This window comes from Streptomyces sp. NPDC088387, from assembly GCF_044753385.1.
In the GTDB taxonomy this organism is placed as follows: domain Bacteria; phylum Actinomycetota; class Actinomycetes; order Streptomycetales; family Streptomycetaceae; genus Streptomyces.
This window is the reverse complement of sequence record NZ_JBIVNC010000004.1, coordinates 1-115,343: the sequence shown is the minus strand read 5'-3', so window position 1 is coordinate 115,343 and position 115,343 is coordinate 1. Positions and strand designations below refer to the sequence as shown.

Sequence of the window (115,343 nt, the reverse complement as noted above, 5' to 3'; positions counted from 1 at the left end):
TGCCGTCCGCCTCGGCCACCGGGATCAGCTGCCACTTGTCGAACGACGTGCACGGGTGGGACAGGCCCATACCGAGCCAGTCCCCGACCTCCAGGTCCGCCCCCTCGGCCGTCCGCAGCCAGGCGTGCTGGTCGGACAGGCCCGTCACCTCGATCCCGGTCGCCGCCCGCTCAGGACCGTCCCGCCGCACCACCTGGGCGAACGGCAGATGGAGGTCGTACGCCGCGTCCCGCTTGCCCGCGTTGGCGAACGCCTGCTCCGCCGAGGGCCGCGAGACCACCTGCGCCCACAGCCGGAACGCCGGCTCCAGCGCGCCCTCCTCCGGCACCCGGTTGAACGGCGTCAGCTCGCGGTAGTGCCCGTCGTCGTGCGAGACGTACGCGCCCGAGCGCAGCAACTTCAGTACGGGCTCGGAGAGTTCCGGGATCTCCGCGAACACGTCCGCCACCGCGTCGAACCACGCGCTGCCGCCGGCGCTGACCACGATCTCGTCCAGACCGGCGAACCGCCCCGCCTTGTCGAAGTCCACCGCCAGCGCCACCAGCCGCCGCAGCCACGCGTGCACCCGCTCCGGGTCCGCCCGCGGCACCTCGCCCTCGTAGCCCGCGACCCCGACCAGCCGCAGGGTGTCCACCGCGGCCACGGCGTCGGCCACCGCCGCGCACTCCGCTTCCGTACGCACCCCCGTGCGCGCGCCCTCGCCGGCCGCCAGTTCCACCACCACGTCCACCGGGCGGGCCGACCCGCGCAGCGCCTCGTCCATCAGCGCGACGCCGCGCACGGAGTCGACGTAACAGAGGAAACGGAAGGAGGGGTCCTGGGCGAGTTCGGCGGCGATCCAGCGCAGGGCCGCCGGGTCCACCAGCTCGTTCGCGAGGAAGATCCGCTCGGTGCCGAACGCCCGTGCCACACGGACCTGGTGCGGGACGGCGAGCGTGATGCCCCAGGCGCCGTGCTCGATCTGGCGCCGGAAGAGCTGCGGGGCCATGGACGTCTTGCCGTGCGGGGCGAAGGCGAGGCCGTGGCGGGCGGAGTACGTCTCCATCAGCGCGAGGTTGTGCTCCAGGCGCTCGGCGGACAGGGCCAGCACCGGGGTGGTGAAGCCGCCGGTGAAGAGGTTGCGGCGCTGGGCCGCCAGCTCGCCGACCGTCAGTCCGGCGGCGTCCGGGGGAAGGCCCTTGAAGCGGTGGTCGACGCGCTCCTCGGAGAGCCGGGCGAGCGCCGCGGAGCCGGTGCCGTCGCTGTCGAGGGCCATGGAGCCTCCCTGATCCGGGGTGTTGCATTATGTGCAACGTCCATTGCGTATGTCGCTTACTGCTGTCTAACATCTCGGCCAACGCGGGGTCAACGGAGTCGCCGCCCGCATCAGCGCCGAGGAGCCACCACCATCGTGACCGCCAACGGAGCCACCAACGCCCCCGACGTCGTGGACGTCGTCGCGCTCGGCGAGTCCATGGTCACGTTCCTGCCCACCACACCGGGCCGCCTCGCCGACGTGACGTCCTTCGACCGCGGCATCGGCGGCGCCGAGTCCAACGTCGTCTGCACCCTCGCCGCCGCCGGACACGCCGTGCGCTGGGTCGGCCGGGTCGGCGCGGACGCCTTCGGCGACCATCTGGTGGCCGCGATCGGCGCGTACGGCGTGGACGTCTCCGCCGTCCGCCGCGACCCCGGCCGGCACACCGGCATCTACTTCCGCACCGCCGGCGACCGCTCCACCGACGCCCATGAGGTGGCGTACTACCGCGCGGGCTCCGCGGCGTCCGCGATGTCCGTGGCCAACGTGGACGCGGCCGCGGTGGGCGCCGGGCGGATCCTGCACCTCTCCGGGATCACGGCGGCGCTCTCCCCGGACTGCCTGCACCTGCTGCGCACGCTGACGGCTCCGCGCCCCGGGCGCCCGCTGATCTCCTTCGACGTCAACCACCGGGCCCGCCTGTGGCACTCCGCCACCGACGCCCCCGCCGTCCTCCTGGACCTGGCCCGCACGGCCGACATCGTCTTCGTCGGCCTGGACGAGGCCGAGGAGACGTGGGGGGTGACGGGCGGCGCGGACCAGATCCGCGAACTCCTGCCCGAGCCGGGGGTGCTGGTGGTCAAGGACGGCGGGAGGGGCGCGACGGCCCACGTCCACGCCGAACCCCGGACCACCTTCGCCCCGGCCCCCAGGGTCACCGTCACCGCCGCGACCGGCGCCGGCGACGCCTTCGCCGCGGGCTTCCTCTCCGGCACCCTCCGCAACCTCCCCGTCGGGGAACGGCTCAGACACGGCCACCTCATGGCCGCAGCCGCCCTCACCGTCCCCGGCGACCTGGCCACACCCCCCTCCCGCGCCCTCGCCGACCGCCTCGCCGCTCTCGACGACCAAGCCTGGGAGACACTTCGACTCGGCCCCGGCTGGACAGCCGCCGACGACCGGGCCGACGAGGAGGTACGCACACCATGAGCCAGACCGTCGACCGCGCGCTGAGCATCCTGCCGCTGCTCGCCGAGGGCCCCGCCGACCTCGGCAAGGTCGCCGAGCGGCTCGGCGTCCACAAGTCCACCGCGCTCCGCCTCCTGCGCACCCTGCACGAGCACGGCTTCGTCTACCGCCAGTCCGACCAGCGCTACCGCCTCGGCGCCCGCCTGTTCGCGCTCGCCCAGGAGGCGATGGAGAACCTGGACATCCGCGAGATCGCGCACAGCCACCTCGTACGCCTCAACGAGGCCTGTGGTCACACCGTCCACCTCGCCGTCTACGAGGAGAACGAGGTGCTCTACATCGACAAGGTGGAGAGCCGCTACCCGGTGCGTATGTACTCGCGGATCGGCAAGCCCGTCGCCATCACGGTCGCCGCCGTCGCCAAGCTGCTGCTCGCCGACCTCCCCGAGCCCGACCGCCGCGCCCTCGCGGAGAAGCTCGACTACCCCATGTACACGGCCCGTTCGACACCCAACGCGCCCGCGTTCCTGCGCGAGCTGGAGAAGGTGCGCGAACAGGGCTGGGCCACCGACCTCGGTGGCCACGAGGAGTCCATCAACTGCGTCGGCGCCCCGATCCGCGGCGCGGACGGCCGGGTCGTCGCCGCCATGTCGGTGTCCGCGCCCAACGTCGTCGTGACCGCCGACGAACTCCTCACCCTGCTCCCGCTCGTGCGCCGCACCGCGGACGCCGTCAGCGGCGAGTACTCAGGCAGAACACCGATCAAGGAAGCCGGAAACGGATGACCGAGAAGACCGCCCTCACCCCCAAGACCCACACCACCCCGCCCGCGAAGTTCTCGCACGGTGTCCGCAAGGGGAACATCCTCCAGGTCGCCGGCCAGGTCGGCTTCCTTCCCGCCGTCGAGGGGCAGCCCCCGACACCGGCCGGCCCCACCCTGCGCGAGCAGACCCTCCAGACCCTCGCCAACGTCAAGGCGATCCTGGAGGAGGGCGGCGCGAGCTGGGACGACGTGCTGATGATCCGCGTCTACCTCACCGACGTCGACCACTTCGCCGAGATGAACGGCATCTACAACACCTACTTCGAGGAGCAGGGCCTCACCGCCCCGCCCGCCGCGCGCACGACCGTCTACGTCGGTCTGCCGGCCGGACTGCTCATCGAGATCGACGCGCTCGCCGTACTCGGCTGACGCACCCGGCACGACTCCCGTACGGCCCCCGTACGGCCCCCGTACGACTCCCCACCCGGCACGGCATCCGCGACCGCCTCACAGCGCACCGGACGCCGTGCCGCGATCCCCCCTGCCCGAAAGCCCCATGCATTTAGCCAGAGGACCACCGCATGTCCCCCATATCCGCTCAACTCGCCGCCGACGCGCCCGCGACCCCACCCCACACCGGCGGCCTGCTCCTGCTCGTCGACGGCACCGCGGGCCTGCTCACGGTCGCCGCGCTCGGTATCGCCCTGCTGCTCTTCCTGATCATCAAGGTCCGCCTCCAGCCGTTCGTCGCGCTGCTCGCGGTCTCCATCGCCGTCGGCCTGGCGGCCGGCCTCTCGGTCACCGAGCTCTTCGGCACCGTCCAGCGCTCCGACGCCGTCTCCACCATCGAGTCCGGCATGGGCGGCATCCTCGGCCATGTCGCGATCATCATCGGCCTGGGCACCATGCTCGGCGCGATCCTCGAAGTCAGCGGCGGCGCCCAGGTGCTGGCGTCCAGACTGCTCGGTCTGTTCGGCGAGAAGCGCGCCCCGCTCGCCATGGGCCTCACCGGCCTGATCTTCGGTATCCCGGTCTTCTTCGACGTCGGCATCTTCGTCCTCGCGCCGATCGTCTACGCCGCCGCCAAGCGCTCCGGCAAGTCGATCCTGCTCTACTGCCTGCCCCTGCTGGCCGGCCTCTCCATGACCCACGCCTTCCTGCCCCCGCACCCGGGCCCGGTCGCCGCCGCCGGTCTGCTCCACGTGGACCTCGGCTGGGTCATCCTCATGGGCATCGTCTGCGGTATCCCGGCCGTCCTGGCCGCCTGGGTGTTCTCCGCCTGGATCGGCCGCCGGATCTTCGTGCCGGTCCCGCAGGACATGCTGGAGGCGGCCGAGGAGGCCAAGGAGTCGGTCCTCGCCGAACAGCGTGCCGGCGGCGTCGAGCCCCGCGAGGCACCGGTCGCCCTGGGTACGGTTCTGGCCATCATCGGTACGCCGCTGATCCTGATCCTCGCGGCCACCTTCTCCTCGATCGCCCTCGACCCGTCCACACTCCGCTCGGTGATCGAGTTCTTCGGCCACCCGTTCGTGGCCCTGACCATCGCCCTGCTGCTCGCCTACTACGTCCTCGGCATCCGGCGCGGCTGGTCCCGCCGCTCCCTGGAGACGGTCTCCACGTCCTCCCTGAAGCCGGTCGGCAACATCCTGCTGGTCGTCGGCGCGGGCGGCGTCTTCGGCGCCGTACTGAAGGCGAGCGGGGTGGCCCAGGCGCTGTCCGACACCTTCAACGACGTCGGCCTCCCGGTCCTGGTCCTGGCCTATCTGATCTCCCTGGTCCTGCGGGTCGCGCAGGGCTCGGCGACGGTCGCCATCGTCACCACGGCCGGCATCGTGGCCCCGCTGCTCGCCGAGGGCGACCACTCGCAGCCCTTCGTCGCGCTGGTCATCATGGCGATCTCGGCCGGCTCGATCTTCGCCTCGCACGTCAACGACGGCGGCTTCTGGATCGTCGCCAAGTACTTCGGCATCACCGAACGGGACACCCTCAAGACCTGGACCGTCCTGGAATCGGTGCTCTCGGTGGCCGGATTCGCGGTGGCCGCGGTCCTGAGCGTCTTCGTCTAGCCGGTCCGCAAGGCGAGATTCGTATAACGAAGTAGGGGCTGGCTGTCTCTGACACAGGTTCGTCGACCATACTGCGGGGCTGTGGAGCAGCAACGCATAGGTACGAGCAGTCAGCCCCTGGACGCCGGTGTGAACCCGGCGCACATCCCCGGGCTCACGTCGCCCGCGCCGGCGGAGCCGGAGGACGCGGTCGAGGAGGCGGCGGAGACGGCCGCCGCCGAGTCCGCCGACGACGGTGCCTCCGAGGAGGCGGCCCCCGAAGCGGTGGACGAGTCCGAGGCGGAACCGGACAAGGACGAGGACGAGGAGGCGGACACGGACGAGGCCGACGGCCCCGTGTTCGAGGCCGCCGACCGTCGCGCCCGGATCGTCGCCGACGCGGCGGGCGTACGCCTCAGCCTCGACGAGGAGCGGTGTGAGTTCCGCTGGGACGAGATCGGCGCGATCGAGACCGAGTCACCACGCTTCGGCAAGCGGTTCACCGTGACGGTGCACACGCCCGACCGGCGCTGGTACCCGATCGAGATCGAGGCCGGGTCCAAGTCGGACCACAAGGAGTGGGACGAACAACTGGACGCGGTCCTGGACGCCTACTTCGAGGAAGACGAGCAGAACGAGCAGAACGAGAAGAACGAGAAGGTCGAGGAAGACGCGGTGTAGGGGCGCGGGGAACTGCGCGACCGGCCACGACGGACCCACAGTTCCCCACGCACCGGATGCCGCCTAGGCGCAGTACTGGGCCTGCTTCCCGATGGACCGGTACATGCAGTCCGCGTTCTCCAGCAGTTGCAGCACCGCGTCCCGGTTCCGCGAGGTCTCCCGCTCGATCACCTCGTCGGGCGGGTAGAACCCGCCCCCGCCGGCCGACCCCGGATACATCTCGAAGGTGTACCCGAAGATCTTCTGGTTGCCCCACAGCCAGTCGTCTATGGACCCGTCGGTGATGTACAGGTCACTGGACTGCTCCGGCGTGTAGCCGTTGCTGGCGGCCATCTTCTGCCCGACCGCGGCGAAGGCGTTGCGGTCGTCGGCGGTCATGCCGGCCGCCGTGTCCGAGTACGTGTACCCGTACGGCCACAGCACCAGCTCGCTGTACGTGTGGAAGTCCACGCCCGCCGTGATCTGCTGCCTCCCGCCGACCACCCGGCTGCGCACGAAGTCGGCGACGACCTTCACCTCGGGCGCCGACTCGGCGGACGGCCCGCGGTAGGTCTCGGAGGATGTCGAGCCGGACGAGCCGCCGCAGCAGCCGAAGCGGTAGTTCCAGTTGCGGTTGAGGTCCGTACCGACGTACGAGGAACCGGAGTTGGGCTGCCGGTTCTTGCGCCACGAACGGTAGGAGCCGCTCGCGATGTCGTACTCGCCGCCGTCCGGGTTGACGTCCGGCACGATCCAGATCTCGCGGCCGTTGACCATGTTGGTCACCCGGGAGTCGGTGCCGTAGTCGGACGTCAGCTCGCGCAGCAGGTACAGCGCCATCTCGACGGTGAGGTGCTCACGGGCGTGCTGGTGGTGGGTGAACAGCACCTCCGGCTCGGCCTCGTCGCTCGCCACGTTGTCGCTGATCTTGACGGCGACGATGTTCCGGCCCTGGTAGGAGCGGCCGATGACCCGCTGGCTCGCGATCGACGGGTTGGCCGAGACGAGCGAGTTGATCTCGTTCGTCATCTCCGTGTAGTTGTGATAGCGCGAGTCCGCGGACGGGAAGTCGAGCAGCCGTACGTCGTCCTCGCCGGCCGAGCGGTCGGGGGCGGCGCCGAGCAGGGTGACCTCGTAGCCGAGCGAGCGCAGCTTCTTGATCTGGTCGGCGCGGCCGGAGACCACAACGCCGTGCTGGTCGGCCTCGTCGACGGTGACGCCGGCCTGCTGGATCGCCGTACGGTCCGCGGCCGTCGAGTGGATGTGGACCTCGTACTGGCGGATGTCGTCCGCGGAGGCCTTCGGCCTGCTCGCGCCGTCGGCGGTGGCGCTGGTCGCGGTCGCCGAGACGGGGGCGGCGAGGGCGAGGGCCAGCAGTACGGCGAGTCCGGCCTTGCGTCTGCCGTTGCCGGCGCCTGAGCCTCGTATGCGAAGTCGCATGAAATCTCCTTGGTTCTCCAGGAATTCCGGGATCTCCGGAAGTGGGGAGTGGAGCGGGGGGTGGTTCTTTCTGTGCGTCTTCTGTGCGGCGTGCGGGTGGTGGCGCTCATCGTGGAGTGATGGCATGACCAGGTCAAGAGTGGGGGGTGGGGCGCGTGGCCGGAACCGCGCTCTCCCCGACGCTCCCCGCGCGCTCGGACGGCCGCGAAGTGTACGTGGCGCGGGCCCTCTCACATGCGCTGACAGGCGAAGTACACCCAGGGGTGTGACCCCGACGTGCATATATGTGAGGCCCGGGAGAGGGTGGACACTCCGCGCAAGGGGAGCCCCGTTCTCCACTCCGGCTTCCCGCACCCCCATCCCAGAGGACAGGCTGATCATGGGCGGATCAGCACCACGGCGGGACGGCCGGATCCCGGTCGAGACGACCAGCTTCGTCGACCGCCGCACCGAACAGACCGAAGGCCGCGAGCTGTTGGCCAGGGCGCGGCTGGTCACCCTGACCGGTCCGGGCGGCGTCGGCAAGACCCGGCTGGCCGCCCGGATCGCGGCCCGCGTCGAACGGGCCTTCCCCGACGGCGTGCGCTTCGTGCACCTCTCCGGACTGCACGACCCGGCGCTCGTGCCGCTCGCAGCCGCCGACGCGCTCGGTCTGCACGACCACTCCGAACAGCCGGTCCTCGACGCGCTCGTGGAGCAGGTCCGCGACCGCCGGCTGCTGCTCGTCGTCGACAACTGCGAGCATCTGCCGGACGCCTGCGCCGAACTCGCCGCCGCCCTGCTGCACGGCACCACCGGCGTCCGGATCCTCGCCACCAGCCGCCGGCGCCTCGGCCTCACGGAGGAACACCTCCTGGAGGTACGGCCGTTGCCCGTCCCCGACCCGGACGGCGACCTCGCCGCCCGCCCCGGACCCGCGCTCACCCTCTTCGCCGACCGGGCCGCCGCCGTCGTCCCCGGATTCCGGCTCACCGCCGCCAACCGCCCCGCCGTGGCCCGCCTCTGCCGCCGCCTCGACGGACTGCCCCTCGCCATCGAACTCGCCGCCGTGCGGATGCGTGTCCTCGGCGTCGAGCAGCTCATCGAGCGCCTCGACGACCGCTACCGGCTGCTCACCACCGGCAGCCCCGCCGTGCTGCCCCGCCACCAGACCCTGCGGGCCGCGGTCGACTGGAGCCACGAACTGTGCACCCCGCAGGAGCAGTTGGTGTGGGCGCGGGCGAGTGTGCTGGCGGGCGGCTTCGACCTCGCGGCGGCGGAGGCGGTCTGCGCCGACACCGGTGACGCAGGCTTGTCCGGTGACGGCGGTGACGAGTGCTTGTCCGGTGACGGCGGTGACGCGGGCTCGTCCGGCGACATCGGTGACGCGGGCTTGTCCGGTGACGGCGGGTGGCTCCGGCCTTACGACGTCCTCGAAGCCGTCGCCGGGCTCGTCGACAAGTCCGTGCTGTGCCGTGAACCCGGGCCCGGCGGGGTCCGCTACCGGCTCCTCGACACCCTGCGCCACTACGGCCTGGAGAAGCTGCGCGCCCGGCCCGGCGAGGAGAGCGCCGCCCGCCGCCGCCAACTGGACTGGGTCCAGCGGCTGGCCGCCGACTGCGAACGCGGGTGGTTCGGCCCCGGCCAGCCGGAGACCGTCGCGCGGCTCAGGGCGGACCAGGACAACCTCCGAGCAGCGCTGGCCTTCGCCCTCGCGGGCCCGGGGGATTCCTGCGGTGGCCGCGATGCCCCGGTCCCGGTCCCGGTCCCGGCCCCGGGTGACGCGAGTACGACGCCGCCCGGTGCCCCCCGCGACCCCCTCGCCGCTCTCCGGCTGGCCGGCACCCTGTGGTTCTACTGGCATGCCTGCGGTGCCCCGCGCGAGGGCCGTTACTGGCTCGACCGTGCTCTCGAAGCCAGCCCCGGGCCGACCCGCGAACGTGCCCGCGCGCTCTGGACGTCCGCCCTGCTCGCCGTCTGCCCCGAGGACCTCACCCGGGGCCGCCGGCGGGCCGAGGAGGCCCGGGAACTCGCCCTGAGTCTCGGCGACCTGGCGGAGGCCGCGCACGCCGAGTACGCCATCGGTGTCGTGGGTCTGTTCAGCGACGACCTCACGGCCGCCCTGGAACACTTCCGGGCCACCGTCGCCCGGGGCCGCGTACCCGGCCAGCACCTCAGCCTCGTAGGACTCGACCGCGTCGAACTCGCCTGCGCGCTCGCCTTCCTGGGCCATCCCGACCAGGCCATCGCCGTCTGCGAGGAGACCCGGCGGCTGTGCGAACGGCACGGCGACGAATGGGTGCTGTCCTACGTCCTGCGGATCCTCGCCCTCGCCTACGCCGGCAAGGACGACCTCCCCCGGGCCGAACGGCACGCGCGCGAGGCGCTGCGCCTCAAGCGGGCCGTCCACGACGTGCTGGGCAGCGGCCTCACCCTCGACCTGCTCGCCCGGATCGCCTGCCAGAGCGGGGCGTACGAGCGCGCGGCGGTCCTGCTCGGCGGCGCCGACCGCGTCTGGGCCGACGTGGACCGCAACCGCTGGGGCTCCGACGCCCTCAACTCCGCCCGCCGCGAGGTCGAGAGCCGCACCCGCGAGGCCGTCGGCGTGGACGCCTTCCGGCGGGCGTACGACCACGGCGGCTCGCTCGGCCTGGAGGAGATCGTCGCCCATGCCCTGGACGAACGCAGACCCGAGCCGACCGCCGCGCCCCCGGCGTACGTCACCCCGCTCACCCGGCGTGAGAACGAGGTCGCGCGGCTCGTCGCCGAGGGGCTCGCCAACCAGCAGATCGCCGACCGTCTGGTCATCGCCCGCCGCACCGCCGAGGGACATGTCGAACGCATCCTCAGCAAACTCGGCTTCTCCAGCCGGAGCCAGATCGCGGCCTGGGTGACGGCACAGCGCTGACGTACAGCCCCGTTCGCCCGAGTTCACCGAACCGAACCGAACCGAACTGAACCGAACCGAACCGCACCGCACCACAACGCCAGCTGGGGGAACCATGAGCACGCGCACCCGACCCGACGCCGGCCACGGCCCGTTCGACCACCGCATGGCGGTCTTCGACACGGACGAGGAGTTCCTGAAGGCGGCGCTGCCCTTCCTGACCGAGGCCCTCGCGGCCCCCGACGAGCCCTCGCCGGTGGCGATCGTCGCCCCGGCCCGCCTCGCCCTCCTGCGGGACGCCCTCGACCAGGACCCGCCCGTCACCCTGATCCCGCACACCGACTGGTACACCGGCACGGCCGCCAACGCGATATCCCGCGCCGCCGGTTACCTCGCCGAGCACGCCGGCCCCGGCGGTCGCCTGCACCTCCTCATGGAGCCCGACTGGGGCGGACGCGCGGGCAGTTCGGCCCGCGAGAGCACCGAGTGGATCCGCTACGAGTCCCTCGCCAACCTCCTCTTCGCGCCGCTCGCGACCACCGCCCTGTGCGTCTACGACACCCGCACCGCGGGCCGGGCCGTGATCGCCGAGGCCCGCCGCGCGCACCCGGACACCGGCGTCTACGAGGACCCGTACCGCCTCACCGCCGAACTGGACGCGGCCGTACCACTGCCCCCGCCGCCGGGGGACGCGCAGGCCGTACCGGTGCCCGAGGTGGCCGCCTGGGCCGGCGCCCGCGGACTCGGCCCGGCCGACGCCGCACTCCTCGGGGCGGCCGTCGCCGAGGCGGCCGCAGAGCTGGCCACCCCGTCCCCGGCCGTGCTCGCCTGGGGCACGGCACCGGCGTGTGTGTGCGAGCTGCGGGTGCCGCGCCGCGTCGGCGACCCGCTGGTGGGCTTCGTACCCCCGCGGGGCGCTCTGGGGCCGGAGCGGGGGCAGGGGCTGTGGTTCGCCCGGCAGGTGTGCGCGTACGTGGATGTGCGGGACGGGGCGGGGGAGGGACAGGGGGCGGGGGCCACGGTCCGGTTGCAGTACGGGTAGGACGGGACCGGTAGTGGGTGCGGGTACGGGTGGCGGGGCGCAGGTAGTGATTGGGGTAGTCCTCCCCGTGCCGCGCGTGAGCCGGGCGGCCACCCTGGAGCCGTGCTTCAGCTCTCCGGTCGGAGAGCGGTCGCGGGATGTTCCTCGTGGCCGCGTTCGCCCGGCGCTGGGGCTGTCAGCAGGACGGGCCGGGCAAGACCGTCCGGTTCGAGCTCGGCACGTGCGCGTGCGACGGCTGCGGTCGGCGACAGCCGTAGGACACGCGACCCCAGCGGGGCCCCGGTGGCATGCCCGGCCGCCGGGGCCCGTGCGCGTGCTCACCCCGTACGCCTCGGCCGGAGCGACCCGACCCCCGGCGTCTCATTCGTGCCGGTTTGGCTGAGCACATCGAGTGAAGATCGCCGCAGGCCCTCTTGTCGGCCCGTGACCTTTGCGCTTACTTGACGTTCATGGCCGACACCACGGGAAACACCTCGGAGACAGTGACCCCCGACGATCCGAAGAGCGGCCCGCGCAAATCCAGTTGGCGCTACATCGGACCCGGCATCGTGGTCGCCGCCACCGGCGTCGGCGCCGGTGACCTGGTGGCCACCCTCATCGCGGGCAGCAACTTCGGCTACACCCTCCTGTGGGCGGCCGTGATCGGCTGCCTGGTGAAGATCTCCCTCGCGGAGGCGGCCGGCCGCTGGCATCTCTCCACGGGCCGCACCCTGTTCGACGGCTGGGCGAGCCTCGGCCGCTGGACGACCTGGTTCTTCGCGGTCTACGTGGTGATCTGGGGCTTCGTCTACGGCGCCGCGGCGATGTCGTCGAGCGCGCTGCCGCTCCAGGCGCTGTTCCCGGACGTGATGGACCTGGAGTGGTGGGGCATCGCTTGCGGTCTGGTGGGCCTGGTCTTCGTCTGGTTCAACAAGTACTCGGTGTTCGAGAAGGTCATGACGGTCCTGGTGGGCGTCATGTTCGTGGTGACGGTGTACCTGGCGATCAGGGTGACCCCGAACCTGGGCGAGGCCTTCGCCGGACTGCTGCCCGTACTGCCCGACGAGAAGGACTCGATCCTCAACACGCTGGGCCTGATCGGCGGCGTCGGCGGCACCATCACGCTTGCCGCGTACGGCTACTGGGTCAACGCGAAGGGCTGGACGAACACCGGCTGGATGAAGGTCATGCGCCTCGACAACCGGGTCGCGTACATCACCACCGGCATCTTCGTCGTCTCGATGCTCTTCGTCGGCGCGGAACTCCTGCACTCCGCGAACGTGGCCATCGCCAGCGGCGACAAGGGCCTGATCCAGCTGGGCGACATCCTGGAGGACGAGTACGGCACGGCGACCGCGAAGTTCTTCCTCATCGGCTTCTTCGCGACGTCCTTCACGTCCCTGATCGGCGTGTGGCACGGCGTGAGCCTGATGTTCGCGGACTTCGTGGCCCGGTACGCGAACAAGGGCGACGGCGACGCGACCGAACTGCGCGGCGACGCGGTCGCGTCCGGCGCCCGCGAGCGCTCCTGGTCCTTCCGCGTCTACCTCCTGTGGCTGACCTTCCCCCCGATGGTCCTGCTCTTCCAGGGCGAGCCCTTCCGCCTGGTCATCATCTACGGCGTACTGGGCGCCGCGTTCCTGCCGTTCCTGGCGGGAACGCTGCTCTGGCTCCTCAACTCGCCCCGCACCCCACGGGAATGGCGCAGCGGCGCCGTCAGCAACACGATGCTCGTGATCGCGGGCCTGCTGTTCCTGGCCCTGTGCGTCAAGCAGATCTGGGACCAGCCGTGGTCGGAGTTCTTCTGATCCGAGAGCCCTCTGACGTCCGCTAGGGCAACGCCCTGCACGCGGTGACCTCGATCTCGATCATGAGTCCGGGCTGGAGCAGTTGCTGGACCTGGAGCGTGGTCGAGGTCGGGAAAGGCCCGCTGCCGTAGATGTTCTTGCGATAGGGCAGGGCCTCGACGAGGGCGGCCATGTCGGTGACGTACATGTTCTCGCGGACGACATGACGGAAATCGAGCGAGTATTTGGCGAGGCTTTCCTTGACGCGGGCGTAGACGAATTTCATCTGGGCGCCGAGATCGCCGGAGGAAACCGGGTTGAAGTCCTTGTCGAGGGCGGCTGTTCCGGAGAGCCATATGGTGTTGTCCACGCGGACGCCCTGGGAGAATCCGAGGGATTTCTGCTGGGCTTCCCAGTAGTAGAAGAGATCGGTACGGCTCGGAGCCGCCGAGGCCTCGGACGCCCCGAGCTGACCGGCGATCGCGGCCGCTCCGGCGACTCCGGCGCCGGTCAGAAGGCGACGACGGAGAACCCGTCTGTCGTCGGAATCGTCCGAGGTGAACTCGTTCTGAGCGTTCATCTGAATGCCTCTCCGTGCAGAGGAATAGAACCAGGATCACGCTGACGCTGCGGAGCGTAGGACACGTCAGAAACCCCCGTCAAGAAGGAAGTTGCCTCGGGAAATCTACGGTGGATATCGTGCCGGGATTCGCGATTTCCAGCACGAATTGGTGCCCCTGTTGCGGCGCGGATTCACTGGAGCGCGGGGAGCGCGCTCGGCCGGATGTCGGCGTTGCGTTACGCAATGTGCTGATGTGATGATTCGGGGGTGGTCGAACAGGGGGGCGAGACGGGCGGAACGGGCGAGAAGGGCGCGGACTTCGCGGGCGGCGTACGCCGGTCGCGGCTGTCGGAGTACGCCGAGATGGCCGAGCCGCCGGATGCGGCGGAGGTGTCACAGTCGGGCGACGAGCCCGCCGGACCCACGACAAGGCGCCGCGAATTCGCCGCACTGCTGGGCGAGTTCAGACGGACCCCGGTCCTCGTACCCCTCGCCGGCCCGGACCCGGAAGCCGCCGCGCCCCTCACCGGCGACCACGGCGGCGTCCGCTGGATCTACGCCTTCTCGGACGAGGAGGCCCTGGCCCGATTCGCACTCGCAAGGGGCGAAGGGGGCCGCGGGTGGACGTATCGCAGGGTGCTGGGAGCGCGGCTGCTCGACGTGGCCGTGCCCTCGGCCGGCGTTCCGTGCGGGGTGGCCCTCGATGTCGGGAGTGACGACGACGGGACGCTGTTCCCGCCGGTCGCCGGGATCGTGCCGGACGCGGCGGCCGTGGACCTGTGGGGCGGCGACGACAACGTGGACGTGGAGTAGGCAGCCGATGCAGGGCGGGGAGACATCCAGGTGACCGGAACCGACGGCACGGACCTGCGGTCCATCGGGCTGAACGAGATAGCCGAGGGCATCACCCTCACCCTGGACGAGCTGAAGGAGCTCGGCATGCAGGGTGACGCGGGTGTGGGCCGCGGCTTCTCCGACATCGCCCTGTCCGGGCTTGAGTTGGGGCACGGCGGACTGACGTCGGCCTTCGGGGACTTCTGCGAGCGCTGGGAGTGGGGGGTGCGCTCGCTGGTGAACGAGGGCAACAGGTTCGCGTCCGGTGTGGGACTCGCCGCCGGCACGCTCCACGAGACGGACCAGTACGTCGACGGCATGCTCAAGGTCGGCGCCAACTCGCTCATGGGCAACCCGCAGGCCACCGAGGACGAGGTCACCGCCATGAGCTGGGGCGAGCTGGCGCAGAACCATGCCTACGCCGACGCGGACTACAGCAAGGAGTCCGTCGAGGATGCCTACGCCAACAGCAGGCAGGGCTGGATGGACGCCTCGCGCGACATGATGACGTCCCCCATGGCGACGTCCGGTATCAGCCCACTGAACCCGCAGCGGGCGGCGGGTATGAGCGACGAGGAGTACGAGGCGTTCCTGGACGAGGCCTTCGGTCCCTCCGCCGAGGAACGCGCCCAGTCGCAGCCGCCGCCAGAGCCCACGTATCTGCGCGGGGACATCGACTGATGGGCATAGGCGACGCGATCAACTCCGGGCTCGGAAAGCTGGAGGACGGCTGGGACGCGGGCAAGAGGTTCGTTGGTGAGGCCGTCGACAAGAACACCGACCTTCTCGGCGACGGCCTTGACTACGTCGGCGCCGAGGGTCTGGCCGACAAGGTCGAGGACTTCGGCGACGGACTCGCCTCCGACCTGGGCGCCACGCCGGGCGAGCAGCAGCTGGGCCGGACCGACCAGGCCAACGAACTGATCCACGGCAACCCGGGCACCATCCGTGAAAGCGCCAAGCACCTCAAGGACTTCCACACGGCCTTCGACAAGGTCGGCCAGGGTATGCGGAAGCTCGACTCCGGCCAGTGGAAGGGCAAGGCGGCCGACGCCTTCCGCGAGAAGTTCGCCGTGCACCCCACCAAGTGGCTGCACGCGGCGGACGCCTGCGACAAAGCGGCCAAGGCGCTCGACACGTACGCCGACACCGTGAAGTGGGCGCAGGACCAGGCACAGGACGCGATCGACCTGTACAAGAAGGGCAAGAAAGCGTCCGACGACGCGGTGACGGCGTACAACAAGCGCGTCGACGCGTACAACGCCGCGATCAAGGGGGACGGCGACCCGGGCCCGCGCCCGGAGCCCTTCAAGGACCCGGGCACGGCCGACGTGAGACGTGCCCACGAGATCCTGAACGAGGCCCGCCGGCAACGCAACGAGGCCGGCGGTACCGCCGAGAAGTCCGTACGGGCCGCCCTCGCGCACGCCCCGGCCGAGCCGTCCGCCCTGGACCGCCTCCAGTCCGACGTCACCGACCGCATGACGGCCAACGGCCTGGAACTGACCCACTTCGTGGGCGGCGTGGTCAAGGGCACGGCCGGCATCGTCACGTTCGTCCGCGGCCTGAACCCGGTGGACCCGTACAACCTCACCCACCCGGCCGCGTACCTGCAGAACGTGAGCATGACGTTGTCGGGTCTGGCGTCGGCGGGCATGCAGCCCGAGCGGACGCTGAGGACGGCGTGGGACGGGTTCAAGCAGGACCCCTCGGAGGGGCTGGGGCGGCTCGTACCCGACCTCGTCGGGACCAAGGGGCTGGGCGCGGTCCGCGCCGGACTGCGGCTCGCGGCGAAGGACGGGCTGGAGTCGGCGGCGCAGAAGGGCGCCAGGGAGAGCCTCGACGGCGGCCCGGACCAACTGGCCCGCAGAGAGGGCGAACGGGTCAAGGACGGTACCGACCCCATCGACCTGGCCACCGGCAGGATGTACCTGCCGCAGACGGACGTCGCCCTCCCCGGCGCGCTGCCCCTGCTGATCGAGCGGCGCGTGGAGTCGGGCTATCACCTGGGCCGCTGGTTCGGCCCGTCCTGGTCCTCGACCCTCGACGAGCGTCTGGAGATCGACGCGGAGGGAGTCGTCCTCGTCACGGCGGACGGCCTGGTCCTGGCCTACCCTCACCCGGCACCGGACCTCCCCACCCTCCCGAGCCACGGCCCGCGTTGGCCGCTGCGCCGCGAGGACGACGGCTATACGATCACCGATCCGGCGACCGGCCACGTCCGGCACTTCGCCGACCGCGGCGACGACCTCGCCGTGCTGGAACAGATCGACGACCGCAACGGCAACTGGATCATCTTCGAACACGACTCCGAGGGCATACCGCTGTCCGTCGCGTCGAGCGGCGGCCACCGCGTCCGGGTCGAGACGGCGGAGGACCGTGTCACGGCCCTCCACCTGGCGGCAGGGTCCGAGGAGTTCGAACTAAGGCGCTACGGCTACACGGACGGCAACCTGACGGAGGTCTACAACTCCTCCGGCTTGCCCCTCCGCTTCACGTACGACGAGTCGGCCCGCGTGACGTCCTGGACGGACACCAACGACCGCGGCTACACGTACGAGTACGACGACCAGGACCGCTGTGTCGCCGAGGGCGGCACGGCGGGCCACATGACGCTCCGCCTGTCGTACGACGGGACCGACCCGGAATCCGGCCTGCGGGTCACGACCACCACGACCGCCGAGGGCCACACCCGCCGCTTCCTGGTCAACGAGGCCTGGCAGGTGGTCGTGGAGGTGGACGCGCTCGGCGCGGTGACCCGTATGCGGCGGGACCGCCACCACCGCCTTCTGTCCCGTACGGACGCCCTGGGCCGCACTACGTCCTTCCGCTACGACGAGACGGGCAACCTGCTGTCGGTGACCCGCCCCGACGGCCGCGAGGCGCGGGCGGAGTACAACGACCTCGGCCGCCCGGTGACGGTGACCAACCCGGACGGCACGATCTGGCGGCAGACGTACGACGAACGTGGCAACCGCACGTCGGTGACGTCCCCGACGGGCGGGACGACCCACTTCGCCCACAACGAAGCGGGCCACCTGACGTCGGTCACGGACGCGCTGGGCGCGACGACGACGGTGACGTGCGACCGATCGGGCCTCCCGCTGACGATCACGGACCCACTCGGCGCGACGACGGTCTACGCCCGCGATGCGTTCGGCCGCCCGGTCACGATCACCGACCCGACGGGTGCGGTGACCCGCCTGAGGTGGACGACGGAGGGCCAACTGTCCCACCGCACGTCGGCGGACGGCACCACCGAGTCGTGGACGTACGACGGCGAGGGCAACTGCACCGGCCACACGGACGCGACGGGCGGCGTCTCCCGCTTCGAGTACACCGACTTCGACCTGCTCACGGCCCGCACGGGCCCGGACGGAGTCCGGTACGCATTCGAGCACGACAGTGAGCTGCGCCTGACGAAGGTCGTCAACCCGCAGGGCCTGGAATGGAGTTACACGTACGATCCGGCGGGCCGCCTGGTGGCGGAGTCGGACTTCGACGACCGCACGCTGACGTACGCCCACGACGCGGCGGGCGCGCTGACCTCCCGCACGAACGCCCTCGGCGAGATGATCACCTTCGAGCGCAACGCACTCGATCAGGTGCTCCGCAAGGACACGGCGGGCCTGGTCACGAGCTACGCGTACGACCTGACGGACCAGTTGGCGCAGGCGACCGGCCCGGACGGTACGACGCTGACGATCCTGCGGGACCGGGACGGCCGGGTACGTTCGGAGGCGGTAAACGGCCGGGAAGTCACGTACACCTACGACGTGTTGGGCCGCAGGACGGGCCGTACGACCCCGACAGGGGCGACGACGACGTGGTCGTACGACGCGGCGGGCCGCCGGACCGGCATGGTGGCGTCGGGCCGCGCGGTCGACTTCACGTACGACGACGCGGGCCGCGAACTGACCCGGCGGGTCGGCGAGGCGGTGACGCTGGAGCACACCTTCGACGAACTGGGCAGGCTCTCGACCCAGTCGGTGACGGGAGTGGCGGGCGCGAGGCTCCAGCACCGCACGTACACGTACCGGGCCGACGGCAACCTGATCGGCGTCGACGACGAACTCTCCGGCGCGCGCCGCTTCGACGTGGACACGGCGGGCCGGGTGACGGCGGTGCACGCCGCGGACTGGACCGAACGCTATGCCTACGACGAGGCCGGCAACCAGACATCGGCGTCGTGGCCGGGGGACCACCCGGGCGGCGAGGCGCGCGGCGAGCGAACATACGAGGGCACGCGTATCACCCGTGCGGGCGGCGTCCGTTACGAGCACGACGCCCTGGGCCGCATCACCCTCCGCCAGAAACCCCGCCTGTCCCGCAAGCCGGACACATGGCGCTACGACTGGGACGCCGAGGACCGCCTACGGTCGGTCCTCACCCCGGACGGCACACGCTGGCGCTACACGTACGACCCGCTGGGCCGACGCACCTCGAAACTCCGCATGTCGCAAGACGGCGAAACGGTCACGGAACGCGTGGACTTCACGTGGGACGGCACAACACTCTGCGAACAGACGACCGTCTCTCCCGACCTCCCCCACCCGGTGGCCGTCACCTGGGACCACCAGGGCCTACGCCCCCTGTCCCAAACGGAACGCATCCTCACACCGGACGCCCGTCAGCCGGAAGTGGACTCCCGCTTCTTCGCCATAGTCACCGACCTGATCGGCACCCCGACCGAACTCGTCGACGAACAGGGCCACCTGTCCTGGCACACCCGCAGCACCCTGTGGGGCACGACAACCTGGTCGACATCCAGCACGACGTACACCCCCCTCCGCTTCCCGGGCCAGTACTACGACCCGGAAACGGGCCTGCACTACAACTACTTCAGACACTACGACCCGGAAACAGCCCGCTATCTTTCTCCGGATCCCATTGGCCTGGCACCGGCCCCGAATCCCTCGACATACGTTCCCAACCCCCAAAGGTTCTCCGATGCCCTGGGACTCGCTCCCGACTACCCCAGAGGGGAGAAAGGGAACCCGTTCGATCGTCGCGAAGAAGCAGAGCGCGCAGCCTTCGAAGCGGCGGGAGTGCCGTACGGGTCGACACCGGATGCGGAATGGATCGTCACGGACGTAAAGCATCTTGCCCACATGCCGGGATATTTCTACTCCGACAATGCCCAGCATTTGGGCAGGTTCCGGCAGTTCGAGACTGCGGATGGATCGCGAGTCGTAGTGGAGCACACCTTCGACAAGGCCGGACCCCATTTCCACGCGGGCCAACCAAAGGTGGACGCCAGCAGGAGCGGGGTCAATTTCGGCTGGGACAATTCACCCGGAGATTTCTTCCGGTACAGGGACACGTGGGAGCGTTACGATGCGATCAACAAGCCGGGCGGCGACCATCACTTCTTCTACCAAGACGGCTGGGGATCATGACAGGCGCGCATCTGCTCGACGAGGATGGCGGGATCGACTGGGAAGCGACCATCCGGAACTGCGGGCTCGAGGTGACGGGACTTCCGCCCATTTCCGAAGCCATGGACCCCACCGCCGCGTTGCTCGTAGCCACCAGCGGGAACGCGCGGCCGGCCGTGACGGTGCCAGGTCGGGGTGCGGATGCTCTCCACGTGCTGGACGCGCACTGGAAGGAGCAGGCTGCGCCGCTCTTCGCGGGAGGCGGAGGCGAGTTCCTGGTCATGTTGTGGGGGCCGGGATCGTCCCGGGTGGGCTGGTTCCGAGTTCGTGAGCACACGGCACGGGCGGGGCTGCCATCACGTGTGCACCAGGCCGTCGGCAAGGCTGAATTCGTCTGCCTGTCCGTGGACGGCTCGTTTCTCTGTGCCGTGACCGACGAGGCCGACGAGTACTGGATCGTCACCCGCCGATTCGAATGAGCACGAGTGACGCCCGGGACTCCTTGAAGGGTCCCGGGCGTCGGCCCCGTTCACGAGCGTCGTGCTACGGCAGTGCGTCCACGTGGGGTCCCACCGCGTTCGACCAGGCGTTGCCCGAGGTCGCGTCCCAGTTGGTGGACCAGGTCATCGCGCCCCGGAGGTCGGGGTAGGTGCGGGACGGCCTGAAGGTGCCGCAGGACGTGCCTCGGGTGAGGCAGTCGAGGGCGGCGTTGACGACCGACGGGGCCACGTAGCCGCTGCCCGCCGCCCGGCTGGAGGCCGGGACGCCGATGCCGACCTGGGACGGGGCGAGGCCGTTCTCCAGCTGGATGCAGGCCAGGGCCGTGAGGAAGTCCACGGAGCCCTGCGAGTACACCCTGCCGTCGCAGCCCAGCATGGAACCGCTGTTGTAGTACTGCATGTTGACGACCGTGAGGATGTCCCGCACGTTCAGCGCCGTCTGGAAGTACGCGTTCGACGTCGACTGCATGTCGATCGTCTGCGGCGCCATCGTCAGGATCAGCGACGACCCCGCCTGCTGCGACAGCGACCGCAGCGCCTGCGTCATGTACGTCGCGTTGAGGCCGTTCTCCAGGTCGATGTCGACACCGTCGAAGCCGTACTCCTGCATCAGCGCGTACGCCGAGTTCGCGAACGCCGTCGCGGACGCGGCGCTGTTGACGGAGATGGTGCCGGTCTCGCCGCCCACCGAGAGGACGACCTTCTTGCCGGCCGCCCTCTTCGCGGCGACGTCCGCCTTGAACTGCGCGACCGTGTAGCCGCCGAGCCCCGCCGAGTCCAGGTTGAAGGTGATCGCGCCCGGCGTCGCCGTCGCGTCGGCGAAGGACACCGCGATGATGTCGTAGGCCGCCGGGACGTCCGAGATCCGCTGGACCGTCGCCCCGTTGTTGAAGTTCTGCCAGTACCCCGTCACCGCGTGCTTGGGCAGGTTGCCGCCCCCGCCGCCGCCCGCCGTGGTCCTGCCGGTCACCGCCGCCGAACGCGGGGACTCACCGGCCGAGTTCGTCGCCGTGACCTGGAAGGAGTACGAGGTGGACGCGGCCAGGCCCGTCACCGTCGCCGAGGTGCCGGTCACCGCCGTGACCCTCGTGCCGTCGCGGTAGATGTTGTAGCCCGTGGCGCCCGAGACCGTGTTCCAGGCCAGGGAGACCGAGGACGACGTGGTGCTCGGGACCGAGAGGCCGGTCGGCGCGGACGGGACCGTCGGACCCGGGTCCGTACCGCCGCCGCCGTCCGGGCCGAAGACCGACACGTCGTCGGCGAGATAGGCGGCCTGTCCGTACCAGCCGTGCGTGTACACCGTCACCGAGCGCGTCGACGCACCCGTGGTGAACGTCGTCGACAGCTGCTTCCACGACGAGCTGTCCGGCGTCCACGTCGACACGTCCGTCGTGCCCGTGCCCGTCGCGCCCAGGTAGGCGTAACCGCCCTGCACCCACGCGGAGAGCGTGTACGTCGAGTTCGGCTGTACCGCCACCGACTGCGAACAGCGGGCGTTGTCCTGGCCCGCCGGGGTCGCCCGCAGGGCCGCCGTACCGCCGTGCACCGGGGAGGACACGGTCGCGCCGCTCGACGCCGAGCACGTCCAGTTGGCGAGGCCGGACTCGAAGCCGGCGTTCCGCGCGTTGTTGATGTCGGCCGCCGAGGCCTCGACGGCCGTCGACAGGGAGAGGGCGAGGGCACCGACGGCGGCCCCCGCCCAGATACGCGTCCGTATGTTCCGTGGGGTCCGGCCGGTCCGTCTGTTGCGTCTGCGTGCGAAGTCCACCTGGGCCTCCGAGAGGGGAGTCGTGACGGGGGATCGGTGAGCGGGGACGGTGGCCACCGCGTGGCACCCAAGTTGGTCCAGACCAATTCCGTTGTCAAGAGGTCCAGACCAACTCACCGTTCACCCTCAGCGCCGCCCACCCTCCGCACCTGGATGCCTAACCTGACCTGATTTGACGTGACTTGTGCGATGCCAGTTGCCGCAGAGCCACAGAAACGCTGTTCTCCGGTCATGGAGGCGCGGATACAGTGCTGAGGTAGTCACGCAATGAAGTCACCTCGGTGCACCGGAGTAACACCGGCACACCGAACGGCGGGAAACGGGAGCTGCGCGTGCCAACTGCCATTGCCGTGACCGGCGTTGACCTCGCGCTGCCGCCGCAGGACGAGCGGACGCTGCCGGGCGCCGTGCTGCCCGACCTCGACCGGCGTCCGCTGGAGCAGACGCTCGTCGAGATGCAGCTGCTGCTCGACCAGCACGGGCAGGTCGTCGTCGTGTGCTCGCGGGCCGCGCCGCCCGCCGTACAGCGCCGTCTGCACACCATCCGCTCCCTCCTGGAGAGCGACCGGATCGCCCTCTTCACCCCCGACCTGCCCCCGCTCGGTGTCGCCGTCCTCGCCCGCCAGCTGCGCCAGCTCGCCTCCTGCGACCTCAGCCCCGGTGTCCTCGCGTCCGCGGGCCGGCTGCTCACCCACTACATCCACGCCGGCGCGCTCCTCGGCTCCGTCGCCAAACTCGACCGCGTCCCCGTCACCCTCAAGGCGCACGCCAAGTCATGGGTGCCGGGCAGCCAGTTCGCCGTACTCGCCCACCCGGAGCCGCAGCTGGTGCGGATCGGGCCCGGCGCCACGCTCACGGGACCCGAGTTCGCCACACGGATGGTCGTCGCCAAGGGCCAGCTCCAGTCCGACTGGGTCACCGCCACCCTCGCCCCGTCCTGGCAGGTGCAGGGGCTGCGCGAGACCCCGCTGCCCGCCGACTCGGCGCGCTGGTGGGGAACCGGCCGGATCATCGAGTTCTGCGCCTATCTGCCCGACCTGTCGGTGCTGTACCAACTCGTCACCTCCGTACGGCAGACCAGCTGTCACTGGTGCGGTCTCGACGTCATCGGTGACCTGTGCGTCTTCTGTTCCGCCTCGCCACCGTCCGTCCAGGAGCCACCCGCGGCCGGCCGCAGGGCGATCACCGTGTGACGCCGCCCGCGGAGAGCCCCGGCCCCCGACTCCCGCAGACCGCCAGAGCCCAGGCCCCCGACTCCCGCAGACCGCCAGAGCCCAGGCCCCCGACTCCCGCAGACCGCCAGAGCCCCGGCCCCCGACTCCCGTAGAGAGCCAAGACCCCCAGCGCAACCGCCCCGCAGTCCCCGCCATCCCCCAACGAGGTCGCTCGGTCCATGAACTCCCGTCAGCGCCGCGGCGTGATACTCCTCCTCCTGTCGGTCCTCTGCGCCCTCGGCGCCTTCGCCGGAGTGCTCTCCGTCATCAACGACGTGGAGTCCAAGGTCGGCCCCGAGGTCACCGCGTACGAGCTCAAGTCGAACGTGGCGCCCTACACCCCGCTCAACGCGGGCCAGTTCGAGAAGATCGAGATGCCCGAGCGCTGGCTGTCGGAGAACGCCGTCACCGATCTCGCCGACATCCGGGGCAAGATCGCCGTCACCACCCTCAAGAAGGGCTCGCTGCTCCAGAGCGACATGATCGTCGACCAGCCCGCCCTGAAGGCGGGCGAGCAGGAGGTCGCCATCATGATCGACGCGGCGACCGGCGTGGCCGGCAAGATCACGGCGGGCGCCCGGGTCAACGTCTACGCCACCTTCGAGGGCGAACGCGAGGGCGACCCCGACCAGTCCCGGGTCATCGTCACCAACGCCCGCGTCCTCGACGTCGGCGAACTCACCCCGCTCGACCTCGACGAGAACGACCGCACGAGCCGGGCCACCGAGGCCGTGCCCATCACCTTCGCGCTGTCCGCCATCGACGCCCAGCGCATCACCTACGCGGAGTCGTTCGCCCAGCGGGTCCGGCTCGCCCTCGTTGCGCCCGGCAGCGACACCACGGTCCCCGAGACGGACCGGACGTACGAACTCGGCAAGGACAAGTGAGAGGCGGCCATGCCCACCAGGATTCTTCCGGCGGTGGCCGACGCGGACGCGATCCGGTCCATCACCACCCTCCTCAGCCAGCTCCCGGACGCCGAACCGGTCAACCCGGTCACCGACTCCACCCAGCTGATCGACACCCTCTCCCGGCTCGCCGCCGAGTCCGTCGACGAGCTGCCCGAGGTCGTCATCGTCCATGAGCGCATCGGCCCCGTCCCCGCCCTGGAACTCGTCCGCGAGGTCGCCCTGCGCTTCCCCGCCGTCGGTGTCATCCTCGTCACCTCCGACGCCGGCCCCGGCCTCTTCGCCGCCGCCATGGACTCCGGCGCCCGCGGCCTGGTCGCCCTGCCCCTCAGCTACGAGGAGCTCGCCAACCGGGTCCAGGCAGTCGCCCAGTGGTCGGTGGGCGTACGCCGCCATCTCGGCCACGGCGCCGACGTGTTCACCGGAGTCGGCGGCACCGTCGTCACCGTCAGCGGCGCCAAGGGCGGTGTCGGCACCACCCTCACCGCCGTCCAGCTCGCCCTCGCCTCCCAGGCATCCGGCCGCCCCACCGCCCTGGTCGACATGGACCTCCAGGCCGGCGACATCGCCTCCTTCCTGGACGTCCAGTTCCGCCGCTCGGTCGCCGACCTCGCCGCCATCACCGACATATCGCCCCGCGTCCTCGCCGACGCCGTCTTCCGCCACGACACCGGTACGGCCCTGCTGCTCGCCCCCGGCGAGGGCGAACGCGGCGAGGAGGTCACCGACCGCTCCGCCCGCCAGATCGTCAGCGCCCTGCGCTCCCGCTACGAGACCGTCGTCATCGACTGCGGCTCCCAGCTGAGCGGCGCCGGCGCCGCCGCCGTCGAGATGGCCGACATGGCCCTCCTCGTCACCACCCCGGACGTCGTCTCCGTACGCGGCGCCAAACGGATGGTCCGCCTCTGGGACCGGCTCCAGATCCGCAAGGCCGAGGAGACCACGGTCGTCGTCAACCGCCACACGCGCGGTACGGAGATCCAGCCGGCCCTCATCCAGCGGATCACCGGCACCGCCGTCGCCCGCACCGCCGTACCCGCCCACTTCAAGGAACTCCAGAGCGCCGTCGACGCCGGCCGGATCCACGAACTCGACGACAAGAGCACCGTCAAGCAGGCCCTGTGGGCCCTCGCCGGCGAACTCGGCCTGGTCAAGGGCGGCGAACCGGGCTCCCGCCGACGCCGCGACCGGTCCGCCCGGGGCGACCGGGCCGGACGAGGAGACCGGGCCGCGCGCGCTGAAAGCGCCCAGGGCGGCGGCGACCGCGTGGCGCCGACCTTCCGCCGGCGCAAGGAGCTGGAGCGGTGACCGCGCGCCGCCGGGGCGACCGCGGCCAGGTGACCGTCGAGTTCCTCGGCATGACCCCGCTGATCCTGATCACGCTGGTGGTGCTGTGGCAGTGCGTGCTCGTGGGGTACACCTTCACGCTCGCGGGGAACGCTGCGGACGAGGCCGTACGGGCCGGGACGGCGGCGGCACCGGGGGAGCGGCAGGGCGCCTGCGAACAGGCGGGGCTCGACAAGCTGCCGGGCGCGTGGGAGGGGGGCGCGAACGTGACCTGCGGCGGTTCGGGCATCGTCACCGCGGTCGTCACGCTGGAAGTCCCCGTGCTCTTCCCGGGCTCCGTGGGCTCGTTCGAGGTGACCGGCAGGGCGGGCGCGGTGGAGGAGGAGACGGACTGACATGTCGTACGCACTCCACCCCAGGCGCCCGCGGCGTCCCCGACACCACCGGCGTCCCCTACGCCCTCTACGTCCCCTACGCGCCCGAGGCGACCGTGGTCAGGTCGCCATCGAGTACCTCGGGTTCATCCCGATCCTGATCCTGGTCGGCCTCGCGGTCGTCCAGATCGGGATCATCGCCTACGCCTCCCAGCAGGCCGGCACGGCGGCGCGGGCCGGGGCGCGCAGCGCCTCCCTCGACCTCGGGGCGCAGGCCGGCTGCACGGCGGCGGTGAGCAGCTGGCTCGCCGACGGCACCAACTGCTCACCCGCGGAACTCGGCGACGAGGTCGAGGTCACCGCCACCGTCGACATCCCGTCCATCGTCCCCGGCTGGGACTTCGACCCGGCGACCAAGACGGCCACCATGCCGATCGACCACTGACATGAGGGGACCACGGCGATGAGCCTGAGGGCACGCATCAACTCCCCGGAGGAGCACGGCAGCCGGGGCGAGGACGGCCACCTGGTGGCCTCGTACCGCTCGAAGCTGCTGGAGGAGATCGACCTCGCGGAGATGAGTTCGCTCGCCACGGCCGAGCGGCGGGCCCGCCTGGAGCGGGTGCTGGGGCACATCATCAGCCGCGAGGGCCCGGTCCTGTCGACCGTCGAACGCTCGCAGCTCATCCGGCGGGTCGTGGACGAGGCCCTCGGCCTCGGCATCCTCGAACCGCTCCTGGAAGACGCCTCGATCACCGAGATCATGGTCAACGGCCCCGACGCGATCTTCGTCGAACGCGGCGGCAGGGTCGAGCAACTGCCCCTGCGCTTCGCCTCCGCGGACCAGCTGATGCAGACCATCGAGCGGATCGTGTCGACGGTCAACCGGCGGGTGGACGAGTCGAACCCTATGGTCGACGCACGTCTGCCGTCCGGCGAGCGCGTCAACGTCATCATCCCGCCGCTCTCCCTGACCGGCCCGACGCTCACCATCCGCCGCTTCCCGCGCTCCTTCACCCTCCAGGAACTGATCGGCTTCGGCTCGCTCGACGAGCACATGCTGTATCTGCTGGCGGGCCTGGTGCAGGCGAAGTTCAACATCATCGTCTCGGGCGCCACCGGCACCGGGAAGACGACCCTCCTCAACGCCCTGTCCGGACTGATCCCCGGCTTCGAGCGGATCATCACCATCGAGGACTCGGCCGAACTCCAGCTCCAGCAGGCACACGTCATCCGCCTCGAATCGCGCCCGCCCAACGTCGAGGGCAAGGGCCACGTCACCATCCGCGACCTGGTCCGCAACTCCCTGCGGATGCGCCCCGACCGGATCGTCGTCGGAGAGGTCCGCGGCGGCGAGTCCCTCGACATGCTCCAGGCGATGTCCACCGGCCACGACGGCTCACTGGCCACCGTGCACGCCAACAGCGGCGAGGACGCGCTGATGCGGCTCCAGACCCTCGCCTCCATGTCGGACGTCGAGATCCCCTTCATCGCCCTGCACGACCAGATCAACAGCGCCGTCGACGTGATCGTGCAGCTCACCCGGTTCGCCGACGGCACCCGGCGGATCACCGAGATCGCCCTGCTCGACAGCCACGGCGGCGAACCGTACCGGCTGGTCACGGTCGCCCGGTTCGACGCCCGGCCGATGGCCGCCGACGGCCGTATCCACGGCGAGTTCCGCTACTTCCCGCTCCCGCGCCGCACCGCGGACCGCCTGTACATGGCGAGCCAGCCCATCCCGCAGGCCTTCGGCATCGCCCTCACCGAGGACATGCTCGCCACCCGAGAAGCCAGGTAGGCCACCCCCATGGACCTTCAGCAGCTCATCGACCTCACCACCGGCGTCGCCCTGCTCACCTGCGTGCTGGCGGTCCTGGGCATCCGCGCCTACGCCGCCGGCCGCGCCCAGCGCCAGGCCCTGGTCGACCGGCTCTCGTCGGCCGGCCAGATCACGGCCGGCGGGCGGCAGCGCCACTTCCGCAACCTGGACCGCAGGCTGCGCCGCACCCGGCTCGGCCACCGTCTCGAACTGCGGCTCGCCGCCACCGGACTCGACATCACACCGGGCGAGTTCTTCGCGGCCATGCTCACCGCGGTCGCCGGCCTCTGGCTGATCGGCCAGGCCACCCTCGCCCCCTTCTTCGGCCCGATAGCCGGCCTGCTCGGTGTGTGGGCGGCGCTCCAGTTCCTCAACTGGCAGCGGCAGAAACGCATCGAGAAGTTCATCAACCAACTCCCCGAACTGGCCCGCATCCTGGCCAACGCCACCAACGCGGGCCTCGCCCTGCGCACCGCGATCGGCATGGCGGCGGAGGAGCTGGAGGCCCCCGCGGGCGAGGAACTCGCCAAGGTCGCCGACCAGTTGGCCCTCGGCGTGGCCCTGGACGACGCCCTGGACGAGATGGCCCAGCGCCTCCCGTCCCGCGAACTCGTTGTCCTCGTCACCACCCTGGTCCTCTCCAACCGGGCCGGCGGCCAGGTCGTCGCCGCCCTGCGCAACATCACCGAGACGCTGGAGGAGCGCAAGGAGACCCGGCGCGAGATCCGCACCCAGCTCTCGCAGGTCAGCATGACCTCGTACGCCGTGCCGGTGATGGGCGTCGGGGCGCTCTTCCTCATGAACGGCGTCAGGGACGGCGCCCTGGACCGAATGACGGGCTCCCCGTACGGCCAGGCCGCGGTCATCATCGCCTTCGGCCTGTATGCCATCGGCTTCGTCCTCATCCGCCGCCTGTCCCGCGTCGACGTCTAGGAGAGGACGACCATGGCACTCCTACTAGGCCTGTTGATGGGCCTGAGCGTGTGGGGAGCCTTCGCCGGCATCCGCATGTACCGCGCCGACGCGAAGCTTCCCAGCGACCTGATGCTCGCCCTGGAGGTCGGCGCCAGCCGCGCGGGCCACGCCCACTCCCTCATCGACCGCATGGGCATGCGGTACGCACCCGCCGTGCTGCGCATGATGGGCCCCAAGCAGGTCGCCAAGTACCGCAGGAAGATCGACCTCGCGGGCAACCCCGGCGGCCTGACCATAGACCGCTACGCGGCCCGCCGGGCGGTCTACGGCTTCCTGGGCGCCCTGGGCTGTCTGGTCTTCCTCCTCCGCGGCGACTACCTGGTGGCCCTCCTCCTGCTGGCCTTCGGCGCGTTCTGGACGGAGGTCGGCATCTGGTCGGCCATCCGCGTCCGCAAGGACGAGATCGAACGCACCCTGCCGGACTTCCTCGACGTCCTCGCGGTCGTGGTCAGCGCGGGCCTCGGCTTCCGCCAGGCCCTCGACCGGGTGGCGTCGAAGTACGAGGGCCCGTGGGCCGACGAGATCCGGATCACCCTGCGCCAGATGGACCTCGGCATGAGCCGCCGCCAGGCCTTCGCGGAACTGCGCCGGCGCAACGACTCCGAACAGGTCGCCATGTTCGTCTCCGCCCTCCAGCAGGGCGAGGAACTCGGCGCCCCGATCGTCGACACACTGGTCGCCCTGGCCAAGGACATGCGGCGCACGGACGCGCAGAACGCCCGCCGCAAGGCCGCGCGGGCGGTCCCCAAGGCGACCATGATGATCACGACGTTCATGGTCCCGGCCACGATGCTGCTCCTCGCGGCGGGCCTGCTGCTCGGCTCCGGCACGGACTTCGGCTCCATCACGGGCGAGTGAAGGGGCGGGTGACGACGATGACGACCATTCCGACGGTGCGGCCGGCGGGCCTCTCCGGTGGGCGTTCGCTGCGTGAACGGCTGCCCCGGCGCCCCCGGTTGCGCACGCCGAGCCCGGTGTTGGGAGGCTCGACGGAGCCGACGATCTCCCTCCAGGTGAACGCGTTGCAGGCGCTCTGCCGCCAGGTGTTCGGCTTCCGCCTGGCCATGATCGCGGTGGCGGCCCCGGCGGCACTGCTCAACGCGGGCCCGGGCCTCGGCGTACAACTGGTCGGCGCGGCCGTGGTCGTGACGTTCATGGTCTCGTACGTCCTGTTCCGCGACTGGGAACGGTTCGGCCCCCTCCTGCTCCGCCACCCCACCCTCCTCGCGGCGGACACCCTCTTCGGCGCCTTCCTGCTGATCTCGGCGGGCCCGGACAGCACCCTGGCCTACGTCAGCGTCTGCACCCCGCTGCTGGCCGGCCTGGTCTACGGCTGGCGGGGCGCCGCGTTCTTCGCCTCGCTCCAGGGCCTGATCCTGTGGGTGGTCCAGGCGACGCTGAACCGGGACACCCCCGTCCCGGTGGCGGAGACGCTCCTCCTCCCCGGCCTGTGTGTGATCGTCGGCGCGGTCGGTTCGACCCTGCGCAACCTGCTGCTCCGCTTCGGTACGGCGACCCAGGCCCTGACGGAGGTCCGGGCCCGCCTCGCGGCGACGGAGGCGGTGGCGGCGGAACGGGCCCGGCTGGCACGCGAGTTGCACGACTCGGTGGCGAAGACCCTGCACGGCGTGGCACTCGCCGCGGAGGGCCTCGCAGAGACGTCCCGCAAGGGCGACGCCCGCCTGATGCGGGAACAGGCGGAACTCGTGGCCCGCTCGGCCCGCCAGGCCGCCGCGGAGTCCCGGGACCTGCTGACGGACCTGCGGACGGAACCGGAGGAGCAGGGGGCGGACGTGGGCGCGGCGTTGGCGGAGGGGGTCCGGGAGTTCGCGGCGAGAACGGGTGTGCCGGCGACCTTCGGGGGCGCGGACACACTCCCGGTCGTCTCGCCCTGGGTGGCCCGCCAACTGCGCACGATCGCGGCGGAGGCGATGGAGAACGCCCACCGCCACGCGGCCCCGAACCGGGTCGAGGTCAGGGCGGCCGTGGAGGACACCCGGCTGAGACTGACCGTCCACGACGACGGCCGCGGCTTCCCGGCGAACCTGACCCTCGAACAGCTCCGCCGCTCCGGCCACTTCGGAGTGGTCGGGATGGTGGAACGGGCGGCCTCGCTGGGCGCACGCATCCGCATCGGCCGGGGCGACCACGCACACGGCACGGAGGTCCGGCTGGACGTCCCGATGCCGGCCCTGACGACACCGACCCGCACGAGACTGGACGTCCCGATGCCGGCCCGGACGACACCGACCCGCACGAGAGAGGAGGCCTCATGAACCTGGACGGACCCGACGACCTGCCGACGCCCCCGCCCCCCACGCCCCTGCGGGTGGTGGTGGCCGACGACAACCCCGTCGTCCGCGCCGGTCTCACCGCGCTGCTCTCCGGCCGCGCGGACATCACGGTGGTCGCGGAGGCGGCGGACGGCCGCGAGGCGTGCGAGGCGGCACGGGCGCACCGCCCGGACGTGGTCCTGCTGGACGTCCGTATGCCGGGCGTCGACGGGGTGACGGCGCTGCCGTACCTGGTACCGCTGGCACCGGTCATGATGCTCACGTACAGCGGTGAGCCGGAGACGGTCCGGGAGGCGCTGCGGCTCGGTGCGCGGGGGTATCTGGTGCACGGCGAGTTCACGGTGGAGCAACTGGTGACGGCGGTGCGGGACATGACGGCCGGGCGTCCGCACTTCACCCCGACGGCGGCGGAGGCTTTGCTCTCAGGGGTAGGTGCAAATGCACACGGCAGTGACTTCAACCCCCGTAATGTTGCACGAACTTCATCGCAAAACCTTTCGCAACTGCAATCTGTTGTGGCACAGTCTTCGTTGGGGCCGGCAGCGGGTTCGGCACGGGCGAGGTTCCGACTCAGCGCGAGGGAGGCGGAGATCATGGACCTCATCGCATCCGGGATGACCAACCAGCAGATCGCCGCCGCGTGCTTCATCAGCGAGAAGACGGTCAAGAACCACATCAACCGCATCTTCGCGAAGCTCCACAGCGGCAGCCGGGCGCAGGCCATGGCGGTCTGGGGTGCGCGGTGAGGGGGCGGCGGGTGTGTGGGGGGCGCGGGGCGCGCTGGGCGCGCGGGTCGCGGATTTGGGCCCGGGATTGGGCCCGGGGGCCCTATGAAAGGACGGGTGCCCGCCTCTACCGTGGCCGCGTCGGGACCGACAGCGGTGACCCTGGAGGGGAACGTCATGGGCAACTGGATCAACAGCGCGATGTCGTATGTGCGCGGCCGGGTGGCCCGGGGGGACGCGGGGCAGACGGCGGTCGAGTATCTGGGGATCATCGCGGTGGTGGTGGCGATTGTGCTGGCGATCACCGGTACGAGCATCGGGCAGACGATCTACGACGCGATCACGTCCAAGATCGCCGAAGTAACTGGCTGAGGCGTCAGGGCGGGCACGACGACGCAGGGCAGGCCTTCCCCATCTACATCACGGTGGTGGCGGGTCTGCTCTTTCTTGCGTTCGCGTACCTGGCGGTCGGTCAGGCGGCGGCGAATCGCAACGAGGCCCAGACGGCGGCCGACGCGGCCGCTCTGGCGGCGGCCCAGCAGACGCGGGACGACCTGACGGCCGCCTGGGTGGTCGAGCTCCTCGACCCGACCCAATGGCAGCGCATCCTCGACGGCGACGTCCCGGGGCTCGAGTCGGGCTGCGGGCGGGCGTACGAGCTTGCCGGGATGAACGACGCCACGGCTGAGTGCGACCGCGTCGGGCCCCTCCGCTACGAGGTCACGGCGACCATGACCAAGTCCGTCGGTGACTCCATCGTTCCGGGCACGGAGAACCAGTACTCGACGGAGTCCTCGGCCGCCGTGATCGAACCACGGGACTGTACGTTCGAGCTCCCCGGCGAGGACGCCGGTGATGATGAGCTGCCCAGCCTCACGTGCGGCGGCGACACCTGGGAGGTGGACCCGGAGGATCCCATTGATCTGCCGGAACCCCAGGACCTCTTCGACGTCCACCTGGCCGACTGACTAGCGAACGACAAGCGACAAAGGAAGCGGAGTCATGAGTATTCGGGTCACGACGAAGGCTCGCAGGGGGATGGCTGCGTTGACCGTTGCGGCCGGTCTGGTCCTCGGGGTGGCGAGTTGCAGCAGCGGTGACGGCGGCGGCGACGAGAAGCCGAAGACGACGGCTTCCTCCTCGGCGGACGGATCTCGGCCGAGCGCTCAGGAGGGGCAGGCCGACGAACCCCTGGCGGAGCTGAAGGGCGGAGACGGACTGCTCCTTCAGATCACCTCCGCGCAGCGGGACGCCGGTGGATTCGTCACCGTGAACGGCACGTTGAAGAACGACGGGTCCGAAGCCACGGTGGTCCCCGCGGGGCTCAGCGGAAACGAGACGGAGATCGTCCGAAACGGCAGGTCTCTCGGCGGGGCCACGCTTGTCGACTCCAAGAGCAAAAAGCGGTACTACGTGCTGCGGGACACGGACGGGCGCCCCCTGACGACCACGGGATTCTCGACCATCAAGGCCGGTGAAGCGCTCGCCGTCTTTATGCAGTTCCCCGCCCCACCCACCGACACCACCGAAGTCACCTTCCAGCTCCCCACCTTCGCCGCCGCCCCCATCCAGATCTCCGGATGAGGACCCCGACCATGACGCACATGCGCACCCGCACCCGCACCCGTCTCCCACTCATCCTCGCGACCACCACCGTCCTCCTGGCCACGGGCACGGTCGCGCAGGCGGACGACGGCCCGAGTGAGCCACCCGGCACCGAGCCGTCGGCGTCCGCGCCGGTCGAGGTGGACGCCAACGACCCGGATCTGAAACTCCCCGAGGGCGCCACCCTGGCGGAGCCCAAGGTGCTGGACATCAAGCAGGTCGTCGAGGAGCAGAGCGGCGACGAGCGCCGCGAGGACACCAACGCGGACGTGACGTTCGCGTTGCAGGCGGAGGTGCTGTTCCCGAAGGACAGCGCACGGCTGTCGGGCGAGGCGAAGTCCCGTATCGCGACGATCGCCGACGAGATCAGGACACAGAACGCCGGCCTGGTCCGCGTCTTCGGCTTCACGGACAACCTCGGTTCGTCGGCACACGGCGACGTGCTGTCGAAACAGCGCGCCAACGCCGTACACGACATCCTGGACTCGGAACTCAACGACGCCGGCATCACGTTCGAGGTGCGGGGCTACGGCGAGGACTACCCGATCTCGTCGAACGCGACGGAGTCCGGCCGAAAGAAGAACCGCCGCGTCGAGGTGTCGTTCCCGCGAACCGACAACTGAAAAACAGCCATTGGCGGGCGAAATCACCCACCACCCGTTGTGCGAAAAAGTATTTCGTGGCTTCTGCAACCGGCCGATACCGTCATTTTCATGGAGTGGACTTTTCAGACGGCGGAAGACCTCGCCGCTGCCCTGCGCGCAGGTGAAGTGACGTCGGTGGAGCTGACCGACGAGGCGATCGCCCGTATCGAGCGCGACGACAAGGCGGTCAACGCGATCTGCGTGCCGGACTTCGACCGCGCGCGGGCCGCCGCACACGAGGCCGACGAGGCCCGTGCACGCGGCGAGGACCGGCCGCTGCTCGGCATCCCGGTGACGGTCAAGGAGTCGTACAACATCGCCGGGCTGCCCACGACCTGGGGAATGCCACCGCACCGGGACTTCGTGCCGGCCGAGGACGCGGTGCAGGTGTCCCGGCTGAGGAGCGCGGGCGCGGTTGTGCTCGGCAAGACCAACGTGCCCCTGGGACTCCAGGACATACAGAGCTTCAACGAGATCTACGGCACCACCAACAACCCGTGGGACCACACACGTACGGCGGGTGGATCGTCCGGCGGATCGGCGGCGGCGCTGGCGGCGGGATTCGGCCCGCTGTCCATCGGCTCCGACATCGCGGGTTCGCTGCGCACGCCCGCACACTTCTGCGGTGTGTACGCGCACAAGCCGACACTCGGACTGCTGGCGTCACGCGGTTCGGTCCCGCCCGCCGTGCCGGTACTGCCGGTCGAGTCGGACCTGGCCGTCGTCGGCCCGATGGCGAGATCCGCCCGCGACCTGACCCTGCTCCTCGACGTGATGGCCGGCCCGGACCCGCTGACGCAGGGTCTGGCCTACGAGTTGAGGCTGCCGCCCGCACGCCACGAGCGACTCGGCGACTACCGGGTCCTGGTCCTCGACGACCATCCGTTCATCCCGACCGGCTCGGCCGTCCGGGCGGGCGTGCGGCGCGTGGCGGACGCACTGTCCGACGCGGGCGCCCGCGTGGAGCAGCACAGCGATCTGCTCCCCGACCTCGCCGAATCGGCCCTGCTCTACACGCAGTTGCTGTTCGCGGGCTTCGGCGCCCGCTTCCCCGTCGAGACCTACGAGCCACTGCGCGACCTCGCCGCCGGACTGGACGCGGAGGACCGGAGCCTCGACGCGGCGCGGCTGCGCGGCATTGTGTCGAGTCACCGTGACTGGGTCGGGGCGGACGCCCGCCGTGAGTTCCACCGCCAGGGCTGGCGTCGGTTCTTCGCCGAGTTCGACGCCGTGGTGTGTCCGATCACGCCCACTCCCGCGTTCCCGCACGACCACAACCCCGACGGGAGCGCACGCCGGATCGACATCGACGGCGTGGAGTACCCGTACTGGGACCAGCTCGGCTGGGCCGGAGTGGCCACGATGCCCGGCCTGCCGGCCACCGCCGTCCCCACGGGCCTCTCCGCCGAGGGCCTGCCGGTCGGGGTACAGCTTGTGGGCCCGATGTACGAGGACCGCACCCCACTGAGGCTGGCGGAGCTGCTCGAAGAGAAGATCGGCGGGTTCCGGTCACCGAAGTAGTCCGGGACTGGAACGGAGCCTCAGCCACCGATCCAGTCCCGGCCCGCTAGCTCGCTAGCCCGCCCGCTCAGCAGCTGAGGTTCGCGCCCGGCGGGGTGTGCAGGATGCGGGTGAACGAGCGGTAGAGGTCGACTCGGTGCTGGACCTGGTCGGGCCGGCCGCCGTTGCACTCGGTGGAGCCGTTGAGGCTCCAGATCGTCTGTCCGAACCCGTGCCCGCCGGTGATCGCGTCGTGCCCGGTCATGGTCCCGGGGCCGGTCTGGGTGTTCCAGTACCAGAGCGCGGTCATCCAGGCCACGGCCGGATCGGTCTCCACCAGCCAGGGGTTGTTGAGCAGGTCGAGGCCCAACGCGTCGCCCGCGGCCTTGTAGTTGAAGTTCCAGCTCAGCATGATCGCCCCGCGCCCGAAGTAGGCGGAGGTCCCGGCCGGACAGCCGTAGGGCTGGGTGGTGTCGCAGAAGATCGGGTACGTCGCCTCGTTCTGCGCGCGGACGTAGAACAGGCCGCCGGTCTCGTGGCTCACGTTGGCGAGGAAGGCCGCGGCTTCCTGGTTACGGACGGTCCGGTTGCCGGTGTGGGCGAACGCGGGGTACGCCTTGGTGGCTTCGAGCAGCCCGTCGTAGGTGTAGAAGGCGTTCCGGTCCGGGAACATGCGGTTGAACTCCGCCTCGCTCACCACGAACCGGGAACCGTGCTGGGCCAGGGCGGCGGCCTGGGCGGGAGCGATGGCCTGGGCGGGGGCGGCGGACGCCAGAAACAGCCCGCACAGTGCGGCCAGGGCGGCCAGCACGGACCTGGTGCTTGATCGGAGCACGAGTCATCTCTCCTTGGGGCCACAGGAGTTCATGGCAGTGGGGGGACCGATGGGACAGGGGACAGGACTACCCCTTCCCAGCGCCGGCCCGTCCTAGCCGTGATGCGGCAAGCGGTGCCCGATGGGGAAGTGCCGTACAACCCTCGGGCGTGGTGGGTGGTCACACAGAACGTACGACGCACAATGACCATTCAGTGCACAGTGACCATTCAGTACAAACCGGTTCCACGGGGGAACATCATGAGCCTGTTCAGCAACCGCGCCCGCAGCCGTCGCTCCGCGATCGCCGCCGTCACCCTTCTGACCGCGGGGGTCCTCGGGGCCGTCGGCGCCGGGTCGGCCGGCGCCGACACCGCGGCGGCGCAGCAGAAGAAGGTGATCGCTTCCTCGGTCCTCGGGAGCGACTACAAGTACACGCTGACCGCACTGCGGTCCACGGAGGACCAGTACGCCGCCACGGTGGAGCTTCAGGTCTACAAGCAGAAGAACGGCGCCTGGAAGGAGACCGACCTGGTCACCGTGGGCGACGTCGACGGCTGGTTCTGGTTCCCGCTGACCGGCAGCGGCGCCGTCTGCGAGTTCTCGACCGCCAGCACCGAGCCCGCGCCGCTGGCCGTGAGCCTGCTCGTCACGCCGTCCATCGGCTGCTCCGAGGTGACGAACTACCTCGTGAAGGAAGGCAGGGTGTTCGCCGCCTGACCCTGACCGGGCGCGCCGCGAGGACTCCGGTGGGTCGACCCCTCTGGCCCACCGGTCTTCCTCACAAGAGGTGATCCGCCTTGCCGGCCTTGATCTCCCTGATCAGGGACCGCAGCGCGTCGCGACTGTCGGTGACGTAGTGAGCCTCGGCTCCGGCGACGGCGATGTAGGTGTTGCCGGAGTCGTCGACACCTATGCGAAAGCAGTTGGCGCCTTCGGCGCAGAAGGAGTCTTCCCAGGTGATGTCATTCATCAGGGCTCCTCAGAACTCGATGGCGATACGCCGCACGAAGTCGCGTGAGTCGGCGGCGGACAGTGATGCCGACTCCATCCACTCCAAGTGGGAACGGTACTTGCCGAGCTGAGACTGGCCGTGCAGGAATTCGGGGCCGTGGGCCGAGTCGAGTTCTACGGTGTCGAGTTGGGGCACCCCGTTCTCGACGTAGATCACTGCCTGTCCTGCTCCTGGGAAAGCTCCGGCCTTGAACGGGATGACGCGGACGTCGATGTTCTCTCGCTCGGACAGTTCGCAAAGGTGCTCGAACTGACCGCGCATCACCTTGGCACCGCCGAACTCCACACGCAACGCGGCCTCGTGTACGTAGCCGATGTAGGCGATGGGACTGGCTCGGTGCAGCACCTGTTGGCGCTGCATACGCAAGGCCACTCGCAACTCGACCTCGGAGGACGACAACGGGGGCAGGGCGGCGGCGAACAGCGTGCGGGCGTACGGATCGGTCTGAAGCAGGCCAGGCACGTGCATGGCTACGCCGACCCGCACCGTGTCGGCGTGCCATTCCAGCTCGGCGATGTCCAACAACCCTGCGGGCAGTTGCCCTCGGTAGGTGTCCCACCAGCCGCGACCGCGGTCGCTGGCCATCTCGGCCAACGCGTCGACATAAGCCACGTCGCGACAGTCGTAGTTGCAGGCGAGGGTTCTCAATCGCTCCGGCGTGATGGACCGAACGCCCGCCCGATGTTGGCAATCTTGGCCCGGTCGAGTCCGAGGAGGCCTGCGGCGTAGTCCGTCGAGACCTCGGCTGCGAGCCTCATCTTTCGCAGCTCCGCACCCAGTCGCCAGAACGTCGAGGATCTCGTTGACACGGAGAAGGACGCGATCTACTCCGCGGGTGAAAACCGGGCCGAAGCCCCAACGGAGGACTTCATGGATCGCCACGGTGTGCAGCACGACAGTGTGTTCGCGCAAGAACTCAAGGAATCCATGAGGGTCGGCTACTCCACCGGAAACGCTCGCGAGAACCAGCAGGGCCACGACCCAGAAACGGGCTGATGTTGGCCACGGCCAACTGGTACCGACAACAACGAAGGACACCGATGTTGATCCCCCGTACGAGGACACGCGGGCTGTTGTGCGCCGCCGTGGCCGGTTCCCTGGTGCTCGCGGTCGCGGGTTGCAGCGGGGGAGACGACGAAAGCGCGGAGCAGCAGGAGCCCACCGTGGCGGCCGAACGGCTCTGCGGCGGTGAGGCCGTGTCTCCGGAAGCCGCCAAAGCCCTCAAGGTAATCATGGGCGTCGACAAGTTCGAAGCGTCGGCCGACGAGTACACCATTCCCGCTGCCGTCAAGGAGTTGAGGGACAAGGGCGCGACCGACGGCACCGGAAACGAAGACATCTGCCGGATCTATACACCCCTCGATGCCCTCACAGAGCCGTTGCGTGTGAGGTGGTACCTGGCGGACAGCAAAGCTGTCAGGGGTGATGACATGGCCTCGAAGTTCACCGAGCTCCCGATGGGCGACAAAGCCGGCGCCGCAACGGACACCGCGTTTGTCGCCTTCGACTGTCACGACAACAACAGCCCGCTCACCTCGGTCCCGTACCACATCGAGGTCTTCGTCGAGACCACCGGCATGCCCCAAGAACCCGAAGGCAACCCCCAAGCCCTCAAAGACGCCTACGGGACCCTCGCCCACTCCTTCTCGCTCGCCATGGCGAAAGAACTCCGCTGTACCGACAACGCCGGCCTGAAGCCCCAGCCCTCCCTCACCCCCGCACAGTGACCCGCACCCCGGCCCTGACCCCCCACCCCTCCATGGCCCCCGCCTGCGCCTCCAGCACATGCCGGGACGTGAGGCGGGGGAGGCCCAGGCGCCCGGGGCGCATGGTGCGTACGGCGATCACCCGCAGCCCGCGGTCGAGATAGGCCACGTCGATCGCGAACCGCATCCCGAACGTGTGCACACTCCCCGCGGGCGTCAGTAGCACGGCCCCCTCGATCCCGTCCCGCCCCAACAGCCCTTTGGTACGGGCCCGGTAGGACCGCGCGATCTCCAGCGCCACAACGACCGGCGCCGCCCCGTCCCCGGCCGGCACGACCAGCTCCGCCGCCCCGTCGCGCCACCGCTGCCGAGACCCCACGTCGGACCACCCTCTCCTCGGCTCCCGACCCGGAATCACCGCAACCGAGTGACCCCGTCCCGTTGCGTATACGTTTTAAGTCACGCCACATGACAACTTTAACGGTGGTGTACAAAAACTGACATGCAGGTATCTCCCAACTGACCAGGAAGGCCTCATGACCTCGCTCGGTGCCGTATTCCGTCCGCAACTGCCGCCCGAACGACTCCGCCCCCTCGCCCGGCTCGCCGACGACTCCGGGCTCGACGAACTGTGGCTGTGGGAGGACTGCTTCCTGGAGGGCGGGATCTCCGCCGGGGCCGCCGCCCTCGCCTGGACCGACCGGATCAAGGTCGGGATCGGCCTGCTGCCGGTGCCGTTGCGGAACGTCGCCGTGACCGCGATGGAGGCCGCCACCCTGCACCGGATGTTCCCGGGACGCCCGGTCATCGGGGTCGGACACGGCGTGCAGGACTGGATGGGCCAGGTCGGGGCCCGGGTCGAGTCACCGGTGACCCTGCTGCACGAGCATCTCGACGCCCTGCGCGGGCTGTTGCGCGGCAAGCGGCTCACCGTAGAGGGGCGGTACGTGCGTCTGGACGACGTTGCTCTCGACTGGCCGCCGGCCCAGGCCGTCCCCGTGTTCGCCGGGGCCACCGGACCCCGCACGATGCGGCTCACCGGCGAGGCCGCCGACGGGACCATCCTCACCTCCGGCACGTCCCCGGAGGGTGTGCGCCGGGCGCGGCTGCTGATCGAGGAGGGGCGCCGGAGTGTCGGACGTACCGAACCGCACTCCGTCGTCGTCTATCTGCTCACCGCCACCGGGGCCGGAGCGGAGGACCGGCTCCGCGCCGAGCTGGAGTCCGAGGGGCACACCGACCTCACGGACCTCGGGGTGGCCGGGGACGCCGACGCCGTCGCCGAGGCCGTGGCGCGGCTCACCGACGCGGGCGCCGACTCGGTGATCCTCCAGCCGACCGCCGACGAACCCGACCCCGAGGGCTTCCTCCGCTTCGCGGCCGAGGGCGTCCGCCCCCGGGTCAAGTAGCCCCACAAGCAGCCCCAAAGACAGGCAGGCCCAAGGCCAAGCAGCCCCAGGCCAAGCAGCCCCAAAGACAGGCAGCCCCCGGGGGACGTACTCCCCGGGGGCAAGTGGCGCCGCCTCAAGCGATCCCCGCATCAAGCACCCTCCGCCTCTCAGAGGCTGCGGGCCGTGATGTCGCCGTGCGCCGTCGTGGCCTTGACGGTGAGGGTGATGGCCTCGGCGGGGTTGGTCAGGGCGTTGTCGATCCGTCCGTAAGCGGTACCGGCGTCGAGGCGCGCGGAGGTCCCGCGGGCCGCGCCGACGCTGATGTCACCCTGCTCGGTGCGAAGGGTGAGCGCACCGCGGACGGCTTCGGCGACCTGGAGGTCGCCCTTCTGCGTGCTGATCTCGCCGTCCGCGCCGAGCCGGCCGACCTGGATGTCGCCCGCCTGGAGGGTGAGACGGGCGGCGGCGGTCTCGTCGAGCTTCACCGTGCCCTGGGCGCCCTGGAAGGTGACGTTGCCGAGGCGTCCGACGCCGCGGAGTTCGCCGTCGGCGGCCTTGGCGTCGACGTGCGAGCCGGCGGGCAGCTGGACGGTGACCTCAAGGGCTCCGGAGGGGCCGAGGACGCGGTGACCGGTGTCCGGGGTCTCGATGCGCAGTACCCCGTCCTCGTAGGCGACCGTGGTCTGTTCGGCGGCCTTGGTGTCGCGGCTCTTGCCGGCGTCGGCGGGACGGATCTCGACGGTGGTGTCACCACGGTCGGCGGCGATGAACCGGATGCGTCCGGCCGGGATGTCGAGGACGGCGGAGATGGCGGCGGGGGTGTCGAACTTCTGCATGGTGTGTTCCTTCATCTGTCGGGCGGACCTTTGCGGCCCGCGCTTTCCGATGACAGAAACGCTACGTTGCGTTCAAGGATCGAGCAACGAGTTCGTTGCGCAAAATCAACATAACACAAGCTCAGAGCCCTCAAAGTGTTGCAATCATCGTGACGCCTAACGCAACAAAGGGTATCCATCCGTTGCAATGAACTGAACGCAAACGCTATGCCGCGACCCGGCAGACGCCCGAGTGGCCGCCCGCACCCCCGCCGAACCACCCGTCACGCATGCGGCCCCGTAGTCACCTCGCCGATCACCAGCTCCGCCCTGGCCTCCAGTACCTCTCCCACGCGCTCGGCCTCCTCGCCCAGCGCCCGCTCCTGTCGGGCCGTCAGTTTCCGTAGTGGCTCGACCGTCAGCGTCGTACGGCGGCCCTGGCGGCGTTGGTGCCAGACGCCCGCCACGACGCCGTCCAGCAGGAGCACCGGGAAGTTGCCGGCCTGGCCGCCCGCGAGGGCCCGCTGGTACGCCCTGCCGGGGAAGAGCACCTCGCGCGGCTGGGCGGCGATGGCGTACGCGTCGAAGTACGGGAGGAGGCGGACTCCGTGGGCGGGGGAGTCCGGGAAGTCCGTGTCGCCGGTCACCAGCCAGGCCGGGGCACCCTCGAAGGTGACCTCCTCGATCTCGCCCGCGCCGGCCAGTGCCGCGAACCGTTCGCCGGCCCAGGCCGACGGCGCCGCCAGCCACTTCGCGAACTGCTGGGGCGTCGCCGGTCCGTAGGCCGCGAGGTAGCGGCGGATCAGGGTGGCCGTCGCGGTGTCCGGGGCGAGCGGGGTGAAGTGCGGCGGGCGGGTGTAGGTGACCTTGCGGCCGCGGTTGGGGCCGAAGCCGAGCACGCCGGACTGGCCGGCCCGGTGCATGACCATCCGCCAGCGCGGCCACATGCCCTGGAACGCGGGCATCACCAGGTCCCCGGCCCAGGGGCCGGTCCGCCCGATCACCTCGTCGCCGAGCTCGTCGGCGGTCAGGAACCTGCCGTCGAGGGCCTCGCCGATCGCGGCGACCACCTGGTCGGCCTGCTCCTCGGTGAGCCGGGTCGCGGGCGGGAACGGGTTCGGTCCGTCCGGTACGGCGCTCAGCGCGGCGCAGAACAGGGGGAGTTCGTCGGCGGGCAGGAGATGGACCGTGCCGCGCGGGCCGTGTGTCTTGATCAGTGAGCGCTCCTCCCAGAGCGCGGAACGCACCGCCGCGCGGGTGTGGTCCGCCGTCCGGACGCCGATCGAGACCTCGGCCGCGGACAGCACCTGGGCATGCGCGCCGAGCATCGCCGACACGACCCGGGGCACGCCGGTGCCCTCCGGTGCGGGATTGGCCAGGAACTGCCGCTCAAGCCGTCGGGCGCTCGCCTCTTGCCATGTGATCGCAACGGTCATGAGGAAGACGGTAGAGGTGAATGAGGTCAGATCCTGTCCTATTGGAGAGGGGAAGTGGTGGGGTGCGAATGGGGTGAATGTGGTGAACGGCGATCTTTTGGTCCGTCAGTTCACAGGTTTTCCACATCGTTATCGCGGGCGGCTCGCAGCCGGTGTTGACCTCACGTAAGTTCGGACCAAGGGAATTCGCGTGAGCAAAGCTGCGCGGGAGGTACCGCGCAGTGGAGGGGGCTGCGCGGTGCCGTGCCCCCACCCGGGCCGTCAAGCGCGCGTTCACCGCCGCGTTAGCCCGTCGGAGGGACCCTGTCGAGCCGGGCCGATCCGCCGAAGATTCCCCCGAGCCGCTGATAACCGGCCATGAACCCGCTGTGAAGCGTGCATTTTGCGGCCATCGAGGCGTTGCCGGGCGACTCCGGAGAGTAGTTGTGGCACGCCGATGCACGCAGCATCACTTACGAAGGGTTATGGTGGAAGCCCCCCCCTCGGGCCGGTCCGTCTCCCCCCCACGGACCGGCCCGTTTTTTTGTGCTCCGGGCCGGCCGGCCCTCCCTTTCCCCCGCCTTTCCCCCGCCTTTCCTCCGCGCCCCCCGTGCGCCGGGCGGACTCCGTGAGGACCCCGGGGCCCCAACACCCCTTGGGGGAACCGTCGTCCAACGGGGGTAGGCTCAGGCCCCTCGGGGGACCGCCACTCGGACCAGAACCCGCACTCGGCCGGGCCGTCCGATCCGTACCGGAGGGGCTGACAAACACGTGAACCTGCGCGACAAGCTGCGCGGCCTGCTCGTCAGGCTGTACGCACGCCGGGTGGAGGGCCACCTGGACCACGCTCAGGTGCCCAAGCACATCGGCGTCATCATGGACGGCAACCGACGCTGGGCCAAGGCCTCCGGCTCCACCACGATGCACGGCCACCGGGCGGGCGCGGAGAAGATCGAGGAGTTCCTCGGCTGGTGCACCGAGACGGACGTCGAGGTGGTCACCCTCTGGCTGCTCTCGACGGACAACTTCGACCGCCCCAAGGAGGAGCTCGTCCCGCTCCTCGGCATCATCGAGAACGTGGTGCGCACCCTCGGCGTCGACGGCCGCTGGCGCGTGCACCACGTGGGCAACCTCGATCTGCTGCCCACCGGTATGCAGCACACCCTCAAGGAGGCGGAGGAAGCCACCGCCGACATCGACGGAATAGTGGTCAACGTCGCCATCGGCTACGGCGGCCGCCAGGAGATCGCCGACGCGGTCCGCTCGATGCTGCTGGACGCGCACGAGAAGGGCTCCTCGATCGACGAGGTCGCCGAGGCCGTCGACGTCGACATGATCGGCCGGCACCTCTACACGCGGGCCCAGCCCGACCCCGACCTGGTCATCCGCACCAGCGGTGAGCAGCGGCTCTCGGGTTTTATGCTGTGGCAGACGGCCCACTCGGAGTACTACTTCTGCGAGGTCTTCTGGCCCGCGTTCCGCAAGGTGGACTTCCTGCGCGCACTGCGCGACTACGCCGCGCGGCACCGTCGCTTCGGCGGCTGAGAACGGGGCCGGGCAGCGGCGGACGTATCGCGCTTAACACGGAGTTCACCGGCGCGCCGTCATATGCCCTGGCATGGCTGCGCTTGTTCGAGGGCATAAGGCAATCAGGTCGACACCCGAACCACGGGTGTCTCGATCTCAGCGGACGGCACGGGGCCGTCCGCCCGGGAGGCCCTCTTTGCACCAGCCCGACCGTGCGGTCTCGGCACGGATGAAGCCGCGGAGGGCCGGTTTTCGGCCCGTGGTGCCACGGGGCCGTCGACCGGTCCAGAACATCTCCGTCGCTCCCCGACCTCATCCGAGGGGGTACGTCCTTCCGTGGTGACCAGCACAAAGCGCCACAAGCCAGACCGGCGCACCTATGTTCTCGACACCAGCGTCCTGCTGGCCGATCCAGGCGCCCTGAACCGCTTCGACGAGCACGAGGTAGTGCTGCCGATCGTCGTGGTCACGGAACTGGAGGCCAAACGGCACCATCCCGAACTCGGCTACTTCGCCCGGCAGGCCCTGCGTCTGCTCGACGACTACCGGGTGAGGTACGGCCGTCTCGACGCCCCCATCCCGACCGGGGAGCTGGGCGGCACCATCCGTGTCGAGCTCAACCACTCGGACCCCAGCGTGCTGCCGACCGGCTACCGCCTCGGGGACAATGACTCCCGCATCCTCGCGGTCGCCCGGAACCTCCAGGCCGAGGGGTTCGACGTCACCGTCGTCTCCAAGGACCTGCCACTGAGGATCAAGGCGTCCTCGGTCGGGCTCCTCGCCGAGGAGTACCGCGCGGAGCTCGCCATCACGGACTCCAGCGGCTGGACCGGGATGGCGGAACTCACCCTGCCCGGCGAGCAGGTGGACATCCTCTTCGAGGAAGGCCGGGTCTATGTGCCCGAGGCGGCCCAGCTGCCCGTGCACACCGGCCTGACCATCCAGTCCGAGCGCGGCAAGGCGCTCGGCCGGGTGACCCCGGATGGCAATGTCCGGGTGGTGCGCGGCGACCGTGAGGCGTTCGGCATCAAGGGCCGCAGCGCCGAACAGCGGATCGCGCTCGACCTGCTGCTCGACCCGGACATCGGGATCGTGTCCATGGGCGGCCGGGCCGGCACCGGAAAGTCGGCGCTGGCGCTGTGCGCGGGCCTGGAGGCCGTCCTGGAGCGGCGCCAGCACGAGAAGATCATGGTCTTCCGTCCGCTGTACGCGGTGGGCGGGCAGGAGCTGGGCTATCTGCCGGGCTCCGAGGCCGAGAAGATGAGCCCCTGGGCACAGGCGGTCTTCGACACGCTCTCCGCGGTCACCAGCCGCGAGGTCATCGAGGAGGTCACCGCGCGCGGGATGCTGGAGGTGCTCCCGCTCACCCACATCCGCGGCCGCTCGCTGCACGACGCTTTTGTGATCGTGGACGAGGCGCAGTCGCTGGAGCGGAATGTCCTGCTTACCGTTCTGTCCCGAATCGGCGCGAATTCAAGGGTCGTTCTGACCCATGACGTGGCGCAGCGGGACAATCTCCGCGTAGGCCGCTATGACGGTGTGGTCGCCGTCGTGGAGAAACTGAAGGGGCATCCGCTCTTCGCGCATGTCACGCTGACGCGGTCCGAGAGGTCCCAGATCGCCGCGCTTGTGACCGAAATGCTGGAGGACGGGCAGATCTGACCGACGCGCCCCATCCCGGGGCGAATGTGCGTGAGTTGGCGCCGTCCGGCAAAGGCCAAGAGCCTAGCCGGGCGGCGCCTTCGCGCGTTGGCCTTTCTCGAAATTCCGGGGCGCAAACGGCGTGTGAGCTTTCACACGCAACCCGGAATTGCCACCCGCAGTCCGGTTACGGCAGAGTCTCACTCCTGTCAGGCCCCGCATGCGACACCTCTGTACCCCCAGCGGTACAGCACAACTTGAGCATCACCGCCAACTCCAAAGCGCAGTCGTATGCCGCCCGAGCACCATGGAGCGCTCCCCTCGCGGGAGTTGCCCCGACGGGCCCGTGCCTCCCGTGACCGTGCAGTGGGGAGGCCAGCGTCAGGGGCACGATTGCGTCCGCCAGGGTCACCGAAGCGGACGATGCTGGAAGGAAACCGTGTGAGCCGGATCTCGGTCCGGGGATTCGCAGTGGCCTCGGCCACCGCGGTCACCGCCGTCGGAAGCGTGGTCGGTGTTGCCTCGGGCAGCACTGCCGAGACCAACAACGCCGAAACGACGGCCACCGACCTGACGCTCCTCGCGGACATACCCACCGGCCAGCAGGCCCGGGTACAGACCGCGTCCCTGACGCAGCAGGCCAATGTGCAGGCCCTCGCCGCGGACGCGACCGCCAAGAAGGACGCCGAGGCCGACGCGCGCAAGAAGGCCGCACGGCTCGCGGTCGAGAAGAAGGAAGCCGCCGAGAAGGCGGCGAAGGAAGCCAAGGAGCGCGAGGAGGCCGAGAAGGAGGCCGCCAGCCGCGACGCCTCCCGGGACGCCTCCGACTTCACGGTCCAGAGCTCGTACTCCATCTCGCAGATCCAGTCGATGGCCGCGCAGATGGTGCCCTCGGGCCAGTTCCAGTGCTTCAGCAACATCGTGGACCACGAGTCCGACTGGAACTACACGGCGGTCAACCCCTCCTCCGGCGCCTACGGCCTCTTCCAGGCCCTGCCCGGCTCCAAGATGTCGTCCGTCGGCTCCGACTGGCAGACGAACCCCGCCACGCAGATCCAGTGGGGCCTGAACTACATGAACGAGCGCTACGGCAGCCCCTGCGAGGCGTGGTCGTTCTGGCAGGCCAACAACTGGTACTGAGCCGCCGCGCGGGCCGCCCCCGGCCGGCCGCGCCCGCTCAACCTTCGAAGGCCCCTCCCCGTCACTGGGGGAGGGGCCTTCGCCCTGTACGGTCTGAGACGAGACTCCGGGGGAGTGGTGAGGCGGGACGGGGGAAGAGGACGGATCATGTCGAGAGTGCCAGGGTGGCTCGGCCGGCTCGGCGCCGGACTGACCAGAATGGGTGAGCGGCTGGACGAGCGCCGCGCCGAGGCCGACGCCGACGACGCCTCCGAGCCCGAACCCGTGGACAAGGCCGCACAGGCTCCCGGGCCCGTCGAGCCCCCGCCCGTCTACCCGGCCCGCCCCGACCCGGCCCTCGCCGTGCCGTGGGGCCTCAGGGTCGCCGCGGAGGCGGGCTGGCGGCTCCTGGTACTCGGCGGCACCCTGTGGGTGCTGATGCGCGTCATCAGCGCCGTACAGCTGGTCGTGTTCGCCTTCGTCGCCGCGCTGTTGATGACGGCGCTCCTCCAGCCGACCGTGGCCCGGCTGCGCCGCCTCGGTGTGCCGCGCGGACCGGCGACGGCCCTCACCGCGTTCCTCGGCTTCGTCGTCATGGGCCTCATCGGCTGGTTCGTGACCTGGCAGGTCATGGAGAACATCGACACCCTCTCCGACCAGGTCCAGGACGGTATCGACGAACTGCGCAACTGGCTGCTCAACAGCCCCTTCCACGTCACCGACAAGCAGATCACCGAGATCGCCGAGAACCTGCGCGAGGCGGTCGGCGCCAACACCGACGAGATCACCTCGGCCGGTCTGGAGGGCGTCACGGTGATCGTGGAGGCGCTGACGGGCATTCTGCTCGCCGCGTTCTCCACCCTGTTCCTGCTCTACGACGGCCGGCGCATCTGGGAGTGGTCGCTGAAGCTGGTCCCCGCCGCGGCGCGGGCCGGCGTCGCGGGCGCCGGCCCGCGCGCCTGGCGCACCCTCACCGCCTATGTGCGCGGCACCGTCCTGGTGGCCCTGATCGACGCCATCTTCATCGGCCTCGGCATCTACTTCCTCGACGTCCCGATGGCGGTCCCGCTGGCCGTCTTCATCTTCCTCGGCGCCTTCATCCCGCTGGTCGGCGCGGTCATCTCCGGCGCCCTCGCGGTGGTCGTCGCCCTGGTCACGCAGGGTGTGTTCACCGGCGTGATGACCCTGGTCGTGGTGCTCGCGGTGCAGCAGATCGAGGGCCACATCCTCCAGCCGTTCATCCTGGGCCGGGCGGTGCGGGTCCATCCGCTCGCGGTGGTCCTGTCCGTCGCGGCCGGCGGCCTGGTCGCGGGGATCGGCGGCGCGGTGGTGGCCGTACCGCTGGTGGCGGTGACGAACACGGTGGTCGGGTATCTGAAGTCGTACTCGGAGGACCGCCTGAGGGAGTCCGCCGGGGTGACGACAGCCCGTCCGGCGCTTGAGGACGAGGCCGTTCAGGCCGAAGGGGGGTCGGGGGGCACCGCCCCCGGGAACGGCGACGCGGAGGGCCCCGCCCACCAGGGGTGAGCGGGGCCGACGCGGGGACCACGGGTGACCCGGGGTCACCTCACTCCGTGCGCAGGCCGTCCGGCCGCATCAGCCGCAGCAGCGGCGGCAGACTGAGCAGGGTCACCGCGAAGACCACCCCGGCGCCGATGCCCGTCATCGTCAGCACACTCGTCCAGTCGATGCCGATGGACGTGGACGTCATCCGCAGCAGCACGGTGCCCAGGGTCAGCCCCACCACGTTCGCGAGGAGCAGACCGAGGGCGATCGGGATCGCCGTCTGCCAGAACACCGACAGGCTCAGCGTGGACCGCCGGGTGCCGAAGGCCACCAGGGACGACAGCAGCTTCTTGCGCTCGCGCAACTGCTCCAGCTGGGAGACCAGCAGACTCGCCCCGATGAGCAGCAGCACACAGGCGGCGCCGACATACAGGCCGGTGCGGACGGAGTCGTAGCGCTGCGAGGTCCTGGAGGCGGCCCACATCATGGGCTCGGAGAGCGGGGCGACCTCGGCCGCGGTGTTGCGGACCAGCTCCTCGGCGTCCGGCACCGAGTAGTCGACGGCGAGATAGATCTGGCCCGACACGTCCGTCTTCGCCGCCGCCGGCATGGCCTTCGGCGTCACGAGGAGCCCGCCGGAGTCGCCGGTCAGGGAGTTCCCCGCCTGGGCCGCCTTCAGCTTCGGCAGCACCCACGGCGACTCGGTGCCCTGGTGGCCGTCGTAGGACGCGTCGAAGTACACCGTGCGGCCAGGCTTCGCGAGATCGGCCGTGTACGAGTCGTACTCGGCGCCGTGCACGGCGAAGACGTCCCCGTCGCGGCACGACGTCAGCTTCGCCACCGCCCGCAGCAGCTCGCAGTCGGCCACCTTGACCGACATGCTGCGCTCGGAGTCGCTCGGCTTCTCGTCGACGTACCCCTCCAGGTACGGGTACACCTTCCGCACGCCCTTGTTCTTCTCGAACGCCTGCGCCGCCGGGGCCAGCGGTGTGTCCTCCGGGAGGCTCACCTGCATCTGGATCCGCTCGGTGTCCTTGCCGGTGGCCGAGGTGTAGTCCGGGGCCACGCCCGCGAACAGCATCTGAAGGGCGATCGCGCCGGCCACCGCCACCGCGATGCCGTTGACCGTGCGGGCCGCCGTACCGCTGCTCAACTGGAGTCTGCGCACCGCGAGCTGCCAGGAGACCGAGCCGGAGCCGAGGCGGCCGACGACCCGCTCGACGATCCACGGGAGCAGTGCGGTGATACCGATGAGCAGCAGCATCACACCGCCGACGACCATGTACTGGTTGAAGCCGCCGTCGTCGTTGCCCTGTCCGATCATCGGGTACAGCAGCCCCAGACCGGCCAGCGGCAGCAGCAGCCGCCACCAGAGCCGGCGCCGGCTGGGCTTCGCCGTACGGACCACGCCGAGCGGTTCGATGACCACTCCGCGCAGCGCGAGCAGGGTCACCAGGACCGCGGCGGCCGGCACCACGACCGCGACCAGCACGGCCAGCAGCGGCGACGGGTTGAGATAGCTGGGGAAGACACTGACGTCGAACACCTCGGCGTAGCCGGCGAGTTCGCGTCCGAGGAGGAAGAAGCCGGTGCCGAAGACCAGCCCGAGGGCCGATCCGGCGAGCGCCTCGCCCGCCGCCACCCGGCGGGTCATCCCGCTGTCCGAACCCACCAGCCGCAGCGCCGCGAGCCGCCGGTCGCGCCCCTCGCCGCCGAACCGCACGGCCGCGGCGACGAACACACCGACCGGCATCAGCAGCACCACGAACACGACCAGGATCAGCAGCAGCAGTACCGGATCCCAGGCCTCGGAGCTGCCGGGAATCTCCTTGCCGAACCGGTCGATCCGCTCGGCCCGGCCGTCGAGGTGGCGTTCCAGTCCCTCGCCGCCCCGGTAGAAGGAGAGTTCGGCCGGGCCGACGAGGCCCTTCTCGCCGATGGTGCCGATGATCCGCTCGGGCAGCCGCTCGCGCAGCAGTCTGCCGCCCGGCGACTCCAGCAGTTCCTTCAGCGCCGGCGACACGATCATCTCGCCGACGCCCGGGAACGTACCGACCCCCGGCGGCAGCGGTGCCTTCGGCCCCTCCGGCTCCAGCGCCCGCCCGCGTACGTCCTCGTCGCGGAAGGTCGTGTTGACCGGCGCGACGAGCAGGGTGGCGTCCGTCTTGGGGAGGGTCTGCGAGGCGTACGTGAAGTCCGTGCGCGTCTGCTCCCGCTTGTCCCGCGCGTCCAGTGCGCTGGGTATGGCGGTCGTGAGCAGCAGGAGTGCCACGCCGAGCCCCACCCCGACCGCGGTGAGCACGGTCCGCGCCCAGCCGCCGCGTCCGGTGAAGGCGAACTGCACGCCGAGCCGCAGATCGCGCGCCCACTGACGTGCGTTCATACGGCGCGCTCCATGTCCCGCGACTTGCCGTCCCGGACGACGAGTTCACGGTCGGAGTAGGCGGCGACCCGTGCCTCGTGGGTGACCAGGACGACGGCCGCGTTGGTGGACCGGGCCGCGTCGGTCAGCAGGTCCATCACGCGCTCGCCGTTGAACGAGTCGAGCGCGCCGGTCGGTTCGTCGGCGAACAGCACCCGCGGACTGGTCACCAGCGCACGCGCCACCGCGACCCGCTGGCCCTGACCGCCGGAGACCTCGCCCGGCCGCTTCTTGCGCAGGTCGTCGACCTCAAGACGTTCCATCCAGCCCAGCGCGGTGCGCTCGGCCTCCTTGCGGGACGTGCCGTTCAGCCGCAGCGGCAGTGCCACGTTCTCCACACAGGTCAGCTCGGGCACCAACTGGCCGAACTGGAACACGAACCCGAACTCCGAGCGCCGCAGCGCACTGCGCTGGGCGTCGTTCATGGTGGCCATCTCGCGGCCGTTGTAGGTGATCGAGCCCGAGTCGGGTGTCACGATCCCGGCGAGACAGTGCAGCAGGGTCGACTTGCCCGATCCGGAGGGGCCCATCACCGCGACGACCTCGCCGGGGTGGATGGAGAACTCGGCCCCGTCCAGGGCGTTCGTCGGACCGTAGGTCTTGCGCAGCTCGGTGGCCACGAGCAGGGAACCGGCGGGAACGGTCACTTGGTCACCGCCTCGGCGAGCTTGCCCAGCCGCGCGGCGGTCAGCTCCAGCCAGCGCAGATCGGCTTCGAGATGGAACAGCGCGTGGTCGCAGATCAGCTGGTCCGCGAGATCGCCCTTGCGCTTGCGGTCGGTGAGGATCCGCATCATGCGCAGGTGCTCGGAGCGCTGGGTGTCGAGGATGTCGGCGGCGTCGCGGTGCGTCAGCAGCGCCAGGACGACCTTGGTGTAGAGCGTGGACTGGAGGTACGGCTCCGGCGGTTCCGGCGTGGCGAGCCAGCGCTCGACGTCGGTGATCCCGGCGTCGGTGATCGCGTACCGCTTGCGCTCGGGACCGCCGCCGGGCTCTATGCCGTCGACTTCCACGAGCCCGTTCTTCAGGAGCCGGGACATCGTGGAGTAGACCTGGCCGTAGTGGAGCGGCCGGTCCTGACCGAACTTCTCGTCGAAGGCCCGCTTGAGGTCGTAACCGTGGCGCGGCCCGGACTCCAGGAGCCCTAGGAGGGTGTGACCGATGGACATGCGGAGCACTCTACACACGAGGTATACCCACTATGTATACGCGGAGTGTGTAGATCTTGGCTGTGGGTGTGGAGGTGCAGGTGGGGGGCGATTGTCACGGTTCTGCGACGGCCGGACGGGCTGCGCCGTGGGACTTCCGGTCCCGCGACTTCCAGCCCGTCCGGCGTTTGGGGACGAGGCCGTTCAGGCCGACGGGGGTCCGGGGGCGGAGCCCCCGGGAGGCCGCCCGCGGCGCGGCAGGGGCCCGGTGTCCCCCGGCAGCCGCCCCGCCTCCGCGAGCGCCCGCCGCAGCAGGAACTCGATCTGCGCGTTCGCCGACCGCAACTCGTCGGAGGCCCACCGGGCCAGCGCGTCGTAGACCGCCGGATCCAGCCGCAGCAGCACCTGCTTGCGCTGCTGCGGCGTCCGGCGTTCGGGGCCTCCGCCCTCGGACGGACCCGTCACTGGTAGAGCGTCCCGGTGTTGACGACCGGCTGCGCGGCCCGGTCACCGCACAGCACCACCATCAGGTTGGACACCATCGCCGCCTTGCGCTCGGAGTCCAGCTCCACGATGTCCCGCTCGGCCAGCCGCACCAGCGCCATCTCGACCATGCCGACCGCGCCGTCCACGATCAGCCGCCGGGCCGCGACGACCGCGCCGGCCTGCTGGCGCTGGAGCATCGCCGAGGCGATCTCGGGCGCGTAGGCGAGGTGCGTGAAGCGGGACTCGATGATCTGGACGCCGGCCGCCTCCACCCGCGCGTGCAGTTCGACGGCGAGCTTCTCGGTGATCTCCTCGGCGTTCTCCCGCAGCGAGAGACCGTCCTCCTCGTGGGCGTCGTACGGGTACTCGATGGCGATGTGCCGGACGGCCGCCTCGGTCTGCGTGGAGACGAACTCGATGTAGTCGTCGACCTCGAAGGAGGCCTGCGCGGTGTCCTCGACCCGCCACACGACGACCGCGGCGAGCTCGATCGGGTTGCCGTAGGCGTCGTTGACCTTCAGCACGGCCGTCTCGTGGTTGCGGACCCGGGTCGAGATCTTCGTACGGGACGTGAGCGGGTTCACCCAGCGCAGGCCGTCGCGCCGGATCGTGCCGCGGTAGCGCCCGAAGAGCTGGACCACACGGGCCTCGCCGGGCGCCACCATGTTCAGCCCGCACATCGCGACGAACGCGGCGATGGCGATCAGGATGCCGCCGACGATCAGTACGGCCTTGCCCGCGGCGGCCGAGACCGCGGTGGCCGAGACGGCCATGCCGACACCGGCGAACAGCCCGATCAGGCCAAGCAGCAGCGCCAGCCCGCCGCCGATGCTGGGCGCGATGAACTCCCGGACGCGTGGCGCCGGCATCTCCGGGACGTCGGCCACGGGTGTGGGTGTGTCTGTGGACATGGGTACTCCCCCGTTTCACTAGCTCAGTGCTTACTAAGTGATATCACTTTACCCCGTCACGGCAACCCCAACCCCCCTTCGTTCGTCGGTTCCAGTGGGACGGGTGCTGATTGTCACGTCCGTAAAAGACCGGATCGAACGCCCTTTGTCACAGACGGCGGTGTTAGTTTTCTGAGCTGACCTGAGCCGCCCACTCAAGTGACAGACGAGACCGAAGCGGAGTAATCGGACCCATGGGACGAGCGGAAGAGAGACGAGCACGGCAGCGCGGTGGCCGCCGCCGCGCGGCGCCCAAGCGTCGCCGCTCGTCGAACGAGAAGGGCAAGACCGGCATACGACGCTTCCTCACCTGGAGGAAGCTTCTCGGTACGTTCCTCGGCTTCTGTCTGCTCTGCATCGGCGCGTTCATCGTGCTCTACCTGGTGATCGACATCCCGAAGGGAAACGCGGTCGCCCAGGAGCAGAGCAACGTCTACGAGTACAGCGACGGCTCGGTCATGACCCGCAACGGCGAGGTCAACCGCGAGATCGTGGACCTCGCCCAGATCCCCAAGCCGGTCCAGCGCACCTTCGTCGCCGCCGAGAACAAGACCTTCTACCAGGACGCCGGCGTCGACCTGAAGGGCACCGCCCGCGGTCTGCTCAACACCTTGTCCGGCAAGGGCAAGCAGGGCGGCTCGACCATCACCCAGCAGTACGTCAAGAACTACTACCTCACCCAGGAACAGACGGTCAGCCGCAAGCTCAAGGAGCTGGTCATCTCCCTGAAGGTGGACCGCGAGAAGTCCAAGGACGACATCCTCGCCGGGTACATCAACACCAGCTACTACGGCCGCAACGCGTACGGCATCCAGGCCGCCGCGCAGGCCTACTACCGGGTCGACGCCGACAAGCTCACCGTCGAGCAGGGCGCCTACCTCGCCGCGCTGCTCCAGGCGCCGAGCCAGTACGACTGGGCGGAGGCCTCGGACCTCAGCAAGAAGCTGGTCGAGGAACGCTGGAACTACGTCCTGGACAACATGGTCGGGGAGGGCTGGCTCGACGCCTCCGAACGCCAGGGCATGGAGTTCCCGGTGCCGAAGGAGCCGCAGGGCACACCCGGCCTGGAGGGCCAGACCGGTTATCTCGTCGACGAGGCCAACGCGGAGCTGGCCCGCCAGCTCGTCGCGCAGGGCACGGCCGAGGACCAGGACGACGCGCTCGCGATGGTCAAGCGCGGCGGCTGGACGCTGACGCTCAACATCGACAAGAAGAAGCAGGCCGAGCTGGAGAAGTCCGCCGAGGACCAGCTCGTGAGCAAGCTCGACCCGGAGAAGCGCAAGGTCGACGCCAACATCCAGCCCGGCGCGGTCTCCGTCGACCCGAAGACCGGCAAGGTCGTCGCGATGTACGGCGGTGCCGACTATGTCAAGCACTACCGCAACAACGCCACCCGCCGCGACTACCAGCCGGCCTCCACCTTCAAGCCGGTGATCCTGGCGGCGGCGCTGGAGGAGGAGGCGGAGACCCAGGACGGCGATCCGATCACCGCGAACACGGTCTACGACGGTGACAGCAAGCACCAGGTCGTGGACGGCGGCGACAAGGTCGGCTTCGCCCCGCCGAACGAGGACGACGTCGACTACGGCGAGGTCTCCGTGCAGACCGCGATGAACAAGTCCATCAACGCGGTCTTCGCGCAGATGGGCGTCGACGTCGGTATGGACAAGGTGATGGACGTCGCCGATCTGCTCGGCATGGACACCGAGGGCATGAAGGCGGTACCCGCCCAGACCCTCGGCACCATGGGTGCCAGCCCGCTGGAGATGGCGGGGATGTACGCCACGCTGGACAACCACGGCAAGAAGGTCACACCGGCGGTGCTGGCCAAGGCCGAACACAAGGACACGGTCGTGGAGTTGCCCGACCCGATCGGGGACCAGGTGATCACCCGCGAGGCCGCGGACACGGTGACCTCGGTCCTGACCGGAGTGGTCGACGACGGCACGGCCCGTACGTCGGTGCGGAACAACCCGAAGCGTGACGGGCAGCAGGTGGCGGGCAAGACGGGTACGTCCGACTTCGGCCGGTCCGCCTGGTTCACCGGCTACACCCCGAGCCTGGTGACCTCGGTCGGCCTGTTCGGCGAGGACGCCGAAACCCACAACCAGGTCGACATGAAGGGCGCCACCGGCACCCTGCCTGGCAAGGGCCGGGTCAATGGCGGTGGTATCCCGGCCCAGATCTGGGCGCAGTACACCTTCGGTGTGATGGACAAGGTCACCAAGTTCGACCTGGACACGGACCAGGGCGCGGCCGTGAAGCCCACGATCACCCCGAGCGAGACCCGGGAACCCACCGAGGAACCCACCACCAACGAGCCCACCACCGAGCCCCCCACGGAATCGGACACCCCCACGGAGACCCCGTCCGAAACCCCCACGACGGAGGAACCCTCGGAGACCCCGACAACGCAGGAGCCGTCGGAAACCCCCGCCACCTCCGACCCCCCGGAAGAAACTCCGGACGACCCGGCCATCCCGAACGACGGAAGACAGCAGTAGAAAAACAGGGGCGCCCGGCACGATGACGCCGGGCGCCCCTGGGGCTTTTGGCTTTTAGGGGCGCGGGGAACTGCGCGACCAGCCACGACGGCGGGAAAGCCGAACCCTAGGCCCCATTGACCGCACCGGCGACCCGATCCCCCAGCTCCTTGTCCACGTTCCGCCAGTACTGAACCGCGCGATCCAGCACGGGCCGGGACACCCCGTCACTCAAGTGACCGACGATGTTGGAAGCCAGCCGCTCGCGGGCAGCCGCATCCAGCACGTCCCGAACCATCGTCCCGGCCTGCCCGAAGTCGTCGTCCTCCCGATGCAGCGCGTAGGCCTCCCGCACCATCTCCCCGGCCGCCTGCCACCCGGCGATGTCGCCGAACCGGTCGACGTCCGCGGCGGGCCCGCCGTAGGAGTTGGGGGCGTACGGCGCACCGGTGTTGGCCGGCTCGTACCGCATGGGCCCGTCCTTGGCGTAGGAGTTGACCGGCGAGTGGGGCCGGTTGGGCGGCAGCTGGGTGTAGTTGGGGCCGATCCGGTACCGGTGGGTGTCCGGGTAGGAGAAGAGCCGCCCGAGCAGCATCTTGTCCGGCGAGGGTCCGATGCCCGGCACCAGGTTGGACGGCTCGAACGCGGACTGCTCGATGTGGACGAAGTGGTCCTCGGGGTTCTTGTTCAGCGTCATCCGGCCGACCTCGATCAGCGGGTAGTCGCCGTGCGGCCACACCTTGGTCAGGTCGAACGGGTTGAACCGGTAGTCCGGGGCGTCCTCGAACGGCATCACCTGCACGTACATCGTCCAGGACGGATGGTCGCCGCCGGCGATGGAGTCGAACAGGTCCCGCCGGTGCACGTCGGCGTCCTCGCCGGCGAGCCGGTCGGCGTCCTCCTGGGTGAGGAAGTCGATGCCCTGGTCGGTCTTGAGGTGGTACTTGATCCAGAACCGCTCGCCGCCGCCGTTGACCCACATGTAGGTGTGCGACGAGTACCCGTTCATGTGCCGGTAGGTCTTCGGGATGCCGCGGTCGCCCATCAGCCACGTCACCATGTGCGCGGACTCGGGGGACAGGGTCCAGAAGTCCCACTGCATGTCGTGGTCGCGCAGGCCGTTGTCGGGGCGGCGCTTCTGGGAGCGGATGAAGTCCTGGAACTTCTGCGGGTCACGGACGAAGAAGACCGGCGTGTTGTTGCCGACCATGTCGTAGTTGCCGTGTTCCGTGTAGAACTTCAGCGCGAAACCGCGGGGGTCGCGCCAGGTGTCGGGGGAGCCCAGCTCACCCGCGACCGTGGAGAAGCGGGCCAGCATCTCGGTGCGCTTGCCCGGCTGGAGCAGGTCGGCCTTGGTGAACTGGCTGACGTCGTTGGTGACTTCGAAGGTGCCGTACGCGCCGGAGCCCTTGGCGTGCACCACCCGCTCGGGGACCCGTTCCCGGTTGAACTGGGCCATCTTCTCGATCAGATAGTGGTCCTGGAGCAGGATCGGACCGGTCGAGCCGACGGTCAGCGAATGCTCGTCGCTCTCCACCGGGATCCCGGCGTTGCTCGTGGTGTACGGATGGTGCTGGGGCGTCTGCGTCATGAGCGTCCTCCCTCACGAGGTCGTCAGTCGCTTGACTCACCCCAGCCAGTGAACTCCTCCGTCGGTACATCGGCAACTTTTGGACTCGATCCAAGGCTGGTTCAGGTCTGATTGAGCTCGAACCAGACGACCTTCCCGGTGCTCAGCCGTGTCGCGCCCCAGCGCCGGGCCAGCCGGTTGACCAGGTAGAGCCCGCGCCCGCCCTCGTCGGTGGCGCGCGCCTGCCGCAGCCGGGGCAGCTGGGGCACGTCGTCGCCGACCTCGCAGCGCAGCACGTCCGTGCGCAGCAGCCGTAGCGTCACCGGGCGTGAGGCATAGCGCACCGCGTTGGTCACGACCTCGCTGACCAGCAGCTCGACCGAGTCCGACAGCTCCTCAAGACCCCAGCGCTCCAGGGCGCGCCGGGCCAGCCGGCGGGCCTTGCCGGGCGCCGCGTCCTCCGGCTCCAGGAACCAGTACGCGACGTCGTTCGGCGCGATCCCGTCGAAGCGGGCGGCGAGCAGCGCGATGTCGTCGTCCCGGTCGCCCGGTCCGAGCATGTCGAGCACCTCGTCGCAGAGCGCTTCCAGCGGCGGCGGATGGTCGGGTCCCGTGAGCTGCGCGGTCGCGGCGAGCTTCTCGCGCAGCTGCTCTATCCCGGTCCAGACGTCCCGCAGCCGGGACTCCACGAGCCCGTCGGTGTAGAGGAGCAGGGTCGCTCCGGCGGGCGCGTCCAGCTCCACGGCCTCGAAGTCCACACCGCCGACGCCGATCGGGGCGCCCGCGGGCACCCGCAGCACCTCCGCGCGTCCGCCGAGGTGCAGCAGGACGGGCGGGGGATGCCCGGCGTTGGCGATGGTGATGCGGTGCGATACCGGGTCGTAGACCGCGTAGAGGCAGGTCGCCATGCGGTCGGTGCCCAGGCGCTGGGCCTGCTCGTCGAGGTGGTGCAGGACCTCCTGCGGCGGCAGGTCGAGCCCGGCGAGCGTCTGGGCCGTGGTGCGCAGCTGGCCCATGATGGCCGCCGACGTCATGGAGTGGCCCATGACGTCCCCGACGACCAGCGCGACCCGGCTGCCGGGCAGCGGGATCGCGTCGTACCAGTCGCCGCCGACGCGCGCCGTCTCGGCGGCCGGCAGATAGCGGGACGCGAGGCGCACGCCGGTCGGGCGGGGGAGGGTCTCGGGAAGCATGGTGCGCTGAAGCTCGTCGGCGATGTACGCCTCACGGCCGTACAGCACCGCCTTGTCGATGCCCAGCGCGCTGTGCGTGGCGAGCTGCGCGGCGACCAGCAGGTCGTCGGGTTCGAACGCGAGCCGCTCCGGGCGGCGCAGGAACACCGCCGCGCCGATCACCCGGCGACGGCCCCGCAGCGGCGCGAGAATCGCCCGCTGACCGGCGGGTACGACGAGTTCGGCGTCGTCGCCGAGCAGCTCGGGCAGCGCGGCGCGGGCGGCGGCCGCGTCGGCGAAGACCGGCCGGACCCCGCGCAGCACCTCCGCGAGGGCGCCGCCGGGCCGTACCTCGCACAGTTCCGCGGTGACCGCGGACAGCTCGCTGGGCTCGGGCGCCTGCGCGGGCAGGAAGCCGCCCTCGGTGTCGCGCTCCTCGGGGATCCGGTCGGTGCGGCGCAGCCGCAGCACCACAGGACCCGTCGGCCGCTCGTCGCCGACCGGCAGCGGATCGCGCAGATAGACCAGGATCGCGTCGGCGAAGGTCGGCACGGTCGCCCGGCACAGGCCCATCACGATCTCGTCCAGGTCCATGCCGCGGGCGATCCGCCGGGTCGCCGCGCCCACGAACCGCAGCCGGTCGCCGTCCCGGCGCATCGGCGTCGGCTTGGCACCCGGCACGTTCTGCCCGGTGCGCCGCTCCTGGCCCACGGGGCGCCCGGCGGCGTCCGGCTGCACCGGGATGCCCTCCGGGGCGGGACGCGGGCGGTGGTCGCCCACACCCTGCTTCGCGCGCGCCGGAGGGGCCACCAGGGGCTCGTCGGCGGCCGGCTGGGAGTGCTCGGACCCCACGCCGGTCTCCGGCGTCACGGGCGCGCCCGGCGACGGTGTCTCACCGGTCCGCGCCTGCGCGGGTCCGGCGAGGTCGCCGGGGGCGCGCTGCGGGGTGTGCAGGAGCGCCCCGCGGGGGTCCGCGGGGTCGACGCCCGGCTGGGGGCGTTCATAGGAGGTGGGATTCTCCGTCACGCGTGTCGCATCCGTCCGTCGGGGGCCGCGCGTCGCGCCTGTTGGTGGGCGCCGCGCCGCGCGTGTTCGTCCCGCAGAAGTCCCGATACCCGGAATACGTGCCCCAGGAACGGAATTACCGCGTGGTCAGAGGCTGTTCCTGTGCTTTCGGCCGACTGTGTGCGGCCCGCACGGCTGTTGCCCTGGTCCCGCTCGATCACGTCCTGCCGCCCCTCGGTGACATCTGGTCAGACTCCGTGCACGCTCCGGCAGTTGCTGCCGCGCTCCCTTGCGGAGGACGATCCTACGTTTCTTGCCCGGGGGCGCATCAAGGGTCTCATGAGGACACATGCGCGGGCGTACGGTCCCAGTCGTCCGGCAAGGACGGTACCGCCCAGGCTGGGTCCGGGCGCCAGTGCTCCCAGCCGTCCGAGAACGGCGGGCCCCAGGCGCGGATCACCTCCACGGCCGCCGACCCCGCCGCGCGCACCCGTCCGGCCAGCGCGGAGTCGACGAGTCCGTCCCGCTGCGCCTGGGCGAACTCGTCCTCGTCGATCCACCGCCACGTACGGTCCGGGTCCACGGAGATGTCCAGAAAATGGTCCTCGGAGTCCACTCCGCCGTCCCAACGGAACAGCGGCTCCTCCAGGTTGACGTACCAGTTCTTGAACCGCCAGCCCGGCTCCCAGAACAGCCACACCGACCAGGGCTCGCCCGGTCTCGCCAGCTTCAGCACACCCGTGCCGAACCAGTGGTCGAGCCGGACCGAGCGCGGCTTGGTGTAGCGGCTCTCCAGGGGCTCCTGGTGGACGGGTGTGCCGTCGGCCAGCACCGGGCGCACACACTGGGTGCCCGGGGCCAGCCAGACGGCGAGCAGGTCGGCGTCGTCGCGTACGACGGTGACGGGCCGGGCGATGTGGAAGCGCGCCCCCGCGTTCTCCCGGTAGCGCCACAGGATCTGGCTGCCGGGAGTCCAGTATCTGGTGCTTCCGCCCGCTTCCACCGCTCTCACCGTTCCGTCGTCCGCCATGCGCAGATATTAGGTGTCATTGGCATACGACGCTGCGGTCCTCGTCACGGTTCACCCGAGAGTCATCGCGCCGGAACCGCCCGTCACGGGCGCGTCATACGCAGGACGTCCAGCGCCTCGTCCAGCTGGCGCTCGGTGAGAGCGCCCTTCTCGACGTAGCCGCCCTCCAGGACGACCTGCCGGATGGTCTTCCGCTCGGCGAGGGCCTTCTTGGCCACCTTCGCGGCCTCCTCGTAGCCGATGTACTTGTTCAGCGGGGTGACCACGGACGGGGACGACTCGGCGTACTCCCGGGCCCGCTCACGGTCGGCGGTGATGCCGTCGACCGTGCGGTCGGCGAGCAGCCGCGACACATTGGCCAGAAGCCGCACCGATTCCAGAATGTTCCTGGCGATCACCGGCAGCATCACGTTCAGCTCGAAGTTGCCCGCGGCGCCCGCGGTGGCGACGGTCGCGTCGTTGCCGATCACCTGGGCGCAGACCATCAGGACGGCCTCGGGGATCACCGGGTTGACCTTGCCGGGCATGATCGAGGAGCCCGGCTGGAGGTCGGGCAGCGCGATCTCGGCGAGGCCGGTGCGCGGACCGGACGACATCCACCGCAGATCGTTGGCGATCTTGGTGAGGCCGACCGCGACGGTCCGCAGCTGCCCGCTGGTCTCGACGATGCCGTCCCGCGCGCCCTGCGCCTCGAAGTGGTCGCGCGCCTCCGTCAGTGGCAGCCCGGTGACCCGGGCGACCTCCTCGATGACGGCGGCGGAGAACCCGGGCGGGGTGTTGATGCCGGTACCGACCGCGGTGCCGCCCAGCGGCAGCTCCGCGAGACGCGGCAGCGAGGCGGTCAGCCGCTCGACGCCGTACCGCACCTGGGCCGCGTACCCGCCGAACTCCTGGCCCAGGGTGACGGGCGTGGCGTCCATGAGGTGGGTCCGGCCCGACTTCACCACGTCGGCGAACTCCTCCGCCTTGCGCTCCAGGGACGCGGCGAGATGCTCCAGGGCGGGGATCAGATCGCGGGTCACGGCGGCCGTGGCGGCGATGTGGATGGAGGACGGGAACACGTCGTTCGACGACTGCGAGGCGTTGACGTGGTCGTTCGGATGGACGTCCCGGCCGAGCCGCTCGGTGGCGAGGGTGGCGACGACCTCGTTGGTGTTCATGTTGGACGAGGTGCCGGAGCCCGTCTGGAACACGTCGATCGGGAAGTGCGCGTCCCACCTGCCCTCGGCGACCTCGCCGGCCGCCTCCTGGATCGCCTCGGCGATGTCCTTGTCGAGCACCCCGAGGCGCGCGTTCACCTTCGCCGCGGCGCCCTTGATGCGGGCCAGCGCCTCGATGTGGGCCCGCTCGATGCGCTGCCCGGAGATCGGGAAGTTCTCGACGGCACGCTGGGTCTGCGCCCGCCACTTCGCGTCCGCGGGGACCCGCACCTCTCCCATCGAGTCGTGCTCGACGCGGTAGTCCTGCTGGTCGTCGCCGGCGGTCGTGGTCATCGTGCTCCTACCTCCATGAAGTGCGTGGGCCCCGCTCGGGAAGCGCGCCGCCCGGGGGACCTATTCCCCGCCTCGCACCCGTCGCCTTCTCCACATGCCGAAGGCCCCGGCCGTGGCCGGGGCCCCTGGGGCTGTTCGTGGCCCCTACGGGCGGGAACTCGCGAGGCTCGGAGTTCGCTTCGCGACCCGGAGGAGAAGGCGACGCGGGTGGTTGACCGTCGCCAGGGACGCGGTACGCAGGTCAGAGCGCGGAAGACACTCAAAACGCCATGTCCGCACCATTGTGGCCAGGGCGATCACCATCTCGGTCATGGCGAAGTTGTCACCTATGCACTTGCGGGCACCCCCGCCGAAGGAGGTGAAGGATCCGCGTGGTGCCGAGGGTGTCCGTTCGCGGAGCCATCGATCGGGATCGTATTCCCGGGGACGGTCGAACACGTCGGCGCGGCTCTGAACCGCCGGTGGGCTGAAGATGACCGTGGTGCCGGCCTTCAGGTGCCGGCCGGCCAACTCCACCCCCTCCGTGGTCACTCGCGTGAACAGCCAGCCCGGCGGATGGCGCCGCAGCGATTCCGTGATCACTCGCTGGGTGTACGGAAGTGCTTCCACATCACCCCAGTGGGCCGTTCTCCCCTGGACGACGGTATCCACCTCTTCTTGGAGCCGGGTCATGAGCTCCGGCTGGAGAGACAGTGAGTGGAGGGCCCAGGCCAGACATGCGGGCACGGTCTCGGACGCGGCCAGCAGGAGCGAGACGACCTGGTCATGTATCTCCGAGTCATCCAGTCCCACGCCGCTCTCCTCGTCTGTCGAGGAAATGAGCATCGACATGAGATCGCCGTGGTCCACCCCACTCTCCCGGTATTGGGAAATGATCCTTCCCACGGTTTCATGGAGGTATTCGAGAGCCCGTTTGTAGCGTCGGTTGGCGGCTGTCGGAAGGTTCTGAAGACCGTGCGGCATGAACATGGTCTTGACGATGCGGTGGAGTGCGATCTCAAACGAATCCCGAATGTTCGTGATCTCGGATTCGCTGACGGTGCTGCCGGTGAAGAGAGTGCGCGTCGAGATGCGCAGTCCGAGGTCACAGAGCACCGGGAAGGTGTCGATGACCTGCCCGTCCTGCCAGGAGTGGGTGAGCCCGTCCACCTCGTCCTCCATCACGGCGGCATAGTGTCTGATCCGCTCGTGACGGAAGGCGGGCTGAATCAGCCGACGCTGCCTGCGGTGGTGGCTGTGCGGGCAGCTTCCGAGGCCGTTTCCCACCACGGCGCCGGCCCGCTCGAACAGGAGCCCACCCTTGTCGAACGTACGGTCGTTGGTGAGCACCTGTCGGATCAGCGTGGGATGGCACGGCACATATGCGGGGGTCGGACCCAGCCGGATCTCCACGAGATCGCCGTATGTCGACAGCGACTCAAGGAATTCGATGGGGCGCCGCATCAGCGGCCACAGATGTCCGACAACCGGAAGCGGCCGAGGCGCTGAACCGGTGATGAAATTCCCGGGAATGAGAACCCCCTATCGCTGCATCTGCGATGCGGCGGGCCTGGAAGGGCGGGCGACGTCCGACAGCGTTGCCACTGGTGTCAGGGGTGTGCGGGGCAGCCTCGTCACGAGGGGTGGTGCCATCGCCTCGACGGGGCGGAGTTGTCGCCACCACCAGGCGATGGAGGGGACGGGCAGCGGGCGTTGGTCGTGGACGCTCGGCTCTGCCGCGAGAGATCGGGGCAGGTGCGCGGGGTTCTCCGGATTCCGGTAGCGGGCCGTGGCCATTCCCCAGTCCAGATGTCCCCTGATCCAGGAGGACAGTCCGGTGAGGTAGCGAAGGAGGTCCGGTCCGGCGTCCGCGGCGACCTGTTCTCGAAGGCGGAGAAACAGATCCAGTGCGCGATCCCGCATCTCCACGGCCTGAGCGACCGCCTCGGCCGGAGAGCAGTTGTTCTCTCGGGAGAGGACGGTGACCAGGTTGTGATCGGCGCCGCCCCGAATGACTTCCTTGTGATAGGTGAGGACATCGTTGTCCCAGCCCACGATGGCGCAGACCATCTCGTTCAGCGCCCATATCTCGGGGCGCTCGAGTTCTGCGGGTGGAAGTTCGTATCCGTCCGCCACGTCGAGCAGCATGAGGGTCGGTTTCACCGCGCCGGAGTGAATGCGCAGGGTGACGTACGTGTCGAGATCCGGGACCAGGTGCCGTTGGTTCTGGATCGCGACACCCGTGTTCGCGAGGAAGTAGGCCTGCATGGCCGATGCCCACCGTGCGACCTGGACCGGTGTGGCGACTTCTTCCAGTTGGCGGCGGAGGTCCGCGAGGGTTGCCAGGATCGGGTTGGCGGCGCTGCGGCCGGACGGAGCTTCGACGACGCGGGCCAGATCGCAGAGCAGCAGGGTCAGGTTTCCGGCGGAGAGATCGTCGCCGGCCTCGTCGCACTCCAGATCATCGAATGCCCAGAGCCAGAAGAGCAGGTTGGCGGCGGCCTGGAGGGCGGGGCCCCTGGGTGCCCGGGGCATCACATGCGCCGGGAGCATCCCGGGCTTGGCGCTGACATAGCGCTTCCACTGCTTTTCGCAGTTGTACAACCTGAATCCGGACAGCCACTTCAATCCTGCCTTGTTGATCTCTTCGGCATCCGGATGGACCGCGAACGGAATGGGGCAGTAAAGACGAGGAATTCTCGTCACGGGTACGGTGTCCGTCATACTCAAAACCTTCGGGCGCTTGAATCCAAAGAAAGCTCTGCTGGTTGTTCGCTTTCCTGGGCAGATGCCAGCCGCAACACCGCTCTTCTGGGGAAACCATGATTTTCAGAGGGTGGCTGATCGATGCATAGGACATTGGCAGCACCGTCATGTCACGGTCAAGCCGTGTGCGGCGTTGGGTGGGGGTCCCTCAAGTGGTCTGCCCGATGGGGAAGTTCGGCAGTAAAGGTGCCGTGTCGGCCCGTACTCCCTGGTAGGATTGATTCTTTTTATTCGACGCAGATCATGACCGTGTGACCGTGTGGCCGTGGAAGCAGGGCGCCCCCGCCGGCACGGGGCCGACGGGGGCGGGTGGGAGCAAGCGGGCCGGCTACTGCGCCAGGCCGGGACCTCGGACCGGAATCGACGTGAAGGTCGGCGCGGGCGCGGGATCCTGGAAGAAGTCATTCCCCTTGTCGTCCACAACGACGAACGCGGGGAAGTCCTCGACCTCGATCTTCCACACCGCCTCCATCCCCAACTCCTCGTACTCGACGACCTCGACCTTCTTGATGCAGTCCTGTGCGAGCCGCGCGGCCGGCCCACCGATGGACCCGAGATAGAACCCCCCATGGGTGCCACACGCGTTGGTGACCTGCGCGGACCGGTTCCCCTTGGCCAGCATCACCTTCGACCCGCCGGCCGCCTGGAACTGCTCCACGTAGGAGTCCATCCGCCCGGCGGTGGTCGGCCCGAAGGACCCGGACGCGTACCCCTCGGGGGTCTTCGCGGGCCCGGCGTAGTACACCGGATGATCCTTCAGGTACTGCGGCATCCCCTCACCCGCGTCCAACCGCTCCTTGATCTTGGCGTGCGCGATGTCGCGCGCCACGACGAGCGGCCCGCTGAGGGACAGCCGGGTCTTGACGGGGTACTTCGTCAGCTCGGCGAGGATGTCGTCCATCGGCTGGTTGAGGTCGATACGGACGACGTCGGACTCGTCGAGATGCTCGTCGGTGGTCTCCGGCAGGAACCGTGCGGGGTCCGTCTCCAACTGCTCCAGGAAGACCCCCTCGGCGGTGATCTTCGCGACGGCCTGCCGGTCGGCGGAGCAGGACACGGCGATCGCGACGGGGCACGAGGCGCCGTGCCGCGGCAGCCGCACCACCCGTACGTCGTGGCAGAAGTACTTGCCCCCGAACTGCGCGCCGATCCCGATCCGCTGCGTCAGCTCGAAGACCTTCTGCTCCAGCTCCTTGTCCCGGAAGCCGTGCCCGAGCGCGGACCCCTCGGAGGGGATCTCGTCGAGGTAGTGCGCGGAGGCGTACTTGGCGGTCTTCAGCGCGTACTCCGCGGACGTGCCGCCCACCACGATCGCGAGGTGGTACGGGGGACAGGCGGCGGTCCCCAGCGAACGGATCTTCTCCTCCAGGAACTTCATCATGGAGGCCTCGTTCAGGACGGCCTTCGTCTCCTGGTAGAGGAACGACTTGTTGGCGGAGCCGCCGCCCTTCGCCATGAACAGGAACTTGTACGCGCCGCCGTCGGTCGCGTACAGCTCGATCTGCGCGGGCAGGTTGGACCCGGTGTTCTTCTCGTCCCACATGGTCAGCGGGGCCATCTGCGAGTACCGCAGGTTGAGGTTGAGGTACGCGTCGTAGATACCGCGCGACAGCGCGGCCTCGTCGCCGCCCGACGTCAGCACGTTCTGCCCGCGTTTGCCCATGACGATCGCCGTACCGGTGTCCTGGCACATCGGCAGCACACCCGCGGCCGCGATGTTGGCGTTCTTCAGCAGGTCGAGGGCGACGAACTTGTCGTTGCCCGACGCCTCGGGGTCGTCGATGATCCGCCGCAGCTGCGCGAGGTGGGCCGGGCGCAGGTAGTGCTGGATGTCGTGGATCGCCTCCTCGGCGAGCTTGCGCAGCGCCTCGGGCTCGACCTTGAGGAACGTCCGCCCGTCGGCCTCGAAGGTGGAGACACCCTCGGCGGTCACCAGCCGGTACGGGGTGGTGTCCTCTCCCGTCGGGAGCAGATCGGTGTACTCAAAGTCAGGCATCTCGCCCATTCCTCACTTGCGGCAGACAGCGGCTGGCATCCATTGGCAGCGTCCACCAGCGTAGGACGTGCCACCGACAAGGGTCCGGTGAGGTAAGGCTCAGTTCGTGAATCCGGGGGGTGTCGCGATCTATCGTGTTTGGGTACGCTGCTCTCGTGGACCTTCAGAAGCAGAGCAGCCCCCAGGCGCCGGCCCGTCCCGAGACCGAGGTGGCGCCCGCCGAGCTGCGCGCCTCCGACGCCGAGCGGGACCGCATCGCGGACATCCTGCGCGAGGCGATGGCCGAGGGCCGGCTCACCGCCGACGAGCACGCCGAGCGGATCGAGGGGGTCTACCGCGCCAAGACGGTCGGTGAGCTGGAGCCGCTGATCCGGGATCTGCCGGGCGCCCATCAGGAGGCGGGGCGCCGGCCGTTCACCGCCGCGCCGAGCCGTCCGACGCAGGGCGCGATCCCGGCCGAGGCCGACGACAACGTGGTGGCGGTGTTCAGCAGCGCGGTCCGCAAGGGACGCTGGCGCGCGGGCCGCCGTATCCACGCCTACGCGGTCTTCGGCAGTGTGGAGATAGACCTCAGCGAGGCCCTCTTCGAGTACCAGCAGGTGGTGGTCAAGGCCTTCTCGGTCTTCGGCAACGTCGAGATCCGGGTCCCGGAGAACATCTCGCTGCGCGGCACGGGCGGCGGTGTGCTGGGCAACTTCGAGGTGGACACGGTCGATTCGACCGATCCGGACGCGCCCGTGGTCTTCGTCGACGGTTGGGCGGTCCTCGGCAACATCGAGGCGAAGCCCAAGCGGGGCAAGCTCGTCGCGGACATCATCGACCGTGTGCAGCGCAAGGTCGACAGGAGTTTGCGCAAGCACTTGTGATCATTGACGGTCGTGAACGCGGATCATTGCCGCGAGCGAACCGGAGGCCACCGGAGACCGGCCGCACCCGGACCGCACCGGCCGCGACCACGGCTCTCAACTCGCCCTGACTCGCCCTGAATCGAACCGGTCCGCACCCCGCACCGCACAAGAACCGCCACGTTCCGGCTGTTGGGAACTCCCTGCATAGGCGCGCGCACAGCGGGTAGACCTTGCTGCATCGTCTCTCGCTCGCGAAGCCGTCGTCAGGAGTAGACCGTGCTGCAACCGCCGCATTCGTCCCTTCAGGTAGCTGCCGTTCCGGCCCAGCGGGGGCCGGCGCGAGACAGGGACCAAGACGCACCCTGGCACACCGAAGCGGTGTGCCGGCGCGACGAGGCCGGGCTGTTCTTCGCGCCGTCCAAGGAGCCCACCGCCGCCCGGCTCTCCCGCGAGGAGGCCGCCAAGCGGGTCTGCGCCCGCTGTCCGGTGATGGTCGAGTGCCGGGAGCACGCGCTGCTCCAGCCCGAGCCGTACGGCGTCTGGGGCGGGCTCACCGCGGCCGAGCGCCGAGTGGTGCTGGCCCGTCGGCGCCGGCGCGACATGGAACTCAAGAAGGCCACGCGCTCGGCAAGCCCGATCGCCGCCGCAGGCTGAGAAGAGGGGCGCCCCCACCGCACCGGGGACGCCCCTTCTCTGCCACCCGCGACGGGCCGCGTCGCGACTACCGTCGGGTGGGGGCTGGTCGCACATTTCCCCGCGCCCCCCCCGCAGGGGCAACGCCGGGTCCTACTTGGCGCGCCCGAAGTCCACCGCGCTGTACGCCCGCAGCTTGCTGAGCCGATGCTCGGAGTCGATCCGCCGCACGGTCCCCGACTTGGACCGCATCACGATGGAGTCGGTCGTCGCGGTCTCCGACAGATACCGCACACCCCGCAGCAACTCCCCGTCCGTGATCCCGGTCGCCACAAAGAACACGTTCTCCCCGGACACCAGGTCGTCGGTCATCAGCACCCGGTCCAGATCATGCCCGGCATCGATCGCCCGCTGCCGCTCCTCGTCGTCCTTGGGCCACAACTTGCCCTGGATCGTGCCCCCGAGACACTTCACGGCACAGGCCGAGATGATCCCCTCCGGCGTACCGCCGATCCCGAGCAGCAGGTCCACGCCGGTGCCCTCGCGCAGCGCGTAGATCGACCCGGCGACATCACCGTCGGAGATCAGCTTGATGCGCGCACCCGCCTCACGGATCTCCTGGATGATGCCCTGGTGCCGCGGCCGGTCGAGCACCACGACGGTCACGTCCTCGGGCTGGCGCCGCTTCGCCTTGGCGACCCGCTTGATGTTCACGGCCACCGGCGCGTTGATGTCGACGAACTCCGCGGCCTCGGGGCCGGCGACCAGCTTGTCCATGTAGAACACGGCCGACGGGTCGAACATCGACCCGCGCTCGGCGGCGGCCAGCACGGCGATCGCGTTCGGCATGCCCTGCGCGGTGAGGGTCGTACCGTCGATCGGGTCGACGGCGATGTCGCACTCGGGCCCGGTGCCGTCACCGACGCGCTCGCCGTTGAAGAGCATCGGCGCCTCGTCCTTCTCACCTTCTCCGATGACGACGACGCCGTTCATGGACACGGTGGACACGAGGGTGCGCATGGCACGCACCGCGGCACCGTCGGCGCCGTTCTTGTCGCCGCGTCCGACCCAGCGGCCGGCGGCCATCGCCGCGGCCTCGGTCACCCGGACCAGTTCGAGGGCCAGGTTGCGGTCGGGGGCTTCGGAGGGGACATCGAGTTCGGACGGCAAGTGATGCTCGGTCATCGAGGCGCACCTTTCTGATACGACGACGGCCGGATGAGGGTTCGGCGTCGACTCTATCCCCAGGTCGACAAAATGAGCAGGGGCCCCCACGGATGAGCGGACCGGGGCACCTGCGACGATAGGGGCGTGGCAGGTACGAACGGCAGGCAGAAGACGGCCCGGGACATGATTCTCTCCCTGGGCGTGATCGTGCTGGCGGCATGGGTCATTTACCTCTTCATCCCGCACGACGACAGCGCTCCCGACCTCAAACCGGTGGACTACAGGGTGGAGCTGCTGACGGCCCAGCGCGCGGCGTCGTACCCGGTCGCCGCGCCCGAGGGGCTGCCCGCCACCTGGAAGGCCACCTCCGTCCGCTACAAGGGGCAGGACGCCGAGGCATGGCACCTGGGCTTCCACGCGCCCGACGGTGAGTACGTCGCGGTCGAGCAGTCGACTCAGAAGCGGCGCGAGTTCATCGACGCGGCCAGCCAGGGCGGCACCGAGACGAAGACCGTCCAGGAGATCGGCGGCCGCACCTGGACCCGCTACACCGGCGGCCGCTACGACGCGCTGGTACTGGAGAAGACCGACGCCTCGACGACGGTGATCGTCGGCACGGGCACGCTGGGCCAGCTGACGACGATGGCCAAGGCCCTGAAGCTGGGCTGACGCCCGTCCCCCTACTCCTCTTCCGCACCCTCCGCGGACCCCTCCTCGGCGAGCGCCGCGTCCAGCCGGGCCCGCGCGCCCTCCAGCCAGCGGCGGCACACCTTGGCCAGCTCCTCGCCGCGCTCCCACAGCGCGAGCGACTCCTCCAGCGTCGTACCGCCCGCCTCCAGACGCCGTACGACGTCGATCAGCTCGTCGCGCGCCTGCTCGTAGCCGAGCGCCTCATCCACCTTGCTGCTCATCCGCCCACCCTAGACATCCACCCGTACGGAGAACTCACCTTCGGCCACCCGTGCCCGCAGCGCCTCGTCGGCCGTGACCTCCTGCGGATCGCGGACCACATGGCCGTCGGACCGCTGGAGCACCGCGTACCCCCGCTTCAGGGTCGCCGCCGGGGACAGCGCCACCACGCGCGCGTGCGTGTGCGTCAGCTCCGAGTCGGCGCGGTCCAGCAGATGCCCCAGCGTGCGGCGGCCCCGGGCAAGCAGCGCGTCCACCTGGTCGGCGCGCTCGTCGATCATCCGGTGCGGGTCCTGTATCGACGGCCGGGTCAGCGCGTGCGTCAGACCGCGCTCCTCGCGCTCGACGTACGCCTCCACACAGCGCCGCGCCCGTGCGCGCAACTGCCGCACCCGCTCCAGCTCCTCACCCACGTCCGGTACGACCTTCTTGGCCGCGTCGGTCGGGGTCGAGGCCCGCAGGTCCGCCACGTAGTCCAGCAGCGGGGTGTCCGGCTCGTGCCCGATCGCGGAGACGACGGGTGTGCGGCACGCGGCGACCGCGCGGACCAGCTGCTCGTCGGAGAACGGCAGCAGGTCCTCCACGCTGCCGCCGCCGCGCGCGACGATGATCACGTCCACGTCGGCGTGCTCGTCGAGCTCCTTCACGGCCTGCACGACCTGCGGCACCGCGTGCACACCCTGCACAGGCACGTTGCGCACCTCGAAGCGGACCGCGGGCCAGCGGTGCCGCGCGTTCTCCAGGACGTCCCGCTCCGCCGCGGAGGCGCGTCCGCAGACCAGCCCCACGAGCTGCGGCAGAAACGGCAGCGGGGTCTTGCGCTCGGGCGCGAACAACCCCTCACCGGCCAGCTTCTTCTTCAACTGCTCCAGCCGCGCGAGCAGTTCACCCACCCCGACAGGCCGGATCTCGGCGGCCCGCAACGACAGCTGGCCCCTCGGCGCGTACCACTCCGGCTTCGCCAGTACGACGACCCGGGCGCCCTCGCTCACCACGTCGGCGACGGCGTCGAACACCTGGCGGTAGCAGGTCACGCTCACGGAGATGTCGTGCGAGGGGTCCCGCAGGGTCAGGAACACCACGCCGGCGCCTGGGCGGCGCGACAGCTGGGTGATCTGCCCCTCGACCCACACCGCGCCCAGCCGGTCGATCCATCCCCCGATCAGCCGGGACACCTCCCCCACGGGGATGGGCGCCTCGGCGGAAGTGTTCATTGCCATACCGCCGAGCGTATCGGCCACAACTGACACCCGACCCGACCCACTGACTCCGACCGCGGGTCGGTGGGGGCTGGTCGCGCAGTTCCCCGCGCCCCTGGGTCGGCACAACGGCTGCCAACCGAGCAGTTCCCTCGGCTCCCTCGCCGCAGTTGCGGGCAGGCGTGCTGTTCCCTTGGCTCCCTCGCCGCAGTTGCGGGCAGGCGTGCCGCAGGGCGGCACGGGTGGGCGCAGCGGCACCCCGCTCGCGCCGGGTTGCGCAACGCCCCGCCCTCAGCCCCGACGCCGGGCGGCTATTCGGCGGGCTCCCGGCCCCACGCCGGGCACAGGTGAAGCCCCGGCATTCGCACGCCGTAGCTATCCACCCACCCCAGCGGAGCGCCCCCGCTGGGCCGTCAGCACCACCAACCCCACCGCGAACCACACCGCCCCCACCACCTGCGCCGCCCCCGACGCCTCCACAATCACCGCCACAGTGATCGCCGCCCCCAACACCGGCACCACCGCATGCCGCCACCAACTCACCGCCCCACCCCGCCGCCGCACCACAAACCACCCCACGACGCTCGCATGCAGCAGCGTGAACGCCGTCAACGCGCCCACATCCACCACCGACACCAGGTGATCCATCCCGTCGTCCCGCCGAGCCGCCCACACCGCCGCCACCATCGTGATCACGGCCGCACACAGCACGGCCACCCGCGGCACCCCGGCGTCCGTCTTCGCCAGCACGCGCGGCAACCGCCGCTCCCGCCCCATCGCGAACAGCAGCCGCCCCGCCGCGGCCTGCCCCGCCAGCGCCGCGAACGCCGCCCCGATCGCCTTGCTCACGGCGACCAGGTCGTGCAGCCACGTCCCCACCGACACGTCCACGGCGTCGTAGAAGGCGGACCCCTGCTTCGCCGGATCGGCGGCCAGCTCCGCCGAGGACACCGGCTCCAGCAGCGCCACCAGATACGTCTGCGCGATGAACAGCACACCCGCCAGCGCGAGACAGAACAGCACCGCGCGGGCGACCTTCGCGGACCCCCCGGTGACCTCCTCCGCGAAGGAGGCGATCGCGTCGAACCCGAGATACGACAGCACGGCCACCGACACCGCCCCCAGCACCGCCGACAGCGCGAACGCCCCCTGCGAGCCGTCCCCCGAGAACGGCGACAGCCACCCCCGCTCGGCCCCGTCGCGCGCGAGCACCACGATCGCGGAGACCGTGAACACCAGCAGAACGACGATCTCCATCGCCAGCACCAGAAAACCCACCCGCGCGGCGGCCCGTACGCCCCACAGGTTCAGCAGTGTCGTGACGACCACGGCGATCGCCGTCCACACCCAGCGCGAGACCTCCGGGACCAGCGCCTCCATGGCGATCCCGGAGAACAGATAGGCCACCGCCGGGATGAGCAGGTAGTCCAGCATCGCCATCCACCCGGCGACGAACCCCGCCTCCTTGCCGAGCGCCACGCGCGCGTAGGCGAACACCGAGCCCGCCTGCGGCACCACCCGCACCATCTGCGCGTAGCTGAACGCGGTGAACGCCATCGCGACCGTCGCCACCACGTAGACCAGCGCGACCGCGCCGTGCGACTTCGCGTCCAGCGTGCCGAAGATGCCGACCGGCGCCATGGGCGCGATGAACAGCAGCCCGTAGACCACCAGGTCGCGGAAGCCGAGACTGCGCCGCAGCCGCTGCTCACCGGGTGGGGGAGCGGTGGTGCCGGTGTCGGACATCAGTGCCTCCGCGATCGTGGTCCACCGGGCGGAGGCCGCGCCGCGCGGCACCCGTCCAGGCCGTGGGCCAGTCTCTCCGGTGATCGAGCGAGGAGGCGATTCTGACCCGCCGGACACGGCCGTACGATGGGTCGCATGACTGCTTCGACTGGCCGCCGTGTCCTGCTCGCCGCCCCCCGTGGCTACTGCGCGGGCGTGGACCGCGCGGTGATCGCTGTCGAGAAAGCCCTGGAGCAGTACGGGGCTCCGATCTATGTCCGGCACGAGATCGTGCACAACAAGTACGTCGTGCAGACCCTCGAGAAGAAGGGCGCCATCTTCGTCGAACGGACGGAGGAGGTCCCCGAGGGGAACATCGTGATGTTCTCCGCGCACGGCGTCGCCCCGGTCGTCCACGAGGAGGCCCAGCGCGGCCGGCTCGCCACCATCGACGCGACCTGCCCCCTCGTCACCAAGGTCCACAAGGAAGCGGTCCGTTTCGCGAGCGAGGACTACGACATCCTGCTGATCGGCCACGAGGGCCACGAGGAGGTCATCGGCACCTCCGGCGAGGCCCCCGACCACATCCAGCTGGTCGACGGCCCCGCGGACGTCGCCAAGGTCGAGGTCCGCGACGAGTCGAAGGTGGTCTGGCTCTCCCAGACCACGCTCTCCGTCGACGAGACCATGGAGACCGTCGACGCCCTGAAGACGAAGTTCCCGGGCCTGATCTCCCCGCCCAGCGACGACATCTGCTACGCCACGCAGAACCGTCAGCTGGCCGTGAAGCAGATGGGCGCCGAGGCCGAGCTGGTCATCGTGGTCGGCTCCCGCAACTCCTCGAACTCCAAGCGGCTCGTCGAGGTCGCCAAGCTGGCCGGCTCCCGCGAGGCCTACCTGGTGGACTTCGCCAGCGAGATCGAGGAGGCCTGGCTGGAGGGCGTCGCCACGGTCGGTGTCACCTCGGGCGCGTCCGTGCCGGAGGTGCTCGTCGAGGAGGTCCTCGAGTGGCTCTCCGTGCGTGGTTACGCCGATGTGGAGCTGGTCAGGGCGGCCGAGGAGTCCATCACGTTCTCGCTCCCGAAGGAGCTGCGCCGGGACCTGCGCGACGAGGCGGCGGCGCTGGTCGCCGAACGCGGCGGCGCCGGGGCGGTCGGCTCCGATCAGCGGTCCGGGGAGTGACTGTCAGTCCATCGTCGTAACGTGGAGCCATGCAGATCTTCGGCGTGGACATCGGCGGATCCGGCATCAAGGGCGCCCCTGTGGATCTCGACAGGGGCGACCTGGCCGAGGAGCGCTTCAAGGTGCTCACCCCGCACCCGGCGACGCCCGACGGCGTCGCCGACGGAGTGCGGCAGGTAGTGGAGCACTTCGGCTGGAAAGGCCCGGTCGGGCTGACCTTCCCGGGTGTGGTCACCGGCGGCCACACGGTCCGCACGGCGGCCAACGTGGACAAGAGCTGGATCGACACGGACGCGCGCGCGTTGTTCACCGGCGCGCTCGGCGGACTGCCGACGACGGTGGTGAACGACGCGGACGCGGCGGGCGTCGCCGAGATGGCGTTCGGCGCCGGCCGCGACCGCAGGGGCACGGTCATCCTGCTGACCTTCGGCACCGGCATCGGCAGCGCCGTCTTCGTGGACGGCGCCCTGGTGCCCAACACCGAGCTGGGCCACCTGGAGCTGCACGGCCACGACGCCGAGAAGCGCGCCTCCAGCAAGGCCAAGGAGGACCACGAGCTGACGTGGGAGCACTGGGCGCACCGCGTCCAGAAGTACCTCGCGCACGTGGAGATGCTCTTCTCGCCGGAGCTGTTCATCATCGGCGGCGGCGTCAGCCGCAAGGCGGACAAGTTCCTGCACTTCATCGAGGACATCAAGGCCGAGATAGTGCCGGCCCAGCTCCAGAACAACGCGGGCATCGTGGGCGCGGCGATGCACGCGGCGAAGACCGACTAGCCCCTGCGGAGGGTGGCGTGTCGAGGGGCTGGGCCGGGACCGGAAGTCCCGTCCGGCCCGCGGACACGCCCTAGGCGCCCGGCGCCACCCTCCGCCGGTTCGCCGTGGCCTGCCGGGCCCTGAACCGCAGCTTGCGCACGGTCGCGATGGACCCGGCGACGAGCGTCCCGCCGTAGAGCCAGCCGGCCTGGGTGGCGAGGGCGGTGAACAGCCCCATCAGCCGTGGCCCGATCCCCTCGCCCTCGGCCACCGGCAGCAGCCCGACGGCGAACGCGATGGGCACGACGACGGGCGCGGTCACCAGGTCGCCCGGCCTGACCCACAACGCGGTCAGCGCGCACACCGGCAGGAACAGCACCCCGTACACCGTCAGTGAGCCGCCGAGCAGTAGCCGGTCCAGGAAGGCCAGCACCAGCATCACGGCCGCGCAGAACAGTCCGCCGCCGAGGCCGGTGAGCCGGGGGTTGGGCAGCTGCGGTACCGATGCGGGCGGCGGTCCGGCGGGGCGGCGTACGGCCGCGGGCCTGCGCGCGACCCGCTCGCGGCGGGGGCCGCCGCCCCCGGCCGCCCGGGCCTTGGGAGGCGCGGGGCGCGAGGTGCCGACCGGACGTGCGGGGGCGTCGCGGCCCGCCTGGGGCGGCAGGGGCGGGACGCCGCGGCGCGGTCCGGCTTGGGAAGGACGCGTCCTGTGTTGCTCCACCGCACCAACTTAGGTCGGTTAATGTGCCGAATAGCCCGACAGACACGCCGTTGAGCACAGCTTGGCCATCCGTTCGAACGGGTAGCCGGGGCGGAGCGGGCACCCCGTAGACTGGTGGATCGGCCCGTGGTGTGCCGCCATCGGCCACCGGCCCCACTCCAGGTCTCAAGGTCTCCAGGCCCTCTCACGTACGGGAAGACGCAACGTGTCGCTCACGATCGGAATCGTCGGTCTGCCGAATGTCGGCAAGTCGACCCTGTTCAACGCCCTGACCAAGAACGACGTGCTGGCGGCCAACTACCCGTTCGCCACGATCGAGCCCAACGTCGGTGTGGTCGGCGTCCCCGATCCGCGTCTGGCGAAGCTGGCCGAGATCTTCTCCTCGCAGAAGGTCCTCCCGGCCACGGTCGACTTCGTGGACATCGCGGGCATCGTGCGCGGCGCGTCCGAGGGCGAGGGCCTGGGCAACAAGTTCCTCGCGAACATCCGTGAGTCCGACGCGATCTGCCAGGTCATCCGCGCCTTCAAGGACGAGAACGTCGTCCATGTCGACGGCAAGGTCTCGCCCAAGGACGACATCGAGACGATCAACACCGAGCTGATCCTGGCCGACCTCCAGACCATCGAGAAGGTCCTGCCGCGCCTTCAGAAGGAATCGCGGATCAAGAAGGACATCGCCCCGAAGGTCAAGGCGGTGGAGGAGGCCAAGGAGATCCTCGACCGGGGCGACACCCTCTTCTCGCAGGGCATCCTCCAGGGCAGCGAGCGCGCGGAGCTCCTCCACGACCTGCATCTGCTGACGACGAAGCCCTTCCTCTACGTCTTCAACGTCGACGAGGACGAGCTGGTCGACGAGGGCTTCAAGAACGAGCAGCGCGCCCTGGTCGCCCCCGCCGAGGCGATCTTCCTCAACGCCAAGCTGGAGGCGGACCTCGCCGAGCTGGACGAGGCGGACGCCATGGAACTCCTGGAGTCGGTGGGCGCCGAGGAGCCGGGCCTGACCACCCTCGCCCGAGTCGGCTTCAACACCCTGGGCCTCCAGACCTACCTCACCGCCGGCCCCAAGGAATCCCGAGCCTGGACCATCAAGAAGGGCGCCACGGCCCCCGAGGCGGCCGGCGTCATCCACACGGACTTCCAGAAGGGCTTCATCAAGGCGGAGATCATCTCCTTCGAAGACCTCGTGGAAACCGGCTCGGTGGCCGAGGCCCGAGCCAAGGGCAAGGCCCGCATGGAGGGCAAGGAGTACGTCATGCAGGACGGCGACGTGGTGGAGTTCCGGTTCAACGTGTAGCGGCTGACTCGGCACCACGATCTCGGTCTGACAGCGAATAGCTCGGTCAGAGGCCGACCCCTCGGGGTCGGCCGTCTCGTTTTTCGCCCTGACTCCGAAAACTTTCGCAGAGACCAATCCGCACCTGACGGGAAGCCTCGGAGAGGCGACCGTCCAACGGATCAGTTTCCCTCCTCGTCTCCGGCGTGAGGTGCAGCGGGGCCGTGCGGAGTGTCCCGGAACGGCGGCGGTGCCATATCGGGTTGGCTCGATTTCCACCAGCTTTGGTTTCCCTCATCGGCGCTGCTCTGCGCCGTCCCGGTAGTGAATGTGCCCGTACCCACGTCGGCATCCGGGTCTGAGGTGGTGTCGGTCGAAGACGAGGCTTCTTCGGCTGGTGAGTCCGGCGAGGGGCCCGTGGCGTCCGCCTCGCCGTCTTCGGGTGTTCGGAGGACAGTCCGCCTGATCTCCTCGGCTGCCTCGTCCAGTCCTGCTGCTTCGAGGCTCCGCACCAGACGGTGAACAAAGACCGTGCACTCGTCCATTTCCGGCTTCAGGCCCAACGCCGCCAGCAAGAGGACAAGCCGATCCGAGACCCCTACTTCCTCCTCGCGGTCGAACATTCCTCCTCCCTGGTCATCCCCGTTCCACCGCGAGGCTCCTACGGTCGCTTCGCTCCGCACGCCCAAGGGCGGGACAAGTAGGTGGTGGAAGAGCTCGGGCACCTCCTCGTCGTTGGCCGCTGCCGCGATCTGGGCGAGCGGGCCGATCATGTCGACTGCCTTCTCGATCTCGTTCTCATGTCGGGCGAGCCACCACACCACCGCGCTGCCCGCGCTCTTGAGTACGTCATCACCGAGGTAGCGTCTTTTGTTGCGCTCATGCTGACGCTCGTACTCCCACACCTCTTCGTCCTTGCGGAGATCGTTCAACTTCCGCAGCCGCTCACGGTCTGCCGGGGCGAGAGTCAGCGTCACATCGGCTGCAAGAGCTTTTACCCGCCCGCTTCGGTCAGAGAGCGGGACGCCCAGCTCTCCCTCCAGGACGTACCGCGCGAAGCTCGCCCGGCTGGGGTGTTCGTGGCGGACGACCTCCAAAGCGCGACTGACGATCGAGGACACAGCGAGCGCCGGGGGCGCGTTGTCGGTCCGAACAGGGTGCTCGGGGAGCGGTCTCCACCACACGGTGGCAGAGAAGAGGAAGTCGTAGCCGTCCGATGCGCTTGGCAGTGGCGCATCCACCACCCGCGTCTCCTGGTACGGCTGCTCCGTCGGTGGCGCGGGCGGCTCGGGCTCCCCGGGCTCGTTCGGCGCGGCAGCTGCGCGACCACCACTGAGGACTGTCATCACGAGCAGCAAGGCGCCCGAGATCGTGACCATGGACATGAAGCCCCACTGCCACGCCGACCAGTGCAGGACGCTTCCGAGCACGGCCGGTGCGATGCCGCTGAGAGTGACGAGCAACAGGCTGGGAAAGCGGTGTTTCATCAGGCCTCTTCCATGGTCTGCGGTCCGATGTCGGTCTGCTCCGTGCTCAGCGTGTGGGCGTACTGCGCGTGGTCGATGTACTGCCAGAAGAGAGCGGCCGCAGCCGCCCGGGACGGGTCGTGTGCGGTCCCGACCCAGTCGCAGGCGATGGTGTAGAGGCGGTTGAGGGCGGCGGGGTGGCCACGCGTCGCTCCGACCATCACGTCAAGCGCCAGCTGCCGTGCTTTGTCACTCGCAGCAGCGTTCAGCCAGCTGCTCACCAGCGGTTTCCAGAGCTCCGTGGGCTGCTGGGTGAAGACCGACTCCCATCCCAGGAACAGGTCCGGCCACGGCGCCGGATCCGGAGCCCGGTCACTCCTCAAGAGGTCCGTGAGCAGGCGCAGATGGGGCCTACCGTGGTCCGGCTCTCGCTGGATCCGGTCCCGCAGGCGGTCGATCAGCAGTCGGTAAAGTCGGCGGTCGCGGCCGACAAGGTCGATCAGTGCCTCTCGTGCCTCGCGCGCGGCTTCTCCCTTTCGTACAGCGATGTGATGGAGCCGGACCACCGCCTGTTCCGGGTGCGTCGCACCGAGGCTGTGAAGGCAGGTGGCGGTCAGGACGCGGACAAGGCCGTCCGACAAGGGGCCGGACCTCACACACTCGTACATCTGCCTGCGGAACCACCCTCCGAATCTCTCGTGGCTCAGGCCGAGTTCGAGGGCTGCCATGGCTCTGGGGTCGCAGGACGCCCTGGTCGCGCGGTCGGTCCAGCGGACCACGAGGTCGAAGAGGTGGTCGGGACGTTCCACGGCCAGAGATCGCTCGCCGAAGCGAACAGCGACGTTCACCCGGTCGTCCACGGTCAGACCGCGGAGCTCGGCGGCACGGCCGATCCAGTCCCTGAGGTCGTCGCGCATGCCGGGGAAGTTCGCCCAAAAGTACGTCCGGACCGCGCCGGCGTAAGCCAGTCGCTCGAAGCGGAGCCGTCCGTCCGGGTCTCGCTCGATCCCGAGCGCAGTCAACCGTTCCCCGAAGTCCGTCTGCGCGAGCTCGGTCGACGCCTCTTCCTCGTGGCGTACCGTCCTCATCAGGCAATGCCAGGCTTCGTAAACGGTATCGGCACGGGCCTCCTCGAACACCGCCGTCGTGAGCAGCAGGGCCCGCTCGGGCGTGGTGCGGACCGTGCCCATCTGTCGGCCCACTTCACCGGCACGGTCGGTCATCGCGTGCATTGCCTGGTCGAGCCATACCGGGAAGTCGGCGCCGAACCGGCCGCTGTCGCGAGCGGCCCTCACCAGCCCGGTGAGTCGCACCAGGTCCCGCATGGGGGAGCGGTCACAAAGGCGTTGGAGGCCAGCGCCCTCCAGGTCCGAGGAGCGGAAGGCCATCCGGTTCATGCGGAGATGCCGGGTGACAACGGCGATGCCCCGAGGGCGTCCGAGCGTCACCGTTTGCGGATCCAGTTCCGATGCGCGGACGTGCTGTAGGCCAGACGGCAGGACGACGACCATGTGGGCTCTCGCCTCCTGGACCTGCGACCGGTGCGCTGCCAGACGGCGTTGAGCCTTGTCGTACGCCTCCTCGTCGGTGATCCCGGAGAGGTCGAGAAGGAAGCGATCACCTTCCCCCGGTGCGAGAGAGTTCTCGTCCCTCTCCGTGGCAGGAAGCTCCTCGAACCGGACTTGCTCCTTGTCGGCGTCCCCGCCTTCGCCGAGCTCGTGCAACAGCATGATCGCCGCAGCACGGCGGCCGCTGCCGGACGGGGCCTCCAGCAGTACCACCGATCCAGGCTTCTCCAGGCGGTCGGCGGCGATCCGGTAGCCCATTGGCCGAACGAACCGGTCGGCCAGGCGCAGGCGGTCCTCGCGGACGATCCGCAGGGTCTCGATACCTCTGCGTATCCTCCAATCCCCGTCAACGCCGTAAAAGACGTACTGGGGCGCCGCGCCGTTGTTCACGGGGCCGCGTGGATCGTTGACGGTGACGCGATCCTGCTCGCTCATCGTTCGTCGTCCGCGTTGTGGCCCTCGGGCTCGAAATACTGGTGGACGGTGCCGCTGTTGTCGCCGGCCGTGAACTGCACCCCGGTGTTGTCGCCCTGAAAGTGAGGCGCGTTGTACTGATGCCCCCGGCCGGTGTTCACGGGCCCCTGAGGCTCGTTGACGAAGGTGCCGGACAGGTCTCCGTTGAGATTTCCGATGCCTCCACGCACGCGCTGCTTCACTTCGCGCGCCCGTAACCTGCTGTGCTCATGTTCTTGTGCCGGGTCCTTGCAAGACTTCGCTTCGCTCTGTTCCCGTGCCGCACGAGCATCTCGGTCGCCCGCGCCCAGCTCGGGCAACAGCCGGGCAAGGGAATCGCCGAGCCCTGTCAGGTCCGACTCGGCGTTGCGGTGGTCAAACCGCCTGTACTGGTAGTCCGCCAGCTCCCGAATATCGTCCGGGAGGATGGCACGGTCGATCCGTGTGGCCCTTCCGACGAGCACGGGGATGACGAGGATTCCACGGTTGAGCGCGGTCTGGATTTCACGACGGGTCCAGTCCTGCTGGGATTCGAGGGCGGGCCGGCCGTCGGCACCAAGCACCTCCGCCCACCGTGGGCCGATCACTGCGAGAAGCGCCGCACACTCTGCGACCGCCTTGCCCAGTTCAGCCGGGAAGCGATGTCCCAACTCGATCGAATTGCTTGCGAAGAAGATTCGTTTGTGGCCAAACCGGCGGGCGAGCTCTCGAGCGATCATGGTTGCTACGGATTCCTCGTCGCCTGTGCGGTAGTTGATGAACACCTCGGACATGACGGTCCCTTCGTCAGAGAGATGGAGCACGGGGAGATGTGGACAAAGCGGGACTGCGGATCTGACCCCCGAGGCCCCGGTCCGCCCAGGTCAAGGGGCCCAGACTCGTTGACGGCAGGGCGTGTCCATGGAAGGAGGTACTGGAGGTGCGCCGTAAGGCACGTCACTGGTCGCGGGCATCTCGAAAACAGCGAGGGTGCGGCGAGAGGCGTCGGGCGAAGCTCAGTCGAGGTCCGCCGGAGTTCGTGGGCCCCGGAGAGCCGGAGCAACCTCGTCCGGCGAACGGGGCACCGTGTGCCGGTGCTGTCCGCTGAGCCGCTGTCAGTCGTGCACAGGGGCGAGTACCCGTGCCAGCGCCGGTTGCAGATCGCGGACGGCCCTGCTGCTTCGGAACCGGGTGAGTTCTCGCGCGAGGCGTCGGAGGTCACTGTTGACTGTCGCCGAGGGCACAGCCGGCATCACCCCCAGAAGCTCACTCGCAATCGAGCAAGCGTGCTCGACCTCTCCCGAGGCGGCGTGGGCCAGGGACCTGCGGAAGCCGTACCGGGCGCGGGTGCGCAGCGCGTACAGGGGGAGGCGGCGGCACTCCCGGTCGAGGATCTCGGCGGCGGCCTTGGGGCGACCGAGGTCGTGCAGGCACCAACCGGTCGTCATCGCCGCCGGATCACTCACATGAGTGGTGCCGATCACGGGCTCACTGCCGCTGCTGGTGGTGTCCCTGGCCAGTAGCTCTCGCGCCCTTTCGAGGCTGCGGAGGCAGTCGCGCTCGTTGCCGACGAGCGCGTGTCCTTGCGCCTCCCGCTGAGCCGCGAGTCCCCTGATACGAGGCGGGAGTTCGCTGCCTTGGGCTTGGCGGGCCAGTGCGATGGTGTCCGCCCCGTCCTCGTTGTAGAGCGTGATCAGGGCGCGCCGTACCAACGCGTAAGAACCGAGGTGCGGATCGCCCCCGGCGCGCGCAAGTTCGACGGCCTGGTCGGTCCAGCCGAGCGCCGCACTGCCGTCTCCGGCCTCCTGGGCCATCCAACCGGTGAACTCCGCAAACCGCGACGCGAGCAGGATCGCCGGGGCCCGAGTGGCGGACGGGGCGTCGGCGGCCAGTCCGGCGACTGTGCGTGTCTGCGTCTCCAGAAGAGGAAGCACGGCCTTCGGTGCGGTCGACTGACCGAGCTTTCGCAGCTGGTCGAATTGCGCGCGGAAGGATGAGAGGAGGAGGCCAACAGGAGACAACGCTTGATCGCCGAGTTTCAGGCCAAGGTCGATCAGTGCTCCCGAACCCGCTGCGAGGACTGCTCTGCGTCCGACGAGCCAGATGCTTGGGGGAGTGGGAGTTTCGGCGGCGGCAGAGTCGTTCACGGGTCGGACAGCCAGCTGCTGTAGCTCGCCGTTCGCGCCCAGGAAGGCGTCGCACCGCCTGGCCAGGTCGGGGGATGCAGAACGTTCGCCGCGCTCGACCTTACTGAGGTGTCCTTTGTCGTAGTTGAGAGCCGCGGAGAATTCGGTCAGAGTAAGCCCGGCTTCTTGTCGTAATCGGCGCAATTCCGGGCCAAAACGTACAGGTGTACTCATCGACAACCTCCCCTAAAGCCGACAGTGACAGTTGCGCATTCCCAAGTGGGGAACTTTCGTTCGAAGTTCACTGGGTGACACGAAGGTCGACGGTGAACACTCCGTGTGGTGAAGCCGTCTCGCTCCGCATCCGACAGCGAGTTTGGCATGAGGCGTGCCTCAGAAATCAGAGTTCGGCGGGGTTGCCCGTTGCCTCTTCGGTCGGGTCGGGTCGGGTCGGGTCGGGCCGTGCGGTGTGGTGTCGCTGATCTCTCTCCGCGGTGACTGGCAGAGCGTGATGCTAACGTTTATGTTAGTAACACTGATATTAGTTCGACCGTGGAGGTCGGCTGGCATGGTGGATTTTGTGGGGCGTCGGCACGAGCTGACGACGCTGGAGCGTGAGCTGCGGAAAGTGGCGACGGGGGTGGGCGGGGAGCGCCCCGGTCGGTGCGTGATGTTGCGTGGGCGGCGCCGGGTGGGCAAGTCCCGGCTGGTCGAGCGATTCGCGGAGCGCTCTGGGGCTCCCTTCCTGTTCTACGCGGCGACCGGTGCGTCCCCGCGGGACGAGCTGGCGCGGCTGGCCCGGGACGCCCAGGCGTCGACGCTGCCGTTGGCGCAGTTGGTGGCCGCCGCGCGGCCGGAGACCTGGGACGACGCGTTCGACGTGCTGGCCGCTGCGCTGCCGACCGACCGGGCGAGTGTCCTGGTCATCGACGAGGTGCCGTACCTGATGGACGCGGGCGGCGCCTTCGAGGGGATGTTGCAGCGGGCCTGGGACCGTGTGCTCGAGACCAGGCCGGTGCTGCTCGTCCTCATCGGCTCCGACCTGGCGATGATGGAAGCGCTGAACCACTACGGACGTCCTTTCCACCAACGAGGCCGGGAGATGGTGCTGGGGCCGCTGAACCCTGCCGAGGTGGGGCAGATGCTCGGACTGGCGCCGGCGGAGGCCTTTGATGCCGCGCTGGTCACCGGCGGGCTGCCACTGATCTGCGCGGAGTGGCCGCGAGGCGCGGGGCTGTGGGACTTCCTGGAGGAGGCGTTGAGCGACCCTGTCTCAGCCCTGCTGGTGTCGGCCGAGCGCTCGCTGGCCGCCGAGTTCCCCCCACGGGCTCAGGCGCGCACGGTGCTGGCGGCCATCGGCAGCGGAGAGCGGACCTTCACCAATATCGCCCGCGCGGCCGGCGGGATCGGGGCAACGCCGCTGCAACGAGCGCTGGAGCTGCTCACGGACAAGCGGATCGTGGCGGCGGAACTGCCTGTGTCACTACGCCCCTCGAAGGACCGCCGCTACCGCGTGGCAGACCCCTACCTGCGGTTCTGGCTGCATCTGCTCGGCCCCTCCATGGAGGAGATCGAGCGGGGGCGGGGCGATCTGACCCTGGCACGTATCCGGGAGAACTGGACCAGCTGGCGTGGTCGGGCCGTCGAGCCTCTCGTCCGTGAGGCCCTCGCGCGGATACTTCCCGACGACCGGCTGCCGGCGGCCCCCGCTGTGGGCGGCTACTGGACCCGTACCAACGACGTTGAGATCGACATTGTCGGGGCGGACCGTGCGCCCGTTGCCAAGGAGCTGCTCTTCGTCGGCTCCGTCAAGTGGCTGGAGCAGTCGGTCTTCGGCCGGCACGATCTCGCCGCCCTTCATCGGCACCGGGCCGCCCTCACCGACGAACCCGTTCCGGTGGTGGCGGTCTCGCGCAGCGGCGTCGACAGTCCCGGGCTCGACGCCGCTTACGGTCCGGCAGAGCTGCTGGCGGCATGGGGCGGGTAACTGCCGCGCGGCCCTGATCGGGGTTGTTTGGCGGGGCGTTGGGTGGGAAACCGGGCGGGGTGTCTTCGTGTGGGGGCATGACGGTGGGAGTGGCGAGGGGGCACCTGTCGATGCGTTCCGAATGTGATCTGCACGTATGCGGTGTGAGGTGGGTGGCGTGACTGCGTCCTGGTTGCAGGGGCGGCGTCGGGGCTCCCGGTCCCGTAGCTCCGCCGAGCGGCAGACGCTTTCCGCTGCCGGGCGGGCCGGGTTCTCCGCGCGGGGTGTGGTGTACGTCCTCATCGGTGCGCTGGCCGTCCGGATCGGGCTCGGCAGCGGTGCCGGGTCGGCGGACCGGCAGGGCGCGTTGGCGCAGGTCGCGGCGCAGCCGTTCGGCAAGGCGATGCTGTGGGCGCTGGTTGTCGGGTTCGGCGGCATGGCGTTGTGGCGGGGCGCCCGCGCGATCCGCGGCAAGGGCCGCAAGACGCCCTCGCGGCTGCTCGACGGCGGCCGGGCGGTCTTCTACGCCGCCGTCTGCTGGGCCACCGCCGACTACGCGGCCGGCGGCGGCCAGGGCTCCAGCGGCAACAAGCAGTCGCAGGACTGGACGGAGTCGGCGCTCGGACTGCCGTACGGCCAGGAGCTGGTGGGTGCCGGGGGCTGTCTCCTGATCGGCATCGGTGTGGTGCTCGCCGTGCGGGCGGCCATGCGGCGCTTCCTGCGGCAGCTGGACACCGGCGCGATGAGCCGTCGTACCAAGCAGGTCGTCACCGTGCTCGGCGTCGTCGGAGGGGTGGCACGCGGGGCGGTGTTCGCCGCGGCCGGGATCTTCATCCTGGTGGCCGCCGTCCAGTTCGACCCCGACGAGGCCAAGGGCGTCGACGCGACGCTGCGCAGCTTCACGGAGACCCCGGCCGGACCGGGGCTTCTCGTCGCCGTCGCGATCGGGCTGATCCTCTTCGGTGTCTTCTCCTTCGCCTCGGCCCGCTGGCGCCGGCTCTGAGCAGGCGCCCGCGCTCGCCCGCGCCCGCTCCGGCCCCGTTGTCGGTGGCGGATGGCACCATGCGGGAAGTGGGGCGACGAGAGTGAGGCGGGATGGGGCGCGGGGAGCGGGAGGCGGTCGGGCGGGCGAAGCGGCTGGCCGGGGCGGCCGCACAGGTCGCGCGGGACTACGAGGGTGCCGTGCGCTCCGTGCGCGAGGCCCTGGCGCCGCTCCACGACGAGCTGGCCGAGCAGGAGCTGACCGGTATCCCGGTCTCCCGGCTGCGGGACGTGACCGAGGGTCGGCTGCGCCTCGGCGAGCTGGAGCGGGGCGGTTTCCGGACGGTCCGTGACGTGCTGGACGCCGGGCCCTACCGGCTGCGGCAGGCCCCCGGCGTCGGGCAGCGCACCGCCGACCAGGCCGTCGCGGCGGCCCGCCAGATCGCCGGCGCCGTGCGTGAGACCGTCGCCGTCCGGATCGACGTCGACCGGCCCGAACCACGTACCACCGCCCTGGTCCGCGCGTTGTCCGTGCTCGTCGAGGCCGGACCGCAGGCCCGCCGCGCCGCCGACGCCGGTACGGCCCTCACCGCCCGCCTCGAACCACTGCTGGCCCGCGCCCAGCCCGCCCTCGGCCGGCTGCGGATGCTGCTCGCGGGCAGGGAAGGACGCGAGCACGCCCTGGAGGCCGTGGCCGAGATACGGCGCCTCACCGAAGAGGCCGCGCGCGACCAGCTGCCCCAGTCCTTCGCGCAGGCCTCCGTGGATCTGCTGCGCGCCCCGGACAGCGACATCGCCGCCTGGGTCGACTTCGAGCTGCGCTCCGCCGAGTACTACAGCCTGCTCGCGGAGGTCTCCGGGCGCGGGCCGGACACCGCGGCCGCCGAGGGGTTCCTCCCCGACGACGTGGCCGGACGGGTCCGCGAGCAGCGGCTCGACGACGGCCACGTCCGCGTCTCCCTGCGCGGGTACCAGGCTTTCGGGGCCCGGTTCGCCCTCGCGCAGCGCCGGGTCGTGCTCGGCGACGAGATGGGACTCGGCAAGACCGTGCAGGCCATCGCCGCCCTCGGCCATCTCGCCGCCGAGGGCCAGAGCCACTTCATGGTCGTCTGCCCGGCGAGCGTGCTGATCAACTGGACCCGCGAGATCGAGGCCCGCAGCACCCTGCGGCCGATGCCGCTGCACGGGCCGCAGAAGGAGGAGGCGTTCGCCGACTGGAAGGGGCGCGGCGGCGTCGCCATCACCACCTTCGACGCACTGCGCGGCTTCCCGACTCCCGGCGGCGGCGAGATCGGCATGCTCGTCGTCGACGAGGCGCACTACGTGAAGAACCCGGAGACCCGGCGCGCGGCGGCCGTCACCGCCTGGGCGGAGGCCTGCGACCGGGTGCTGTTCCTGAGCGGCACCCCCATGGAGAACCGGGTGGCCGAATTCCGCAACCTGGTACGGATCCTGCGGCCCGAGCTCGCCGACTCCGTGGACGGCCTCGACTCGGTCGCCGGCTCCAAGGCCTTCCGCCGGGCGGTCGCCCCGGTCTACCTGCGCCGCAACCAGCAGGACGTGCTCACCGAACTCCCCGTGCTCCAGCACACCGACGAGTGGGAGGAGCTGAGCCGCGCCGACGCACTGGCCTACCGCGAGGCGGTCCGCGCGGGGAACTTCATGGCGATGCGCCGGGCCGCGTACGAACGGCCGGAGCAGTCCGCCAAGTTGGGGCGACTGCGGGAGCTGGTCGCCGAGGCCGCCGAGAGCGGACTGAAGGTCGTGGTCTTCTCGGCGTTCCGGCGGGTGCTCGACGTGGTGGAGGACGCGCTCGGCGACGGGCCCCTCTTCGGTCCGATCACCGGCGGTGTGCCGCCCGCGCGGCGCCAGCAGCTCGTCGACGACTTCTCCGCGGCGCCCGGTCACGCCGTGCTGCTCGCGCAGATCGAGGCCGGCGGGGTCGGCCTCAACATGCAGGCCGCGTCCGTGGTGATCCTCTGCGAGCCGCAGCTCAAGCCGACCATCGAGCACCAGGCGGTGGCCCGCGCCCACCGGATGGGCCAGGTCCGCCCGGTCCAGGTGCACCGCCTGCTCGCCACGGGCGGCGTGGACGAACGGATGGTCCGTCTCCTGGAGAACAAGACCCGGCTCTTCGACGCCTACGCCCGCCGCAGCTCCGTCGCCGAGTCGACCCCGGACGCGGTCGACATCTCGGACGTGTCCCTGGCCCGCCGCATCGTCGAGGAGGAACAGGCCCGGCTGGGGGAGCGAGACGGCCACCCACCAAGAGCGCAGGATGCCGGGCGCGCACTGCCGGAGACCACCTCCACCGGCACCGGTGCCGGCACCGGCACCGACACGGGCCTCGCTACCCCCGCCGACATGGGCTCCGGCGCCCCCGCCGACACCGGCCCCGGCGCCCCCGCCGACACCGGCCCCGGCGCCCCCGCCAACACCGGCCCCGGCGCCCCCGACGCCCCTCCCACCCCCACCGACATCAAGCCCTCCCCGTAACCCTCCGGCACGCCTCCGCGTACCCCCGCACCAGCGCCCGGCGCCCGTCCTCCCGGCGCCACGCCAGGGCGTACCGGCTGGGGCTGATGCCCGTCACCGGGCGGGTGACGACACCGCCGTCCAGGGTGATCAGCGGCGCGTTGCCCGCGGCGACGAGGCAGATCCCGAGGCCGGCGACCAGCGCCTCGTACGTCTCCTCCGTACTCGCGATCTCCGCGCCGATGCGCGGCGGTTCGGCGCGCGCGTCCAGGGCGAGCCAGTAGTCGCGCAGCCGGCCCGCGCTGCGCGGCAGGGCGAGGAACGGCTCGCCGGCCAGGTCGGCGAAGTCGACCTCGGTGCGCGCGGCGAGCGGATGGGCGTCGGGGAGGGCGACCAGCCGGGGCTCCTCGGCGACGACGGTCCAGCCGTAGCGGTCCTGCTCGGGCAGCGGCAGCCAGACGAACGCCACGTCCGTGTCGCCGTCCGCGAGCCCGGCGGTGGGATCGTCCCAGCTGATCTGCCGCAGCCGTACCGTCGCCTCGGTGTGCTCGGCGGTGAAGCGGGAGCGGATCGCGGGGAGCAGCCCGCCGCGGCCCGGACTGGTGCTCATCCCCACGACCAGCGTGCTGCGCTGGGTCGCGCGCGCCTCCTCGACCGCCGCCGCGCCCCGGTCCCAGGCGTCCAGTACCTGCCGGGCGTGCGGGAGCAGCGCGGCGCCGGCCGCGGTCAGGGTCACGCCCTGCGTGTCACGCCGGAACAGCGTCACCCCCAGCTGCCGTTCCAGGGCGCGGATCTGCTTGCTCAGCGCGGGCTGGGAGACATACATCCGTTCGGCGGCACGGGTGAAGTGCAGTTCTTCGGCGACCGCGAGGAAGTAGCGCAGGTCGCGGCCGTGTACGTCCGGTGTCATAGCCATCGGTTATCACGCTAGATCTTGGACCTGCGTCCTTGCCATGGGCAGTCTGGACAACGAAGACGGACAGCGGACGGACAAGGGGCGCCGGCGGACGGCGACGGGTGAGGAGAACTCCATGAACAAGGTGTGGTTCGTGACAGGCGCGAGCAGCGGTTTCGGCCGGGAGATCACGGAGGCGGCGCTCGCCGACGGTGACGTGGTGATCGGCGCCGCACGGCGGGCCGAGGCGCTGGACGACCTGGTGGCGGCGCACCCCGACCAGATGGAGGCGATCACCCTCGACGTGACCGACACCCAGGCCGCCGAGGAGGCCGTACGGGACGTCGTGATCCGCCACGGCCGGATCGACGTGCTGGTCAACAACGCGGGCCGGACCCATGTCGGCGCCTTCGAGGAGACCACCGACGACGAACTGCGGGACCTGTTCGACCTGCATGTCTTCGGCCCGGCGACGCTGGTGCGCACGGTGCTGCCGTACATGCGCGACCGCCGCTCGGGCGCGATCGTGCAGATGAGCAGCGTGGGCGGCCAGATGTCGATGGCCGGCTTCGCGGCGTACAGCGGGACGAAGTTCGCGCTGGAGGGGATGTCCGAGGCGCTCGCGGACGAGGTGCGGGAGTTCGGGATCAAGGTCCTGATCGTCGAGCCCGGCGCCTTCCGCACCTCGCTGTTCCGGGGCGGTGTGGCCGGCGCGAGCGAGGACAGCGGTGTCTACCCGAAGGTGAGCCAGACCCGGGAGTACGTCACCGGCGGCCACGGCACCCAGCCCGGTGACCCGGCGAAGGCGGCGGCCATGGTGCTGACCGCGCTGGAGGCCCCGGAGACGCCGCTGCGGCTGCCGCTGGGCGACGACGCGGTGACGACCGTGCTCGACCACGCCGATCACCTCCGCGCCGAGGTCATGGCCTGGGAGAAGCAGACCCGCGACACGGCCCTGGACGACTGAGACCACACCGCGCGGATCGGCCGGACCACACCGCAAGGATCGGCCGGACCACACCGCGCGAGTCGGCCGAATCGCACCGTACACACTGGCTGAACAGCACCGCACGCCTCGGCCGGGGACACACCGTCCCCGGCCGACGGCATGTCATGTCCGCTGTATGGCGCAGTTGTTACGTCTGCGCAGGACCCTTGTGGATTTCCTGTGGAGGCAGCAATCTTTCGGCTGACGCACAGGTGCGGCCCTCGGATTGACATGAACCTGTCGTCCGCGGTCCATGGCGGGCTGTCCAGGCCCGCCGCACCACCCCCACGCCAGCGCACCACCTATTGAGGAGGACCCCTCAGATGGCAGTGATGCGTACTCCCCACAGCACCACCCGGCGAAGACTGACGGCGATCAGCGCGTTCGCCTCGGCGGCCCTGGCCGCCGGTCTCGTCTCCGCCCTCCCGGCCGGCGCGGCACCCGCGGCCGAGGGGCGGATCCAGTACGAGGGCGCGGCGAACGCCGTCGCCAACAGCTTCGTCGTGACACTCAAGGCGGACCGGGCCCGCTCGGACTCCGCCGCGGGCAAGGCGATCGCCGAGAAGTACGGCGCCAGCATCGAGCGCACGTACAAGAAGGCGCTGAACGGCTACGCCGTCGAGGCCACCGAGGCCGAGGCCAAGCGGCTCGCCGCCGACCCGGCCGTCGCCTCCGTCGTCCAGGACCGCACCTTCACCATCGAGACGACCCAGCCCAACCCGCCCTCCTGGGGCCTGGACCGCATCGACCAGCGCAACCTCCCGCTGAACCAGTCGTACACCTACCCGGACCACGGCGGGCAGGGCGTCACCGCGTACGTCATCGACACCGGCGTCCGGATCACCCACAGCGACTTCGGCGGCCGTGCGCGGTACGGCTACGACGCCGTCGACAACGACAACACCGCTCAGGACGGCCACGGCCACGGCACCCATGTCGCCGGCACGGTCGCCGGCACCGCCCACGGCGTCGCCAAGCGGGCCTCCGTCGTCGGCGTCCGCGTCCTGAACAACTCGGGATCCGGTACGACCGCCCAGGTCGTCGCCGGTATCGACTGGGTCGCCCAGAACGCGGTCAAGCCGGCCGTCGCCAACATGTCGCTGGGCGGCGGCGCCGACAACGCGATCGACACCGCCGTACGCAACGCCATCGCCTCCGGTGTCACCTTCGCCGTCGCGGCGGGCAACGAGAGCACCAACGCCTCCACCCGGTCGCCCGCGCGCGTGACCGAGGCGATCACGGTCGGCGCGACCACGTCGACCGACGCCAAGGCGAGCTACTCCAACTTCGGCACGGTCCTCGACCTGTTCGCGCCGGGCTCCTCGATCACCTCCGCGTGGAACACCAGTGACAGCGCCACCAACACCATCAACGGCACGTCGATGGCGACCCCGCACGTCGCGGGCGCGGCGGCGCTCTACCTGGCCGACAACCCGACGGCCACGCCCGCCCAGGTCTCTACGGCGCTGACGACGGCGGCCACACCCAACGTCGTCACGAGCCCCGGCACCGGCTCACCGAACCGGCTGCTGTACGTCGGCGGCGGCACCACCAACCCGCCGGGACCGCGGTTCGAGAACACCGCCGACTACGCGATCAACGACAACGCCACGGCCGAGTCCCCGGTGACGGTCTCCGGAGTCAGCGGCAACGCGCCCGCCTCGCTGGCGGTCCAGGTGAACATCGTCCACACCTACATCGGCGACCTCCAGGTCCAGCTGGTCGCGCCGGACGGTACGGCATACACCCTCAAGGCCTATGGCACCGGCGGCAGTTCGGACAACATCAACACCACCTACGCCGTGAACGCCTCCTCGGAGACGGCCAACGGCACCTGGCGGCTGCGGGTCAGTGACAACGCGGCGGCCGACGTCGGGCGGATCGACGCCTGGGCGTTGCAGTTCTGACGTACTCACGCTCCCGGGGCCCCTGGTCCGGCCGGCCCGGCCGGACCAGGGGCCCCGCCCGAATTGCCGTGTTCCTCACCGGTGTTCCGCCCCGGCTCGTGTGCCGCGTACGATGCACCGGCCCACAGGTCCGCCGACCGGCCCGGCCGGACGTCCGCCGCGGCCCGTCCGAGGCACCGTCCAGTCGCCCGAGCCAGGAGCACGGCACCCGTGTCCATACCCCCGCCGCCCTCAGACCCGCAGCCGCAGGATCCGTTCGCGCCGCCCCCGGATCCGCAGCGGCACCCGCAGGGTCCGTTCGCGCCGCCCGGCACCTACGGCCAACAGCCCTGGATGCCGTACGCGCCCCGGACGCCGGGCGTCAACGCGCTCGCCGTGACCGCGCTGATCCTCGGCATCCTGTGTCTGCTGCCCGCCGTCGGGCTGGTGTTCGGCCTGATCGCGCTGTGGCAGATCCGCCGCAGGGGCGAGCGCGGCAAGGGCATGGCGATCACCGGCGCCGCCCTGTCCACCGTGGGCCTGCTGCTGTGGACGGCGTTCTTCACCACGGGCGCGGCCTCGGACTTCTGGGACGGCGTCGAGGAGGGTGTGCGCGAGGAGGCCGTGATGTCGGTCGCCGAGGGCAAGTGCTTCGACACCCTGTCCGGCTCCCTGGAGGGCATGGCCTACGACGTCGAAGAGGTGCCGTGCGCGGGCCGGCACGACGGCGAGGTGTTCGCCACCATCACCCTGCCCGGCGGCGGTTACCCCGGTGAGGACCATCTCGTCGAGGTGGCCGACGAGCAGTGCTACGACCGCCAGGACGAGTACGTCATCGACACCTGGGCCGTACCGGGCGACGCGGACGTCTACTACTTCTACCCGACCCGCGAGAGCTGGCGGTTCGGGGACCGGGAGATCACCTGCGTCTTCGGCAACACGGACGCGAGCGCCTCGCTGACCGGGTCGCTGCGCGCCGACGAGACCACACTCGACAACGACCAGCTGGTGTACCTGGAGGCCGACCGGGTGCTGACCGCGGCGCTGGAGTCCGTGCCCCTGGAGGAGTACGTCGAGGACGATCTGCCGGGTCACAAGGTGTGGGCGGAGCGCGTCACGGCGGCCCTCAACCAGGAGATCGGGTCGCTCGACCGGCACACCTGGTCCGCCGACGCACAGAAGCCGGTGGCGACGCTGGTCACGGATCTGCGCAGGGCGAAGAAGGAGTGGTCGAAGGCGGCCGCCGCCGAGGACGCCGACACCTTCTACGTCCACATGGACAAGGGCTACGAACTCACCGACCCCGAGCGCACGGTCCCCGCGCGCGAGGCCCTGGGTCTGGCCACGGTCCCGCCGGAGCTCTACGAGGAGGACGGCGGCGATGTCGCCGAGGAGGCCGGCGACGCGCAGGTGTGAGCCCGGCCATAGCGGGGAGAAAGTGCCTGCGTAAACAGCACCCCGGCCCTATGTCATCACATCGAGTGATTCTCTGGCCTTTGCTTGCATGGCACAACCCACGGTTGCCAGGCTGTTGCTGTCTGTACAACCTGATGGGAGTGGCCAGTGACATTCGGTGAGCAGCCGGCGTATCTGCGTGTCGCGGGTGATCTCCGCAAGAAGATCGCCGACGGCCTGCTCCCACCCCACACCCGCCTGCCGTCCCAGGCCCGCATCCGCGAGGAGTACGGCGTCTCGGACACGGTGGCGCTGGAGGCGCGCAAGGTCCTGATGGCCGAGGGCCTGGTCGAGGGCCGCTCCGGCTCCGGGACGTACGTCCGTGAGCGCCCCGTGCCCCGCAGCATCGCCCGCTCCGGCTACCGCTCGGGCAACGGCGCCACTCCCTTCCGGCAGGAGCAGGCCGACGCCGGGACGCGCGGCACCTGGGAGTCCAACAGTGTGCAGGCCGAGTCGAGCGGCGCGATCGCCGAGCGGCTCGGGATCCAGGCCGGGGAACGCGTGATGTGCACCAAGTACGTGTTCCGGGAGGCCGGTGAGGCGATGATGCTCTCCACCTCCTGGGAGCCGCTCGCCGTCACCGGCCGCAGCCCCGTGATGCTGCCCGAGGAGGGCCCGCTCGGCGGCATGGGCGTCGTCGAGCGGATGGCCGCCATCGACGTCGTGGTGGACAACGTCACCGAGGAGGTCGGCGCCCGGCCCGGACTCGCGGAGGAACTGCTGGCGCTGGGCGGGGTCCCCGGTCATGTGGTGATCGTCGTGCAGCGCACGTTCTACGCGTCGGGGCGTGCGGTCGAGACGGCGGACGTGGTGATCCCCGCCGACCGCTATCGCGTCGCGTACCACCTGCCCGTCAAATAGCGCGCTCCCCATGAGGTAGTGCGCTCCCCGTGTGCCAGCGCACGCCGTCCCGCAAGTGCCTCTCCGGCGCCCGCCCGCCGGGGGTGCTTTGTGTGCCGCCCGGAACCGGCCGTTCTCGCAGGTCGCCGAGGTGGGTGCCGGCGGCCTGGTGAATGGGTGCGCGGAGGCACGCGGACGGCGCGTTCGGCACCGTGCGCCCCCTGAGTGCTGGCTGGTTGCGTACCTCTTTGTGAAAAGCCGTATTCGCTCCGTGAAGGTAAGGCGTAGGCTCGGGCATATGCGGATTGCGGTTTCCTTGTCGGGCGGGGAGCGACCGAGGGCGCGGACGGGAAGCGGGCGCGCCGGGGTGGGAAGGAGCGGTGGGGGGCGATGAACGACAGCGCGGTCACACTTCCGTGGCTCGTCGTACGGCAGGACGACAACGGCAACCGCTACCGCGTGGGGCGGTACGCCACCCGTGACGAGGCCGAGAAGATCGCGGACAGCCTCGACGACCGTGGACACAAGCAGCTGTACTTCGTCGAGTGCGTGGGCCCGAGCGACGGGCCGGAGTGAGCCCGTAGGCTCCGGCGCATGACGGAACGGATCGTGGTGGTGGGGGCCGCCCTGTTCGACGGCGACCGGCTGCTGGCCGCGCGCCGCAGTGGGCCGCCGGCGCTGGCCGGGCTCTGGGAGCTGCCCGGGGGGAAGGTCGAGCCCGGGGAGGCGCCGGAGGGGGCGCTTGTGCGGGAGCTTCGGGAGGAGCTCGGGGTGTCGGCGGAGGTCGTGGGGCGGGTGCCGGGGGAGTGGGTGCTGGCGGCGCCGTATGTCCTGTGGGTGTGGACGGCTCGGCTGCTGCCGGGGTCGCCCGAACCGAAGGCGCTGGACGCGCACGACGAGGTGCGGTGGCTGGACCCGGGGACGTGGTCCGACATCCCCTGGGTCCCGGCAGACGTCCCCGCGGTACGGGCAGTCGCCCGGCACGGGACGCCCTGAGCCGTTGCCCTGCGTCCGGCCTGAGCGGAGCCGCTGACGCAGCCCGGAGCGACGGGTGCGCCGCCGCGCCCACCCGTGCCGCCCCAGGCGGCACGCATGCCCGCGGCTACGCGGGTTCAGGGGCGCGGGGAACTGCGCGAGCGGCCACGACGGGCCCGCGGTCGAACGACGCTTTTCAGGGGCGCGGGGAACTGCGCGAGGGGCGGCGACGGGCCCGCGGCCGGACGACGCTTTTCTGGGGCGCGGGGAACTGCGCGAGGGGCGGCGACGGGCCCGCGGCCGGACGACGCTTTTCAGGGGCGCGGGGAACTGCGCGATCAGCCCTCGCCGGGCCGCGCCGGATGAACTGCCGTCCGCCGTCTGTGTCGCACCGCGGTACTCGTGGCTTGATATCGGGTATGTGGCCATTAACCCCATGAAAACGGGCATGGGCGGGCCGTGGTCTGGGAAGTGATCGGCGTGATCGACACCGAAGGCGCCCGCGCCGAGTGGACGTTCCCCGCGGACCCCGGCGCCGTCCGCACCGCCCGCTCCACCGTCCGCGCCCAGCTCCACCGCTGGAGCCTGGACAGCCTCAGCGACATCACCGCACTGCTGGTCAGCGAACTCGTCACCAACGCCCTGCGGCACGCGACCGGCCCCATCGGCGTCCGCCTCGTCCGCTCGCCGGAACTCCCGGGCCTGCTCCTCGTCGAGGTCTCCGACCCGCTCCCCGACCCACCCCGCGAACGGATTGCCGAACCCGAGGACGAAAGCGGACGAGGTCTGCAACTGGTGGCCTCATCCGCCCACCGCTGGGGTACCCGCCCCGGCGAGACCGGCAAGACCGTGTGGTTCGAACTGGCGGTACCGGGGTGAAAGGGGTGTACAGGCGAGGCATCGTTGTCCGGCGACTGGTTCAGGCCACTGGCGGTTGTCGAAGGGCGTGATTCGATGACGTGTCCGCTGGTTAGAAGACTGGAAGTGTTCTCGCAGCACGGGCCGAAAACCACCCGGACCGTGCTGTGATCGTGAACACCGTGTTGTGCGGCCCCGTAGTGCTGGATACTGCGGGCAGCCGCCATCGGTGACCGGTGCCGGACGCGGTGAGCTGGAGGGGACGGTTCGCGTGAGCGAGATACCAGCGAAGGCCATGGAGTCCGAGGACCCGTCGGACGGCGGGAGGCGGACTGCCGCACAGGCGTTGGCCCGTGCGGGACACGACGGCCTCGCCCTGGGCGAGGGGCGGCACGGCGACGCCCTGTGGCAGAGCAGCCCGCCCGGCTCGATCTACGAGTACATCAAGGTCGCCTCCTTCTCCATCGGCCCCGACGGGCTGGTCGACCAGTGGAGCCTGCGCGCCGAGCAGCTCTTCGGCGTATCGGCCGAGCGCGCGGTGGGCCGGGACCCCATCGAGGCCTTCGTCGATCCCGACCTGCGCGAGCGCGGCCAGCGGAAGATGGCGGAGATCCTGGACGGCCGCGAGTGGACCGGCGTGGTGCCGTTCCGCACGCCGGACCTGTCCGACGGCTCCCCGGGCACCGAGGGCCTCGCCGAGGTCTATGTGATGCCGACCCGCACCGAGGACGGCGAGCGCGCTGCCGTCTGCATCGTCGTGGACGTCCGGGTGCTGCGCAGCATCGAGACCGACCTGGCGGCATCGCAGTCGATTTTCGGCCAATCTCCGTTCGGCTTTGTGCTCATCGACACCGACTTCAAGGTGCGCCGCGCCAACCAGCGCTTCGCCTCCCTTTTCGGTGGCGTCCCCGACGACCACCGCGGCCGGACGGTCCACGACTATCTGCCGCGCTCCGAGGCCGAGCGGGTCGCCGCGACCCTGCGCCGGGTGCTGGAGAGCGGCGAGTCCATCACGGACATGCACGTCACGGGGTTCGTGCCCGGTGACGACGAGCGGCGCCACTGGTCCATCAACCTCTACCGGGTGCACAGCGGTTCCGGCCGCCCCATCGGCATCGCCTGGCTCGGAACCGACATAACCGCCCGCCGCGCCGCCGCCCGCGAGGCCGCCGCCGCCCGCCGCAACCTCGCCCTGCTCAACGAGGCCGGTGCCCGCATCGGCAACTCCCTCGACCTGGAGACCACCGCCCGCGAGCTCCTCGACGTCGTGGTGCCCGGCTTCTGCGACCTGGCCACCGTCGACCTCTACCAGGGCCTGCTGGCCGGCGACGAGACCCCGCCCGGACTCGCCGACGGCAGCGCCGGACTGCGCCGCGTCGCCTTCGCCAGCGCCGTCTCCGACATCCCCTTCGCCGGTATGGCCGCGCCCGTCCCGGTCGGCGCGGTCCACCACTTCTCCTTCAACTCGCCCTGCGCCGACGCCCTGCGCACCGCCCGCCCGCGCAGCGTCCCCGCCGAGGAGGGCGGCCTGGTGCAGTCCACGCTGGCCGTGCCGATGGTCGCCCACGACACCGTCGTAGGACTCGCGCAGTTCTCCCGTACGAAGGGCAGCGAGCCGTTCGGGGACCGGGACCGGGATCTCGCGGTGGAGCTGGCCGCGCGGGCCGCCGTCTGTATCGACAACGCCCGGCTCTACCGGCGTGAGCACGAGCGGGCGTTGATACTGCAACGGTCCCTGCTCCCGCCCGGCGACCCGATCGCCTCCGGACTCGACATCGCCTGCCGCTACCGGCCGGGCAACGCCTCCACCGGCCGCCCCAGCGAGGTCGGCGGCGACTGGTTCGACGTCATCGAACTGCCGGGCCACCGCACGGCGTTGGTCGTCGGCGACGTGATGGGCCGCGGACTGCGCGCGGCCGTCGCGATGGGCGAACTCCGCACCGCCGTACGGACGCTCGCCCAGCTCGACCTCGAACCCGCCGAAGTGCTCTCGCAGTTGGACGAGATCGCCCGCGGGCTCGGCACCCCCGGCGGGGTCCAGCAGGCCACCCGCGCGGCCCGCCGGCCCCGTGAGGCGGACCTCTCCGAGGTGTACCTCGCGACCTGTGTGTACGCCGTCTACGACTCGGTGACCCGGCGCTGCACGTTCGCCAACGCCGGTCATCTCCCGCCGGTCCTCGTCGAACCCGGCGAGGCCGCGCTGATGCTCGACGTGCCGCCCGGCATGCCGCTCGGCGTCGGCGGCGAGCCGTTCGAGGAGGTCGAGGTCGAACTCCCGGAGGGCGCGCTCCTCGCGCTCTACACGGACGGTCTCGTCGAGTCCCGCGACCATCCGCTCGACGAGGGCCTCCAGGCGTTCGTCGGGGCGCTCACGGACCCCTCCAGCCCGCTGGAGGACGTCTGCGACCACGTGCTCAGCACCCTCGACACCCATCACGGCGAGGACGACATCGCACTGCTCATGGCCCGCGTCCAGGGGCTGCCGACGGAGTCCGTCGGCGACTGGACGCTGCCGCGCGAGCCGCGCAGTGTGGGGCGTGCGCGGGAGTACGCGCGCGGGCAGTTGCAGAGCTGGGACATGGAGGCGCTCGTCGACACGACGGAGTTGCTGGTCAGTGAGCTGGTGACCAACGCTCTGCGGTACGGCGAGGGGGAGATCCGGCTTCGGCTGCTGCTCGATCGCACGCTGGTGTGCGAGGTGTGGGACTCCGGGCTTGTGCAGCCTCGGCGGCGGCGGGCGCGGGACACCGACGAGGGTGGACGGGGGTTGCAGTTGGTCGGGTTGCTGTCCGCCGCGTGGGGCTCGCGCCGGACGCCGCGTGGGAAGACGGTGTGGTTCGAGCTTCCGTTGCCCGACGGCGGGACCAAGCTGGCGGATCCCGCGGAGGCGTTGCTCAGCCTGTTCTAGGGGCGGTCCGGCCCACCGGGTGCGGATGTGGGTGCGGGTGCGGGTGCGTCGTGGCTGGTCGCGCAGTTCCCCGCGCCCCTTTTTGGGCTTGCCTCGTGTGTTGGGTGCGGGTGGGGTGTGGCTGGTGGCGCAGTTCCTCGTGCCCCTGGGGGCTAGGTCGAGGTTGCCCGGGTTGCTTCCTGTTCTGCCTGTTGTCTGGCTGCTCTTGCCGTTTCCTCGGCTGCCAAGTGGTCTTGGGTCAGGAGGCGTTGGGCGGTTGCCAGGTGGGTGCGGGGTGCTGCCGAGAGGGCGGCTCGGTGGACGTCGACGTACGCGTCCGTCAGCGCGATGCTGCCGGTCGCGAGCAGTTCCGTCGCCGGTGGAAGCGGGACGGTCCGTACGACCCGGCGGAGCAGGGCGAGCGGGTCGTGGGGGGCCTGGGACGACAGGTCCCGGCGTATGGCCTCCAGTTCCGTTTCCGTGCCCGTGAGAGCGGTCCGGAGCTGGTCGTCCGCCGCCGTCAGGTCGGCCGCCAGGCGTTCCACCGCGTCCAGCAGGACCGCGGCCTGCGCCACGGCCCCCTCGGCGGCCCGCCGATGGCCCGCCGCCCGGTCGGGTTCGCCCAGGTCGGCCTGTTGCCGGGCCTGGTTGATACGGAGCGTGGCGACGGCCAGCCGGTCCCTGGCCTGCTCGACGAAACCGGTGACCGGCCCGGTCGCGCCGGGCGCGTAGCGGTGCGCCAGGTCGGCGAGGGTCCGCTCGGCGGGGACGATCCGCGCGGTCAGCTCCCGGAAGCGGGACTCCACGACCTCCAGCGCCCCGCCCGGTTCCGCGGCGCGGGCCGCGTCCAGGGCGGCGGCCTGGTCGTCCAGCAGCCGGCCCGCCTCCGTGCAGCGCCCGGCGATCCCGGTGAGCGCCTGCCGGCGTGCCGACTCCTCCTCGGGTACGCCGTCCTCGTACCGCTGCCGGATCGCGAAGGCCGCGGCCAGTTCCGTCTCGGCGTGGTGCAGGGCCCGGGTGAAGGGCTCCAGGGCGGACGGGTCGAGACGGGCCGCCGCGAAGCCGAGTTCGGCGCGGCCGGTGCGCACACTGTCGTCCGCCTCGACCAGCAACGCCCTTGCCCGCTCGTCGAGTTCGGAGAGGGGCGGGGCCGGGGGCTCCGGCGTCGGGGTGCCGCCCGGTGTGGTGCGGGAGCGGGTCCGTCTTGAGCGCCGTAGCCAGGTGTACGCGGCGCCCGCCACCGCCGCGACCGCCACCACCAGGGGCAGCGCCAGGTCGGCCGTGGAGGTGTCGTCCTCCCGCGAGACCGCGACCGCGCCCGCCCCGCGTGCGGCGGGCGCGTCGGAGGCCGACGTCATCGTGGGCAGCACCAGCCACAGCCACAGCAGGGCGATGACACCGCCGAGCAGCGAGAGCGCCAGGCGCGCGGATATACGGTCCCTGGCCCGTCCGGGCCGGCCCCGCATCGAGGAGCGCGTCACATTCCGGAGCGTATGGTCCGCGATGCCGCTCCGCGAGCGGGGTGGGTCACGGGTGGGAGGCGGCTACGACGACGAGCGCCTCCTGATCTTCGAGCCGAGCCAGACCAGCGGGTCGTACTTGCGGTCCACGGCCCGTTCCTTCAGCGGGATCAGCGCGTTGTCGGTGATCTTGATGCCTTCGGGGCAGACCTCCGTGCAGCACTTGGTGATGTTGCAGTAGCCGAGGCCGTGCTCGTCCTGGGCCGTGGCCTTGCGGTCCAGGCCCGATTCGGCGGCCGCGTCCAGCGGGTGCATGTCCAGTTCGGCGACCCGCATCAGGAAGCGCGGGCCCGCGAAGGCCTGCTTGTTCTCCTCGTGGTCGCGCACCACGTGACAGGTGTCCTGGCACAGGAAGCACTCGATGCACTTGCGGAACTCCTGCGAGCGGTCCACGTCCTCCTGGAACATCCGGTACTCGCCGGGTCCAACGCCCTCGGGCGGCACGAACGCCGGGACCTCACGCGCCTTCGTGTAGTTGAAGCCGACGTTCGTGACCAGGTCGCGGATGACCGGGAACGCCCGCAGCGGGGTGATGGTGATGGTCTCGTCGCGCTCGAACACCGACATACGGGTCATGCACAGCAGCCGCGGCCGGCCGTTGATCTCCGCCGAGCACGAACCGCACTTGCCCGCCTTGCAGTTCCAGCGCACCGCCAGGTCCGGCGCCTGGGTGGCCTGGAGCCGGTGCACGATGTCGAGGACCACCTCGCCGTCGTTCACCTCGACCTTGAAGTCCTCCAGGTCGCCGCCCCCGACGTCGCCCCGCCACACCTTGAAGCGGGCCTCGTAGCTGCTCACTCGTACAGCTCCTCTTCAGCGAGGTACTTGACCAGCTCCTCCTTGTCGAACAGGGCGAGCAGGTCCGGGCGGATGGAATCGGTGTTCTCCCGGGTCAGGGCGATCTGACCGCCGAGCGCGTCGGTGGCCGCGAAGCCCCCGGTGGGGTCGGTGAGCCGGCACAGCAGGTTGACGTTGCGCCACCTGCGGTCCATCTCCGGGTGGTCCTCACGGGTGTGGCCGCCGCGCGACTCGGTGCGCTCCAGGGCGGCCCTGGCCACACACTCGCTGACCAGCAGCATGTTCCGCAGGTCCAGCGCGAGGTGCCAGCCCGGGTTGAACTGGCGGTGGCCCTCGACCCCGGCCCGGCGCGCCCGTACCCGCAGATGGGCGAGTCTCTCCAGGGCCTGCTCCATCTCGCCCTCGCGGCGGATGATGCCGACCAGGTCGTTCATCGTCTGCTGGAGCTCCTGATGGAGGGTGTACGGGTTCTCCGGCGGGCCCGCGTCCGGCTCCTCGCTCTCCGCGGAGAACGGGCGCAGCGCCTCGGCCGCCGCGGCGTCGACCGCGGTGTCCGCCACCCGCGGGCGCTCCCCGGCAGCCCCGGCCGGCCCGGTCGCGTACTCGGCGGCGTGCCAGCCCGCCCGGCGGCCGAAGACCAGCAGGTCGGAGAGCGAGTTGCCGCCCAGCCGGTTGGAGCCGTGCATACCGCCGGCCACCTCACCGGCCGCGTAAAGGCCCGGCACGCCCCGGGCCTCCGCGGTGTCGGAGTCGACCGCGATACCGCCCATCACGTAGTGACAGGTCGGCCCGACCTCCATCGCCTCCGCCGTGATGTCGACGTCGGCGAGCTCCTTGAACTGGTGGTACATCGACGGCAGCCGGCGTTTGATCACCTCGGCCGGCATCCGGGTCGACACGTCCAGGAAGACCCCGCCGTGCGGGGAGCCGCGGCCCGCCTTGACCTCGGAGTTGATGGCACGGGCCACCTCGTCGCGGGGGAGCAGCTCGGGCGGGCGCCGGTTGTTGTCGGGGTCCTCGTACCAGCGGTCGCCCTCGGCCTCGGACTCGGCGTACTTCTCCTTGAAGACGTCCGGGATGTAGTCGAACATGAACCGCTTGCCCTCGGAGTTGCGCAGCACCCCGCCGTCACCGCGGACGGACTCCGTGACGAGGATGCCCTTCACCGACGGCGGCCAGACCATGCCCGTCGGGTGGAACTGCACGAACTCCATGTTCAGCAGCGGCGCCCCGGCGAGCAGCGCCAGCGCGTGGCCGTCGCCCGTGTACTCCCACGAGTTCGACGTCACCTTGAAGGACTTGCCGATACCGCCGGTGGCGATCACCACGGACGGCGCTTCGAGGACGAAGAAACGGCCCGTCTCACGGTCGTAGGCGAAGACGCCCGCGACCCTGCCCTCCTCGTCCTGGAGGATCCGGGTGACCGTGCACTCCTGGAAGACCTTCAGCCGCGACTCGTAGTCGCCGCTCTCGCGGTGGTCCTCCTGCTGGAGCGAGACGGTCTTCTGCTGGAGGGTGCGGATCAGCTCCAGGCCGGTGCGGTCACCGACGTGCGCGAGGCGCGGGTACTCGTGGCCGCCGAAGTTGCGCTGCGAGATCCGGCCGTCCTTCGTACGGTCGAACAGCGCGCCCCAGGTCTCCAGCTCCCACACCCGGTCCGGCGCCTCCTGCGCGTGCAGCTCGGCCATCCGCCACTGGTTGAGGAACTTGCCGCCGCGCAGGGTGTCCCGGAAGTGCACCTGCCAGCTGTCGTGCGGGTTGGCGTTGGCCATCGCGGCGGCGATGCCGCCCTCGGCCATCACCGTGTGTGCCTTGCCGAACAGCGACTTGCAGATCACGGCCGTACGGGCGCCCCGCTCGCGCGCCTCGATCGCGGCCCGCAGCCCTGCGCCGCCGGCCCCGATCACCACGACGTCCCACTCCTGTCGGTCGACCACGGACATCAAAAGGCCCCACTCATCTAGAAGAAGCGCGGATCGTCGAACGCGCCGGACGCGACCAGGAACACATAGAAGTCGGCGAGCGCCACGCTCACCAACGAGGCCCAGGCGAGCAGCATGTGACGGGCGTTCAGCTTCCCGACCCACTGCCACATCCGGTAGCGCACCGGGTGTTTGGAGAAGTGCTTGAGCTTGCCGCCCACGATGTGCCGGCAGGAGTGGCAGGAGATCGTGTACGCCCAGATCAGCCCGATGTTGAGCAGGAACACCAGGGTGCCGAGGCCCATGTGGCCCCACTCGTAGTGCTCGTCGCGGAAGGAGAGCACGGTGTCGTACGTGAGGATTCCGGCGACGACGATCGCGGCGTAGAAGAAGTACCGGTGGATGTTCTGGAGGATCAGCGGGAAGCGCGTCTCACCGGAGTACTTCTTGTGCGGCTCGGCCACCGCGCAGGCCGGCGGGGACGCCCAGAAGCCCCGGTAGTAGGCCTTGCGGTAGTAGTAGCAGGTCAGGCGGAAGCCGAGGGGGAAGATCAGGATGATGATCGCGGGCGAGATGCCCCACCAGCCGCCGAACAGGTCCCAGTTGGGCCCGCCGCGCATCGGCTCGCAGTTCTCCGCCAGACAGGGGGAGTAGAAGGGCGAGACGTACGGGGCCGCGTAGTAGTCGGTGTTGGCGAAGGCCCGCCAGGTCGAGTACACGATGAAGGCGAACAGCCCGGCGGCGGTGGCGGCCGGCGAGAGCCACCAGCGGTCGGTGCGCAGATGCGGGGCGGCGATCGCGGCGCGGGTCGCGGCGCGTACGCCGCCGGGGGAGCGGGATGCGGTGGCTGTGGGTTCTGTCGCTGGGGGTTCCGTACCAGTTGCCAACGGTTGACTCCGGTCGGGGATTCGGGGGCCGAGAGAGCCGGGGCACGTCCCTGCTCCGGGCGGCGGGGGCCGCCTGGGGAGCTCGCTGGTGCTCCGGCGTCGCTCGGCGTGTCAGGGTGCGCGGCGGTCGCGAGCGCCGAGGCCCTCGTCGTCCGTGTCCACCCAGAGGCTGTTGTCGTAGGGGGTGTCGGGGATGGTGACGAGTTCCGGGCGCCGGGGCGCGGCCGGCGAGGACGCCGCCTCACGCAGCAGCGCGACGCTCTCGCGCAGGTGCTCGCAGTCGGTGCGGACCCGGCGGATGTCCAGACCTCCGCCGCCCAGCTGCTGTTCCAGCCGCCCCACGGACCTGGACAGGTCCTCGAGGCACTTCTGGACTGACGTCAGTTCGTCGTGCACGGACATGACGTGACCTCACTTCCGTCGTTCCCGTCGTTCCCGTCGGAATTTCCGTCGGACGCGGCCCCTGGCCGGCCGTGGACGGCGACGTTCATGCGCCTGCGAGTGTTGCGCGTCACACCGGCCGGTGGGAAGGGACGTGCACCGATTGGCCGAGGTGTACAGGTGCACGAGTCCTCGCACTGCGCCGCACGGGTGAGCTTCCCGCGCGTCGACGCCGTGTCGCCCCGCGTTGCCGAACCCTTTCCTCTTCAGTGGCCGCATACAGGCGAAAAGATCTGATCAGCTCCATATACCGCCAAACGTGATCATAACTCCCGCGGCTCCCGGAGGTAAGCAGAGATGTCCCACCCCGTCGGTCCGCGCGCGGTGCTGCGCTCGGTCGCCTTCCTCACCGCGGGTGCCCTCGCGGTGCCGGCCCTGTCCGGCTGCGGCTCGGACGACCGGGCCGGCAAGCCGCTCGCCGGGCAGGACATCGCGCCCGCCACCCGCGCCCAGGTCGCCGACGGCGGCACCCTGCGCTGGGCCGTGGACGCCGTGCCGGAGACCCTGAACACCTTCCAGTCCGATGCCGACGCCACCACCACGCGGATCGCGCAGGCCGTGCTGCCGTCGATGTACCGGCTCGACGTCAACGGGCGCCCGGAGATCAACAGCGACTTCCTGGAGACGGCCAAGGTCGTCGAGACCGAGCCCCGCCAGGTGGTGCTCTACAAGCTGAACCAGCAGGCGGTGTGGAGCGACGGCCGTGAGATCGGCGCGGCCGACTTCGCCGCCCAGTGGCGGGCCCTGTCCGGGAAGGACAGCGCCTACTGGACGGCCCGCAACGCCGGGTACGACCGGATCGAGCGGATCGAGCGGGGCAAGAACGACCTGGAGGTCAAGGTCACCTTCGCCCGGCCCTACGCCGACTGGCGGTCGCTGTTCTCGCCGCTGTACCCGAAGGAGGTCATGGGCACGCCGGACTCCTTCAACGACGGGGCGCGGCGCAGGCTCAAGGTCACCGCGGGGCCGTTCGCCATCAAGGAGATCGACCGCAAGGACGACGAGGTGACCCTCGCCCGCAGCCCGCGCTGGTGGGGCGAGCCGACCAAGCTCTCGCAGTTCGTGCTGCGGGTGGTGCCGCGCGACGAGCGCGCCGACGCGCTGGCCGAGGGCCGGGTCGACCTCGCCGACGTCGACCCCGCCGCCGCGCGCCGGATCGCGCTGGCCGGCGGGCCCAGGAGCAGTGGTACGCCCACCCCGCGGGCGGCGGCCGCGCCGACGGACGAGCAGCGGGCCCTGGGCGGTTTCGAGGTCCGCAAGTCACTGGAACCGGCCTACACCCAGCTCGCCCTCAACGGCGCCGACGGTCCGCTCGCCGACGAGCGGGTCCGCCGGGCGGTGGCCCGCGCCCTGGACCGCCGGGAACTCGCGAAGCTCGTCCTCAAGCCGCTCGGGCTGCCCGCCGTACCGGTCGGCAGCCACCTCGCCCTGTCCGGGCAGGCCGCGTACGCCGACAACAGCGGCGCGCTCGGCGACCAGGACACCGCCGAGGCCCAGGCCCTGCTCGCGGACGCCGGCTGGGTGGCGGGCGGCCCGCTGAAGAGCAAGAAGAAGGGCGAGAAGGCGGCGGGGGCGGAGGAGGGCGCGTCGACCGAGCCGTCGGAATCGTCCGAATCATCGGAGTCCTCGGAGTCCTCGGAGGGTGAGTCCGAGGGTGGTGACGACGGTACGTACATCGTCGGTGAGGACGGCAAGGCCGGCGACGGTGAGCGGCCCGGTGCGGGCGGCGACGCGGCGCATCTCGCGCAGGACGGCAAGCAGTACGTCGGGGACCAGCTGAAGCAGGGCGGGGCGCCGGGGGCGTACGCGCCCAAGGGCACCGCGGCTCCGGCGGGCGCCGCGGCGGGGCCGCTCGCGAAGGACGGCAAGCCGCTGACGCTGCGGTTCGTGGTGCCGTCGGGCAAGGGCTCGGACACGTTGCGGGCGGTCGCCGACCGGATCACGCGGATGCTGGACCGGGTGGGGATCCGTACGGAGACGACGAAGGTGGCGGACGAGAGCTACTTCAAGGACCATGTCGCGTCCGGGGAGTACGACCTGGCGCTGTACTCGTGGCCGGCCTCCGCGTTTCCGGCGACCGATGCGCGGCCGATCTATGCCAAGCCGGTGCCGGCGGCTGACGGTTCACTGACTGTTGAGCAGAACTTCACGCGGGTCGGTACGGATCAGGTGGACCAGCTGTTCGATCAGGCGATCGCGACGTTGGACGAGGGGGAGTCGCGGGCGTTGGTGCGCAAGGCTGATGCGCGGATCTGGGCGGCTGCCGGGTCGATTCCGCTGTATCAGCGGCCGCAGTTGGTCGCCGCGAAGAAGAGTGTTGTGAACGTGGGTGCGTTCGGCTTCGAGACGCCGGTGTACGAGGACATGGGCTTCCTGAAGAAGCGGTAGCCGGTCCGGCGCGGTCCGGTGGTCGCCGGTCGCGCAGTTCCCCGCGCCCCTGGGGGCGGGCGGTTGTCGTGCGGGCGCGGGCCCGTCGTGGCTGGTCGCGCAGTTCCCCGCGCCCCTAAAAGCAAGAGCCGACCCCGCGCAGCCGCGCCGCTGCAACCCACGCAGCCGCGGGCAGCTGTGCCGCTGGGGCGGCACGGGTGGGCGCGGCGGCACCCCGTCGCGCCGGGTTGCGCAACGCCCCCACGGCAACCCACACCCGCGGCACCCCCGTCGCGCCGGGGCGCGCAACGCCCCCCGTTATCAGCCTCCGCACAGGTCAGCGTGCCTCCTACCTGGGTCGACCCGGCCGGGGAGGCCCCCGCGGCGGCGGGCCCGTACCATTGGGTGAGGCCGTGGCATGTCAAGCCCGGCAGGGCCCGCGTCACACCTTCACGCAGGCCGCCCTCACCATTCCGGGAGAACGCCGCAATATGGCCACGCGCCACGACATCCGCAACGTCGCCATCGTCGCCCACGTCGACCACGGCAAGACGACCCTCGTCGACGCCATGCTGAAGCAGGCCGGTGCCTTCGCGGCGCACGCCGCCGAGTCGCTCGACGACCGCATGATGGACTCGAACGACCTGGAGCGTGAGAAGGGCATCACGATCCTGGCCAAGAACACGGCCGTGAAGTACCACCCGAAGGACGGTGGCGAGGTCGTCACCATCAACATCATCGACACCCCGGGCCACGCCGACTTCGGTGGCGAGGTCGAGCGCGGTCTGTCGATGGTGGACGCCGTGGTGCTGCTCGTCGACGCCTCCGAGGGGCCGCTGCCGCAGACCCGGTTCGTGCTGCGCAAGGCGCTCCAGGCCCGGCTGCCCGTCATCCTCTGCATCAACAAGACGGACCGTCCGGACTCGCGCATCGACGAGGTCGTGAACGAGGCGTACGACCTCTTCCTCGACCTCGACGCCGACGAGGACCAGATCGAGTTCCCGATCGTGTACGCGTGCGCGCGTGACGGCGTGGCCTCGCTCACCAAGCCGGAGAACGGCACGGTCCCGCAGGACAGCGACAGCCTGGAGCCCTTCTTCTCCACGATCCTGTCCCACGTCCCGGCTCCGGAGTTCGACACGGAGGCGCCGCTCCAGGCGCACGTCACCAACCTGGACGCCGACAACTTCCTCGGCCGTATCGCGCTGCTCCGCGTCGAGCAGGGCGAGCTGCGCAAGGGCCAGACCGTCACGTGGATCAAGCGCGACGGCACGATGTCCAACGTCCGGATCACCGAGCTGCTGATGACCGAGGCGCTCACCCGCAAGCCCGCCGAGATGGCCGGCCCGGGTGACATCTGCGCGGTCGCCGGTATCCCGGACATCATGATCGGCGAGACCCTCGCCGACCCCGAGAACCCGATCCCGCTGCCGCTGATCACCGTCGACGAGCCGGCGATCTCGATGACCATCGGCACCAACACCTCGCCGCTGGTCGGCCGTGGCGGCACCGGCAAGGGCGCCGACAACAAGGCCGCGGTCAAGGACCGCAAGGTCACCGCCCGTCAGGTCAAGGACCGCCTCGACCGCGAGCTGGTCGGCAACGTCTCGCTGCGGGTGCTGGACACCGAGCGTCCCGACGCCTGGGAGGTCCAGGGCCGTGGTGAGCTGGCGCTCGCCATCCTGGTCGAGCAGATGCGCCGCGAGGGCTTCGAGCTGACCATCGGCAAGCCGCAGGTCGTCACCAAGCAGGTCGAGGGCAAGACGTACGAGCCCGTCGAGCGGATGACGATCGACGTGCCCGAGGAGCACATGGGCGCGGTCACGCAGCTCATGGGTGTCCGCAAGGGCCGGATGGACAACATGTCCAACCACGGTTCCGGCTGGGTCCGCATGGAGTTCGTCGTGCCGTCCCGCGGTCTCATCGGCTTCCGTACCGAGTTCCTGACCGGCACGCGCGGCACCGGTATCGCGCACTCCATCCACGAGGGCCACGAGCCCTGGTTCGGCCAGCTGTCGACCCGTAACAACGGTTCGCTGGTCGCCGACCGGGCCGGCGCCGTCACCGCGTTCGCGATGACGAACCTCCAGGAGCGCGGTGTGCTGTTCACCGACCCCGGCACCGAGGTGTACGAGGGCATGATCGTCGGCGAGAACTCGCGCTCCGACGACATGGACGTGAACATCACGAAGGAGAAGAAGCTCACGAACATGCGGTCGTCGTCGGCCGACACGTTCGAGGCGATCGTGCCGCCGCGCAAGCTCTCCCTGGAGCAGTCGCTGGAGTTCTGCCGCGACGACGAGTGTGTCGAGGTGACCCCGGAGGCCGTGCGCATCCGCAAGGTCAACCTGGACCAGCGTGAGCGCGCCCGCGCCGCGAGCCGCGCCAAGCACGGCTGACGCCACCGCCACGGGAACCCGGCTCTCCGCCCCGGAGGGCCGGGTTCCCGGCCGTTTGGCGGTCCGTCAGGGCCCCGGACACCGTACCCTCGGGTAAGGCCCGGGACGGGCCGTCCACGGGCTTCGGAGAGCTTTCCGTACCGCCCGGCGGGGCCCTTAAAGTGCTGTTCGGATATCGGTGAACGAGCGATCAAGTTTCGGACATGTAACGCCAAAATGCATCCCGGTATGTCCTGTTCGCCGGTTTGACGTCTCACCTGTCAAGCGCGAACAGGTGTCAATCCTCGCAATTTTTGCTCAAAAAATTGGCGGTAGGGAGATCCCTATGCCTTCCGCCCTTGACGCGCGTTGATGCACTTGGCGAAAGTTCCCCCAAACCACAGAACCTGCCGGTATCTGTGCTGCGCTCAACTCTCCAACCCCCCGGGGGAAGAACACACATGACCAGTCCAACCAAGGCCGAGGGCTCGGGGTCCGCGGTCGCCTTGGACCCAGAGCTCGACGCGACCTCCGAGGTCGCCAAGGGTGCGAAGAAGCTTGAGGGTCGCTCCCCCGGGCAGTTGATGTGGCAGCGCTTCAGGCGTGACCGTACAGGGATGTTCTGCGCCGGCGTAGTGATTTTCTACTTCGTGATCTCTCTCGTGGCGCCGCTGCTGACCAAGCTCAGCGGCACCAACCCCTACACGCTGTACGGCCAGGACCCCACGTACGCCGACCGGCCCGTCCTCGACGAGTTCGGGCTTCCGCTCGGCTACTTCGGCGGTGTGTCCGGGACCCACTGGTTCGGTGTGGAGCCGCAGCTCGGCCGTGACCTGTTCGCCATGCTCGTGTACGGCATGCGGACCTCGCTGTTCATGGCGCTGGGTGTCACCACCCTGCTGATGGTCACCGGCATCACCCTCGGTCTGATCGGCGGCTACTTCGGCGGCCGTACCGACTACTGGATCGGCCGGGTCACCGACTTCTTCCTGTCGTTCCCCCAGCAGCTGTTCTTCATCGCGTTCATGCCGGTCGTCACCGCGTTCTTCGTGGACCCCCAGGATGAGACCCCCACATACTTCCGGGCGCTCGCGATCCTGATCGTGCTGTGGCTGCTGGGCTGGATGGGCATGGCCCGGCTGGTCCGCTCGACCGTGCTGTCGCTGCGCGAGCGGGAGTTCGTGGAGGCGGCCAAGGTGTCCGGCGCCTCGCCCTGGCGGATCGTGCGCAAGGAGATCCTGCCGAACATCGTCTCCCCGATCCTGGTGCAGTTCACGTACCAGCTGCCCAGCACGATCCTCTCCATCGCCTTCCTGTCCTTCGCCGGCGTCGGCTTCGTCGAACCGACCCCGGACTGGGGGCGGCTGTTCGCCGCGGGCGCCAACTACGCCCAGCAGGACCCGGCGTTCATGTTCTTCCCCGGTGTGGCACTGGTGATCTTCATCCTGTGCTTCAACCTTCTCGGGGACTCCGTACGGGATGCATTCGACCCGAAATCCGGGCGGTGAAGCGTCCATTGGTGGGGGGTGACTGCCGCCCCCGCGTCGGCCTACCAGCCGCGTCAGGCAGTACTCATGGATAACAACCGACAGGTAGGTGCTTTCACCGCTATGAAGACGTTCACCTCGCGCAGAGCGCGCGCCATAGTGGTCGCGATCGCGGCCGGCTCCCTCGCGCTCACGGGCTGCTCGGAGAACACGGGCTCCAGCTCCAACAAGGACTCCAAGAAGGACCAGGAAGAGGCCTCGACCCAGTCGAAGGCGGTCGTCTACGAGGACGCCGCCGCCTCCACCGGCCCGGCCGAGGAGGTCCCCGGAGCCAAGCCGGGCGGCACCATCACCGCCTACCAGGAGTCCGGCCTCTCCCACCTGGACCCGGGCCAGATCTACGTCTCCGACGCCGGCCAGGCCGCCAACCTGCTCTTCCGCGGTCTGACCAACTTCAAGGAGGACGGCAAGGGCGGCACGTCGGTCGTCGGTGACCTCGCGACCGACTCCGGCACGTCGTCCGACGACGGCAAGACCTGGACGTTCACGCTCAAGGACGGCATCAAGGACCAGAACGGCAAGGCGATCACCTCCGCCGACGTCCGTCACACCGTCGAGCGCACCTACGCCGAGTTCATCTTCGACGGCCCGACGTACCTCCAGACCTGGCTGAGCGGCGCCGAGTACCGCAAGGAGCTGCCGGACGGCGGCTACGGCGACAAGCACCTGCCGGACTCCGTCCTGGAGACCCCGGACGACAAGACCATCGTCTTCCACTTCGACGTGGCGCGCCCCGACCTGCCGCAGACGCTGGCGATGCCGGGCTACTCGATCGTCCCCGAGTCGACCGACACCAAGGAGAAGTACGACAAGGCCCCGGTCGCCACGGGCCCGTACAAGATCTCCGAGTACAAGATCGGCAAGTCCCTGAAGCTGGTCAAGAACGACCAGTGGGACCCCGCCACCGACGCCGTGCGCCACCAGTACCTCGACGGCTTCGACATGCAGTTCGGTGTCACCGAGTCGACCCAGACCAAGCGTCTGATCGCCGACCAGGGCGACGCCAAGAACGCCATCCAGTTCACCGGCAGCGTCGAGTCCACCCAGATCCAGGACGTCGTCGGCGACGCCGCGGTCAACAAGCGGACGATCAAGGGCTACCAGCCCTACGTCCAGGTCCTGAACTTCAACCTGGACCGGGTCAAGAACAAGGCCGTCCGTGACGCCATCACCTACGCGGTCAACTCCAAGTCCCTGATCGCCGGTGAGGGCGGCGCCTACGGCGGCGACGTGGCCCCGAACCTGTTCGCCCCGACCCTGCCTGGCTACGAGGCCGCCTACGACCCGTACGGCCGGCTGAAGACGCCGCAGGGCAACATCGCGAAGGCCGAGGAGCTCCTCAAGGACGTCCCGGCCGCCGAGAAGAAGCTCGTCTTCGCCTACTCCAACAGCGAGCAGGGCCAGAAGCGCAAGGTCGCCATCGAGGACGCGCTGACCAAGATCGGCTTCGACGTCGTCTCCAAGGAGGTCGACGCGGCGAGCTACTACGAGCAGATCGGCAAGCTCGACAACACGTACGACATCTACATCTCCGGCTGGGGCCAGGACTGGCCGTCCCCGGGCACGGTCGTGACCCCGGTCTACGACGGTGACCAGGTCGCCGACGGTTCGCCGAACTACTCGCACATCGACGACCCGAAGGTCCAGGAGCTGATCACCAAGGCCCTGACCCAGGAGCCGACCGAGGCCGCCAAGACCTGGACCGAGGCGCACCACTACATCCTGGAGAAGATCAACCCGGCTGCCCCGCTCTGGTACACCAAGCAGCTCCAGCTGTACGGCTCGAACATCGGCGGTGCCCGCTACAGCACCGAGTCGAGCTACATCGACGTCACCCGACTGTTCCTGAAGTCGTAACTCTCTACGGCTGATCGCGGGAGTGCGCACCAGGCGGAGCGCACTCCCGCGGTTCCGCGTAAACCTCCCACCGTCTCCGCAGAGAGCAGCCACCCCGCCATGTTTCAGTTCATCCTCCGGCGTCTGGTCGGTGCCGTCGTCACCCTGTTCCTCATCGGCGCCGCGACCTTCTTCCTCTTCGTAGCCGCGCCGTCCGACTACGCCTCACTGGCCTGTGGCAAGGACTGTTCCCCCGCGAGACTGGAGGACATCCGCGAGGCCCTCGGCCTCAACCTGCCGATCGCCCAGCAGTTCTGGGACTTCATGTCCGGCATCGTGATGGGCCGGGACTTCCCGACCGGCCACTGCGCCGCGCCCTGCCTCGGCCAGTCGTTCTACTCCGGCGACATGGTCTGGGACACGATCCTCGACCGGTTCCCGCTGACCCTCTCGCTGACCGTCGGCGCGATGGCCGTCTTCCTCACCGTCGGTATCGGCGCCGGCATGCTCGCCGCATACCGCCGCGGAACGCTGATCGACAAGGCCGCGACCGGCGCGTCCATGGTGCTCAGCTCGTTCCAGATCTACTTCCTCGGCCCGATCGTGCTGCTGATCTTCGTGTACAGCACCGGCTGGGTGGAGGACCCCAAGTACGTGCCGTTCACCGACGATCCGTTCGGCTGGCTGGCCGGACTGTGGATCCCGATGATCGTGATGGCCACCATCTTCACCGCGCAGTACACGCGTATGGCGCGCGCCTCCCTCATCGAGCAGCTCGCCGAGGAGCACGTGCGCACCGCCCGGGCCAAGGGCATGCCGAAGCGGTTCGTCTTCTTCCGCTATGCCTGGCGCGGCTCGCTCATCCCCATCGTCACCGTGCTCGGTATCGACATCAGCTCGCTGCTGGGCGGCGGTGTGGTCACCGAACTCACCTTCTCCCTCCAGGGAATCGGCCGCCTGGCCGTCGACGGAGCGACCCAGAAGGACCTCCCGCTGACGATGGGCGTCATGCTGTTCGGCGCCTTCTTCATCCTGCTTCTGAACATCTTCGTCGACATCGTGTACGCCTGGATCGACCCGCGCGTCCGGCTCTCCTAGGAAGACCCACCACCGTGACCACACTGACCAAGACCGAGGACGCCCCGGCCCCGACCGGGCCCGAGAGCTTCCTCTCGGTCCGTGACCTGCGGGTGCAGTTCTCCACCGAGGACGGCATCGTCAAGGCGGTCGACGGGCTGTCCTTCGACGTCGAGCGCGGCAAGACCCTGGGTATCGTCGGCGAGTCCGGCTCCGGCAAGTCCGTCACCAACCTGACGATCCTGGGCCTGCACAACCCCCGCTCCAGCACCGTCGACGGCGAGATCGTCCTCGACGGCAAGGAGCTCGTCACCGCCACCGAGAAGGAGCTGGAGAAGCTCCGCGGCAACAAGATGGCGATGATCTTCCAGGACCCGCTGACCGCGCTCTCCCCGTACTACACGGTGGGCCGGCAGCTGTCCGAGCCGTATGTGAAGCACACCGGCGCCTCCAAGAAGGAGGCCAAGTCGCGGGCGATCCAGATGCTGGAGAAGGTCGGCATCCCGCAGCCCAAGGTGCGCTTCGACGACTACCCGCACCAGTTCTCCGGCGGTATGCGCCAGCGCGCGATGATCGCCATGGCGCTGATGTGCGACCCCGACCTGCTGATCGCCGACGAGCCGACCACCGCGCTCGACGTGACCGTGCAGGCGCAGATCCTCGACCTGCTCAAGGACCTCCAGCAGGAGTTCGGCTCCGCGATCATCTTTATCACCCACGACCTCGGCGTGATCTCCAACATGGCCGACGACCTGCTGGTGATGTACGCGGGCCGGGCCGTGGAGCGCGGCAGCGTCCGTGAGGTGCTGCGCAGCCCGAAGCACCCGTACACCTGGGGCCTGCTCAGCTCCATGCCGCGTCTGGACGGCGACATCCACGCCGATCTCACGCCGATCCCGGGCTCTCCGCCCTCACTGCTCAACCCGCCGTCTGGCTGCCCGTTCCACCCGCGGTGCGCCTTCCAGGACCGGGTCGCGGGCACGCTGTGCTCGGACACCCGGCCGCCGCTGGCCGTCGGCCGCGCCTCGGCCTGCCATCTGTCGGACGAGCAGAAGCAGACCATTTTCATCAACGAGATCCAGCCCCGGCTGCGCTAGGGAGAACCGAGATCATGAGCGACAACCTCACCCTCCCCGCACAGCAGGGCGCCACGGACACCGCCAGGGAAACCCTCCTGGAAGTCACGGGCCTGACGAAACACTTCCCGATCTACGGCGGCTTCCCGATCAAACGCAAGGTCGGCGCGGTCCAGGCCGTGGACGGCGTCGACCTGACCGTGGGCGTCGGCGAGAGCGTGGGTGTGGTCGGCGAGTCCGGCTGCGGCAAGTCGACCACGGGCCGGCTGATCACGCGTCTGCTGGAGCCGACGGCCGGCAAGATCATCTACTCCGGTCAGGACATCACGAGCGCCTCGCGCCGCCAACTGGCGCCGGTGCGTTCGGAGATCCAGATGATCTTCCAGGATCCGTACTCGTCGTTGAATCCGCGGCAGACGGTCGGCACGATCATCAAGTC

Annotated in this window: 95 protein-coding genes and 2 pseudogenes (1 of these 97 running past the window's edge); 60 read left to right on the top strand and 37 right to left on the bottom strand. The window is 70.1% G+C overall.

All coding sequences use genetic code 11. The features are described from left to right. Positions 1-1,255, bottom strand: partial view of an amino acid deaminase gene (locus ACIQAC_RS12020; RefSeq protein WP_402189529.1) — the 5' portion only. It extends 32 nt beyond the left edge of the window; 1,255 of the gene's 1,287 nt are visible here — the first part of the coding sequence; the start codon lies at positions 1,253-1,255; the stop codon falls past the left edge of the window. A 135-nt stretch (positions 1,256-1,390) separates the two neighbouring features. On the opposite strand from ACIQAC_RS12020, the gene ACIQAC_RS12015 reads away from it, so the two are divergent. From ACIQAC_RS12015 to ACIQAC_RS11995, 5 genes are all read left to right on the top strand, one after another. Next, entirely contained in the window at positions 1,391-2,446 is a 1,056-nt protein-coding gene (locus ACIQAC_RS12015; protein WP_402189528.1) for a sugar kinase, read from the top strand. Next, positions 2,443-3,210, top strand: coding sequence for an IclR family transcriptional regulator (locus ACIQAC_RS12010; RefSeq protein ID WP_402189526.1), 768 nt, complete (start codon positions 2,443-2,445; stop codon positions 3,208-3,210). The genes ACIQAC_RS12015 and ACIQAC_RS12010 overlap by 4 nt, the downstream gene beginning before the upstream one ends. After that, on the top strand, positions 3,207-3,617 hold the full coding sequence (locus ACIQAC_RS12005; RefSeq protein ID WP_402189523.1) for a RidA family protein: 411 nt from the start codon (positions 3,207-3,209) through the stop codon (positions 3,615-3,617). Before ACIQAC_RS12010 ends, ACIQAC_RS12005 begins: the two co-directional genes overlap by 4 nt. Before the next feature lie 152 nt (positions 3,618-3,769). Further along, the gene (locus tag ACIQAC_RS12000; RefSeq protein ID WP_402189522.1) at positions 3,770-5,254 is read left to right on the top strand and encodes a GntP family permease; all 1,485 of its coding nucleotides are present in this window, start codon (positions 3,770-3,772) and stop codon (positions 5,252-5,254) included. 81 nt (positions 5,255-5,335) lie between these two features. Beyond that, the gene (locus ACIQAC_RS11995) at positions 5,336-5,914 is read left to right on the top strand and encodes a hypothetical protein (protein ID WP_402189519.1); all 579 of its coding nucleotides are present in this window, start codon (positions 5,336-5,338) and stop codon (positions 5,912-5,914) included. 63 nt (positions 5,915-5,977) lie between these two features. Here the strand turns inward: ACIQAC_RS11995 and ACIQAC_RS11990 are convergent, their stop codons facing one another. Next, a complete protein-coding gene (locus ACIQAC_RS11990) occupies positions 5,978-7,333 on the bottom strand; it encodes a M14 family metallopeptidase (protein ID WP_402189516.1) in 1,356 nt (451 codons plus the stop codon). Between the two features lie 379 nt (positions 7,334-7,712). On the opposite strand from ACIQAC_RS11990, the gene ACIQAC_RS11985 reads away from it, so the two are divergent. The 4 genes and pseudogenes from ACIQAC_RS11985 to ACIQAC_RS11970 all read left to right on the top strand — a co-directional run bounded on the left by ACIQAC_RS11985 (position 7,713) and on the right by ACIQAC_RS11970 (position 13,028). Continuing rightward, positions 7,713-10,220: an ATP-binding protein gene (locus ACIQAC_RS11985; protein ID WP_402189514.1), complete on the top strand. Its 2,508-nt coding sequence runs from the start codon at positions 7,713-7,715 to the stop codon at positions 10,218-10,220. Between the two features lie 94 nt (positions 10,221-10,314). Further along, positions 10,315-11,241 carry an MEDS domain-containing protein gene (locus ACIQAC_RS11980; protein ID WP_402189513.1) on the top strand — a complete coding sequence of 309 codons (927 nt, stop codon included), beginning with the start codon at positions 10,315-10,317 and terminating at the stop codon, positions 11,239-11,241. A 110-nt stretch (positions 11,242-11,351) separates the two neighbouring features. Then, positions 11,352-11,498, top strand: a pseudogene (locus ACIQAC_RS11975) (ATP-binding protein); the annotation flags it as partial. Positions 11,499-11,690: 192 nt separating this feature from the next. Then, a complete protein-coding gene (locus ACIQAC_RS11970; protein ID WP_402189510.1) occupies positions 11,691-13,028 on the top strand; it encodes an Nramp family divalent metal transporter in 1,338 nt (445 codons plus the stop codon). Between the two features lie 22 nt (positions 13,029-13,050). On the opposite strand, the gene ACIQAC_RS11965 is transcribed toward ACIQAC_RS11970, so the two are convergent. Further along, on the bottom strand, positions 13,051-13,587 hold the full coding sequence (locus ACIQAC_RS11965; protein WP_402189507.1) for a RidA family protein: 537 nt from the start codon (positions 13,585-13,587) through the stop codon (positions 13,051-13,053). Between the two features lie 345 nt (positions 13,588-13,932). Here ACIQAC_RS11965 and ACIQAC_RS11960 point away from each other — a divergent pair, with 345 nt between their 5' ends. The 4 genes from ACIQAC_RS11960 to ACIQAC_RS11945 are packed head-to-tail and all read left to right on the top strand — an operon-like array spanning position 13,933 to position 20,260. Beyond that, a complete protein-coding gene (locus ACIQAC_RS11960; protein WP_402190662.1) occupies positions 13,933-14,382 on the top strand; it encodes a hypothetical protein in 450 nt (149 codons plus the stop codon). Between the two features lie 30 nt (positions 14,383-14,412). Continuing rightward, positions 14,413-15,084: a hypothetical protein gene (locus ACIQAC_RS11955; RefSeq protein ID WP_402189504.1), complete on the top strand. Its 672-nt coding sequence runs from the start codon at positions 14,413-14,415 to the stop codon at positions 15,082-15,084. Beyond that, complete coding sequence (locus tag ACIQAC_RS11950) at positions 15,084-19,802, top strand: putative T7SS-secreted protein (protein WP_402189502.1); 4,719 nt, start codon at positions 15,084-15,086, stop codon at positions 19,800-19,802. The genes ACIQAC_RS11955 and ACIQAC_RS11950 overlap by 1 nt, the downstream gene beginning before the upstream one ends. Next, positions 19,799-20,260 (top strand): hypothetical protein, encoded by a 462-nt coding sequence (locus ACIQAC_RS11945; RefSeq protein WP_402189500.1) that lies wholly within the window; start codon positions 19,799-19,801, stop codon positions 20,258-20,260. The genes ACIQAC_RS11950 and ACIQAC_RS11945 overlap by 4 nt, the downstream gene beginning before the upstream one ends. Positions 20,261-20,324: 64 nt before the next feature. Here the strand turns inward: ACIQAC_RS11945 and ACIQAC_RS11940 are convergent, their stop codons facing one another. Then, positions 20,325-22,049, bottom strand: a complete 1,725-nt coding sequence (locus ACIQAC_RS11940) for a chitinase (RefSeq protein ID WP_402189497.1) — start codon at positions 22,047-22,049, stop codon at positions 20,325-20,327. A 332-nt stretch (positions 22,050-22,381) separates the two neighbouring features. On the opposite strand from ACIQAC_RS11940, the gene ACIQAC_RS11935 reads away from it, so the two are divergent. The 15 genes from ACIQAC_RS11935 to ACIQAC_RS11865 all read left to right on the top strand — a co-directional run bounded on the left by ACIQAC_RS11935 (position 22,382) and on the right by ACIQAC_RS11865 (position 35,418). After that, positions 22,382-23,242 (top strand): hypothetical protein, encoded by an 861-nt coding sequence (locus ACIQAC_RS11935; RefSeq protein WP_402189494.1) that lies wholly within the window; start codon positions 22,382-22,384, stop codon positions 23,240-23,242. 200 nt (positions 23,243-23,442) lie between these two features. After that, positions 23,443-24,150: a Flp pilus assembly protein CpaB gene (gene cpaB / locus ACIQAC_RS11930; RefSeq protein ID WP_402189492.1), complete on the top strand. Its 708-nt coding sequence runs from the start codon at positions 23,443-23,445 to the stop codon at positions 24,148-24,150. Between the two features lie 9 nt (positions 24,151-24,159). Further along, on the top strand, positions 24,160-25,479 hold the full coding sequence (locus ACIQAC_RS11925) for a CpaE family protein (protein ID WP_402189490.1): 1,320 nt from the start codon (positions 24,160-24,162) through the stop codon (positions 25,477-25,479). 50 nt (positions 25,480-25,529) lie between these two features. Continuing rightward, entirely contained in the window at positions 25,530-25,853 is a 324-nt protein-coding gene (locus ACIQAC_RS11920; protein ID WP_402190660.1) for a pilus assembly protein, read from the top strand. Position 25,854: 1 nt separating this feature from the next. Further along, positions 25,855-26,277, top strand: a complete 423-nt coding sequence (locus ACIQAC_RS11915) for a TadE/TadG family type IV pilus assembly protein (protein ID WP_402189488.1) — start codon at positions 25,855-25,857, stop codon at positions 26,275-26,277. Between the two features lie 18 nt (positions 26,278-26,295). Beyond that, positions 26,296-27,633 carry a CpaF family protein gene (locus tag ACIQAC_RS11910; RefSeq protein WP_402189487.1) on the top strand — a complete coding sequence of 446 codons (1,338 nt, stop codon included), beginning with the start codon at positions 26,296-26,298 and terminating at the stop codon, positions 27,631-27,633. 9 nt (positions 27,634-27,642) lie between these two features. Next, positions 27,643-28,587, top strand: coding sequence for a type II secretion system F family protein (locus ACIQAC_RS11905; protein ID WP_402189484.1), 945 nt, complete (start codon positions 27,643-27,645; stop codon positions 28,585-28,587). 12 nt (positions 28,588-28,599) lie between these two features. After that, a complete protein-coding gene (locus ACIQAC_RS11900) occupies positions 28,600-29,487 on the top strand; it encodes a DUF5936 domain-containing protein (RefSeq protein ID WP_402189482.1) in 888 nt (295 codons plus the stop codon). 17 nt (positions 29,488-29,504) lie between these two features. After that, on the top strand, positions 29,505-30,905 hold the full coding sequence (locus ACIQAC_RS11895) for a sensor histidine kinase (protein ID WP_402189480.1): 1,401 nt from the start codon (positions 29,505-29,507) through the stop codon (positions 30,903-30,905). Continuing rightward, the gene (locus ACIQAC_RS11890; protein WP_402189478.1) at positions 30,902-31,669 is read left to right on the top strand and encodes a response regulator; all 768 of its coding nucleotides are present in this window, start codon (positions 30,902-30,904) and stop codon (positions 31,667-31,669) included. The genes ACIQAC_RS11895 and ACIQAC_RS11890 overlap by 4 nt, the downstream gene beginning before the upstream one ends. Before the next feature lie 156 nt (positions 31,670-31,825). Continuing rightward, positions 31,826-32,020, top strand: a complete 195-nt coding sequence (locus ACIQAC_RS11885; RefSeq protein ID WP_402190658.1) for a hypothetical protein — start codon at positions 31,826-31,828, stop codon at positions 32,018-32,020. Next, positions 32,017-32,616 carry a pilus assembly protein TadG-related protein gene (locus ACIQAC_RS11880; protein ID WP_402190656.1) on the top strand — a complete coding sequence of 200 codons (600 nt, stop codon included), beginning with the start codon at positions 32,017-32,019 and terminating at the stop codon, positions 32,614-32,616. The genes ACIQAC_RS11885 and ACIQAC_RS11880 overlap by 4 nt, the downstream gene beginning before the upstream one ends. A gap of 34 nt (positions 32,617-32,650) precedes the next feature. After that, complete coding sequence (locus ACIQAC_RS11875) at positions 32,651-33,232, top strand: hypothetical protein (RefSeq protein ID WP_402189476.1); 582 nt, start codon at positions 32,651-32,653, stop codon at positions 33,230-33,232. Positions 33,233-33,243: 11 nt separating this feature from the next. Next, complete coding sequence (locus ACIQAC_RS11870; RefSeq protein ID WP_402189474.1) at positions 33,244-33,876, top strand: OmpA family protein; 633 nt, start codon at positions 33,244-33,246, stop codon at positions 33,874-33,876. A gap of 90 nt (positions 33,877-33,966) precedes the next feature. Continuing rightward, positions 33,967-35,418 carry an amidase gene (locus tag ACIQAC_RS11865; protein ID WP_402189472.1) on the top strand — a complete coding sequence of 484 codons (1,452 nt, stop codon included), beginning with the start codon at positions 33,967-33,969 and terminating at the stop codon, positions 35,416-35,418. A gap of 67 nt (positions 35,419-35,485) precedes the next feature. On the opposite strand, the gene ACIQAC_RS11860 is transcribed toward ACIQAC_RS11865, so the two are convergent. Beyond that, the gene (locus tag ACIQAC_RS11860) at positions 35,486-36,232 is read right to left on the bottom strand and encodes a chitinase (RefSeq protein ID WP_402189469.1); all 747 of its coding nucleotides are present in this window, start codon (positions 36,230-36,232) and stop codon (positions 35,486-35,488) included. A gap of 240 nt (positions 36,233-36,472) precedes the next feature. On the opposite strand from ACIQAC_RS11860, the gene ACIQAC_RS11855 reads away from it, so the two are divergent. Next, on the top strand, positions 36,473-36,931 hold the full coding sequence (locus ACIQAC_RS11855) for a hypothetical protein (RefSeq protein WP_402189468.1): 459 nt from the start codon (positions 36,473-36,475) through the stop codon (positions 36,929-36,931). A gap of 61 nt (positions 36,932-36,992) precedes the next feature. Here the strand turns inward: ACIQAC_RS11855 and ACIQAC_RS11850 are convergent, their stop codons facing one another. Both ACIQAC_RS11850 and ACIQAC_RS11845 read right to left on the bottom strand, forming a co-directional pair. Then, complete coding sequence (locus tag ACIQAC_RS11850; protein ID WP_402189467.1) at positions 36,993-37,184, bottom strand: hypothetical protein; 192 nt, start codon at positions 37,182-37,184, stop codon at positions 36,993-36,995. Positions 37,185-37,193: 9 nt separating this feature from the next. After that, positions 37,194-37,984 (bottom strand): annotated as a pseudogene (locus ACIQAC_RS11845) (DUF5753 domain-containing protein). A gap of 327 nt (positions 37,985-38,311) precedes the next feature. Here ACIQAC_RS11845 and ACIQAC_RS11840 point away from each other — a divergent pair. Then, positions 38,312-38,953 (top strand): hypothetical protein, encoded by a 642-nt coding sequence (locus tag ACIQAC_RS11840; RefSeq protein ID WP_402189465.1) that lies wholly within the window; start codon positions 38,312-38,314, stop codon positions 38,951-38,953. Here the strand turns inward: ACIQAC_RS11840 and ACIQAC_RS11835 are convergent. Beyond that, a complete protein-coding gene (locus ACIQAC_RS11835; RefSeq protein WP_402189462.1) occupies positions 38,937-39,311 on the bottom strand; it encodes a DUF192 domain-containing protein in 375 nt (124 codons plus the stop codon). The two genes, ACIQAC_RS11840 and ACIQAC_RS11835, sit on opposite strands and share 17 nt — an antisense overlap. A 157-nt stretch (positions 39,312-39,468) precedes the next feature. On the opposite strand from ACIQAC_RS11835, the gene ACIQAC_RS11830 reads away from it, so the two are divergent. Next, entirely contained in the window at positions 39,469-40,341 is an 873-nt protein-coding gene (locus ACIQAC_RS11830; protein ID WP_402189459.1) for an LLM class flavin-dependent oxidoreductase, read from the top strand. Positions 40,342-40,490: 149 nt separating this feature from the next. Here ACIQAC_RS11830 and ACIQAC_RS11825 read toward each other — a convergent pair whose 3' ends face one another. Continuing rightward, positions 40,491-41,159 carry a DUF4097 family beta strand repeat-containing protein gene (locus tag ACIQAC_RS11825; protein ID WP_402189456.1) on the bottom strand — a complete coding sequence of 223 codons (669 nt, stop codon included), beginning with the start codon at positions 41,157-41,159 and terminating at the stop codon, positions 40,491-40,493. Positions 41,160-41,422: 263 nt separating this feature from the next. Then, positions 41,423-42,574 carry a winged helix DNA-binding domain-containing protein gene (locus ACIQAC_RS11820; RefSeq protein ID WP_402189455.1) on the bottom strand — a complete coding sequence of 384 codons (1,152 nt, stop codon included), beginning with the start codon at positions 42,572-42,574 and terminating at the stop codon, positions 41,423-41,425. A 750-nt stretch (positions 42,575-43,324) separates the two neighbouring features. On the opposite strand from ACIQAC_RS11820, the gene ACIQAC_RS11815 reads away from it, so the two are divergent. The 4 genes from ACIQAC_RS11815 (at position 43,325) to ACIQAC_RS11800 (ending at position 48,367) form a co-directional block, all read left to right on the top strand. Continuing rightward, a complete protein-coding gene (locus tag ACIQAC_RS11815; RefSeq protein ID WP_402189454.1) occupies positions 43,325-44,098 on the top strand; it encodes an isoprenyl transferase in 774 nt (257 codons plus the stop codon). Positions 44,099-44,416: 318 nt separating this feature from the next. Further along, the gene (locus ACIQAC_RS11810; protein WP_402189451.1) at positions 44,417-45,742 is read left to right on the top strand and encodes a PhoH family protein; all 1,326 of its coding nucleotides are present in this window, start codon (positions 44,417-44,419) and stop codon (positions 45,740-45,742) included. 420 nt (positions 45,743-46,162) lie between these two features. Next, complete coding sequence (locus tag ACIQAC_RS11805; protein WP_402189449.1) at positions 46,163-46,861, top strand: transglycosylase SLT domain-containing protein; 699 nt, start codon at positions 46,163-46,165, stop codon at positions 46,859-46,861. A 147-nt stretch (positions 46,862-47,008) separates the two neighbouring features. After that, the gene (locus ACIQAC_RS11800; RefSeq protein WP_402189447.1) at positions 47,009-48,367 is read left to right on the top strand and encodes an AI-2E family transporter; all 1,359 of its coding nucleotides are present in this window, start codon (positions 47,009-47,011) and stop codon (positions 48,365-48,367) included. 40 nt (positions 48,368-48,407) lie between these two features. Here ACIQAC_RS11800 and ACIQAC_RS11795 read toward each other — a convergent pair whose 3' ends face one another. From ACIQAC_RS11795 to ACIQAC_RS11775, 5 genes are all read right to left on the bottom strand, one after another. Next, positions 48,408-50,729: an ABC transporter permease gene (locus ACIQAC_RS11795; protein ID WP_402189445.1), complete on the bottom strand. Its 2,322-nt coding sequence runs from the start codon at positions 50,727-50,729 to the stop codon at positions 48,408-48,410. Continuing rightward, positions 50,726-51,415: an ABC transporter ATP-binding protein gene (locus ACIQAC_RS11790; protein ID WP_402189442.1), complete on the bottom strand. Its 690-nt coding sequence runs from the start codon at positions 51,413-51,415 to the stop codon at positions 50,726-50,728. The genes ACIQAC_RS11795 and ACIQAC_RS11790 overlap by 4 nt, the downstream gene beginning before the upstream one ends. Next, positions 51,412-51,936 (bottom strand): PadR family transcriptional regulator, encoded by a 525-nt coding sequence (locus ACIQAC_RS11785; protein ID WP_402189440.1) that lies wholly within the window; start codon positions 51,934-51,936, stop codon positions 51,412-51,414. Before ACIQAC_RS11785 ends, ACIQAC_RS11790 begins: the two co-directional genes overlap by 4 nt. A gap of 183 nt (positions 51,937-52,119) precedes the next feature. Continuing rightward, entirely contained in the window at positions 52,120-52,380 is a 261-nt protein-coding gene (locus tag ACIQAC_RS11780; RefSeq protein ID WP_402189438.1) for a hypothetical protein, read from the bottom strand. Next, the gene (locus ACIQAC_RS11775; RefSeq protein ID WP_402189435.1) at positions 52,377-53,312 is read right to left on the bottom strand and encodes an SPFH domain-containing protein; all 936 of its coding nucleotides are present in this window, start codon (positions 53,310-53,312) and stop codon (positions 52,377-52,379) included. Before ACIQAC_RS11775 ends, ACIQAC_RS11780 begins: the two co-directional genes overlap by 4 nt. 233 nt (positions 53,313-53,545) lie before the next feature. Here ACIQAC_RS11775 and ACIQAC_RS11770 point away from each other — a divergent pair, with 233 nt between their 5' ends. Then, complete coding sequence (locus tag ACIQAC_RS11770) at positions 53,546-55,855, top strand: transglycosylase domain-containing protein (RefSeq protein ID WP_402189434.1); 2,310 nt, start codon at positions 53,546-53,548, stop codon at positions 55,853-55,855. Positions 55,856-55,961: 106 nt separating this feature from the next. On the opposite strand, the gene ACIQAC_RS11765 is transcribed toward ACIQAC_RS11770, so the two are convergent. The 7 genes from ACIQAC_RS11765 to ACIQAC_RS11735 all read right to left on the bottom strand — a co-directional run bounded on the left by ACIQAC_RS11765 (position 55,962) and on the right by ACIQAC_RS11735 (position 66,845). Continuing rightward, the gene (locus ACIQAC_RS11765; RefSeq protein ID WP_402189431.1) at positions 55,962-57,425 is read right to left on the bottom strand and encodes a catalase; all 1,464 of its coding nucleotides are present in this window, start codon (positions 57,423-57,425) and stop codon (positions 55,962-55,964) included. 101 nt (positions 57,426-57,526) lie between these two features. Further along, positions 57,527-59,602, bottom strand: coding sequence for a SpoIIE family protein phosphatase (locus ACIQAC_RS11760; protein ID WP_402189430.1), 2,076 nt, complete (start codon positions 59,600-59,602; stop codon positions 57,527-57,529). A gap of 316 nt (positions 59,603-59,918) precedes the next feature. After that, the gene (locus ACIQAC_RS11755) at positions 59,919-60,611 is read right to left on the bottom strand and encodes a DUF402 domain-containing protein (RefSeq protein ID WP_402189427.1); all 693 of its coding nucleotides are present in this window, start codon (positions 60,609-60,611) and stop codon (positions 59,919-59,921) included. An 83-nt stretch (positions 60,612-60,694) separates the two neighbouring features. Beyond that, positions 60,695-62,104 carry a class II fumarate hydratase gene (locus tag ACIQAC_RS11750; RefSeq protein ID WP_402189425.1) on the bottom strand — a complete coding sequence of 470 codons (1,410 nt, stop codon included), beginning with the start codon at positions 62,102-62,104 and terminating at the stop codon, positions 60,695-60,697. Between the two features lie 144 nt (positions 62,105-62,248). Beyond that, entirely contained in the window at positions 62,249-63,601 is a 1,353-nt protein-coding gene (locus tag ACIQAC_RS11745) for a cytochrome P450 (RefSeq protein WP_402190653.1), read from the bottom strand. A gap of 24 nt (positions 63,602-63,625) precedes the next feature. Then, positions 63,626-64,807, bottom strand: coding sequence for a hypothetical protein (locus ACIQAC_RS11740; protein ID WP_402189423.1), 1,182 nt, complete (start codon positions 64,805-64,807; stop codon positions 63,626-63,628). Between the two features lie 370 nt (positions 64,808-65,177). Then, positions 65,178-66,845, bottom strand: coding sequence for a fumarate hydratase (locus ACIQAC_RS11735; protein ID WP_402189421.1), 1,668 nt, complete (start codon positions 66,843-66,845; stop codon positions 65,178-65,180). Positions 66,846-67,000: 155 nt separating this feature from the next. Here ACIQAC_RS11735 and ACIQAC_RS11730 point away from each other — a divergent pair, with 155 nt between their 5' ends. Further along, positions 67,001-67,711 carry a DUF1707 domain-containing protein gene (locus ACIQAC_RS11730; protein WP_402189418.1) on the top strand — a complete coding sequence of 237 codons (711 nt, stop codon included), beginning with the start codon at positions 67,001-67,003 and terminating at the stop codon, positions 67,709-67,711. A gap of 258 nt (positions 67,712-67,969) precedes the next feature. After that, positions 67,970-68,347: a WhiB family transcriptional regulator gene (locus ACIQAC_RS11725; protein WP_402189416.1), complete on the top strand. Its 378-nt coding sequence runs from the start codon at positions 67,970-67,972 to the stop codon at positions 68,345-68,347. Positions 68,348-68,479: 132 nt separating this feature from the next. Here ACIQAC_RS11725 and glpX read toward each other — a convergent pair whose 3' ends face one another. After that, positions 68,480-69,511: a class II fructose-bisphosphatase gene (glpX, locus tag ACIQAC_RS11720; protein WP_402189413.1), complete on the bottom strand. Its 1,032-nt coding sequence runs from the start codon at positions 69,509-69,511 to the stop codon at positions 68,480-68,482. 126 nt (positions 69,512-69,637) lie between these two features. On the opposite strand from glpX, the gene ACIQAC_RS11715 reads away from it, so the two are divergent. Beyond that, positions 69,638-70,162 (top strand): DUF4245 domain-containing protein, encoded by a 525-nt coding sequence (locus tag ACIQAC_RS11715; protein ID WP_402189411.1) that lies wholly within the window; start codon positions 69,638-69,640, stop codon positions 70,160-70,162. Between the two features lie 11 nt (positions 70,163-70,173). Here ACIQAC_RS11715 and ACIQAC_RS11710 read toward each other — a convergent pair whose 3' ends face one another. The 3 genes from ACIQAC_RS11710 to ACIQAC_RS11700 form a co-directional block, all read right to left on the bottom strand. Then, complete coding sequence (locus ACIQAC_RS11710) at positions 70,174-70,404, bottom strand: exodeoxyribonuclease VII small subunit (protein WP_402189409.1); 231 nt, start codon at positions 70,402-70,404, stop codon at positions 70,174-70,176. Between the two features lie 9 nt (positions 70,405-70,413). Then, positions 70,414-71,622, bottom strand: a complete 1,209-nt coding sequence (gene xseA, locus ACIQAC_RS11705) for an exodeoxyribonuclease VII large subunit (RefSeq protein ID WP_402189407.1) — start codon at positions 71,620-71,622, stop codon at positions 70,414-70,416. 354 nt (positions 71,623-71,976) lie between these two features. Beyond that, positions 71,977-73,347, bottom strand: a complete 1,371-nt coding sequence (locus ACIQAC_RS11700; RefSeq protein ID WP_402189404.1) for an APC family permease — start codon at positions 73,345-73,347, stop codon at positions 71,977-71,979. Positions 73,348-73,473: 126 nt separating this feature from the next. On the opposite strand from ACIQAC_RS11700, the gene ACIQAC_RS11695 reads away from it, so the two are divergent. Both ACIQAC_RS11695 and ppgK read left to right on the top strand, forming a co-directional pair. After that, complete coding sequence (locus tag ACIQAC_RS11695) at positions 73,474-74,508, top strand: 4-hydroxy-3-methylbut-2-enyl diphosphate reductase (protein WP_402189401.1); 1,035 nt, start codon at positions 73,474-73,476, stop codon at positions 74,506-74,508. Positions 74,509-74,537: 29 nt separating this feature from the next. Beyond that, on the top strand, positions 74,538-75,284 hold the full coding sequence (gene ppgK, locus ACIQAC_RS11690; protein ID WP_402189399.1) for a polyphosphate--glucose phosphotransferase: 747 nt from the start codon (positions 74,538-74,540) through the stop codon (positions 75,282-75,284). A 70-nt stretch (positions 75,285-75,354) separates the two neighbouring features. Here ppgK and ACIQAC_RS11685 read toward each other — a convergent pair whose 3' ends face one another. After that, positions 75,355-75,984 carry a DUF6542 domain-containing protein gene (locus tag ACIQAC_RS11685; protein WP_402189397.1) on the bottom strand — a complete coding sequence of 210 codons (630 nt, stop codon included), beginning with the start codon at positions 75,982-75,984 and terminating at the stop codon, positions 75,355-75,357. Positions 75,985-76,189: 205 nt separating this feature from the next. On the opposite strand from ACIQAC_RS11685, the gene ychF reads away from it, so the two are divergent. Beyond that, entirely contained in the window at positions 76,190-77,278 is a 1,089-nt protein-coding gene (gene ychF, locus ACIQAC_RS11680) for a redox-regulated ATPase YchF (protein ID WP_402189394.1), read from the top strand. 161 nt (positions 77,279-77,439) lie between these two features. Here the strand turns inward: ychF and ACIQAC_RS11675 are convergent, their stop codons facing one another. The 4 genes from ACIQAC_RS11675 to ACIQAC_RS11660 form a co-directional block, all read right to left on the bottom strand. Then, positions 77,440-78,744, bottom strand: a complete 1,305-nt coding sequence (locus tag ACIQAC_RS11675) for a hypothetical protein (protein WP_402189392.1) — start codon at positions 78,742-78,744, stop codon at positions 77,440-77,442. After that, a complete protein-coding gene (locus tag ACIQAC_RS11670) occupies positions 78,744-80,726 on the bottom strand; it encodes a hypothetical protein (RefSeq protein ID WP_402189390.1) in 1,983 nt (660 codons plus the stop codon). The genes ACIQAC_RS11675 and ACIQAC_RS11670 overlap by 1 nt, the downstream gene beginning before the upstream one ends. Beyond that, entirely contained in the window at positions 80,723-81,517 is a 795-nt protein-coding gene (locus ACIQAC_RS11665) for a toll/interleukin-1 receptor domain-containing protein (protein WP_402189388.1), read from the bottom strand. The genes ACIQAC_RS11670 and ACIQAC_RS11665 overlap by 4 nt, the downstream gene beginning before the upstream one ends. A gap of 321 nt (positions 81,518-81,838) precedes the next feature. Further along, positions 81,839-83,083 (bottom strand): helix-turn-helix domain-containing protein, encoded by a 1,245-nt coding sequence (locus ACIQAC_RS11660; protein ID WP_402189387.1) that lies wholly within the window; start codon positions 83,081-83,083, stop codon positions 81,839-81,841. 334 nt (positions 83,084-83,417) lie between these two features. Between ACIQAC_RS11660 and ACIQAC_RS11655 the strand changes: the two genes are divergently transcribed. The 3 genes from ACIQAC_RS11655 (at position 83,418) to ACIQAC_RS11645 (ending at position 88,292) form a co-directional block, all read left to right on the top strand. Continuing rightward, a complete protein-coding gene (locus tag ACIQAC_RS11655; protein WP_402189385.1) occupies positions 83,418-84,836 on the top strand; it encodes an ATP-binding protein in 1,419 nt (472 codons plus the stop codon). 157 nt (positions 84,837-84,993) lie between these two features. Next, positions 84,994-85,818, top strand: a complete 825-nt coding sequence (locus ACIQAC_RS11650) for a DUF1206 domain-containing protein (RefSeq protein ID WP_402189382.1) — start codon at positions 84,994-84,996, stop codon at positions 85,816-85,818. Between the two features lie 92 nt (positions 85,819-85,910). Further along, the gene (locus ACIQAC_RS11645; RefSeq protein WP_402189380.1) at positions 85,911-88,292 is read left to right on the top strand and encodes an SNF2-related protein; all 2,382 of its coding nucleotides are present in this window, start codon (positions 85,911-85,913) and stop codon (positions 88,290-88,292) included. Here ACIQAC_RS11645 and ACIQAC_RS11640 read toward each other — a convergent pair. Further along, complete coding sequence (locus tag ACIQAC_RS11640; protein ID WP_402189378.1) at positions 88,276-89,187, bottom strand: LysR family transcriptional regulator; 912 nt, start codon at positions 89,185-89,187, stop codon at positions 88,276-88,278. The two genes, ACIQAC_RS11645 and ACIQAC_RS11640, sit on opposite strands and share 17 nt — an antisense overlap. A gap of 115 nt (positions 89,188-89,302) precedes the next feature. Between ACIQAC_RS11640 and ACIQAC_RS11635 the strand changes: the two genes are divergently transcribed. The 8 genes from ACIQAC_RS11635 to ACIQAC_RS11600 all read left to right on the top strand — a co-directional run bounded on the left by ACIQAC_RS11635 (position 89,303) and on the right by ACIQAC_RS11600 (position 99,076). Then, complete coding sequence (locus ACIQAC_RS11635; RefSeq protein ID WP_402189375.1) at positions 89,303-90,133, top strand: oxidoreductase; 831 nt, start codon at positions 89,303-89,305, stop codon at positions 90,131-90,133. Positions 90,134-90,477: 344 nt separating this feature from the next. Then, complete coding sequence (locus ACIQAC_RS11630) at positions 90,478-92,061, top strand: S8 family peptidase (RefSeq protein WP_402189373.1); 1,584 nt, start codon at positions 90,478-90,480, stop codon at positions 92,059-92,061. Positions 92,062-92,271: 210 nt separating this feature from the next. Next, positions 92,272-93,456 (top strand): DUF4190 domain-containing protein, encoded by a 1,185-nt coding sequence (locus ACIQAC_RS11625; protein ID WP_402189370.1) that lies wholly within the window; start codon positions 92,272-92,274, stop codon positions 93,454-93,456. Between the two features lie 147 nt (positions 93,457-93,603). Beyond that, the gene (locus ACIQAC_RS11620; protein ID WP_402189368.1) at positions 93,604-94,356 is read left to right on the top strand and encodes a GntR family transcriptional regulator; all 753 of its coding nucleotides are present in this window, start codon (positions 93,604-93,606) and stop codon (positions 94,354-94,356) included. 369 nt (positions 94,357-94,725) lie between these two features. Then, on the top strand, positions 94,726-94,911 hold the full coding sequence (locus ACIQAC_RS11615; RefSeq protein WP_402189366.1) for an SPOR domain-containing protein: 186 nt from the start codon (positions 94,726-94,728) through the stop codon (positions 94,909-94,911). A gap of 18 nt (positions 94,912-94,929) precedes the next feature. Beyond that, positions 94,930-95,331, top strand: a complete 402-nt coding sequence (locus ACIQAC_RS11610) for a (deoxy)nucleoside triphosphate pyrophosphohydrolase (RefSeq protein WP_402189364.1) — start codon at positions 94,930-94,932, stop codon at positions 95,329-95,331. Positions 95,332-95,781: 450 nt separating this feature from the next. Next, positions 95,782-96,189 carry an ATP-binding protein gene (locus ACIQAC_RS11605; RefSeq protein WP_402190651.1) on the top strand — a complete coding sequence of 136 codons (408 nt, stop codon included), beginning with the start codon at positions 95,782-95,784 and terminating at the stop codon, positions 96,187-96,189. Positions 96,190-96,439: 250 nt separating this feature from the next. Further along, a complete protein-coding gene (locus ACIQAC_RS11600) occupies positions 96,440-99,076 on the top strand; it encodes a SpoIIE family protein phosphatase (RefSeq protein ID WP_402189362.1) in 2,637 nt (878 codons plus the stop codon). A gap of 152 nt (positions 99,077-99,228) precedes the next feature. Here ACIQAC_RS11600 and ACIQAC_RS11595 read toward each other — a convergent pair whose 3' ends face one another. From ACIQAC_RS11595 to ACIQAC_RS11575, 5 genes are all read right to left on the bottom strand, one after another. Beyond that, positions 99,229-100,536 (bottom strand): hypothetical protein, encoded by a 1,308-nt coding sequence (locus ACIQAC_RS11595; protein ID WP_402189359.1) that lies wholly within the window; start codon positions 100,534-100,536, stop codon positions 99,229-99,231. A gap of 63 nt (positions 100,537-100,599) precedes the next feature. Then, entirely contained in the window at positions 100,600-101,373 is a 774-nt protein-coding gene (locus tag ACIQAC_RS11590) for a succinate dehydrogenase/fumarate reductase iron-sulfur subunit (RefSeq protein ID WP_402189356.1), read from the bottom strand. Continuing rightward, complete coding sequence (locus ACIQAC_RS11585; protein ID WP_402189353.1) at positions 101,370-103,316, bottom strand: fumarate reductase/succinate dehydrogenase flavoprotein subunit; 1,947 nt, start codon at positions 103,314-103,316, stop codon at positions 101,370-101,372. Before ACIQAC_RS11585 ends, ACIQAC_RS11590 begins: the two co-directional genes overlap by 4 nt. A 17-nt stretch (positions 103,317-103,333) precedes the next feature. Beyond that, on the bottom strand, positions 103,334-104,182 hold the full coding sequence (locus ACIQAC_RS11580) for a hypothetical protein (RefSeq protein WP_402189351.1): 849 nt from the start codon (positions 104,180-104,182) through the stop codon (positions 103,334-103,336). 111 nt (positions 104,183-104,293) lie between these two features. After that, a complete protein-coding gene (locus tag ACIQAC_RS11575) occupies positions 104,294-104,584 on the bottom strand; it encodes a hypothetical protein (RefSeq protein ID WP_402189349.1) in 291 nt (96 codons plus the stop codon). A gap of 336 nt (positions 104,585-104,920) precedes the next feature. Here ACIQAC_RS11575 and ACIQAC_RS11570 point away from each other — a divergent pair, with 336 nt between their 5' ends. From ACIQAC_RS11570 to ACIQAC_RS11540, 7 genes are all read left to right on the top strand, one after another. Further along, a complete protein-coding gene (locus ACIQAC_RS11570) occupies positions 104,921-107,011 on the top strand; it encodes an ABC transporter family substrate-binding protein (RefSeq protein ID WP_402189347.1) in 2,091 nt (696 codons plus the stop codon). Positions 107,012-107,481: 470 nt separating this feature from the next. Beyond that, positions 107,482-109,389 (top strand): translational GTPase TypA, encoded by a 1,908-nt coding sequence (gene typA / locus ACIQAC_RS11565; RefSeq protein ID WP_402189345.1) that lies wholly within the window; start codon positions 107,482-107,484, stop codon positions 109,387-109,389. Positions 109,390-109,829: 440 nt separating this feature from the next. Continuing rightward, complete coding sequence (locus ACIQAC_RS11560) at positions 109,830-110,876, top strand: ABC transporter permease (protein WP_402189343.1); 1,047 nt, start codon at positions 109,830-109,832, stop codon at positions 110,874-110,876. A 102-nt stretch (positions 110,877-110,978) separates the two neighbouring features. Next, positions 110,979-112,772: an ABC transporter substrate-binding protein gene (locus ACIQAC_RS11555; protein WP_402189341.1), complete on the top strand. Its 1,794-nt coding sequence runs from the start codon at positions 110,979-110,981 to the stop codon at positions 112,770-112,772. A gap of 99 nt (positions 112,773-112,871) precedes the next feature. After that, positions 112,872-113,849: an ABC transporter permease gene (locus ACIQAC_RS11550; protein WP_402189339.1), complete on the top strand. Its 978-nt coding sequence runs from the start codon at positions 112,872-112,874 to the stop codon at positions 113,847-113,849. A gap of 14 nt (positions 113,850-113,863) precedes the next feature. Further along, a complete protein-coding gene (locus ACIQAC_RS11545; RefSeq protein ID WP_402189337.1) occupies positions 113,864-114,925 on the top strand; it encodes an ABC transporter ATP-binding protein in 1,062 nt (353 codons plus the stop codon). A 14-nt stretch (positions 114,926-114,939) separates the two neighbouring features. Continuing rightward, positions 114,940-115,343, top strand: a 404-nt coding sequence (locus ACIQAC_RS11540) for an ATP-binding cassette domain-containing protein (RefSeq protein WP_402189336.1), incomplete at its 3' end; no start/stop codon positions are given.

What these genes read in the sequence shown, in the direction of transcription:
- ACIQAC_RS12010 (WP_402189526.1), top strand. Translation starts at nt 2,443, where the DNA reads ATGAGCCAGACCGTCGACCGCGCGCTGAGCATCCTGCCGCTGCTCGCC.
- ACIQAC_RS12005 (WP_402189523.1), top strand. Translation starts at nt 3,207, where the DNA reads ATGACCGAGAAGACCGCCCTCACCCCCAAGACCCACACCACCCCGCCC.
- ACIQAC_RS12000 (WP_402189522.1), top strand. Translation starts at nt 3,770, where the DNA reads ATGTCCCCCATATCCGCTCAACTCGCCGCCGACGCGCCCGCGACCCCA.
- ACIQAC_RS11990 (WP_402189516.1), bottom strand. Translation starts at nt 7,333, where the DNA reads ATGCGACTTCGCATACGAGGCTCAGGCGCCGGCAACGGCAGACGCAAG.
- ACIQAC_RS11985 (WP_402189514.1), top strand. Translation starts at nt 7,713, where the DNA reads ATGGGCGGATCAGCACCACGGCGGGACGGCCGGATCCCGGTCGAGACG.
- ACIQAC_RS11980 (WP_402189513.1), top strand. Translation starts at nt 10,315, where the DNA reads ATGAGCACGCGCACCCGACCCGACGCCGGCCACGGCCCGTTCGACCAC.
- ACIQAC_RS11970 (WP_402189510.1), top strand. Translation starts at nt 11,691, where the DNA reads ATGGCCGACACCACGGGAAACACCTCGGAGACAGTGACCCCCGACGAT.
- ACIQAC_RS11965 (WP_402189507.1), bottom strand. Translation starts at nt 13,587, where the DNA reads ATGAACGCTCAGAACGAGTTCACCTCGGACGATTCCGACGACAGACGG.
- ACIQAC_RS11960 (WP_402190662.1), top strand. Translation starts at nt 13,933, where the DNA reads ATGGCCGAGCCGCCGGATGCGGCGGAGGTGTCACAGTCGGGCGACGAG.
- ACIQAC_RS11950 (WP_402189502.1), top strand. Translation starts at nt 15,084, where the DNA reads ATGGGCATAGGCGACGCGATCAACTCCGGGCTCGGAAAGCTGGAGGAC.
- ACIQAC_RS11945 (WP_402189500.1), top strand. Translation starts at nt 19,799, where the DNA reads ATGACAGGCGCGCATCTGCTCGACGAGGATGGCGGGATCGACTGGGAA.
- cpaB (WP_402189492.1), top strand. Translation starts at nt 23,443, where the DNA reads ATGAACTCCCGTCAGCGCCGCGGCGTGATACTCCTCCTCCTGTCGGTC.
- ACIQAC_RS11925 (WP_402189490.1), top strand. Translation starts at nt 24,160, where the DNA reads ATGCCCACCAGGATTCTTCCGGCGGTGGCCGACGCGGACGCGATCCGG.
- ACIQAC_RS11920 (WP_402190660.1), top strand. Translation starts at nt 25,530, where the DNA reads ATGACCCCGCTGATCCTGATCACGCTGGTGGTGCTGTGGCAGTGCGTG.
- ACIQAC_RS11915 (WP_402189488.1), top strand. Translation starts at nt 25,855, where the DNA reads ATGTCGTACGCACTCCACCCCAGGCGCCCGCGGCGTCCCCGACACCAC.
- ACIQAC_RS11910 (WP_402189487.1), top strand. Translation starts at nt 26,296, where the DNA reads ATGAGCCTGAGGGCACGCATCAACTCCCCGGAGGAGCACGGCAGCCGG.
- ACIQAC_RS11905 (WP_402189484.1), top strand. Translation starts at nt 27,643, where the DNA reads ATGGACCTTCAGCAGCTCATCGACCTCACCACCGGCGTCGCCCTGCTC.
- ACIQAC_RS11900 (WP_402189482.1), top strand. Translation starts at nt 28,600, where the DNA reads ATGGCACTCCTACTAGGCCTGTTGATGGGCCTGAGCGTGTGGGGAGCC.
- ACIQAC_RS11895 (WP_402189480.1), top strand. Translation starts at nt 29,505, where the DNA reads ATGACGACCATTCCGACGGTGCGGCCGGCGGGCCTCTCCGGTGGGCGT.
- ACIQAC_RS11890 (WP_402189478.1), top strand. Translation starts at nt 30,902, where the DNA reads ATGAACCTGGACGGACCCGACGACCTGCCGACGCCCCCGCCCCCCACG.
- ACIQAC_RS11885 (WP_402190658.1), top strand. Translation starts at nt 31,826, where the DNA reads ATGGGCAACTGGATCAACAGCGCGATGTCGTATGTGCGCGGCCGGGTG.
- ACIQAC_RS11875 (WP_402189476.1), top strand. Translation starts at nt 32,651, where the DNA reads ATGAGTATTCGGGTCACGACGAAGGCTCGCAGGGGGATGGCTGCGTTG.
- ACIQAC_RS11870 (WP_402189474.1), top strand. Translation starts at nt 33,244, where the DNA reads ATGACGCACATGCGCACCCGCACCCGCACCCGTCTCCCACTCATCCTC.
- ACIQAC_RS11865 (WP_402189472.1), top strand. Translation starts at nt 33,967, where the DNA reads ATGGAGTGGACTTTTCAGACGGCGGAAGACCTCGCCGCTGCCCTGCGC.
- ACIQAC_RS11855 (WP_402189468.1), top strand. Translation starts at nt 36,473, where the DNA reads ATGAGCCTGTTCAGCAACCGCGCCCGCAGCCGTCGCTCCGCGATCGCC.
- ACIQAC_RS11850 (WP_402189467.1), bottom strand. Translation starts at nt 37,184, where the DNA reads ATGAATGACATCACCTGGGAAGACTCCTTCTGCGCCGAAGGCGCCAAC.
- ACIQAC_RS11830 (WP_402189459.1), top strand. Translation starts at nt 39,469, where the DNA reads ATGACCTCGCTCGGTGCCGTATTCCGTCCGCAACTGCCGCCCGAACGA.
- ACIQAC_RS11825 (WP_402189456.1), bottom strand. Translation starts at nt 41,159, where the DNA reads ATGCAGAAGTTCGACACCCCCGCCGCCATCTCCGCCGTCCTCGACATC.
- ACIQAC_RS11820 (WP_402189455.1), bottom strand. Translation starts at nt 42,574, where the DNA reads ATGACCGTTGCGATCACATGGCAAGAGGCGAGCGCCCGACGGCTTGAG.
- ACIQAC_RS11800 (WP_402189447.1), top strand. Translation starts at nt 47,009, where the DNA reads ATGTCGAGAGTGCCAGGGTGGCTCGGCCGGCTCGGCGCCGGACTGACC.
- ACIQAC_RS11795 (WP_402189445.1), bottom strand. Translation starts at nt 50,729, where the DNA reads ATGAACGCACGTCAGTGGGCGCGCGATCTGCGGCTCGGCGTGCAGTTC.
- ACIQAC_RS11785 (WP_402189440.1), bottom strand. Translation starts at nt 51,936, where the DNA reads ATGTCCATCGGTCACACCCTCCTAGGGCTCCTGGAGTCCGGGCCGCGC.
- ACIQAC_RS11775 (WP_402189435.1), bottom strand. Translation starts at nt 53,312, where the DNA reads ATGTCCACAGACACACCCACACCCGTGGCCGACGTCCCGGAGATGCCG.
- ACIQAC_RS11770 (WP_402189434.1), top strand. Translation starts at nt 53,546, where the DNA reads ATGGGACGAGCGGAAGAGAGACGAGCACGGCAGCGCGGTGGCCGCCGC.
- ACIQAC_RS11765 (WP_402189431.1), bottom strand. Translation starts at nt 57,425, where the DNA reads ATGACGCAGACGCCCCAGCACCATCCGTACACCACGAGCAACGCCGGG.
- ACIQAC_RS11755 (WP_402189427.1), bottom strand. Translation starts at nt 60,611, where the DNA reads ATGGCGGACGACGGAACGGTGAGAGCGGTGGAAGCGGGCGGAAGCACC.
- ACIQAC_RS11750 (WP_402189425.1), bottom strand. Translation starts at nt 62,104, where the DNA reads ATGACCACGACCGCCGGCGACGACCAGCAGGACTACCGCGTCGAGCAC.
- ACIQAC_RS11740 (WP_402189423.1), bottom strand. Translation starts at nt 64,807, where the DNA reads ATGACGGACACCGTACCCGTGACGAGAATTCCTCGTCTTTACTGCCCC.
- ACIQAC_RS11735 (WP_402189421.1), bottom strand. Translation starts at nt 66,845, where the DNA reads ATGCCTGACTTTGAGTACACCGATCTGCTCCCGACGGGAGAGGACACC.
- glpX (WP_402189413.1), bottom strand. Translation starts at nt 69,511, where the DNA reads ATGACCGAGCATCACTTGCCGTCCGAACTCGATGTCCCCTCCGAAGCC.
- ACIQAC_RS11710 (WP_402189409.1), bottom strand. Translation starts at nt 70,404, where the DNA reads ATGAGCAGCAAGGTGGATGAGGCGCTCGGCTACGAGCAGGCGCGCGAC.
- xseA (WP_402189407.1), bottom strand. Translation starts at nt 71,622, where the DNA reads ATGGCAATGAACACTTCCGCCGAGGCGCCCATCCCCGTGGGGGAGGTG.
- ACIQAC_RS11700 (WP_402189404.1), bottom strand. Translation starts at nt 73,347, where the DNA reads ATGTCCGACACCGGCACCACCGCTCCCCCACCCGGTGAGCAGCGGCTG.
- ACIQAC_RS11695 (WP_402189401.1), top strand. Translation starts at nt 73,474, where the DNA reads ATGGGTCGCATGACTGCTTCGACTGGCCGCCGTGTCCTGCTCGCCGCC.
- ppgK (WP_402189399.1), top strand. Translation starts at nt 74,538, where the DNA reads ATGCAGATCTTCGGCGTGGACATCGGCGGATCCGGCATCAAGGGCGCC.
- ACIQAC_RS11675 (WP_402189392.1), bottom strand. Translation starts at nt 78,744, where the DNA reads ATGAAACACCGCTTTCCCAGCCTGTTGCTCGTCACTCTCAGCGGCATC.
- ACIQAC_RS11670 (WP_402189390.1), bottom strand. Translation starts at nt 80,726, where the DNA reads ATGAGCGAGCAGGATCGCGTCACCGTCAACGATCCACGCGGCCCCGTG.
- ACIQAC_RS11665 (WP_402189388.1), bottom strand. Translation starts at nt 81,517, where the DNA reads ATGTCCGAGGTGTTCATCAACTACCGCACAGGCGACGAGGAATCCGTA.
- ACIQAC_RS11660 (WP_402189387.1), bottom strand. Translation starts at nt 83,083, where the DNA reads ATGAGTACACCTGTACGTTTTGGCCCGGAATTGCGCCGATTACGACAA.
- ACIQAC_RS11655 (WP_402189385.1), top strand. Translation starts at nt 83,418, where the DNA reads ATGGTGGATTTTGTGGGGCGTCGGCACGAGCTGACGACGCTGGAGCGT.
- ACIQAC_RS11645 (WP_402189380.1), top strand. Translation starts at nt 85,911, where the DNA reads ATGGGGCGCGGGGAGCGGGAGGCGGTCGGGCGGGCGAAGCGGCTGGCC.
- ACIQAC_RS11640 (WP_402189378.1), bottom strand. Translation starts at nt 89,187, where the DNA reads ATGGCTATGACACCGGACGTACACGGCCGCGACCTGCGCTACTTCCTC.
- ACIQAC_RS11635 (WP_402189375.1), top strand. Translation starts at nt 89,303, where the DNA reads ATGAACAAGGTGTGGTTCGTGACAGGCGCGAGCAGCGGTTTCGGCCGG.
- ACIQAC_RS11630 (WP_402189373.1), top strand. Translation starts at nt 90,478, where the DNA reads ATGGCAGTGATGCGTACTCCCCACAGCACCACCCGGCGAAGACTGACG.
- ACIQAC_RS11615 (WP_402189366.1), top strand. Translation starts at nt 94,726, where the DNA reads ATGAACGACAGCGCGGTCACACTTCCGTGGCTCGTCGTACGGCAGGAC.
- ACIQAC_RS11610 (WP_402189364.1), top strand. Translation starts at nt 94,930, where the DNA reads ATGACGGAACGGATCGTGGTGGTGGGGGCCGCCCTGTTCGACGGCGAC.
- ACIQAC_RS11585 (WP_402189353.1), bottom strand. Translation starts at nt 103,316, where the DNA reads ATGTCCGTGGTCGACCGACAGGAGTGGGACGTCGTGGTGATCGGGGCC.
- ACIQAC_RS11575 (WP_402189349.1), bottom strand. Translation starts at nt 104,584, where the DNA reads ATGTCCGTGCACGACGAACTGACGTCAGTCCAGAAGTGCCTCGAGGAC.
- ACIQAC_RS11570 (WP_402189347.1), top strand. Translation starts at nt 104,921, where the DNA reads ATGTCCCACCCCGTCGGTCCGCGCGCGGTGCTGCGCTCGGTCGCCTTC.
- typA (WP_402189345.1), top strand. Translation starts at nt 107,482, where the DNA reads ATGGCCACGCGCCACGACATCCGCAACGTCGCCATCGTCGCCCACGTC.
- ACIQAC_RS11560 (WP_402189343.1), top strand. Translation starts at nt 109,830, where the DNA reads ATGACCAGTCCAACCAAGGCCGAGGGCTCGGGGTCCGCGGTCGCCTTG.
- ACIQAC_RS11555 (WP_402189341.1), top strand. Translation starts at nt 110,979, where the DNA reads ATGAAGACGTTCACCTCGCGCAGAGCGCGCGCCATAGTGGTCGCGATC.
- ACIQAC_RS11550 (WP_402189339.1), top strand. Translation starts at nt 112,872, where the DNA reads ATGTTTCAGTTCATCCTCCGGCGTCTGGTCGGTGCCGTCGTCACCCTG.